Source organism: Amycolatopsis sp. GM8, assembly GCF_021653975.1.
Lineage (GTDB): Bacteria > Actinomycetota > Actinomycetes > Mycobacteriales > Pseudonocardiaceae > Amycolatopsis_E.
This window is the reverse complement of record NZ_JAJKFK010000003.1, coordinates 952,480-1,064,416: the sequence shown is the minus strand read 5'-3', so window position 1 is coordinate 1,064,416 and position 111,937 is coordinate 952,480. Positions and strand designations below refer to the sequence as shown.

General features: G+C 70.0%; 110 protein-coding genes (2 of these 110 running past the window's edge). 51 read left to right on the top strand and 59 right to left on the bottom strand.

Going from position 1 to position 111,937, the window contains the following annotated elements:
• The 4 genes in view from LOZ83_RS18445 to LOZ83_RS18430 are tightly spaced (at most 50 nt apart) and all read right to left on the bottom strand, a layout consistent with a single transcriptional unit that may run on beyond the window.
• A protein-coding gene (locus LOZ83_RS18445; protein ID WP_236792027.1) for a MaoC family dehydratase N-terminal domain-containing protein crosses the window boundary here: on the bottom strand, positions 1 to 25 show its beginning. The gene continues 473 nt to the left of window position 1, outside the view; the window shows 25 of its 498 coding nt (coding positions 1–25); the start codon lies at positions 23 to 25; its stop codon lies off the left edge, out of view.
• Between the two features lie 14 nt (positions 26 to 39).
• Complete coding sequence (locus LOZ83_RS18440; RefSeq protein WP_236792026.1) at positions 40 to 1,401, bottom strand: VWA domain-containing protein; 1,362 nt, start codon at positions 1,399 to 1,401, stop codon at positions 40 to 42.
• A complete protein-coding gene (locus tag LOZ83_RS18435) occupies positions 1,398 to 2,288 on the bottom strand; it encodes a MoxR family ATPase (RefSeq protein WP_236792025.1) in 891 nt (296 codons plus the stop codon). Before LOZ83_RS18435 ends, LOZ83_RS18440 begins: the two co-directional genes overlap by 4 nt.
• Before the next feature lie 50 nt (positions 2,289 to 2,338).
• Positions 2,339 to 3,139: a FadR/GntR family transcriptional regulator gene (locus LOZ83_RS18430; RefSeq protein ID WP_236792024.1), complete on the bottom strand. Its 801-nt coding sequence runs from the start codon at positions 3,137 to 3,139 to the stop codon at positions 2,339 to 2,341.
• 165 nt (positions 3,140 to 3,304) lie between these two features.
• Here LOZ83_RS18430 and LOZ83_RS18425 point away from each other — a divergent pair, with 165 nt between their 5' ends.
• Together LOZ83_RS18425 and LOZ83_RS18420 are read left to right on the top strand one after the other, a co-directional pair.
• Positions 3,305 to 4,735, top strand: coding sequence for an NAD-dependent succinate-semialdehyde dehydrogenase (locus tag LOZ83_RS18425; RefSeq protein WP_236792023.1), 1,431 nt, complete (start codon positions 3,305 to 3,307; stop codon positions 4,733 to 4,735).
• Between the two features lie 25 nt (positions 4,736 to 4,760).
• On the top strand, positions 4,761 to 5,432 hold the full coding sequence (locus tag LOZ83_RS18420; RefSeq protein ID WP_236792022.1) for an alpha/beta fold hydrolase: 672 nt from the start codon (positions 4,761 to 4,763) through the stop codon (positions 5,430 to 5,432).
• A 10-nt stretch (positions 5,433 to 5,442) separates the two neighbouring features.
• Here the strand turns inward: LOZ83_RS18420 and LOZ83_RS18415 are convergent, their stop codons facing one another.
• Positions 5,443 to 6,153, bottom strand: a complete 711-nt coding sequence (locus LOZ83_RS18415) for a flavodoxin family protein (protein ID WP_236792021.1) — start codon at positions 6,151 to 6,153, stop codon at positions 5,443 to 5,445.
• Positions 6,154 to 6,201: 48 nt separating this feature from the next.
• Here LOZ83_RS18415 and LOZ83_RS18410 point away from each other — a divergent pair, with 48 nt between their 5' ends.
• Positions 6,202 to 7,092 (top strand): LysR family transcriptional regulator, encoded by an 891-nt coding sequence (locus LOZ83_RS18410; RefSeq protein ID WP_236792117.1) that lies wholly within the window; start codon positions 6,202 to 6,204, stop codon positions 7,090 to 7,092.
• Here the strand turns inward: LOZ83_RS18410 and LOZ83_RS18405 are convergent.
• The 13 genes from LOZ83_RS18405 to LOZ83_RS18345 form a co-directional block, all read right to left on the bottom strand.
• On the bottom strand, positions 7,089 to 7,625 hold the full coding sequence (locus LOZ83_RS18405) for an alpha/beta fold hydrolase (RefSeq protein WP_236792020.1): 537 nt from the start codon (positions 7,623 to 7,625) through the stop codon (positions 7,089 to 7,091). The genes LOZ83_RS18410 and LOZ83_RS18405 overlap by 4 nt on opposite strands.
• A complete protein-coding gene (locus LOZ83_RS18400; protein ID WP_236792019.1) occupies positions 7,622 to 8,599 on the bottom strand; it encodes an alpha-ketoacid dehydrogenase subunit beta in 978 nt (325 codons plus the stop codon). The genes LOZ83_RS18405 and LOZ83_RS18400 overlap by 4 nt, the downstream gene beginning before the upstream one ends.
• 13 nt (positions 8,600 to 8,612) lie before the next feature.
• Positions 8,613 to 9,668 carry a thiamine pyrophosphate-dependent enzyme gene (locus LOZ83_RS18395; RefSeq protein ID WP_236792018.1) on the bottom strand — a complete coding sequence of 352 codons (1,056 nt, stop codon included), beginning with the start codon at positions 9,666 to 9,668 and terminating at the stop codon, positions 8,613 to 8,615.
• Positions 9,669 to 9,798: 130 nt separating this feature from the next.
• Entirely contained in the window at positions 9,799 to 10,572 is a 774-nt protein-coding gene (locus LOZ83_RS18390) for an IclR family transcriptional regulator (protein ID WP_236792017.1), read from the bottom strand.
• A gap of 67 nt (positions 10,573 to 10,639) precedes the next feature.
• The gene (locus LOZ83_RS18385; protein WP_236792016.1) at positions 10,640 to 11,674 is read right to left on the bottom strand and encodes a zinc-binding dehydrogenase; all 1,035 of its coding nucleotides are present in this window, start codon (positions 11,672 to 11,674) and stop codon (positions 10,640 to 10,642) included.
• The gene (locus LOZ83_RS18380; RefSeq protein WP_236792015.1) at positions 11,671 to 12,861 is read right to left on the bottom strand and encodes an amidohydrolase; all 1,191 of its coding nucleotides are present in this window, start codon (positions 12,859 to 12,861) and stop codon (positions 11,671 to 11,673) included. The genes LOZ83_RS18385 and LOZ83_RS18380 overlap by 4 nt, the downstream gene beginning before the upstream one ends.
• On the bottom strand, positions 12,846 to 14,141 hold the full coding sequence (locus tag LOZ83_RS18375; protein WP_236792014.1) for an MFS transporter: 1,296 nt from the start codon (positions 14,139 to 14,141) through the stop codon (positions 12,846 to 12,848). Before LOZ83_RS18375 ends, LOZ83_RS18380 begins: the two co-directional genes overlap by 16 nt.
• Before the next feature lie 79 nt (positions 14,142 to 14,220).
• A complete protein-coding gene (locus LOZ83_RS18370; protein WP_236792013.1) occupies positions 14,221 to 15,417 on the bottom strand; it encodes a dipeptidase in 1,197 nt (398 codons plus the stop codon).
• A gap of 74 nt (positions 15,418 to 15,491) precedes the next feature.
• Positions 15,492 to 15,785, bottom strand: a complete 294-nt coding sequence (locus LOZ83_RS18365; protein ID WP_236792012.1) for a muconolactone Delta-isomerase — start codon at positions 15,783 to 15,785, stop codon at positions 15,492 to 15,494.
• A gap of 7 nt (positions 15,786 to 15,792) precedes the next feature.
• Complete coding sequence (locus LOZ83_RS18360; RefSeq protein ID WP_236792011.1) at positions 15,793 to 16,995, bottom strand: MmgE/PrpD family protein; 1,203 nt, start codon at positions 16,993 to 16,995, stop codon at positions 15,793 to 15,795.
• Positions 16,995 to 18,170: an acyl-CoA dehydrogenase family protein gene (locus LOZ83_RS18355; protein ID WP_236792010.1), complete on the bottom strand. Its 1,176-nt coding sequence runs from the start codon at positions 18,168 to 18,170 to the stop codon at positions 16,995 to 16,997. Before LOZ83_RS18355 ends, LOZ83_RS18360 begins: the two co-directional genes overlap by 1 nt.
• Positions 18,167 to 18,658: a MaoC family dehydratase gene (locus LOZ83_RS18350; protein ID WP_236792009.1), complete on the bottom strand. Its 492-nt coding sequence runs from the start codon at positions 18,656 to 18,658 to the stop codon at positions 18,167 to 18,169. The genes LOZ83_RS18355 and LOZ83_RS18350 overlap by 4 nt, the downstream gene beginning before the upstream one ends.
• A complete protein-coding gene (locus LOZ83_RS18345) occupies positions 18,655 to 19,848 on the bottom strand; it encodes a CaiB/BaiF CoA-transferase family protein (protein ID WP_236792008.1) in 1,194 nt (397 codons plus the stop codon). Before LOZ83_RS18345 ends, LOZ83_RS18350 begins: the two co-directional genes overlap by 4 nt.
• 160 nt (positions 19,849 to 20,008) lie before the next feature.
• Here LOZ83_RS18345 and LOZ83_RS18340 point away from each other — a divergent pair, with 160 nt between their 5' ends.
• On the top strand, positions 20,009 to 20,932 hold the full coding sequence (locus tag LOZ83_RS18340; protein ID WP_236792007.1) for an MBL fold metallo-hydrolase: 924 nt from the start codon (positions 20,009 to 20,011) through the stop codon (positions 20,930 to 20,932).
• 42 nt (positions 20,933 to 20,974) lie between these two features.
• Here the strand turns inward: LOZ83_RS18340 and LOZ83_RS18335 are convergent, their stop codons facing one another.
• Entirely contained in the window at positions 20,975 to 21,646 is a 672-nt protein-coding gene (locus LOZ83_RS18335; RefSeq protein ID WP_236792006.1) for a TetR/AcrR family transcriptional regulator, read from the bottom strand.
• A 172-nt stretch (positions 21,647 to 21,818) separates the two neighbouring features.
• Between LOZ83_RS18335 and LOZ83_RS18330 the strand changes: the two genes are divergently transcribed.
• Entirely contained in the window at positions 21,819 to 24,266 is a 2,448-nt protein-coding gene (locus LOZ83_RS18330) for a CoA transferase (RefSeq protein WP_236792005.1), read from the top strand.
• Between the two features lie 3 nt (positions 24,267 to 24,269).
• Here LOZ83_RS18330 and LOZ83_RS18325 read toward each other — a convergent pair whose 3' ends face one another.
• The 3 genes from LOZ83_RS18325 to LOZ83_RS18315 are packed head-to-tail and all read right to left on the bottom strand — an operon-like array spanning position 24,270 to position 28,062.
• Positions 24,270 to 26,444 (bottom strand): molybdopterin-dependent oxidoreductase, encoded by a 2,175-nt coding sequence (locus tag LOZ83_RS18325; protein ID WP_236792004.1) that lies wholly within the window; start codon positions 26,442 to 26,444, stop codon positions 24,270 to 24,272.
• Positions 26,445 to 26,452: 8 nt separating this feature from the next.
• The gene (locus LOZ83_RS18320) at positions 26,453 to 27,259 is read right to left on the bottom strand and encodes an SDR family oxidoreductase (RefSeq protein WP_236792003.1); all 807 of its coding nucleotides are present in this window, start codon (positions 27,257 to 27,259) and stop codon (positions 26,453 to 26,455) included.
• A complete protein-coding gene (locus tag LOZ83_RS18315) occupies positions 27,256 to 28,062 on the bottom strand; it encodes an SDR family NAD(P)-dependent oxidoreductase (protein WP_236792002.1) in 807 nt (268 codons plus the stop codon). The genes LOZ83_RS18320 and LOZ83_RS18315 overlap by 4 nt, the downstream gene beginning before the upstream one ends.
• A 236-nt stretch (positions 28,063 to 28,298) precedes the next feature.
• Here LOZ83_RS18315 and LOZ83_RS18310 point away from each other — a divergent pair, with 236 nt between their 5' ends.
• Positions 28,299 to 29,087, top strand: coding sequence for an ABC transporter ATP-binding protein (locus LOZ83_RS18310; RefSeq protein ID WP_236792001.1), 789 nt, complete (start codon positions 28,299 to 28,301; stop codon positions 29,085 to 29,087).
• A gap of 206 nt (positions 29,088 to 29,293) precedes the next feature.
• Here the strand turns inward: LOZ83_RS18310 and LOZ83_RS18305 are convergent, their stop codons facing one another.
• Complete coding sequence (locus LOZ83_RS18305; RefSeq protein ID WP_236792000.1) at positions 29,294 to 30,508, bottom strand: ABC transporter substrate-binding protein; 1,215 nt, start codon at positions 30,506 to 30,508, stop codon at positions 29,294 to 29,296.
• A gap of 493 nt (positions 30,509 to 31,001) precedes the next feature.
• On the opposite strand from LOZ83_RS18305, the gene LOZ83_RS18300 reads away from it, so the two are divergent.
• Positions 31,002 to 33,740, top strand: coding sequence for a branched-chain amino acid ABC transporter permease/ATP-binding protein (locus LOZ83_RS18300; RefSeq protein ID WP_236791999.1), 2,739 nt, complete (start codon positions 31,002 to 31,004; stop codon positions 33,738 to 33,740).
• 50 nt (positions 33,741 to 33,790) lie between these two features.
• On the opposite strand, the gene LOZ83_RS18295 is transcribed toward LOZ83_RS18300, so the two are convergent.
• Both LOZ83_RS18295 and LOZ83_RS18290 read right to left on the bottom strand, forming a co-directional pair.
• On the bottom strand, positions 33,791 to 34,579 hold the full coding sequence (locus tag LOZ83_RS18295) for an SDR family NAD(P)-dependent oxidoreductase (RefSeq protein ID WP_236791998.1): 789 nt from the start codon (positions 34,577 to 34,579) through the stop codon (positions 33,791 to 33,793).
• Entirely contained in the window at positions 34,576 to 35,400 is an 825-nt protein-coding gene (locus LOZ83_RS18290; protein ID WP_236791997.1) for a mycofactocin-coupled SDR family oxidoreductase, read from the bottom strand. The genes LOZ83_RS18295 and LOZ83_RS18290 overlap by 4 nt, the downstream gene beginning before the upstream one ends.
• Positions 35,401 to 35,578: 178 nt before the next feature.
• Between LOZ83_RS18290 and LOZ83_RS18285 the strand changes: the two genes are divergently transcribed.
• Entirely contained in the window at positions 35,579 to 36,382 is an 804-nt protein-coding gene (locus LOZ83_RS18285) for an SDR family NAD(P)-dependent oxidoreductase (protein ID WP_236791996.1), read from the top strand.
• On the opposite strand, the gene LOZ83_RS18280 is transcribed toward LOZ83_RS18285, so the two are convergent.
• Positions 36,362 to 37,210, bottom strand: coding sequence for an SDR family oxidoreductase (locus LOZ83_RS18280; RefSeq protein WP_236791995.1), 849 nt, complete (start codon positions 37,208 to 37,210; stop codon positions 36,362 to 36,364). The genes LOZ83_RS18285 and LOZ83_RS18280 overlap by 21 nt on opposite strands.
• 14 nt (positions 37,211 to 37,224) lie before the next feature.
• A complete protein-coding gene (locus LOZ83_RS18275; RefSeq protein ID WP_236791994.1) occupies positions 37,225 to 38,592 on the bottom strand; it encodes an MFS transporter in 1,368 nt (455 codons plus the stop codon).
• A gap of 102 nt (positions 38,593 to 38,694) precedes the next feature.
• On the opposite strand from LOZ83_RS18275, the gene LOZ83_RS18270 reads away from it, so the two are divergent.
• Positions 38,695 to 39,426, top strand: a complete 732-nt coding sequence (locus LOZ83_RS18270) for an SDR family NAD(P)-dependent oxidoreductase (RefSeq protein ID WP_236791993.1) — start codon at positions 38,695 to 38,697, stop codon at positions 39,424 to 39,426.
• Between the two features lie 22 nt (positions 39,427 to 39,448).
• Here LOZ83_RS18270 and LOZ83_RS18265 read toward each other — a convergent pair whose 3' ends face one another.
• A complete protein-coding gene (locus LOZ83_RS18265; protein WP_236791992.1) occupies positions 39,449 to 41,017 on the bottom strand; it encodes a class I adenylate-forming enzyme family protein in 1,569 nt (522 codons plus the stop codon).
• 110 nt (positions 41,018 to 41,127) lie between these two features.
• Between LOZ83_RS18265 and LOZ83_RS18260 the strand changes: the two genes are divergently transcribed.
• From LOZ83_RS18260 to LOZ83_RS18250, 3 genes are all read left to right on the top strand, one after another.
• The gene (locus LOZ83_RS18260) at positions 41,128 to 41,577 is read left to right on the top strand and encodes a nuclear transport factor 2 family protein (protein WP_236791990.1); all 450 of its coding nucleotides are present in this window, start codon (positions 41,128 to 41,130) and stop codon (positions 41,575 to 41,577) included.
• Between the two features lie 84 nt (positions 41,578 to 41,661).
• Positions 41,662 to 42,135 (top strand): 2,4'-dihydroxyacetophenone dioxygenase family protein, encoded by a 474-nt coding sequence (locus LOZ83_RS18255; RefSeq protein WP_236791989.1) that lies wholly within the window; start codon positions 41,662 to 41,664, stop codon positions 42,133 to 42,135.
• Complete coding sequence (locus LOZ83_RS18250; protein ID WP_236791988.1) at positions 42,135 to 43,145, top strand: zinc-binding dehydrogenase; 1,011 nt, start codon at positions 42,135 to 42,137, stop codon at positions 43,143 to 43,145. Before LOZ83_RS18255 ends, LOZ83_RS18250 begins: the two co-directional genes overlap by 1 nt.
• Position 43,146: 1 nt before the next feature.
• Here the strand turns inward: LOZ83_RS18250 and LOZ83_RS18245 are convergent, their stop codons facing one another.
• A complete protein-coding gene (locus tag LOZ83_RS18245) occupies positions 43,147 to 43,617 on the bottom strand; it encodes a nuclear transport factor 2 family protein (RefSeq protein ID WP_236791987.1) in 471 nt (156 codons plus the stop codon).
• Positions 43,618 to 43,670: 53 nt separating this feature from the next.
• Between LOZ83_RS18245 and LOZ83_RS18240 the strand changes: the two genes are divergently transcribed.
• The 3 genes from LOZ83_RS18240 to LOZ83_RS40425 are packed head-to-tail and all read left to right on the top strand — an operon-like array spanning position 43,671 to position 45,598.
• A complete protein-coding gene (locus tag LOZ83_RS18240) occupies positions 43,671 to 44,108 on the top strand; it encodes a MaoC family dehydratase N-terminal domain-containing protein (protein ID WP_236791986.1) in 438 nt (145 codons plus the stop codon).
• 53 nt (positions 44,109 to 44,161) lie between these two features.
• Positions 44,162 to 44,512 carry a MaoC/PaaZ C-terminal domain-containing protein gene (locus LOZ83_RS18235; RefSeq protein WP_236791985.1) on the top strand — a complete coding sequence of 117 codons (351 nt, stop codon included), beginning with the start codon at positions 44,162 to 44,164 and terminating at the stop codon, positions 44,510 to 44,512.
• Between the two features lie 57 nt (positions 44,513 to 44,569).
• On the top strand, positions 44,570 to 45,598 hold the full coding sequence (locus LOZ83_RS40425) for a DUF2889 domain-containing protein (protein ID WP_236791984.1): 1,029 nt from the start codon (positions 44,570 to 44,572) through the stop codon (positions 45,596 to 45,598).
• On the opposite strand, the gene LOZ83_RS18225 is transcribed toward LOZ83_RS40425, so the two are convergent.
• From LOZ83_RS18225 to LOZ83_RS18195, 7 genes are all read right to left on the bottom strand, one after another.
• Positions 45,595 to 46,629 (bottom strand): acyl-CoA dehydrogenase family protein, encoded by a 1,035-nt coding sequence (locus tag LOZ83_RS18225; protein ID WP_236791983.1) that lies wholly within the window; start codon positions 46,627 to 46,629, stop codon positions 45,595 to 45,597. The two genes, LOZ83_RS40425 and LOZ83_RS18225, sit on opposite strands and share 4 nt — an antisense overlap.
• Positions 46,626 to 47,768 (bottom strand): acyl-CoA dehydrogenase family protein, encoded by a 1,143-nt coding sequence (locus LOZ83_RS18220; protein ID WP_236791981.1) that lies wholly within the window; start codon positions 47,766 to 47,768, stop codon positions 46,626 to 46,628. Before LOZ83_RS18220 ends, LOZ83_RS18225 begins: the two co-directional genes overlap by 4 nt.
• A gap of 6 nt (positions 47,769 to 47,774) precedes the next feature.
• The gene (locus LOZ83_RS18215; RefSeq protein ID WP_236791980.1) at positions 47,775 to 48,575 is read right to left on the bottom strand and encodes a crotonase/enoyl-CoA hydratase family protein; all 801 of its coding nucleotides are present in this window, start codon (positions 48,573 to 48,575) and stop codon (positions 47,775 to 47,777) included.
• Positions 48,572 to 49,702, bottom strand: a complete 1,131-nt coding sequence (locus tag LOZ83_RS18210; RefSeq protein WP_236791978.1) for a thiolase family protein — start codon at positions 49,700 to 49,702, stop codon at positions 48,572 to 48,574. Before LOZ83_RS18210 ends, LOZ83_RS18215 begins: the two co-directional genes overlap by 4 nt.
• A complete protein-coding gene (locus LOZ83_RS18205) occupies positions 49,702 to 50,556 on the bottom strand; it encodes an enoyl-CoA hydratase-related protein (RefSeq protein ID WP_236791977.1) in 855 nt (284 codons plus the stop codon). The genes LOZ83_RS18210 and LOZ83_RS18205 overlap by 1 nt, the downstream gene beginning before the upstream one ends.
• Positions 50,553 to 51,350: an enoyl-CoA hydratase/isomerase family protein gene (locus LOZ83_RS18200; protein WP_236791976.1), complete on the bottom strand. Its 798-nt coding sequence runs from the start codon at positions 51,348 to 51,350 to the stop codon at positions 50,553 to 50,555. The genes LOZ83_RS18205 and LOZ83_RS18200 overlap by 4 nt, the downstream gene beginning before the upstream one ends.
• A 133-nt stretch (positions 51,351 to 51,483) precedes the next feature.
• Positions 51,484 to 52,233: a FadR/GntR family transcriptional regulator gene (locus tag LOZ83_RS18195; RefSeq protein ID WP_236791975.1), complete on the bottom strand. Its 750-nt coding sequence runs from the start codon at positions 52,231 to 52,233 to the stop codon at positions 51,484 to 51,486.
• Between the two features lie 293 nt (positions 52,234 to 52,526).
• On the opposite strand from LOZ83_RS18195, the gene LOZ83_RS18190 reads away from it, so the two are divergent.
• The 8 genes from LOZ83_RS18190 to LOZ83_RS18155 are packed head-to-tail and all read left to right on the top strand — an operon-like array spanning position 52,527 to position 60,210.
• The gene (locus tag LOZ83_RS18190; RefSeq protein WP_236791974.1) at positions 52,527 to 53,660 is read left to right on the top strand and encodes an acyl-CoA dehydrogenase family protein; all 1,134 of its coding nucleotides are present in this window, start codon (positions 52,527 to 52,529) and stop codon (positions 53,658 to 53,660) included.
• Complete coding sequence (locus tag LOZ83_RS18185) at positions 53,657 to 54,625, top strand: acyl-CoA dehydrogenase family protein (RefSeq protein WP_236791973.1); 969 nt, start codon at positions 53,657 to 53,659, stop codon at positions 54,623 to 54,625. Before LOZ83_RS18190 ends, LOZ83_RS18185 begins: the two co-directional genes overlap by 4 nt.
• The gene (locus tag LOZ83_RS18180; protein ID WP_236791971.1) at positions 54,622 to 55,392 is read left to right on the top strand and encodes an enoyl-CoA hydratase-related protein; all 771 of its coding nucleotides are present in this window, start codon (positions 54,622 to 54,624) and stop codon (positions 55,390 to 55,392) included. The genes LOZ83_RS18185 and LOZ83_RS18180 overlap by 4 nt, the downstream gene beginning before the upstream one ends.
• On the top strand, positions 55,389 to 56,510 hold the full coding sequence (locus LOZ83_RS18175; RefSeq protein ID WP_236791970.1) for an acyl-CoA dehydrogenase family protein: 1,122 nt from the start codon (positions 55,389 to 55,391) through the stop codon (positions 56,508 to 56,510). The genes LOZ83_RS18180 and LOZ83_RS18175 overlap by 4 nt, the downstream gene beginning before the upstream one ends.
• Position 56,511: 1 nt before the next feature.
• Positions 56,512 to 57,546, top strand: a complete 1,035-nt coding sequence (locus LOZ83_RS18170) for an acyl-CoA dehydrogenase family protein (protein ID WP_236791969.1) — start codon at positions 56,512 to 56,514, stop codon at positions 57,544 to 57,546.
• A gap of 14 nt (positions 57,547 to 57,560) precedes the next feature.
• Positions 57,561 to 58,466, top strand: coding sequence for a 3-hydroxyacyl-CoA dehydrogenase family protein (locus LOZ83_RS18165; protein ID WP_236791968.1), 906 nt, complete (start codon positions 57,561 to 57,563; stop codon positions 58,464 to 58,466).
• Positions 58,463 to 59,137, top strand: a complete 675-nt coding sequence (locus tag LOZ83_RS18160) for an NAD(P)H-binding protein (protein WP_236791967.1) — start codon at positions 58,463 to 58,465, stop codon at positions 59,135 to 59,137. The genes LOZ83_RS18165 and LOZ83_RS18160 overlap by 4 nt, the downstream gene beginning before the upstream one ends.
• A gap of 14 nt (positions 59,138 to 59,151) precedes the next feature.
• Positions 59,152 to 60,210, top strand: coding sequence for a ketopantoate reductase family protein (locus LOZ83_RS18155; protein WP_236791966.1), 1,059 nt, complete (start codon positions 59,152 to 59,154; stop codon positions 60,208 to 60,210).
• A 6-nt stretch (positions 60,211 to 60,216) separates the two neighbouring features.
• On the opposite strand, the gene LOZ83_RS18150 is transcribed toward LOZ83_RS18155, so the two are convergent.
• A complete protein-coding gene (locus tag LOZ83_RS18150) occupies positions 60,217 to 61,368 on the bottom strand; it encodes an alpha-hydroxy acid oxidase (protein WP_236791964.1) in 1,152 nt (383 codons plus the stop codon).
• Between the two features lie 44 nt (positions 61,369 to 61,412).
• Positions 61,413 to 62,210, bottom strand: a complete 798-nt coding sequence (locus LOZ83_RS18145) for an enoyl-CoA hydratase/isomerase family protein (protein ID WP_236791963.1) — start codon at positions 62,208 to 62,210, stop codon at positions 61,413 to 61,415.
• Between the two features lie 226 nt (positions 62,211 to 62,436).
• On the opposite strand from LOZ83_RS18145, the gene LOZ83_RS18140 reads away from it, so the two are divergent.
• Positions 62,437 to 63,174 carry a FadR/GntR family transcriptional regulator gene (locus tag LOZ83_RS18140; RefSeq protein WP_236791962.1) on the top strand — a complete coding sequence of 246 codons (738 nt, stop codon included), beginning with the start codon at positions 62,437 to 62,439 and terminating at the stop codon, positions 63,172 to 63,174.
• 10 nt (positions 63,175 to 63,184) lie between these two features.
• Here LOZ83_RS18140 and LOZ83_RS18135 read toward each other — a convergent pair whose 3' ends face one another.
• Both LOZ83_RS18135 and LOZ83_RS18130 read right to left on the bottom strand, forming a co-directional pair.
• On the bottom strand, positions 63,185 to 64,720 hold the full coding sequence (locus tag LOZ83_RS18135; RefSeq protein WP_236791961.1) for a class I adenylate-forming enzyme family protein: 1,536 nt from the start codon (positions 64,718 to 64,720) through the stop codon (positions 63,185 to 63,187).
• A gap of 125 nt (positions 64,721 to 64,845) precedes the next feature.
• A complete protein-coding gene (locus LOZ83_RS18130) occupies positions 64,846 to 65,145 on the bottom strand; it encodes a hypothetical protein (protein ID WP_236791960.1) in 300 nt (99 codons plus the stop codon).
• Between the two features lie 149 nt (positions 65,146 to 65,294).
• On the opposite strand from LOZ83_RS18130, the gene LOZ83_RS18125 reads away from it, so the two are divergent.
• Positions 65,295 to 66,161 (top strand): alpha/beta fold hydrolase, encoded by an 867-nt coding sequence (locus tag LOZ83_RS18125; RefSeq protein ID WP_236791959.1) that lies wholly within the window; start codon positions 65,295 to 65,297, stop codon positions 66,159 to 66,161.
• A gap of 15 nt (positions 66,162 to 66,176) precedes the next feature.
• Here LOZ83_RS18125 and LOZ83_RS18120 read toward each other — a convergent pair whose 3' ends face one another.
• The 6 genes from LOZ83_RS18120 to LOZ83_RS18095 all read right to left on the bottom strand — a co-directional run bounded on the left by LOZ83_RS18120 (position 66,177) and on the right by LOZ83_RS18095 (position 71,693).
• A complete protein-coding gene (locus tag LOZ83_RS18120) occupies positions 66,177 to 66,944 on the bottom strand; it encodes an enoyl-CoA hydratase-related protein (protein WP_236791958.1) in 768 nt (255 codons plus the stop codon).
• Between the two features lie 37 nt (positions 66,945 to 66,981).
• On the bottom strand, positions 66,982 to 67,512 hold the full coding sequence (locus tag LOZ83_RS18115) for a DoxX family protein (protein ID WP_236791957.1): 531 nt from the start codon (positions 67,510 to 67,512) through the stop codon (positions 66,982 to 66,984).
• 96 nt (positions 67,513 to 67,608) lie between these two features.
• Positions 67,609 to 68,592, bottom strand: a complete 984-nt coding sequence (locus LOZ83_RS18110) for an NADPH:quinone oxidoreductase family protein (RefSeq protein ID WP_236791956.1) — start codon at positions 68,590 to 68,592, stop codon at positions 67,609 to 67,611.
• A 10-nt stretch (positions 68,593 to 68,602) separates the two neighbouring features.
• Complete coding sequence (locus LOZ83_RS18105) at positions 68,603 to 69,373, bottom strand: SDR family NAD(P)-dependent oxidoreductase (protein ID WP_236791955.1); 771 nt, start codon at positions 69,371 to 69,373, stop codon at positions 68,603 to 68,605.
• Complete coding sequence (locus tag LOZ83_RS18100; protein WP_236791954.1) at positions 69,370 to 70,407, bottom strand: phosphotransferase family protein; 1,038 nt, start codon at positions 70,405 to 70,407, stop codon at positions 69,370 to 69,372. The genes LOZ83_RS18105 and LOZ83_RS18100 overlap by 4 nt, the downstream gene beginning before the upstream one ends.
• Positions 70,404 to 71,693 (bottom strand): acyl-CoA dehydrogenase family protein, encoded by a 1,290-nt coding sequence (locus LOZ83_RS18095; protein ID WP_236791953.1) that lies wholly within the window; start codon positions 71,691 to 71,693, stop codon positions 70,404 to 70,406. Before LOZ83_RS18095 ends, LOZ83_RS18100 begins: the two co-directional genes overlap by 4 nt.
• 112 nt (positions 71,694 to 71,805) lie before the next feature.
• Between LOZ83_RS18095 and LOZ83_RS18090 the strand changes: the two genes are divergently transcribed.
• From LOZ83_RS18090 to LOZ83_RS18075, 4 genes are all read left to right on the top strand, one after another.
• Entirely contained in the window at positions 71,806 to 72,453 is a 648-nt protein-coding gene (locus LOZ83_RS18090) for a TetR/AcrR family transcriptional regulator (RefSeq protein WP_236791950.1), read from the top strand.
• A gap of 99 nt (positions 72,454 to 72,552) precedes the next feature.
• Entirely contained in the window at positions 72,553 to 73,458 is a 906-nt protein-coding gene (locus LOZ83_RS18085; protein WP_236792116.1) for an LLM class F420-dependent oxidoreductase, read from the top strand.
• Positions 73,459 to 73,524: 66 nt separating this feature from the next.
• The gene (locus LOZ83_RS18080; RefSeq protein WP_236791949.1) at positions 73,525 to 74,577 is read left to right on the top strand and encodes an aldo/keto reductase; all 1,053 of its coding nucleotides are present in this window, start codon (positions 73,525 to 73,527) and stop codon (positions 74,575 to 74,577) included.
• Entirely contained in the window at positions 74,574 to 75,467 is an 894-nt protein-coding gene (locus tag LOZ83_RS18075; protein WP_236791948.1) for an enoyl-CoA hydratase, read from the top strand. The genes LOZ83_RS18080 and LOZ83_RS18075 overlap by 4 nt, the downstream gene beginning before the upstream one ends.
• Positions 75,468 to 75,523: 56 nt before the next feature.
• Here LOZ83_RS18075 and LOZ83_RS18070 read toward each other — a convergent pair whose 3' ends face one another.
• Genes LOZ83_RS18070 through LOZ83_RS18060 form a run of 3 tightly spaced genes read right to left on the bottom strand, consistent with a single transcriptional unit; the run spans position 75,524 to position 78,620 of the window.
• The gene (locus tag LOZ83_RS18070) at positions 75,524 to 76,378 is read right to left on the bottom strand and encodes an acyl-CoA thioesterase II (protein ID WP_236791947.1); all 855 of its coding nucleotides are present in this window, start codon (positions 76,376 to 76,378) and stop codon (positions 75,524 to 75,526) included.
• Positions 76,375 to 77,535, bottom strand: coding sequence for an acyl-CoA dehydrogenase family protein (locus LOZ83_RS18065; RefSeq protein ID WP_236791946.1), 1,161 nt, complete (start codon positions 77,533 to 77,535; stop codon positions 76,375 to 76,377). Before LOZ83_RS18065 ends, LOZ83_RS18070 begins: the two co-directional genes overlap by 4 nt.
• On the bottom strand, positions 77,535 to 78,620 hold the full coding sequence (locus LOZ83_RS18060; RefSeq protein WP_236791945.1) for an acyl-CoA dehydrogenase family protein: 1,086 nt from the start codon (positions 78,618 to 78,620) through the stop codon (positions 77,535 to 77,537). Before LOZ83_RS18060 ends, LOZ83_RS18065 begins: the two co-directional genes overlap by 1 nt.
• A 122-nt stretch (positions 78,621 to 78,742) precedes the next feature.
• Here LOZ83_RS18060 and LOZ83_RS18055 point away from each other — a divergent pair, with 122 nt between their 5' ends.
• Positions 78,743 to 79,972, top strand: a complete 1,230-nt coding sequence (locus LOZ83_RS18055; RefSeq protein ID WP_236791944.1) for an amidohydrolase family protein — start codon at positions 78,743 to 78,745, stop codon at positions 79,970 to 79,972.
• A 159-nt stretch (positions 79,973 to 80,131) separates the two neighbouring features.
• On the opposite strand, the gene LOZ83_RS18050 is transcribed toward LOZ83_RS18055, so the two are convergent.
• From LOZ83_RS18050 to LOZ83_RS18040, 3 genes are all read right to left on the bottom strand, one after another.
• Entirely contained in the window at positions 80,132 to 80,767 is a 636-nt protein-coding gene (locus LOZ83_RS18050; protein WP_236791943.1) for a hypothetical protein, read from the bottom strand.
• An 88-nt stretch (positions 80,768 to 80,855) separates the two neighbouring features.
• Positions 80,856 to 83,171: a LuxR C-terminal-related transcriptional regulator gene (locus LOZ83_RS18045; protein ID WP_236791942.1), complete on the bottom strand. Its 2,316-nt coding sequence runs from the start codon at positions 83,169 to 83,171 to the stop codon at positions 80,856 to 80,858.
• A 173-nt stretch (positions 83,172 to 83,344) separates the two neighbouring features.
• A complete protein-coding gene (locus LOZ83_RS18040) occupies positions 83,345 to 84,112 on the bottom strand; it encodes an SDR family NAD(P)-dependent oxidoreductase (protein ID WP_236791941.1) in 768 nt (255 codons plus the stop codon).
• Between the two features lie 140 nt (positions 84,113 to 84,252).
• Here LOZ83_RS18040 and LOZ83_RS18035 point away from each other — a divergent pair, with 140 nt between their 5' ends.
• Together LOZ83_RS18035 and LOZ83_RS18030 are read left to right on the top strand one after the other, a co-directional pair.
• Entirely contained in the window at positions 84,253 to 85,425 is a 1,173-nt protein-coding gene (locus tag LOZ83_RS18035; RefSeq protein WP_236791940.1) for a thiolase family protein, read from the top strand.
• A 48-nt stretch (positions 85,426 to 85,473) separates the two neighbouring features.
• The gene (locus LOZ83_RS18030; protein WP_236791939.1) at positions 85,474 to 87,621 is read left to right on the top strand and encodes an acyl-CoA dehydrogenase; all 2,148 of its coding nucleotides are present in this window, start codon (positions 85,474 to 85,476) and stop codon (positions 87,619 to 87,621) included.
• 15 nt (positions 87,622 to 87,636) lie between these two features.
• On the opposite strand, the gene LOZ83_RS18025 is transcribed toward LOZ83_RS18030, so the two are convergent.
• On the bottom strand, positions 87,637 to 88,395 hold the full coding sequence (locus LOZ83_RS18025; RefSeq protein ID WP_236791938.1) for a FadR/GntR family transcriptional regulator: 759 nt from the start codon (positions 88,393 to 88,395) through the stop codon (positions 87,637 to 87,639).
• A gap of 320 nt (positions 88,396 to 88,715) precedes the next feature.
• Positions 88,716 to 89,576: an alpha/beta fold hydrolase gene (locus LOZ83_RS18020; protein WP_236791937.1), complete on the bottom strand. Its 861-nt coding sequence runs from the start codon at positions 89,574 to 89,576 to the stop codon at positions 88,716 to 88,718.
• A 124-nt stretch (positions 89,577 to 89,700) separates the two neighbouring features.
• On the opposite strand from LOZ83_RS18020, the gene LOZ83_RS40420 reads away from it, so the two are divergent.
• Positions 89,701 to 90,651, top strand: coding sequence for a VOC family protein (locus LOZ83_RS40420; RefSeq protein ID WP_236791936.1), 951 nt, complete (start codon positions 89,701 to 89,703; stop codon positions 90,649 to 90,651).
• A 2-nt stretch (positions 90,652 to 90,653) separates the two neighbouring features.
• Here the strand turns inward: LOZ83_RS40420 and LOZ83_RS18010 are convergent, their stop codons facing one another.
• The 4 genes from LOZ83_RS18010 to LOZ83_RS17995 form a co-directional block, all read right to left on the bottom strand.
• Entirely contained in the window at positions 90,654 to 91,253 is a 600-nt protein-coding gene (locus LOZ83_RS18010; RefSeq protein ID WP_236791935.1) for a TetR/AcrR family transcriptional regulator, read from the bottom strand.
• Between the two features lie 72 nt (positions 91,254 to 91,325).
• The gene (locus LOZ83_RS18005) at positions 91,326 to 92,165 is read right to left on the bottom strand and encodes an SDR family NAD(P)-dependent oxidoreductase (protein ID WP_236791934.1); all 840 of its coding nucleotides are present in this window, start codon (positions 92,163 to 92,165) and stop codon (positions 91,326 to 91,328) included.
• Between the two features lie 11 nt (positions 92,166 to 92,176).
• Positions 92,177 to 93,079, bottom strand: coding sequence for an LLM class F420-dependent oxidoreductase (locus tag LOZ83_RS18000; protein WP_236791933.1), 903 nt, complete (start codon positions 93,077 to 93,079; stop codon positions 92,177 to 92,179).
• 109 nt (positions 93,080 to 93,188) lie between these two features.
• Positions 93,189 to 93,878 carry a TetR/AcrR family transcriptional regulator gene (locus tag LOZ83_RS17995; RefSeq protein ID WP_236791932.1) on the bottom strand — a complete coding sequence of 230 codons (690 nt, stop codon included), beginning with the start codon at positions 93,876 to 93,878 and terminating at the stop codon, positions 93,189 to 93,191.
• 230 nt (positions 93,879 to 94,108) lie between these two features.
• Between LOZ83_RS17995 and LOZ83_RS17990 the strand changes: the two genes are divergently transcribed.
• The gene (locus LOZ83_RS17990) at positions 94,109 to 94,918 is read left to right on the top strand and encodes a TetR family transcriptional regulator (protein ID WP_236791931.1); all 810 of its coding nucleotides are present in this window, start codon (positions 94,109 to 94,111) and stop codon (positions 94,916 to 94,918) included.
• A 22-nt stretch (positions 94,919 to 94,940) separates the two neighbouring features.
• Here LOZ83_RS17990 and LOZ83_RS17985 read toward each other — a convergent pair whose 3' ends face one another.
• Positions 94,941 to 95,561 carry a metallophosphoesterase gene (locus LOZ83_RS17985; protein WP_236791930.1) on the bottom strand — a complete coding sequence of 207 codons (621 nt, stop codon included), beginning with the start codon at positions 95,559 to 95,561 and terminating at the stop codon, positions 94,941 to 94,943.
• Positions 95,562 to 95,625: 64 nt separating this feature from the next.
• Here LOZ83_RS17985 and LOZ83_RS17980 point away from each other — a divergent pair, with 64 nt between their 5' ends.
• From LOZ83_RS17980 to LOZ83_RS17900, 17 genes are all read left to right on the top strand, one after another.
• A complete protein-coding gene (locus LOZ83_RS17980) occupies positions 95,626 to 96,660 on the top strand; it encodes a DUF2889 domain-containing protein (protein ID WP_236791929.1) in 1,035 nt (344 codons plus the stop codon).
• Positions 96,661 to 96,739: 79 nt separating this feature from the next.
• Positions 96,740 to 97,048, top strand: coding sequence for a hypothetical protein (locus tag LOZ83_RS17975; RefSeq protein ID WP_236791928.1), 309 nt, complete (start codon positions 96,740 to 96,742; stop codon positions 97,046 to 97,048).
• A gap of 50 nt (positions 97,049 to 97,098) precedes the next feature.
• Positions 97,099 to 98,226 (top strand): acyl-CoA dehydrogenase family protein, encoded by a 1,128-nt coding sequence (locus LOZ83_RS17970; protein ID WP_236791927.1) that lies wholly within the window; start codon positions 97,099 to 97,101, stop codon positions 98,224 to 98,226.
• Positions 98,227 to 98,252: 26 nt separating this feature from the next.
• Positions 98,253 to 99,479, top strand: a complete 1,227-nt coding sequence (locus tag LOZ83_RS17965) for an acyl-CoA dehydrogenase family protein (protein WP_236791926.1) — start codon at positions 98,253 to 98,255, stop codon at positions 99,477 to 99,479.
• Between the two features lie 27 nt (positions 99,480 to 99,506).
• Complete coding sequence (locus LOZ83_RS17960; protein ID WP_236792115.1) at positions 99,507 to 100,604, top strand: acyl-CoA dehydrogenase family protein; 1,098 nt, start codon at positions 99,507 to 99,509, stop codon at positions 100,602 to 100,604.
• 22 nt (positions 100,605 to 100,626) lie between these two features.
• The gene (locus LOZ83_RS17955; protein ID WP_236791925.1) at positions 100,627 to 101,745 is read left to right on the top strand and encodes an acyl-CoA dehydrogenase family protein; all 1,119 of its coding nucleotides are present in this window, start codon (positions 100,627 to 100,629) and stop codon (positions 101,743 to 101,745) included.
• 368 nt (positions 101,746 to 102,113) lie between these two features.
• Positions 102,114 to 103,301, top strand: a complete 1,188-nt coding sequence (locus LOZ83_RS17950) for a lipid-transfer protein (RefSeq protein ID WP_236791924.1) — start codon at positions 102,114 to 102,116, stop codon at positions 103,299 to 103,301.
• A 4-nt stretch (positions 103,302 to 103,305) separates the two neighbouring features.
• A complete protein-coding gene (locus LOZ83_RS17945) occupies positions 103,306 to 103,740 on the top strand; it encodes a Zn-ribbon domain-containing OB-fold protein (protein WP_236791923.1) in 435 nt (144 codons plus the stop codon).
• 92 nt (positions 103,741 to 103,832) lie between these two features.
• Entirely contained in the window at positions 103,833 to 105,326 is a 1,494-nt protein-coding gene (locus LOZ83_RS17940; RefSeq protein WP_236791922.1) for a class I adenylate-forming enzyme family protein, read from the top strand.
• A 21-nt stretch (positions 105,327 to 105,347) separates the two neighbouring features.
• Positions 105,348 to 106,289, top strand: coding sequence for a nitronate monooxygenase family protein (locus LOZ83_RS17935; RefSeq protein WP_236791921.1), 942 nt, complete (start codon positions 105,348 to 105,350; stop codon positions 106,287 to 106,289).
• Positions 106,290 to 106,322: 33 nt separating this feature from the next.
• Positions 106,323 to 107,072, top strand: coding sequence for an enoyl-CoA hydratase-related protein (locus LOZ83_RS17930; protein ID WP_236791920.1), 750 nt, complete (start codon positions 106,323 to 106,325; stop codon positions 107,070 to 107,072).
• 23 nt (positions 107,073 to 107,095) lie between these two features.
• A complete protein-coding gene (locus LOZ83_RS17925; protein ID WP_236791919.1) occupies positions 107,096 to 107,932 on the top strand; it encodes a hypothetical protein in 837 nt (278 codons plus the stop codon).
• Positions 107,933 to 108,124: 192 nt separating this feature from the next.
• The gene (locus LOZ83_RS17920; protein WP_236791918.1) at positions 108,125 to 109,246 is read left to right on the top strand and encodes an LLM class flavin-dependent oxidoreductase; all 1,122 of its coding nucleotides are present in this window, start codon (positions 108,125 to 108,127) and stop codon (positions 109,244 to 109,246) included.
• Positions 109,247 to 109,285: 39 nt separating this feature from the next.
• Positions 109,286 to 110,143: an LLM class F420-dependent oxidoreductase gene (locus tag LOZ83_RS17915; RefSeq protein ID WP_236791917.1), complete on the top strand. Its 858-nt coding sequence runs from the start codon at positions 109,286 to 109,288 to the stop codon at positions 110,141 to 110,143.
• Positions 110,140 to 110,898 (top strand): SDR family NAD(P)-dependent oxidoreductase, encoded by a 759-nt coding sequence (locus LOZ83_RS17910; protein WP_236791916.1) that lies wholly within the window; start codon positions 110,140 to 110,142, stop codon positions 110,896 to 110,898. The genes LOZ83_RS17915 and LOZ83_RS17910 overlap by 4 nt, the downstream gene beginning before the upstream one ends.
• Before the next feature lie 43 nt (positions 110,899 to 110,941).
• A complete protein-coding gene (locus LOZ83_RS17905) occupies positions 110,942 to 111,571 on the top strand; it encodes a cysteine hydrolase (RefSeq protein WP_236791915.1) in 630 nt (209 codons plus the stop codon).
• Positions 111,572 to 111,608: 37 nt separating this feature from the next.
• Positions 111,609 to 111,937: the start of an LLM class F420-dependent oxidoreductase gene (locus LOZ83_RS17900; protein WP_236791914.1), read on the top strand. 616 nt of this gene lie beyond the right edge of the window; only the first 329 of its 945 coding nucleotides appear in the window; it begins with the start codon at positions 111,609 to 111,611; its stop codon lies off the right edge, out of view.

Below are 111,937 nucleotides of genomic sequence, written 5' to 3'. Positions count from 1 at the left end.
GCGAGATGTTCGTGTTGTCGAGCATGGCACCTTCCTGGGTCAGGCCAGCTGTGCGACGAACTCCTTGAGCTGGCGCACGGTGCGGCACTCGTAGACGCCGTCGCAGTGCGGGAGGTATTCGTGCATCACGGAATCCCCGTCGCCCCACGCGGCGCGGGCTTCCGGGTTGAGCCAGTACAGGTGCGACGCGCGGCTCGCCACGGCGGCGAGCTTGTCGGCGGCGGGATGACGGTAGTTGGAGCGGGCGTCCCCGAGGACGAGCACGATGCCGCGGCTGTTCACCTGCCCGCCCCACCGGCGCTGGAACATGGTGAAGGCGTTGCCGTAGTCGGAGCGGCCGTCGAGGTGGACGCCGCTGCGCGCCTCGTCGATCCGTTCGGCGAGCTCGACGACGTTCTTCGCCTCCGCCAGCAGGTGCGTGACCTCGTCGATCCCGTCGACGAAGACGAAGCACCGCACGGCGCGGAACTGGGTGCGCATCGCGGTCGCCAGCTGCAGGGTGAAGCGCGCGAAGGTCGCGACGGAGCCGGAAATATCGGCGAGCACGAACAGTTCCGGCTTGGGCGGCTGCGGCTTGTGGAACGCGGGCTCCACGGGTACCCCGCCGGTTGACATCGATTTCCTCGCCGTGGCACGGAAATCGATGCGGCCCTGCCGGCCGTGGCGCCGCTTCCGGGCGAGCGAAGCGGCCAGCTGCGCCGGCAGCGGCGCCAGGATCGACGACAGCTCGGCCACCTCCCGCGACGACGCGGTGAGGAAGTCGACGTCCTCCGGAAGGGACTGCCGCAGCGTGCGGGCCACCGCCGCGGCACCGCGGTCCGCGACGAGCCGGCGGCGCACCTCGGCTTCGATGGCTTGCCGCAGCCGCTCGACCTTGCGCTCGGCTTCGTCGGCGAGAAGCCGGGCCCGCAGGTCTGCCGTGGGTCCCTCGCCCTCCGGCGGTTCGGCGAGCCGGGCCCGGAGCACGTCGGGGTGGGCGGCGCGGAAGGTCCGGAAGACGTGGAAGGTGCCGGCGACCGGTTGTCCTGGCAAGAATCGGGCGTGGCGGTTCACCAGCTCGGCGACGAGACGCGTCAGCGACAGCTCGTCCTGGCCGGCGATCGCTTGGTGTAGCAGCTCTTCCAGCGCGTCGTCGTCGAGCGAGCCCAGTGTGCTGGGAAGGGTCGATCCGGCGAAGAACAGCTCGAAGAGCATGTCGAACGTGCCCAGGTGCTGCGCGTCCTTCACCAGCGTGGCCGCCAGCGCGTGCTTCACCGCGGCACGGTCGGTCAGCTCGACGTGGCGCAGGGCGCTCGTGGCGTCGATACTGTCCGAAGTGGACGCCGGCATCCCGGTCGCGCGCAGCTGGGCGACGAGCCCTTCGACCGCGGCGAGCACGCCGTGTCCGGGCTGGGAGCTCATCCGGATTTCTCCGCGAGTTCCCGTTCGGCGGTCTCGATGTCGTTCTGGTGTTTCAGCAGTACCGGCAGGTGCTCGACGACGTGGTCCTGGCCCAGCTCGTCGACCCCGAGCAGCAGCAGGGCCCGCGCCCAGTCGAGCGTTTCCGACACCGACGGCCGCTTCTTCAGGTCGAGCCCGCGCAGCGACGCGACCACACGCGCCGCCTCCGTGGCGAGGTGTTCGGTGATCCCCGGCACGGCGGCGAGCACGATCTCCCGCTCCCGTTCGACGCTCGGGTAGCCGATGTGCAGGAACAGGCAGCGGCGCTTGAGCGCCTCGGACAGCTCACGGCTGGCGTTGCTCGTCAGCAGCACCAGGGGGCGGCGGCGGGCGCCGATCGTGCCCAGCTCGGGGATGGAGACCTGGAAGTCCGACAGCACCTCCAGCAGCAGCGCCTCGGTCTCGACATCGAGCCGGTCGACCTCGTCGATCAGCAGGACGACGTCCTCGTCGGCCCGGATCGCTTCGAGCAGCGGGCGGGTGAGCAGGTACTGCTCGCCGAAGATGTCGTCCTGCACCGAGTCCCAGCCGCCCTCCCGGCTCGCCTGGATGCGCAGCAGTTGCTTGCGGTAGTCCCATTCGTAGAGCGCCTTGGCCTCGTCGAGGCCTTCGTAGCACTGCAACCGGATCAGCCGCGCGCCGGTGGCCGCGCTCAGCGATTTCGCGAGCTGGGTCTTGCCCGTTCCGGCGGGGCCTTCGACGAGGACCGGCTTGCCCAGGTGACCCGCCAAATGGATGCGGGCGCTGATCGCCGCGTCGGCGATGTACCCGGTGGAGGCGAGCAGTTCGGTGACCGCCGCTGGGCCCGCGAAGGCGAACCGGGGACTGCCGTGGAGATCCGCGGGCATGGGGGTACCTGCTCCTTCGCGTGCTGCCGGGTCACGTGGGGTCAAGGCGGTCAGGCGCCATCCGTCACCGCGTCGACGATCGTCTTGTCCTGGTGCATCCGGGCCACGCGCTCCTCCAGCAGGAACATCTGATCGCGCCAGAAAGTGGCCGCCTCATCGGCCTTGCCGGCCGCGACGAGGCGCATGGCCTTCGTCACGGCCTTCCGCGTCACCAGGTTGTTCTCGGCGGTGGCGCCGGTCATCGAATCCATCAGCTCGTGCCGGATGACCTCGGTGAGTGTGCTGTAGAGCAGCTGGAGCGTCTTGTTGCCCGCGAGCTCGAACAGCAGCACGAAAAAGTCGAGCCACACCTCGGCGCGCCGCCGCGCGGCCGTGGCGAGGGCCACCTGGTCGAAAACCGCCAGCAGCTGGTCGGCCACGGCGGCCCGGTCCTCGCGCTGCGCGATGAGACGCAGGGCGATCGGCTCGATCAGTGCCCGCGCCTGGAACACGTCGCTCAGCAGCACGCCGTCGACCTGCATGAGGAGCCCGAGGTAGCGGGAGGCCACGGTGACGTCCGGCCGGGTCACCCTGGCGCCGCCCCGGGAACCGCGCCGGACGGCGATCAGCTGCTCGGATTCCAGGATGCGGAAGGCTTCGCGCAGCGAAGGCCGTGAGACCCCGAACCGCGCCATCAGCTCGGCCTCGCTGGGCAGGGCGGCACCCTCGGGGATCTCGCGATGGACGATCTGCGAGCGCAACGTCCGCGCGATCACCTCGGCCGTCTTGGGCACGCGGACGCGATCGACGTCCACGGAACGCAGGCGGTTCGGTGTCTGCGGCAGGTCCTGCGGCTCGGCAGCGGGCTCCATACCGCAGCTCCCCTCAGCTCGGCGGGGTTGAAGGTTAAATGATACACCTCAATGCCCTTGATGGGTCAGGGGTGGTGTAGCACACGGCACGTGTGCAAACCGTATGAATATGTTACTGATTGAGTCGTACGTACGCTGGGCGCCCAGTGAGACGATCGGAGAGCCATGCTTTTCCTCGACGGAGCCTGGAAGCCGGCGGAGTCCGGCCGCGAGTTCGAATCCCGTGACCCGGCCTCGGGCGACCTGCTGGGCACGGTCGCGGACGCGGGCCGGGAAGACGCGGTGGCCGCCGTGGCGGCCGCCCGGCGAGCCTTCCGCACCTGGTCGAAGACCACGCCGTATGAGCGTTCGGCCGTCCTCTACCGCGCCTGGCAGCTGATGACCGAGCGCCGCGAGGAGCTCGCCACGCTGATGACACGCGAGCAGGGCAAGCCGCTCAAGATGGCGCGGACCGAGGTCGGCTACGCGGCGGACTTCCTGCTGTGGTTCGCGGAGGAGGCCAAGCGCGTGTACGGGGAGACGATCCCGTCGGCGCGCGCGGACCAGCGTTTCCTGGTCCTGCACCAGCCGGTCGGCGTCGCCGCGATGATCACGCCGTGGAACTACCCGATCTCGATGCTCACCCGGAAGATCGCGCCGGCGCTGGCGGCGGGCTGCACGGTCGTCGTGAAGCCCGCGGAACAGACCCCGTTGTGCGCGGTGGAAACGGTGAAGCTGCTCGAAGAGGCCGGTGTGCCCGCGGGGGTGGTGAACCTGCTGACCACCTCGGACCCGGCGCCCATCGGTGATGTCCTGCTCAGCGAGCGCGCCGTGCGCAAGATCAGCTTCACCGGCTCGACGGAGGTCGGCAAGGCGATCGCCGCGCGGGCGGCCGAGCAGATGAAGCGGGTGTCGCTGGAACTGGGCGGGCACGCGCCGTTCGTCGTGTTCGCCGACGCCGATCCGGTGCACGCCGCCAAGGGGGCCGCCGCGATCAAGCTGCTGAACACCGGCCAGGCCTGCATCAGCCCCAACCGGCTGTTCGTGCACCGCTCGATCGTGGAGCCCTTCGCGGCGACGATGCGGCAGCGGCTGGAGAAGGTCGTGACGGGCCACGGGCTCACTGACGGCGTCGGGATGGGGCCGTTGATCGACGAGCAGGCGCTGGCGAAGATGCGGCGGCAGGTCGACGACGCGGTGTCGAAGGGGGCCGAAGTCCTCGCGGGCGGCCACCGGCTCGAAGGCCCCGAGTACGACAACGGCTTTTTCTGGGCGCCCACGGTGCTTCGCGGGGTCACCCCGGACATGGTCATCTACCGCGAGGAGACGTTCGGGCCGATCGCGCCGATCGTCGAGTTCGACGACGAGGACGAGGTCCTGGAGATGGCCAATGACACCGACTACGGGCTCGCGTCCTACGTCTACACCCGGGACCTGAGCCGGGCGCTGCGGGCGGCGGAAGCGCTGGACTTCGGGATCATCGGCATCAACGACGTCAACCCGACCTCGGCCGCCGTGCCGTTCGGCGGGATCAAGGAGAGCGGCCTCGGCCGGGAAGGCGCCCGGGAAGGGATTCACGAGTACCTGGACGAGAAGATCGCCGGGATCGCGCTCTGATCGAGGCGACGGAAAGGAGGCGGTGGTGGGACACGGTGGAGTGCCCGTCGTGCTGGTGCACGGGCTGGGGTCGTCGTTCGAGCGCAACTGGGTGGCGTCCGGCTGGGCGGACCTCCTGCGCGACGAGGGGCACGAGGTCATCGGCGTGCACCTGCCCGGACATGGTCCGGCCGGGCCGGAACCCGATGCCGCGCAACGGATCCTCGACGTGGCGGGGGAGCACGGCGCGATCGACGCCGTCGGTTTCTCGGCGGGCGGTCAAGCCGTTCTCCGGGCGGCGGCGCGTGCGCCGGAGGCGTTCCGGCGAGTCGCCTTCCTCGGCATCGGCGACGGCGTCCTCGAGCCGCGAGACGACACGGTGCGCCTGAGGCTCGCGGACGCCATCGAGGCCACCGACCCGCCGGGCGACGTGCACACCAGGGTGTTCCGCCGGATGATCGCCGCCGCGGGCAACGATCCCGCGGCGGTCGCGGCCTACCTGCGCGCCGTCCCGGGCCCGGTACCGGCCGCCGAACTGCGCCGCATCACCGCGCCGGCACTGGTGGTCATCGGCGACCGCGACCCAGCGGGCCCAGCGGACCGGTTCGTGGCGGCGCTCCCGGACGCCTGCGGCGTCACCTTGCGGGGCGTGGACCATTTCGCGACCACTTCGGACGTGTCTTGTTTGGATGCCGTGCTGAAGTTCCTGTCGGAGTAGCCGTGCTCCGTCAGGCGGGTGTTTTCCTGATGGAGTCGGACAGTGCGCGGCTTTCCTCCGGGGTCATTCGCGGGGTCTCGTAGGGCACGCCGTTGACCCAACGCTGAGCCAGCCGGGCGATCCGCTCGCCGTAGCGGGCCGCGGTGACGCGGTCGCCACGGGATCCGGCGTGCTCCGGTCCCTGGTCGGAATGACTCTGGCTCATCAGGCCCAGCCACGAGCCCAGCCGGTTCACGTCGTCGCGGCTGCCGCCGGTCCAGTTGTTGCCCGGCAGGTCGCTCACGCCGATCCACTGCATCCCCAGCTGTGCGGCGAAAACCACCAGCTGCTCCAGGACCACGAGCTTGTCGCCGCTCTGCGAGGCGGACATGGTGAAACCCCCGGCGAGCTTGTCCTGCCAAGCCCGCGTTTTGTAAGGCGTGAGCGCCGCCTCCATGAATGCCTTGAACACCGCGGAAACGCTGCCCATCAGGGTCGGGCAGCCGAAGACGATCGCATCCGAGCGGTCGAGCAGCGCCAGCACCTCCGCGTCGTGCCAGCGCCCCGCGATGACCTCCTCGGGGCGGATCTCGACCAGATGAACCTGGGCGCCCGGCACCAGCCGCGCCCCGTCGGCGAGGTGCTCGGCCAGCACCCGGGTGTGCCCGTGCATCGAGTGGCAGACCACCGTCATCGTGACCATCGGCGCCTCGTGCGCACGGTCAATGTCCTTACCTGTCATGTGTTCTTCACCGATTCCGATCTTGGGGAAACTGTTCCTGTGGACAGGATGGAACTCGAGGTGTTCATCGCGGTCGCGGAGGAGCTCCACTTCGGACGGGCCGCGGCGCGGCTGCACCGGGGACAGCCCACCGTCAGCGACGCCATCAGGCGCATGGAGAACACCGTGGGCGGTCGGCTGTTCCATCGCACCAGCCGCCGGGTGGTACTGACCGATCTCGGCGAGGCGCTGCTGCCCGACGCGCACGCCACTTTGGCCCAGCTGCGCCGTTTCCAGCAGCGTGGAGGGGCTCTGGCCGCCGGCGACCGAACCCGCGCCACACTCGTCGTCGCCCACGCCGAATACACCGCCCGCCACCTGCTGCTGCGCTGCCTGCCGCGACTGCGCGACCGTTTCCCCGGCCTGGCCATCGTGCCGCCCATGCCGACCACGGCCCAGCTCACCGCGCTGCGAGCGGAGACGATCGGGCTGGGCATCGGCTTGGCGACCACGAACACCACGGACGTCCGCACGAGAGTACTGTCCACCGAGCGGTTCATGGCGCTCGTCCCCGAGGCCCACCCGTTCGCCGCGCGTGCCGAGCTCAGCGCGTCCGAACTGTCCACCACCGGCCTGCTCACCTGGCCCCGCCAGCTCAACAGCGGGCTCTGCGACCGCCTTTTGTCCGCCTTCCACATCAGCGGAGCCGACCTGCGCATCATCAGGACCGCCGACAGCGTGCAGGCCATCGCCGCGCATGTCGCCGCGGGAACGGGCATCGGCATCACCGTCGAATCCGCGCTCGACCACCAGCCGCCCGGCCTGCGCGTCATCCCGCTCACCGGTCCGTCGACCACCGCCGACCAGGTCGTCCTCACCCCCGCCGAGCCGTCGGACACCGCCGTCGCACTGCGCGACCTGTTGCTGTGCGCCGCCATCGATGGCCCGAAGGACGCCTAAGGAAGCACTGCCGCCACGAGCCGGGCCGTCCCTTCGGGTTGCTCCAGGTAGAAGAAGTGCCCGCCGAGATCGACGGGGACGAACGTGATCCGGTTGCCGTAGCGGCGTTCCGCCTCGTCGTCGTACAGGGGACGCGCCGCGAAAACCGTGATCGGCTGGCTTGTCGTGCGCAGCGCGCTGTCCATGTCCCAATCCAGGAGCCCGCGCAACGTCGCCAGCCCCGCGGGGAGGCGGACGCTCGACATCACCTCGAAGATCTCCTCCCCGAGCGCCGGATCGGTGCTTTCGACCGACCCCTGGGTAACCAGCCCGCGCACGCCCGCCGGGACGTCCCGCGCGATCGGGTCGAACACCGCTTCGATCTCGGCCGCCGGCAGTTTGGGGTACAGGTACAGGAAATGCAGCGAGTCGAGGCCGATGACGTGCGTGACGCGTTCGGGGTGAAGCCGGGCGAGTTCCACGCCGACCGCGCCACCGAGCGAGTGGCCGACCACGGTGCACCGGTCGATCCGCTCGGTCATGGCTGCGGTCACCAGGCCAGGGATCGGTCGACGGCGTCGAGGACGCGGTCGAGGTCGGGCAGGTACTGGTCCTCGTATTTCGCCGGCGGGTACGGGGTGTTGAACCCGCCGACCCGCAGTACCGGCGCTTCCAGGTGGTAGAAACAGCTTTCGGTGACCGACGTGCCGATCTCGGCGCCGAGGCCGCCGAACGTGGGGGCCTCGTGGGCGACGACGCAGCGGCCGGTGCGGTCGACCGACTCGGCGATCGTCGCGAGGTCGAGCGGGGACAGCGAGCGCAGGTCGATGACTTCGAGGTCGTGGCCCTCCGCCGCGGCGGTTTCGGCGGCCTGCAAGCAGGTCTGGACCATTCCGCCGTACGTCAGCAGGGTGAGATCGGTGCCGGGACGCAGGATCCGCGCGCGGTCGAGCGGCAGGACGTGCTCCGGGCCCTCGGCGACCTCGTCCTTGGTCCAGTACCGGCGTTTGGGCTCGTAGAAGATCACCGGATCGGCCGCGGTCAGTGCCCGGCGCAGCATCCAGTGCCCGTCGTGCGGGTTCGAGCAGCACACCACGCGCAGCCCGGCCGTGTGGGCGAAGTAGGCCTCGTTGGACTCGCTGTGGTGCTCGACCGCGCCGATGCCGCCGCCGACCGGGATGCGGATCACCACGGGCACCGCGAGTTTCCCGCCGCTGCGGGCGCGGATCTTGGCGAGCTGCGAGACGATCTGGCTGAACGCCGGGTACACGAACCCGTCGAACTGGATCTCGCACACCGGCCGGTAGCCGCGCAGGGCCAGGCCGATCGCGGTGCCGACGATGCTGGCCTCGGCGAGCGGGGTGTCGATCACGCGGTCGGCGCCGAAGTCCTTCTGCAGGCCGTCGGTGACCCGGAAGACGCCGCCGAGTCCGCCGACGTCCTGCCCCATGACGACGACCTTCGGATCGTCCTCCAGGGATCGGCGCAGTCCGGTGTTGATCGCCTTGGACAGGGTGAGCACAGGCATGTCCCGTTTCCCTTCAGTCCACAAAGGAGGCAGTGAGTGCCTCGTGCCGGTGACGTTCCTGTGCGAGCAAGGGGGTTTCCTCCGCCAGCACCGTCCCGAACAGACTGGAGACGTCGTCGAGCGGGAGCTCGCGGCAGACCTTCCGTGTCTGCGCGGCCAGGTCCGAACATTCGGCCTCGACCTCGGCGCGGAAGTCGTCGTCGAGCCAGCCCCGCGCGGTCATCAACGACTCCAGCCGCGCGATCGGATCGCGCGTGGTCCAGCTGTCCAGCTCACTCGGAGTGCGGTAGCGCCCGGGATCATCCGACGTGCTGTGCCCGGCCATCCGGTAGGTGAGCGCCTCGATCAACGCCGGACCACCGCCCGCGCGGATCTGCGCGGCGACGGCGCTCGTGACCGCGTGCACGGCGAGGACGTCGTTGCCGTCGACGAGGTGGGCGTCCAGGCCGAAACCCGCGGCACGCTGGTGCAGCGGGGCGCGCATCTGGGTCCGCGACGGGGTCGAGATCGCCCACTGGTTGTTCTGGCAGAAGAACAACAGCGGCACCTCGGTGGCCGCGGCCCAGTTGAACGCCTCGTTGGCCTCACCCTGGCTGGCCGAACCGTCGCCGAAATAGGCGGTGACGATCTCGCCGGAACCGTCGCGCTGCACGCCCATGGCGTAGCCGGTCGCGTGGGGGAGCTGTGCGGCGAGGACGAGCGTGCAGATGTGGAAGTGGTACCGGGCGGGATCCCAGCCGCTGTGGGTGTTCCCGCGCCACTGCACCAGCAGTTCCGCCGGCGTGATGCCGCGGCACAACGCGGCGGCGTGTTCGCGGTAGGTGGGGAACACGTAGTCGTCCGCGCGCAACGCGGTGATCGACCCGATCTGCGAGGCCTCCTGCCCGAGCGACTGCAGCCACAGGCCGAGCTCACCTTGTCGTTGCAGCGCAAGGGCTTCGTTGTCGAAGCTCCGGGCCAGCGACATGCGCCGGTAGAAGTCGCGGCACAGCTGTGGCGTGACGTCCAGAGGCCAGCGGGGGTCCGGGGTCAGGGTGCCGTCGGGGGCGAGTAGTCGCACGGGTTCCATGGGAGGTCCTCCACGAGGGGTGAGAACGGGCGGGCGCCCTGGATGTGGGCTCGCCCGGATTGCGCCGTCACGCCGGTGGTCGCCGGGGTGACGAACGTGTGAGGAGGTCCCGCTCGGCGCGGGCCCTCGATCAGTGACTGATCAGTGATTCCGAGATCGCGGTCGCCGTTTTCACGGCGTGCTCGCCGTAGCCCGCGATGTTGTCGCGGTCGAACCGGCTGGCGGGCACCGAGATCGCGAGCGCGCCGACGGGACGGCCGAGCGAGTTCACGACGGCGGCGCCGATCGCGCAGACCTCCGGGCGCCACCACGATTTGTCGTTGACGGCGAAGCCCCGCGCGCGGGTCCGGCGGATCTCCTGCCGCACCTGCACGAGCGACGTCTGGGTGCCTCCGGTGTACCGGTCCAGACCACGGTTCAGCACGCTCTCGGCCTCGTCGTCGTCGAGCTTGGCGAGCACCGCTAGGCCGCACGACGTGGCGTGCATCGGCGCGCGGGTGCCGATCTCGACGTACGTCCGCACGGCCTGCTGGCAGTCCTCGCGCAGGATGATCGTCAGCGAGGCGCCGTCGCGGATGGTGAGGTGGACGGTTTCGTTGGTGGCGTCGCGAAGCGCCTCGATGTGCGGGCGCGCGACATCCCGGAGGCTCTGCTCACCGGAACCGATCAGGCCGATGTCGAGCGGCTTGCTGGTGACGCCCCACGCGACCCGCTCCGGGTCGACGATCCGCAGCCACCCCGCCTCGCGCAGGGTGACCAGGCACCGGTGGACGCTGCTCTTGGGCATGCCGGTGACGCGGGCCAGCTCGGACACCCCGATCGGCTGGCGCTGCGCGACAACCTCCAGTACCTGCAGGGTGCTCAGCACGCTGCTGATCCCCTTGCTGGCCTCCGGCCGCGCCATCGCCGACTCCTCCGCTCGAACGGGTCGTTCCACGCTGCAGGACAGCCTAGCAGGGGCTTGCGCTGTCTCAGTCAATCGAGAGCACCACCTTCCCGAACCGGTCCGGCGCGTCGAGCCGGGCCTGTGCCTCGACCGCGGCGTCGAACGGGTAGACCGAGTCGATGACCGGTGTCAGCGAACCGTCCGCCAGCAGCGGCAGGAACTCGGCGATCTCGGCGCGGTTGGACAGGTGGCAGCCGAGGAAGGTGATCTCCCGCCGGTAGAGGCTCCACAGGTCGATCTCCGCGGTCCGCCCGGTGTGCGAGCCCATGCCGAGCACCCGTCCGCCGTGGCGGGCGGCGAGGATCGACTTCTGCACGGTGGCGGCCCCGACGGTCTCGTGCACGACATCGGCGCCGGCGCCACCGGTGAGCTTGCGGACCGCTTCGTGGAAGTCCGGCTCGGCGCGGTAGTCGACCACCTCGTCGGCCCCCAGCGCGCGGACCTGCTCCTGCTTGCGGTCACTGCTCGTCGTCGCGATCACCTTGGCGCCCAACGCTTTCGCGACCTGGACCGCCGCCGTCCCGACCCCGCTGCCCGCGCCGACGACGAGCACCGTCTCACCGGCCCGGACCTGCCCACGGGTCTTGAGCATGTGCCAGGCCGTCATGTACGGGACGATCCCGACGGCGAGTTCGTGGTAGCCCAGGCGCTCGGGCGCCGGGATGAGCAGGCGTTCCGGGAGCGCGATGTACTGCGCGTACGTCCCGTCGAAATGTTCACCCACCACCCGCATGTGGAGGCATTCGCTGTCACGGCCGTCGAGACAGGGCGGGCACTGCGCGCAGAACTTCATGGGGTTGATCGCGACCCGGTCGCCCACGGTGAACGCGGTGACACCCTCGCCGAGCGCGGCGACCTCACCGGCGCCTTCGACGCCGAGGGTCATCGGCGGGGGCGGGGACTCGGCGAACCGGCCTTCCCGGATGTTGATGTCGGCCCGGTTCAACCCGGCCGCGCGCAAGCGGATCAGGACCTCGCCGGGGCCCGCCGAAGGCGTGGGCACCTCGGTCAGCCGGAACATCTCGGGTCCGCCGAACCCGGAGATCTGTGCCGCTTTCATCGCTTCCCTCCTGAATCCGCCCAGGTGAACGGGCCGTTCTCGGTGAGCCGGTCGCGGACCCGGTCGTCCTGGGCGGCGTCGGCGACGGTCCACGCGAGCGCGAGCCCGCCGTCGTGGAGCGCGCGGTCGCCCTCGGGCCCGCACGCGGCGCGCGCGAACGCCGCCGTGTGGTTGCCTTCCTCGGGCGGCCGGTCGAACGACAGCACCGGGTGGATCGCCGGCATATGCACGGACACCTCGGCCATGTCGGTCGAGCCCAGCGAGCGGTCGGCGTAGTCGGGGAAGGTCCGGCCGAGGTCCTCGGCGTTCGCCTGGAACAGCCCGGCCAGCTCGGTGTCGTGGCGGAACCCGTTGAGCCACATCAGCGGTTCGCTGATCTCCAGGCGGGTGCCGGTGGCGAGCGCGCCGGCCTCGAAGCAGGCCCGCACCCGCTCCCACAGCGTCTCGACCTCGGCCAGCGTGCCGGAGCGGACGACGACCTCGGCGACGGCGTGGCCGGGGATGACGTTGACCGCGGTCCCGGCCTCCTTCACGACGGTGTGGATGCGGTCGGAGTCCTTGATCTGCTGGCGCAGCAAGCCGATCGCGACCTGCGCGACGGTGACCGCGTCGGCGGCGTTGAGCGCGTCGAACGGCCGTGACGCGTGCCCGGTGCGCCCGTGGTACTCCAGGGACCAGTGCCCGAGCGCGCGGATGTGCGGGGTGGCCATGTCCTTGAGCGTCGGGTGCACCATCAGCGCGGCGTGCAGCCCGTCGAAAACGCCTTCCCGCAACAGGATCGCCTTGCCGGCGCCGCGCTCTTCCGCGGGGGTGCCGAGCAGCCGCACCGTCAGGCCCAGCTCATCGGCCAGCGGGGCGAGCGCGAGCGCCGCGCCGAGCGCGCTGGTCGCGATGACGTTGTGCCCGCAGCCGTGCCCGATCCCGGGGAGCGCGTCGAGTTCGGCGCACAGCCCGACGACCAGCGGCCCGTTGCCGGCAGTGGCCGTGAAGGCGGTGGCGAGCCCGCCGACGCCCTCCTCGATCGCGAAGCCGCCGTGGCCGCGCAGCACGTCGACGATCGCCGCGGCGGTCTTGTGTTCCTCGAAGGCGAGCTCCGGGTGCTCACCGATGTGGTGGGACAGCTCGACGAGCGCGGGTTCGTGCCGCGCGAACTCGGCGGCGATCCGGTCTTTCACTGTGCCTGCCACGATTCCTCCCTCTCCTCGGTGAGATCAGGTGCGGTCGCCGCGCGTCCGCGGGTCTCGGGCAGCGCGAGCAGCACCACGACGAGCGAAAGCGCGGCCAGTACGGTGATGTACGCGCCTGGCGCCAGTTTGCCGAACCGCGCCGTCAGCAGCGCGCCGACGAGCGGGGCCGTGCCGCCGAACACGGCGTAGGCGATGTTGTAGGTCAGCGCGGTGCTCGTCGCGCGGATCCGCGGCGGCACCAGCTCGACGGCCGCGATCGTGGCCGTCATCCCGACCAGCGCCGCGGGGATGACCAGCAGGATCTCGGCGACGATGGTGCTGGCGAGCGAGCCACCGGCCGCCACGAGATACGCGGGCACCGAGCCCACCACCGCGACGACGACACCCGCGATCAGCAGCGGCCGCCGGCCGATCCGGTCCGACAGCGCACCGGTCACAATGGACAGTCCGGCGCAGAGCACCAGCGCGATCCCGCTCGAGATGAGGGCGGTCTTCGCGGGCACACCACCCGTCGTCGTGAGGTACGTCGGCAGGTAGCCGAGGAAGTTCTGCGACACCACGGCGAGCAGCGAGAAAACGGCCAGCAGCAACAGGAAGACGCGCCAGTTGCGGAAGGACTCGCGGATCGGGGTGGGCGAGGTCTCGCCGCGGCCGGCGATCGCGGTGAAGGTCCTGGACTCCTCCAGTCGCAGCCGCATGTAGAGCCCGATCAGCGCCATCGCCCCGCCGAGCAGGAACGGCAGCCGCCACGCCCAGTCCGCGTACGCCGCGACCGAGGAGAGTTGCAGCGCCAGCAACAGGAACGACGCCAGTGCCGCGCCGATGAACGTGGCACTCCCGACCGCGCTCGTCCACAGCCCGCGCCGGTGCGGCGGCGCCTGCTCCATCACGTAGGAGGCGGCGCTGGTGTACTCGGCGCCGATGGACAGGCCCTGGACGAGCCGGCAGGCCAGCAACAGCAGCGGCGCCGCGATCCCCGCGACCGCGTAGGTCGGCAAGAGCCCGACCGCCGCGGTCGCGACCGCCATGATCAGGACCACTGTGGACAGTGCGGTGCGACGGCCGAGCCGGTCGCCCAGGCTGCCGAACACCGCCCCGCCCAGCGGCCGCACGACGAACGCGATCCCGTAGACGCCCAATGTGGACAGCAGCGCGAGAGTGGGGTTCCCGGCGGGGAAGAAGTGCCGGGCGATGATCGTCGCCGAATAGCCGTAGATGACGAAGTCGAACGACTCCACGGTGTGGCCGATCATGGCGGCGCCGAGGATTTTCTTCTGCATGGCAACTCCGGTTCCAGGGCAGGGTTCATCGACCCGCGGCCTCGTCGCCGCGGGTGGCGGAGCGTGGGGACGTGCGGCCTTACCAGATCTTTTCGAGCACCCGCAGGGCGTTTCCGCCGATCACGGCGACGATGTCGGCATCGGAATAGCCGTGCTTGACCAGCCAGCGGGTGACGTTGCGGAAGCACTCGCCGGGGTTCTCCAGCCCCGCGACGTGCTCGACCGGCTCGTACCGCGGGCCGGAAGTGACGACTTCGGCGACGCCGAGTTTCTCGCTCATCGCGTGGTGCAGGCCCAGGTGGTCGCCGAAGAAGGTGTCCGGGCCGAACCCGACGTGCTCGATGCCCACCAGGTCTGCGCAGTACCTGAAGTGGTCCATCACCGACTCGATGGTGTGCCTGCGGTGATCCGGGCTGACCGTGGTGTGCGGCGCGGCCTCGATACCGATGACGCCGCCGGACTCGGCGCAGGCACGGATGACCTCGTCGGGCTTCATGCGCGGGGTGTCCCACAGTCCGCGCGCGCCGGCGTGGGTGATCAGCACCGGCTTGTCGCTCGCCTCGATGACGTCGAGCGCGGTGCGGTCGCCGGCATGCGAGAGGTCGATCGCGATGCCGAGCTGGTTCATTCGCCGGACCGCCTTGCGGCCGAAGGAGGTCAGCCCGCCGTCACGGTGCTCGCGCAGCCCGCCGCCGAGCGAATTCGCGTCGCTGTAGGCCACGCCGATCTGGCGCACGCCCAGCCCGTACAGCACGTCGAGCCGGTCGACCTCGTTCTCGATCAGCGCGGCGCCTTCCAGGCCCGCGACCACCGCGAGCCTGCCCTCGGCGTGCGCGCGCCGGATGTCGCCGACGGACTCGGCGCGCAGCACGTAGTCCTGGTGCGCGAAATCGCAGAAGCGCATGCCGAGGTCGGTGATGACGTCGTCCCACTTCCAGCCGTTGCGGGATTCGCAGGCGCCCCAGCCCAGGTTGTCGAACACCGCGTCGAGACCGGACCGGCTCAGCCCCTCGTAGCCGTAGGCGAGGCGGGCTTCGCGGTTCCACGCGAACAGTTCCTCCTCCGTTTTCGCCGGCAGGCGGACGGGGTGGTCGTGCAGCGAGATCGCGATGTTCTCGCTCAGGATGCGGTCCGCGCGGGCCTCCTCGTCGGCGGACAGCCCGAGATCGTGCGTGGGCAGCCGGTCGATCTCCGCGGCGAGCGTGAACTCGGCGTAGTCCCGGCCGGGTTCGAGATAGGAGAACGATCGATACCCGGTATAGCGCGTTGTTGCCACCTGTACTCCTCCTCGAGGCGACTTCCTTGTCGTACTCTAGATCGGAACAGCCCGTCCTGCGGTGCGGAACGTTGTTAAGACTTGGTTTCCGGCGTGCCCAGCGGATGGGTCGCGAGCGCGCGCACCTGGAACGTGGCGTGCGGGAAGACCGGCAGTGCCTGGATGACCCGGTGCAGCTCGTCGGAATCGGCGGCGGACCAGATGCCGACGTTGCCCTTTTCGCCGGGCACGCGCCAGATCCCTTTGATGGTGCCCGCTTCGATCAACGCACGGCCCGCCGCGAGCTCGCGCTCGACGATGTCGGCGCGGTCATCGGGCGGCAGCGCGAAGACACCGGTGCTGTCGACGGAAACGAGGAAATCGGCCACGGGACGCTCACTTTCGGGAATCTGGTGGGAAGGTCCGGGTCAGGATCCGCGCGGCGCTCGTCCAGTCGGCACCGGCGACCGCCGCGGCGCTGTCCTCGCCCACGCACCCGGTGATCTTCGCGGTCAGCTCGGCCGCGGACAGCGGCAACGCGGGGTGCCCCGGCGGGATGTCAAGGGTTCGCTCGACGGGCGGCCCGTCGGTGAGTCCTATTCGGACAGTCGTGGCCCCGGCGAGGACCCCTTTGCCGCCCGGGGACGCCCGGACGGTGAGGCGGTCGAGCAGGGTGCCGATCTCCGGTCGGGCGACGGCGGAGTCGGTGAAACTCGCGGGCGTCGGGAAACCGTCGACGAGCGTCGCGGCAATGGCGTAGGGCAACGAGAACTTGCCCTCCGCGCCGGTGCTCGGCCGGTCGTGGATCAGTGGCTGCAACGTGGACTCCGCCACCAGCACCTCGATCGAGCCGATCTTGCCGAGCGGTACCGGCCCGCACCGTCTCGTCGCGCCGATCGGGCGCTGAAGCGCGTAGCAGCAAGGAAAAGGCTTGATCGCGAGCCCGTCCGGCACGGCGGGCCCGGACAGGTCCAGCTCGTGCTCACCGCCGAGGAGCGCGAACCAGCGGTCCAGCGCGGACGGATCGGCGTTCGCTCCCGCCGCGGCCAGCCGCGCCGCCCGGACCCCGGCGTCGGCGGCGAACCCGACCTGCAGCGGTTTCGCCTCGGTGCCGAAGGCGCGCTGCAGCCCACCGGCGGCGGGGAGCGCGAGTGCCATTGCCCGCAGCACGCCGTCCGCGTCCAGTCCGGACGCGAGCGCGGCCGCGACCGCCGCGGCCGGCGCCCCGGCCGTGCAGGTGGCATGCCAGCCACGTTCGTAGTGCCGCCAACCGAGCGCGCTGCCCAGCCGGGCCATCACCCCGGCCGCGGCCAGGAACTCGCGCTCCCCACCGCCGGCGGCCAGCGTCGCGCTCGCGCAGACCACGCTGACGTGCGAGGTCGAGGGCAGGTGCACGTCGTCGAAGTCGAGCGCGTGCCCGATCGCGGCCCAGCGCAGCGCCGCCGGCATACCCTCGGTGTGCGCGACGATCGGCTCGTGCTCCGCGGCGAGGGTGACAGCCAGCGTGTCGGCCAGCGCGGTCCGCGCCAGCGCCCGATCTGCGTCCGTGGGCGCGAGCGTCGTGGCCCAGCGGGCGAGCTCGGCGAACGTGGTGCCCATCAGAACGACCGGGGCATGCCGAGGACGTGCTCCCCGACGTAGGACAGGATCAGGTTCGACGAGATCGGCGCGATCCGGTACAGCCGGGTCTCCCGGAACTTGCGCTCGATGTCGTACTCCGCGGCCATCCCGTAGCCGCCGTGCGTCTGCAGCGCGACGTCCGCTGCCTCCCACGACGCCTCCGATGCCAGCAGCTTCGCCATGTTCGCCTCGGCCCCGCACGGCTGCCCGGCGTCGAACAGGTCCGCGGCCTTCCAGCGCATCAGATCGGCCGCCTCGACGTGCACGTGCGCCTGGGCGATCGGGAACTGCACGCCCTGGTTGCGCCCGATCGGACGGCCGAAGACCTCGCGCTCGCTCGCGTACCGGGACGCGCGCTCGACGAACCAGCGCCCGTCGCCGACGCATTCCGACGCGATGAGGATGCGCTCGGCGTTCATCCCGTCCAGGACGTAGGAGAAACCGCGGCCCTCCTCGCCGATCAGCGCGCTCGCGGGGATGTGCGTGTCGTTGAAGAAGATCTCGTTGGTCTCGTGGTTGACCATCGTCCGAATAGGACGGACCTCGACCCCGGACACCTCGCGCAGGTCGATCAGGAACAGCGACATGCCCTCGGACTTGCGGGCCACGTCCTCGCGCCGGGTCGTGCGGGCCAGCAGCAGCATCAGGTCCGAGTGCTGGACGCGGGAGATGAAGACCTTCTGCCCGTTGACGACGTAGCCGTCCTCGGTGCGCGTCGCCGTGGTGCGGATGCTGGTGGTGTCGGTGCCCGCCGTCGGCTCGGTGATGCCGAACGCCTGCAGCCGCACCTTGCCGGCCGCGATGTCCGGCAGGTAGCGCCGCTTCTGCTCCTCGCTGCCGTGCCGCAGCACCGAACCCATCGTGTAGAGCTGCGCGTGCACCGGACCGGAGTTGCCGCCGTTGGCGTTGATCCCCTCCAGCAGCACCGACGCGTCCCCGAGGCCCAGGCCCAGACCGCCGTACTCCTCGGGCACGAGCGCGCCGAGACATCCCGTGCCGGTGAGGGCGTCGACGAACTCCTCCGGGTAGCGGCGCGCCTCGTCGACCTCGCGCCAGTAGGCGCCCGGGTAGTCGGCGCAGATCGTGTCGATCAGCCGGCGCAGGTCGTCGCGCAACTCGGCGCGATCCTTCGCGGCCGTTTCGGTGCTGCTCACGCCACTTCCTCCGATCGCGGGCCGTGCCCGCGCTTGTAGACCAGCAGGGTCCGGCTGTACTCGATGACCGTCTCGCCGGTTTGCTTCACACCTGTTGTGCGCACCGTGACAACACCCAGCGTGGGCCGGGATTTCGACTCGCGCACGTCGAGAACCGTGGAGCTGGAACGGATCGTGTCGCCCTCGAAGACCGGGGCGGGCAGCGTGATGTCGGTCCAGCCGAGGTTGGCGAAGACGTTCTGCGAGACATCGGTGACGCTCTGCCCGGCGACGAGCGCCAGCGTGAGCGTCGAGTTCACCAGCGGCTTGCCGAACTCGGTGCGCTTGGCGTACTCGTGGTCGAAGTGCAGCGGCGCGGTGTTCTGCGTCAAGAGGGTGAACCAGATGTTGTCCGTGGTGGTGATCGTGCGGCCGAGTGGATGCCGGTAGACGTCCCCGGGCACGAAGTCCTCGAAGAACCGCCCCTGCCAGCCGTCGTGCGTGCTCATGCCGTCTCCTTCCGCCGTGCCGCCAGCTCGGCGAGCACGGACGCGGTGTGCTGCCCGAGCGCGGGCACTTCGCCTTCGCGGGCCATGCGACCGCCGGGCGCGGCGACCGGTGCGAGCGTCCGGATCCGGCCGGCGGGGATGGGGGTGTCGAGCCAGCGGTCCGGCGCGGCGAGTTCGGGATGCCGCGCCAGGTCCCCGATGTCGTTGAGCCGCGCCCACGCGATCCGCGCGCTCTCGAGCCGTTCGACGAGCACGGCCTCGGGGAGTGCGCGGAAAGCGTTGTCCAGCAAGGAGTCCAGCTCGGCGCGGTGCTCGACGCGCAGGCCGTTGGTGGCCAGGCGGGGATTGTCCAGCAGCTCCCGCGTGCCCAGCACCTCGGCGCACAACCGGTGCCACTCGCGGTCGTTCTGCACGGCGATCATCAGCCGCCGTCCGTCGGCAGTGGGCATCGCGCCGTACGGGGCGATCGTCGGGTGCGCGGTCCCCATCGGCGCGGGGGCCTTGCCGCCGTGCGTGGTGTAGTAGAGCGGGTAGGCCATCCACTCGGTCAGCGCCGCGAACAACGGCACGTGCACCGGGAGCGTCTCGCCGGTCCGGTCGCGGTGCCGCAGCGCGGCGAGAACCCCGCTGTAGGCGAAGGAACCCGCGGCGATGTCGGCGACGGAGATGCCGGTTTTGGCCGGTGCGCCGGGCCATCCGGTCAGTGCCATCAGTCCCGTTTCCGCCTGGACCAGCGCGTCGTAGGCCTTTTTGCCGGGCTGCGGTCCATCGGGCGCGTACCCGGAGATGGTGCAGGTGATCAGGCTCGGGTGGGTGGCGCGCAGGGCGCCGGCGTCGAGGCGCAGTTCGGCGAGCGCGCGGGGCGACAGGTTGGCGACGAAGACGTCGGCGGCGGTGAGGAGCTCGTCGAGGATCGCCCGGCCGGCGTCGGTCTTCAGATCCAGCTGCACGGACTCCTTGCCCCGGTTCAGCCACACGAACACGCTCGACTGACCGGCCACGACATCGTCGTAGGCGCGCGCGAAATCCCCGCCGTCCGGATGCTCCACCTTGATGACCCGCGCGCCGAGGTCGGCGAGCTGCCGGGTGGCGTACGGGCCCGCGACCGCCTGCTCCAGGCCGACGACCGTGACGTCCGCGAGGGGAAGCGCGCTCCCGTCCGCGCCTCGGCGTGGCGCGCCTTCGTTCATCAGCGAAGCTCCTCCGTTCATGTCTGTGGAACGTAATGTTCTGAACAGTGGGACGATCCTGACTCGCGCGGGACTGCTTGTCAACCACGGTGTGTTATTCTTCTAGATAAGTATCCTGATTAGGCCCACTACATCGAGGTAGCGAGCTAGGAGCACTCTCATGTTGCTCGGCGAGATCACGGTTCACTCGATCATCGATGGCGACATCACCGGCCTGCCCGCCACCGGATTCCCCGGCCGGTCGCCGGAGGAATGGCAGCCGTACCAGGAGCATCTGGATCCGCGGGGCAATCTCGTCAGCCAGATCGGGTCGTTCCTGGTGCGCACCGGCGATCGGCTGCTGCTCGTCGATGCCGGTGGGGGAGTGGACGAGCACGGTGCTCCGCGCGACGACCTGCGCGACCAGCTCGGGAACCAGTTCCGGGCAAAGGGTCTGACCGGCGCGGCGGTGGACGCCGCGATCGACCTCGCGCTGACCACGAAGATGCGGCACGGCGCGCTCCCGGACTCACTCGCCGCCGCGGGTGTCAGGCCGGAAGACATCACCGATGTGATCCTGACCCATTTGCACGCCGATCACATCGGCTGGGTTTCCGCGCACGGCAAGCCGTTCTTCCCGAATGCCGTGGTGCGCTGTTCCGCGCAGGATCTCGACTATTTCTTCGGGCCGCAGGTCGATGAATCGTTCACGATGGCGGTCTGGGGCAGCCCGAGCGCGCGCGAGCGGCTGGCTCCGGTGCTGGACCGGATCGAGACCTTCGACCGCGATCAGGCGATCGCTCCGGGCGTCGACGTGGAGCTCGCCCCCGGCCACACGCCCGGTAGCTCGGTCGTCGTGCTCTCATCGGGTCGCGAACGCGCGCTGATTCTCGGCGACATGGTGCATTGCCCGGTCGAGCTCCAGGACGCCGAATGGCAGTGCATCGGTGATTTCGATCCCGAACTCGCCCGGCGGACGAAGGAGATCTACCTCCGGGAAATGGAAGAAGGGGCATCGGTCGGGGCCGGCTCGCATTTCCCCGGCCTGCGTTTCGGGCGGCTGGTGCCAGGTGCGGCCGGCCCCGGCTGGACCTTCGTCTCCTGAACGGAGGCGAACGACATTTTCAGTCCTTTGTGGAGCGACAGGTCAGCGCAGGAACAATGCGACCGTGTGGTCGACCGCGGACCTGAACGACACCACGTGGACACCCGCGAGCCGGTCCGAGACGTAGGACACCAGCAGCACATTCAGGGCATACGCGTCCGCGACCGGTTCCGCACCGGGGATCGTGCCGTCGCGCAGGCCGAGTTCGAAGATGCCGCGCAGGATCTGCCGCTTCACCTCGGCATCTTGCGCGGCGACCTCGGTGCGGCCACGCGCCGACCGGACTTCTTCCGAAGCGAGGGCGCGCACCCGCCGAGCGCGGCGTGCCTCATACGCGACCGAAAGGAATGCCCGGACATAGGCGCGCAGGGCCTCTTCGCCGGTATTCGTCTGGTCCACTATGTCCGTGAGCCAGCGCGTGACCCGATCGCCGTCATCGCGCAACATGGTGAGCAGGAACTCGTCGCGCGACTCGAAATGGCGATAGAACGCCCGGGTGGACAAACTGCAGTCCGCCAGGACATCCAGCACGATGCCGCGTTCCGAACTGCCCCGGGCGAGGTAGCGGTAGCCGGCATCGAGCAGCGTCCGGCGTTCGGCCTCGTACTTCTCCGACCGTGCCACCTGCGCCGCGGACGGCGCTTGACCCGGCCCCTCGTCGCCACCGGCCGCCGGTTCGCCGCTCGTGGTTTGTCCCTTCGCCCGCGCGCTCATGGGAGCTCCAATCCGCCCACGCCATCCTGTGCCATGCCGAGAACATACCGTGGCGCGCACGGTGTGCGAGCCGTCTCGCCACTTGACACTCGGCGCGGGAGACGATTGGCTTGAGAAACTGTTTCTCCGCCAGGCCGCAACCGCGGTGGGACGATGAGGTCGAGGAGACACCATGACTGGTACCCCGCCACTGGAGGGCGCTTTCCGCGTCGTCGACCTGAGTGAGGGGATCCCCGGCGCGTATGCCACCAAGATCGTCGCGGACGCGGGTGCCGAGGTCATTCTGCTCGAACCGCCCGCGGGCAAGGCATTGCGGCGGCGCTCGGCCATCGCCGCGCCGGTGGACCCGGAATTCGGCGGCGTGCTGTTCCAGAGTCTGAGTTGCGCCAAGCTCAGCGTGGTGATCGATCCGGTGTCCGGCGAAGACCTCGAGTTCGCGCTCCGGATCATCGCCGGGGCGGATGCCGTGGTGTGGTCCGGGGAAGGCGCGTTCGGGGCGGTGCCGGAGTTCGCGCCCGAAGCGCTCCGGCAACGGTTCCCGCATCTGACCGTCGTGGCCCTCACGCCCTTCGGCCTCGACAATCCGTGGCGCGGCCGGCCCGCGAACGAGTTCACCCTGCAGTCGATGGCCGGCAGCGCCTGGAACCACGGCCCTTCGGACATGGCGCCGACGATGCTCGGTGGCAACCAGGGTGACTACGCTTCCGGCGCGGCGGCCGCCCTGGGCCTGCTGGTGAGCCGCGTCCGGACCATCGCGTCTGGTGTGGGCGAGACGGTGGACATCGCCGGGCTCGAGGTTCTGCAGCTCACCCATTGCATGTTCCCGATGACCTTTTTGGACCTGGCGAAGCGGCCGCACCGGCTCAGCCGCCACGACTCGCTGCCCGGCATCCACCGCACTCGCGACGAACGCTGGGTCGGGCTGTGGGTGACGACCGGCCAGCAGTGGCTGGACTTCTGCTCGATGGTCGGGCGCGAGGACTGGCTGGAGGACGCCTCACTCGGGCTGATGGACAACCGCGCCACCCGGTACGAGGAGCTCGTCAGCTACATCGACGAATGGACGGCCGAACGCGACTGCGCCGACATCGTCGAGCTCGCGGCGCTGTTCCGGCTCCCGGTAGCCGAAGTGACGACCGGCGAGACCGCCTTGGAGCAGGACCATTTCGTCGAGCGGAACTTCTTCATCGAGAACCCGCGGACGAAAGCAGCCCAGCCCGACGTCTGGTATTCGATGTCCGGTGGGGCGCGCCGACGAGAGCCGCTGCCCGCGCCCGGACTGGGGGCGGACACCGAACGGCTGCGCGCGGCGGAGCTGTCGCCGCTCATTCCCGTTCAGGACAAGCCCACCGGCGAGAACGCGATGCTGCCCTTCAGCGGCCTCCGAATCGTTGACATGACGGCGTTCTGGGCCGGGCCGATCATCGCGCACCCGCTCGCGCTGCTCGGCGCCGACGTCATCCACGTCGAGTCGGCACAGCGCCCGGACGGGATCCGGATGGCCATGACCGTCCCGATGACCGAGCCCAATTGGTGGGAAACCAGCCCGTACTTCAACGGCACCAACACCATGAAGCGCGGTCTGACCCTGGATCTGGCCCAGCAGCCGGGTAAGGACGCGCTGCTGGACCTCGTCGCGAAGTCCGATGTGGTCATCGAGAACTACAGCCCCCGGGTCATGCCCCAGCTGGGTCTCGGTTACGACGACCTGTGTGCGCGGCGGCCGGACATCGTCATGCTGCGGGCGCCGGGATTCGGCGTGACCGGGCCGTGGGTCGACCGGGTCGCGTACGCGCCGACCATCGACGAGGCCTCCGGGTTGTCCTGGGTGACCGGGATGCCCGAGGACCGCCCGAAGATCATCGGTGCGGCGTCCGACGCCGTGGGTGGCATGCACGGCACCATCGCCCTGCTGCTCGCGCTGGAGCACCGTCGTCGCTCCGGCAACGGCATGCTCCTGGAGTCCCCTCAGATCGGCCCGGCGCTCAACGTCGCGGTGGAGCAGGTCGCCGAGTTCTCCACGAGTGGCGTGGTTCTGGGGCGCGTCGGCAACCGGTCGTGGACGATCGCGCCGCAGGGCGTGTACCGCGCGGCCGATCGTCAGAACAAGTACGAAGGCGTCGCGCCCGACGACTGGATCGCGATCAGTGTCGAGGATGACGAGCAGTGGCGTGCGCTGTGTGAGCTGGTCGGCTCGGCGGAGTTTTCGCCGGAATGGGACCTCGCCGAACGTCGCGCACAGCACGATGTGATCGACACGGTTCTGGGCGCGTGGTGCGCGGACCGGCCGGCGGCGGCTCTGGCGGACGAACTGGCGGCCGCCGGCGTGCCGGCCGCGGCCGTGCTGCACCCACATGAACTGGCCGACGCGCCGCCGGTGCAGGCCAGCGGCCTGCACGAGTGGGTGGAGCACCCGGTCGTCGGGCGGATCCGGGTGACCGGTTATCCGCTGCGCTCCTCGTCCGGCCCCACGCGATGGCACCGCCGGCCGGCGCCGCTGCTCGGCGAGCACAACCGCGAGATCCTCGTCGATCTGCTCGGCCGCACGGACGAGGAAGTGGACAAGCTGGCGGCCGATGGCGTCATCGGCACCGAGGTGTTCGTCAACCGGGGCTGGTGACGCTCACCCGGTGACGCGGACGTTCACCGGCACGTTCGACATCAGCGGCTGACCCGAGTAGCGGTCGAACACCTCGGTCGCCGACAGCAGACGCGTCGTCGCCGAGCCGGCCGAGGCGAACTCCGCTTCGGTGTCGTGAACGCCGCCGAAGCCGTGTGCCATCGAGATGTACCCGGAGCGCAGCCCCGGCTCCGTCGCGACGATGCCCGGGATACTGGCGCGCGCGGACACGAGCTCAATGCGCGCGCCGTCGGCGAGTCCGAGACGAGCGAGATCGTCCGGATTGAAGTAGGCGAGGTTGATGTTCTTGCCCCGGTTCGTCGCCGGAATGTTGTAGGAGGAGTTGAGCATGTGGTCCAGCCGGCGGGACAGCAGACGGAACTCGAACGCGGCATCCGTGTCGCGCCAGCGACCCGGCGCCAGCGCCTCCAGTTCGGCGAGCATCGTTTCGTCCCCTATGCACAGCCGATGTGGCCAGTCCTCGTCCTTGGGCGCGACCACGCACGTCTCGTCCGGGTAGAGGGCCACACTGTCGTTGGCCTTGATCTCGGCCAGCGGTACCCGGGAGCCGGCTGCGAGGATCTCCAGCATTTCGTCGCCGGTCGGGGTGGCGGTCATGTCCAGCGGTGTCGGGGGAGGGCTGCCGGGCATGAAGCTGGCGCCTGCCCGCAAATTCAGTGCGAGTCCCATTTCCTTGGCGAGTTCGTGGAAGAACCGCCATTCCTCGATGACATCCGATCCCGGCGGTGGTTCGACGAGCGCCGGGGTGTACTGCGCCGCCGCGTCGACGAATCCGCTCGACGCGTTGCCGTAGAAGAGCAACAGGTCCGACAGCAGCGTGTACCCCGGTACCTCCAGGCTCATCTGGGACGCCATCACATAGTGCGCCAGTTGCGACGTCTGCGACATCTCGACGTCCAAGGTGACCAGCAGTTCCAGGTCCCGCAACGCCTCCAGCGTCAGCACCTGGTCCGGCCACACAACGGCCGGGTTGCCACCGAGGACGATGAGGGCCCGCACCCGTCCTTCACCGGGGGTGAGGATTTCCTCGGGCAGCGCGGCCGTCGGCATACCCGCCAGTGAATTGGACAGGCCGCGTACTCGGATCCGTTCCCCGATACCGAAAGCCGGTCTCGGCGGCGAGGCCTGTGCTTTCGCCGGGACCCGGGGAATCAGCGTGCCCGGGTTCCGGACCCGGTCACCGGCGCGGGCGTAGTGCCCGCACACCGTGTCGAGGACCAGGACGAGGTATTCGACCAGTGTCCCGTTCCCGGCTCCCATATTGGGTCCGGTACCGGCCACCGCGAACCCGCGTCGTGCCTGGGCGAAGATGCGCGCGGCCGCGACGAGATCGGCGGCGTCGACGCCGGCCCGGTCACCCACGGCCTGCGGGGTGAATGGTGCGACCACCCGCCTGAGCTCGTCGACGCCCGAGACGTTCTCCCGCAGGAATTCCGCGTCCTCCCACCCTTCGGCGAGAATCACGTTGAGCAGTGCGGCGAGGATCGCCGCGTCATGCCCGGCCCGCGCCTGAAGGTGCACGGTGGCACGCGCGGCGAGCGCGGTGCGGCGGGGATCGATCACGATGAGCCGGCCACCGCGGGCGCGGAATTCGGCGATGAACCGGCCGGGCGATCCGTGCGGGGTTCCCGCGAGGCTCACGAGCCCATTGGCGCCCAGGTACAGCGCCACGTCTGGCTCGTCGAACCCGTGAGTGGGCGCGAGCCACGACCCGTGCAGCCCCTTGGCGATGACCTTCCCCGGCTTGTCGATGGTGTTGGCGGTGAAGCGCATTGGCGAGCCGATCGCGTCCATGAAAGCCATCGACATGGGTTCGCTCAGCGGATTCGGGCTGAGCTTCGTCCCGCCGTACCAGGCCACCGAACGCGGCCCGTGCTCGGCGATCAATGAGCCGAGCCGGTCCGCGATCTCCGCGATGGCTCGCGACGTCTCGATCGGTACGTGGGATCCGTCCGCCGTCCGCTTCATCGAGTGCAGCAGGCGAGATCCGGAATTCTCGATGTCGGGCAGCGCCCGGCCCCGGGCACAGGTGTATCCGCCGTGGGTGGGACTGGCGTCGGCACGGACCTTGACCGCGCGTCCGCCGTCGATCTCGACCTGGATCGGGCAGGCGTTGTGGCAGACCCGGCAAAAGGACTTCCGTACGGTGGTGGCCATCGCGTTTCCTAACGTTTGGCGCCGTGGGCCACCGTCATCTCGGCCGCCTGGCTCTTGGCCGTAAACCGGCTGAGTGCCATGGACCACGCCGGGCGCAGCTGCGCCAGCACGGCTTGCACTCGCAGCATCCCGGTGAAGAGATCGCGCTCGACGACGTCATGAGTGATCGCGTCGGTGATCGCCGCACAGATCGCCGTCGGCGGGACCTCTTTCATCCCCTTGGGCGGCTTCAGTCCCGTCTCGGCCCACATGCCCACTTCACTCACCGGTCCCGGGAACAGCACGGAAACCGTGACGCCGGTGCCGTACATGTCCTGCCGGATGGCGTGTGCCGCCGCACGGAGGCCGGCTTTGGTGGCCCCGTACAACGTCTGGGCGGCGGTCGGGTACTTCGCCGAGATCGACGACATGAAGATGATCGATCCGTTGCCGCGCTTGGTCATGTTCGGCAGGGCCGCCCGGGCGAGCACCAGCGGCGCGCGCAGATTGGTGTCCAGCACATGGTCGAGTTCCGCGACGCTGAACGAGTCCAGCGTGCCGCTGCCGGGAAGCGCGGCATTGAGCACGAGGATGTCGGTCTCCGCCGCCACCTCCGCGAGCGTCTCCAGCTCGGTGCGGTCGGTCAGGTCGCACACCACACTTGTGCCGTTGATGGTGCGAGCCACCTCGTCGAGTTCCTTGCGGCGGCGCGCTGTGACCGTGACCGAGGCTCGGTGTTCCGCCAGAAACCGGGCCACGTAGGCGCCGATGCCACTGGACGCCCCCGTGACCAGTGCGTGTCGCCCGGCGAAGGATGGCGCGGCGGCCCGTCTCATGACGCCGCCAGCTTCTCGGCGGCCTCCAGGGTCGGCTTGCGGAGCATCGGCACCCAGCCCCCGGCGAGCATGCCGCCGTCGACGCACAACTCGGCTCCGGTGCAGAAGGAAGAGTCATCCGAGGCGAGGAATAGGGCCGCCTGCGCCGCCTCACTCGGCTTGCCCATGCGGGGAATCGGGTTCCTGCTCAGCGAACGCGACGCACGCTCGATCATGTCCGGGGTGGCCGCGACCATCGGGGTCTCGATCCACCCGGGATGGATCGAATTGACCCGGATCCCCAACGGGCCCAGTTCGATCGCGGCGGTGCGGGTCAGCCCACGCACCGCGAACTTCGACGCCGTGTAGGCGGACAAGGGCGCCTGGCCGACGAAGCCGTCCGTCGAGGACACGTTGATGATCGAGCCGCTGCGGGCCCGGATCATCTGTCGTGCGGCGGCCTGGGTGCCGAGGAAGACACCCAGTTCGTTGACGCGGAACACCGCCAGGTACTCCTCGACCGTGGCCGTGAGGACCGGGGTGGGCCGGCCGATGCCGGCGTTGTTCACCAGGACGTCGAGCCGGCCCCACTGCCGCACGACGTCGTCGATCGTGCGGGCCCAGGCGTCGGGGTCGCTCACATCGAGTGGGTAGAACCGCGCCGCGTCGCCGATCTCGGCCGCGATCGCGCGCCCGGCATCCTCCTGCACGTCGGCGACGGCCACCCGAGCGCCTTCCGCGGCGAACAGGGCGGCCTCGGCCGCTCCCTGCCCTTGTGCCGCACCCGTGATCACAGCGACCTGTCCATCGAGCTTGCCTGGCACGTCTGTCCTCCAGTGGTCGGCATTGACCGATCGGGCACCCGGGCACATGGCTGGCGTTCACGCCATCCGAGAAGTACTTTTTCACCGTTGGGCGTGGAGCGCAAGGCCGGTCGCCGGCCCGGCGGCCGAGGCTTGCGTGTGCTCCAGGCCACAGGTACCGTCTCTTCATTTAGAAGATAAATATCACTAATTAAGCCGAATGCTGTGACGGTCACGCCACGGAGGTAAGCAGATACATGTCGCAGTCAGCACTGAGCTCAGCCGAGCACTCGGACGAAAAATCCGCCGTAACGCCGGCGCTGGAGGCACGGAACCTCAGTGCCGGCTATGGAAAGACGACAGTACTGCGCGACATCAGCTTCAGCGTCGCTCCCGGCTCGATCCTGGCCGTGCTCGGCCCCAACGGCGCCGGGAAAACGACCTTGCTGCGAACCCTGATCGGCCTCATCCGGCCGTCCACGGGCGAGATCCTGGTCAACGGGCGGGCGGTCACGAACACGAAGCCCTATCAGCGCCGCAAGCTCGGGGTGTGCCTCGTGCCCGAAGGCCGGGGTATCTACCGGAGCCTGACCGTCCGGGAGAACCTGCGCCTGCACACCTGGCGTGGCAACGAAAAAGAGGCGATCGAGCGGACCGTCGAGCACTTCCCGATCCTGGGCCGCAAGCTCAACCAGGCGGCCGGCCTGCTCTCCGGCGGGCAGCAGCAGATGCTGGCGGTCATCCGCGCCTACATCGACAACCCGGCCCTGGTCTTCGTGGACGAGGTGTCGATGGGCCTGGCGCCGTTGGTCATCGACGAGATCTACGAATTCCTCGGCATGATCTCGCGTGAGGGCACCTCGCTCGTGCTGGTGGAGCAGTACGTCCACCGCGCACTCGCGGCCGCCGACCAGGTGATGATCATCAGTCGCGGGCAGTCGGTGTTCAAGGGCGCCCCCGGCGAGGTCGGCGACGAGGTGTTCGCCCACTACCTCGACGCCGGCGCACCGTCCACAACGGACGACACCCCCTCCGGCGAGGACTAGAGACTGTTCTGAGGTGGCGTGCGTGGCGGTGCGGGTGGCGGCCCGGCCCGCCAGCCACCACACCCCTCACAGGCACGCCACCCCTCGCGGACGCGCTTCGCGCGGCCGCGTCACCAGAACCTGACCGTGCGATAACCATCAGGTGCGGTAACAAAAATGCGGCTGGGCGGGAGTCGATCGACTCCCGCCCAGCCGCATTTCGCGGGTCAGTTCAGGCAGATGCGCTTCGCACCGAACGGGGTCGTCAGCTTGCCGTTCTGGATCGAGGCGTACCAGCCACAGGACTGCTGTACCGCACCGGCGCCGGCCTTGTAGGTGACCGGTGCGATGGAGCCGCCGAGATCGAAATTGGGGCCCAGCTTGTGCAGGCCGTCGGTGATGTTCTGCGAGGTCGGTTTGCCGGTCACGCCCGAGGCTTTCACCGCCGCCTCGAAGACCTTGCCGCCGTACCAGGAGATGACGCCGATGCTGTTCTGCTGCGCCGTCGGCTGGTACTTCTTCATCGCGGCGGTGTAATCCGCCGTACCGGGGCCGTCACCGAACCACAACGGGCCTTCCGAGCTGAGCAGAATGCCTTCGAACGCCGGGTCGGTGAGATAGGAATCGAGGTACGTGGCCGAGTCGACGATGAACAGCGGCTGGTACCCCTGCGCCTTGCAGCTGGAGACGATGCGAGGGGTGACATCGGGCTGCGTCGCCAGGAAGATCGAATTCGCGTTCGCGTTCTTGAACGCCAGGCACTGCGAGGTGTAGTTCGGTGCGGACGCGGGCACGCCCTGCCCACTGGCATACGTCATGCCCAGGTCCTTGACGAACTGTTCGTACTTCACCGAAGCCTGCTTGCAGGACGGGTACTCGGCGCAGTAGGCGAAGCCGAAGTTGTTCTTGTTGGAGAGCTTGCCGCCGTAGGCCGTCATGCGCGAAACGTTGCTCGTGCTGTTGCCCACGGGGTAGAAGTTCGGGTCGGTCTCCCAGGCCGGAACGGAGGACGCGCCGCCGATGACCGGGATCTTCTTTCCGTCGACATAGTTCGTCCAGGCCTGTTCGAGCCCGAATTCGATGCTGCCGACGATGGCGACCACGCCATCTTTCTCGACCAGGTTCTTCATCGCGCTGACGGATTTCGCCGGGTCGCCGCCGTCGTCCTCGACGAAAAGCTGGACCGGGTGCCCGTTGATGCCGCCGGTATCGTTCACGCTCGACACCCAGGCCATCTCGGAGAGTTTCGCCGCCGTGAGGCCGGTGCCGGCGGGGCCGCTGAACGATCCGATGAGGCCGATCTTGATCGGGTCACCGGCGCCGGAACTGTCGCCGGAGGTCGATCCGCTCGACGACCCGGAACTGGAGCCGCAGGCGACGAGGCTCAGCGCCAGCGTCGCCGCGGCCGCCCCTGCTCCGAGGGCCCTCCATGACGTACTCATTGTTCTGCGATTCCTTTCCCGAGGGGTTCGTGGACGATCGGCTCGTCCCGGGGTTGGGTGCGAGAGTGACGGTGTCGACGACAGCCGAAAACGACGTAGGTCCCCAGAGGAAAAAACATTTTGCGTCATGCGCGCGCCGGGATCGTGACCGGATCGCCACCTCCCGTGGCTTTCCCGTGACATTCCCGCGCACGGCTTGGCTTCGGCACGAGCAGCGCGTTGTTTAATTAGTAAGATAGTTTATCTGATCTGCAGAAGTGCACCGTACCTGTGATCGGGAGCACAAGCAAGCCTTCCCGTAAGGTGAATTGCCTCGTCGCAGGGCTTGTCACCGCATCGGCCGGAACTTATGCTCCGACCAGAGCCGGCGGCGAGAGGTGCGGCTTGCTGCCCTCCGCGCGCAACCCGTGCGTGTCCGGCTACGCGGAGAACACGACTCGGCCCGCGGGGCCCGGCAACGCATAGTCCACCATCGCGAAAAGTGGGACGGCGAATGCTTCCTTTCATCATCGCAGGCCTGACAACCGGTTCCGTCTACGGACTGGCCGCCGTCGGCCTGGTGCTCACGTACAAGACATCGGGGATCTTCAACTTCGCCCACGGTGCGCTGGCGACGATCAGCGCCTACCTGTTCTACGTGCTGCATGTGGAGCACGGCATGAACTGGGAACTCGCGGCGGTCATCTGCGTCCTGGTGGTCGGACCACTGCTCGGCATCCTGTTCGAGCTGATGGCACGCAAGCTGGTGAACGCGCCGCTGGCCACTCGGGTGGTCAGTACCGTCGGCATCCTGCTCATCGTCGAGGGCGGGATCAACCTGATCTACGACCCCGCGGTGACCCGGAGCGTGCCGGAGTTCTTCCCGTCCCACGATTTCCACATCGGCGGCACGACCGTTTCACTGGCACAACTGGTCATTTTCGGAGTCGGTGCGCTCGCGGCGATCGGGCTGTACCTGTTCTTCCGGATCGCCCGCCTCGGCGTGGCCATGCGAGGCGTGGTCGACAATGCCGATCTGCTCGACATCTCCGGCACCAATCCCGTCGCGGTCCGCCGCTGGTCGTGGATCATCGGGGTGACGTTCGCGTGCGCCTCGGGTGTGCTGCTGGTCGCCGTCCCGCCGCCGCAGACGCTCGACCCGCTGAACATCGCCTTCCTCGTCGTCGCCGCGTTCGGCGCCGCCGCCATCGGTTCGTTCAGCTCGCTGCCCCGGACCTACGTCGGTGGTCTGGTCATCGGGGTGGCGTCGGCGCTGTTCACGAACTGGTTCACCTCGGGACTGCTCGCCGGCCTCGCGGCGTCGACCCCGTTCCTGGTCCTCTTCCTCGTGCTCCTGGTTTCGCCGCGGCGCAGACTCGTCGACCGCGCCAAGATCGTTCCCCGGAACACCTCGTCGTGGACCACCCCGATTTCCCTCCAGCTCGGGGCGGGCGCGGTCCTGCTCGTCTTCTTGATCCTGGTGCCCCAGTTCGGGTTCGTCGGACTCCACATCCAGGACTGGTCGCGCGGTCTCGCGTTGACGATCCTGTTGCTGTCGCTGGGGCTGCTCACCCGTACGTCGGGTCAGGTTTCCCTCGCCCACGTCAGTTTCATGGCGATCGGGGTGTGCGCGTTCGCGCATCTCAACGCCGACGCCCACTGGCCGTGGATCGTCGCGCTCCTGATGGCCGGACTCATCACGACGCCGATCGGTGCGCTGCTGGCGATCCCGGCCATCCGGTTCTCCGGCCTGTACCTCGCACTGGCCACCTTCGGGTTCGGGATCCTGTTGCAGTACATGTTCTACGGCCAGAGCTACATGTTCGGCGATCTGGGCCTCGGCGTGACAGTGAACCGGCCGGACTCGACGGTCATCGATTTCACCTCGGACGAGAACTACTACTACCTCGTGCTCGTGATCTGCCTGCTCTTCACCGGGCTATTGGTGGCGATCAGCCGCAGCCGGCTCGGGCGGCTGTTGCGGGGGCTCGCGGACAGCCCGACCGGTCTGGCCACCAGCGGTGCCTCGATCAACGTGACCCGGGTGCTGGTGTTCTGCCTGTCGGCGTTCATCGCGGGGATCGCCGGTGTGCTGGACGCCGGCGCGCTGGCGGCGGGCGGTTCGGCGACCATCAACGGGCAGTCCTATCCGCCGCTGCAGTCGCTGATCTACTTCACGCTGATCATCATCAGTGTGGGCGGCGTCCCGTGGTACGCGCTGGTCACCGGAATGCTCACGATGCTCATCCCGTCGTACCTGCCCAGCACGCAGACCAGCTACTGGCTCACCGTGCTCTTCGGGGTGTTCGCGCTGGTCCATGCCATGGCTCCGAGTGGCGGTGGCGTCGATCCGCGCCTGCGGCGGGTGCTGGACCGGATCGGGCGACGGCGGCAGCCCAAGACCGCCGCCGTGACCGAAACCCGGGACTACGCGCCCGCACCGGTCACTCCCGGCAGCGGCCTGAAGGTGAACGGCGTCCGGGTCGTGTTCGGTGGCCTGGTCGCGGTGGACGGTGTGGGCATCGACGCCCCGGTCGGCCGGATCACCGGGCTCATCGGGCCCAACGGCGCCGGCAAGACGACCACCTTCAACGCGTGCTCGGGGCTCAATCGCCCGAGCGACGGGACGATCACACTCGACGACCGCGACATCTCCCGGTGGGGTCCGCCGGTCCGCGCGCGGCACGGAATCGGCCGGACCTTCCAGCAGATGGAACTGTTCGACAGCCTGACGGTGCGCGAAAACGTCGCGCTCGGTGTGGAGGGGGCGAAGGCGGGCGCCAACCCGTTCAGCCATCTGCTCAGTGCGCCCGGTGAGAAGGCGAGAATGCGGGCCGCGACCGAGCACGCGCTGGCCATGTGTGATTCGCTCGAGATCGCCGACCGGGTCGTCGGCGACCTGTCGACCGGGCAGCGGCGGCTCGTCGAACTGGCGCGGTGCCTGGCCGGGACCTACCGGGTGATCCTGCTGGACGAGCCGTCTTCGGGCCTGGACCGGGCGGAGACGGCGAGGTTCGGGGAGGTCCTGCAGCGGGTCGTCGCCGAGCGGAACGTGGGGATCCTGCTTGTCGAGCACGACATGGCGCTGGTGACCGACATCTGCGAGTACATCTACGTGCTGGACTTCGGCAAGCTGATCTTCGAGGGGGAGGCCGCCGACGTCATCGCGTCCCCGGTCGTGCAGGCGGCCTACCTCGGGTCGGACGACGTGCCGGCGTTGCGGGCGCAGGAGGAGACGGTCGTCGAGGGGTGACCGGCGCGGTCTCGGCATCGCGCCCGATCAGCGCGATGCCGAGGCGCCGGTCAGGAGTCCACTTCGGACGCCCGGACGAGCCGGCCGCGGAACTCGTGCCGGCGCGGCGAGACGGCCAGCAACCCGAGTCCGCGAGCCACTTCCTCGGTCGGCGTCGCCATCGACGTGTCGACCCCGTAGGTGGCCGCGTGCAGATCGACGGCCTCGGTGCGGGTGTAGCCCGGGTCGTACCCGATGACGTCGATGCCCTCCGGCGCGAGTTCGGTGCCCAGATAGAGCGTCATCTGGTGCACGGCAGCCTTGGTGGTGCCGTAGACCGCGCCGAGCCAGCCCGGTTCGCCCACGCCGGCCACCCTGTCGACCGGCCGCCCGGCGTCCGAACCGATGTTCACGATCAGCCCGCCGCGGCCGCGCATGACCTTGGCCGCGCGCCGGATGAGATCCCACGGCGCGTTCAGGTTGATCTCGACCGTGCGCCGCCACTCTTCGAGAGTCTGCTCCCAGACGGTCCCGAAATGCGGCAGTCCCGTGTTCGCCGCGTTGTTCACGAGAATGTCGAGGCGCCCGAACCGGTCGCAAGTGGACTCGATGATGCGGGCGCGATCGTCGCCGTCGGCCAGATCCGCGGCGATGCCCAGGGCCTCGACACCGAGTCCCTCCAATTCGGACACTGTCGTGGCCACCGTGCCCGGCAGATCCGACCGGGGTTGCGTGGTGCGGGCGACGACGGCCACGTTCGCGCCGAGCCTGCCGAGTTCCAGTGCGATCCCCCGGCCGATTCCCCGAGAGGCGCCCGTGACGATGGCGACCTGGCCCCGCAGCCCCGTCCCGGCGCTCACAGGATCGTCCGGCCGAGGTCGACGGGCAGGGTCTGCCCGGTGATGTGGCGGGCTTCGTCGGACGACAGCCACGCGACCGCGTTGGCGACATCCTCGGGCTCGCTCGCCTGCGCCGGGAGGACGTTCTGATAGCCCACGCTCAAACTGTCGCGGTATTTGTCGATCAGGCCGAGCATCTCCTTCGGGCGCAGCTTCGTGTTGACCGTGCCGGGGTGCACGGAATTGACCCGGATCCCGAACTGGCCGACCTCGTTCGCGACCGCCCGCATGAGTCCCACGAGGCCGTGTTTGCTGGCGACATAGGCGGCGTGGAACGGCGATCCCTTCAGTCCCGAGACCGAACTCGTCAGCACGATCGAACCCCCGGTGCCCTGCTCGATCATGGTGGGCAGGGCCGCCTTGATCGTGTTGAAGGCGCCGGTCAGGTTCACGTCGATCGTTTCCTGCCACATCTTGGCGGTGTGTTCCCACACCATGCCGCCGACCGTGATGCCGGCGTTCGCGATCACCACGTCCAGCCGGCCCAGTTCGGTGACACCGTCGGTGACCGCCGCGGTCAGCGAATCCAGATCGCGGACGTCGGCCTCGCGCGCGACGATGCGCCGGCCGAGCCCCGTCACCAGACGCGCCGTCTCTTCGAGATCCTGTTTGGTGGCCAGCTCGTAGGTGACCGTCTCCAGCGGGGCGCAGATGTCGATGGCGATGATGTCGGCGCCCTCGCGCGCCAATCGGACGGCTTCGGCACGTCCTTGTCCGCGCGCCGCGCCGGTGATGAACGCGACCTTGCCGTCGAACCGCCGGCCGGCGGCGTCGACACCCATCACGGGCGGGAGAGGTTCTTGGGGTGCGGGAGATTCGGTCACCGGGCGTGTCCAATCAGGAGGTCATTTGACGCCAGTGCAAAGAGATTTTTCAGTGCTCCGAAGCTATCACGTCATATTATCTATATGATAGCGTCAATTCGCCGGCCACACATCGCGTACGAAGGAGTACCAGTCGATGCTGGAAGAGTTCGACGCAGTCTGCCCGGACGGGATGCTGGCGGACCGGGTTCTGATCGTGACCGGTGCGAGCCAAGGGATCGGAGAGGCCGCCGCCTACGGCTTCGCCCGGGCCGGCGCCTCCGTGGTGCTGGCGGCCCGCCGCGGCGAGGTCGTCGAAAAGCACGCGGCAGCCATCAGGGGTGCCGGCGGGAAAGCGATCGGCGTTGCCGTCGACGTGACCCGGGAAGCCGATGTCGAGGCCATGGTGGCGCGGGCCGTCAGTGAATTCGGGCAGCTGGACGGCGCGTTCAACAATGCCGGTATCGAGCAGGTCCCGCCGGGGCCGATGCACGAGGTGAGCCTGGAGCAGTGGCGCGACATTCACGCTGTCAAGATCGATGGCGTGTTTCTCTGCGTCAAGCACGAGGTGCAGGCGATGTTCGGCCGGGGTGGCGCGATCGTCAATCACGGTTCCGTGGTCAGCGAGCGACCGCTTCCGCAGTATCCGGCGCCCGCGTCGTCGCAGGGCGCCATTCCCGCTTTGACGCGGGCCGCGGCGGTCACCTACGCCGAGCAGAACATCCGGGTCAACATGATCTCGACGGGTGCGATCCTGACGCCGGAGCGAGCGGCGCATCGCACCGCGGAAACCGAGATCTACCAACCCGATGTCGCCAAGAAGATCAGTCCGCTCGGCCGGTTCGGCACGCCCCGGGAGATCGCCTCGACGGCGGCCTTCCTGCTCTCGCCGTGGTCCTCCTACCTGACCGGGGCCGTGGTTCCCGTCGACGGCGGCAACTCAGCCGGCAGCGTCCGCTGAGACGGCCGCGGCCAGCCCGCCGTCGACGAGCAGGTCGGTACCGCTGATGAACGACGCGCGGTCGGAGAGCAGGAATTCGAACGCGTCCGCGATTTCGACCATCGTCCCCTCCCGGCCCAGCGGTGTCCGCTGGAACAGTGCCATCTTGTTCGGGTTGGCGTATTCCTGCGCGCCCATCGGCGTGCCGATCATCCCGGGGGACAACGAAACGATGCGCGCGCCCCGCGCGCCCCAGGCGGCGGCCTGCCGGCGGACCATCCGGATGAGCGCCGTTTTCGTGTACTGGTAAGCCGTGGGCGGCGCCATGGGCCCGGTGCGGGCGAAGACGCGCTCGACGAGGTCGTAGGCCAACGGCTCGTCCAGTATTTCGAGGATTTCCGGGCCCACCTCGCCGAGGAGCGGGCCGAGATGGCCGCTCACCGACGAGACGAACAGCCCGGCTCCGCCGCTCGCGACGAGGGGCAGGAACGCCTCGGCGACCAGGGCGGGCCCACGCAGGTTCACCCGGAGGATCGCCTCGGCGTCGCCCATACTCGGCGACAGCCCGACGACATGTGCCAGCGCGTGCACCGGACCGATCCCCGCGACGGCGTCGGCGCAGGCGCGGACATCATCGGCTTCCGTTACGTCGCAAGGCATTCCCGCCGCGTCGTGGCCCTCCGCGCGCAGTGCCGCGAGCTGCCGGCCGAGATGGTCGCCGTCGCGGTCGACGACGAACAGCCGGTAGGTGTTGCCCAGACGCCGGGCAGCCGCCATCGCCATGCCACCCGCGCCCACGACGACCGCGAGCCGCTGGCCGCTCCTGATGTTGGTACCGGGCGCTTCCATCGCAGGTCCTCTCGTCACTGCCGATCCGTCTCGACGGCGGCCAGCTCGGGTGCGAAAACCGCCTTGCCGGCGCGCCGGCGACCGGCGAACACGACGACGACCGCGCTGAACAGGCACGCGATCGCGGCAACTCCAGCCACCGTAACGATATTGCTCCCCGAGACCGCGTAAAGGGCGGTGAACCCGAGCGGAGCGAGCCCCGACCCCAGCAACGAAGCCAGCTGGTAACCCGCCGACGATCCGGTGTAGCGCGTGCCGACGTCGAAGCGGTCCGCGACGAACGCGGCCAGCGGCCCGTAGACCGTGGCGTGGATGGTCTTGTTCAGGAACAGCGCGACGATCAGCAGCGTCCAGTTGTGCGAGGAGAGGGCGAGGAAGAACGGATAGATCGCCACGGCGAACGCGATGTACCCGAACGTCATCAGCCGGCCGCGGCCCACGATGTCCGACAGGTAGCCCATCCCGACCGCGACGAAGATCTGGAAGATCGACGACGCCGACCAGGCCAGCAACGCGCCGCTCTTCGGGAAGCCGGAAGCGACCGCGTAGTTCAACGCGAACGTCTCCATCATGCCGGCCAGCACGAAGTTGCCGAACAACGCGCCGATCGACACCAGGACCGGCTTCGGCCGGCGGAGCAGGACGGCGAGCGGCCCGGTCCGCGTTCCGGCACCCGCCTCTTCGCGCTGTTCCGCGTCGACGAACTCGGGCGACTCGTTCACGCCGCTGCGCACCCACAGGCCGATGACGAGCAGCACGACCGAGAGCAGGAACGGGATTCGCCAGCCCCAGGAAAGGAAATCCGCCTGGGGGAGTGTGGCGAACAGACCGAGCATGAGCGAGCCGAGCGCGACGCCGGTGGGCGCGCCCGCCTGGGTGAACGACGCGGCGAAGCCGCGGCGTTTCGTCGTGGAATGCTCGTAGGCGAGGATGGCCGCGCCGCCCCACTCGCCACCGACCGCGATCCCCTGCAGCACCCGGAACAGCACCAGGAGGACCACGCTCCAGGAACCGAGCACCGACGGCGGCGGGACCAGGCCGATCGCCGCCGAGGCGAGTCCCATCAGCATCATCGTGATGACGAGCATCTTCTTGCGGCCCAGCCGGTCGCCGAAATGCCCGAAGACGAGCCCGCCGACCGGGCGGGCGAGATAGCCGACGGCGAAGGTCCCGAACGCGGCGATCGTCGCGGTCGCGGGCGACATGTTCTTGAAAAAGACCGGCCCGAATACGAGTGCGGCCGTCTGCGCGTAGAGCAGGAAGTCGTAGAACTCGATGGCCGACCCGAGGAACGCGGAGATCACCGCGCGCACCGGCTGTCTGCCACCACCAGGTGAGGTGTCGCTGGCAGACAGGGTGTTTCGCGACGATTCGTCGGTCATCGATGACTCCTTCGCCTGGCCGGGCCCGGCTGACGGCGGTCGTTCCGCGCGCTAAGCTCAACCGGTAAATAGTATCCTGTATGTGTCGAGAGGATCAATGCGATGATCGAGTTACGGCAGGAGGTCCGGACCGTTCTGGTGGTCGGCGGGTCCGGTGGCATCGGCGGCGCGATCGCGCAGGCGTTCGCCGGCGCACCGGACACGACCGTGCTCGCCACGGCCGCGACCGAGGCGGAACTCGAGCAGGCCCGGGTCGATCCCCGGCTGGCGAAGGTCGATCTCCGGCTGCTCGACGTCCGCAGCGACGACGGCGTCGGCGAGTTGATGGCCGGCCTCGGCGGGCTCGACGTCCTGGTGAACGCCGCCGGCGTCCCCGCCGGGCCCAAGGACTTCGAAATCGACGGGTTCGTGCGCACGATCGAGGTGAACCTGGTCGGGACCGCCCGCACCAGTTATGCCGCGTATCCGTTACTCCAGGCCGCGCGGGGCTCGGTCATCAACCTCGCGTCGGTGATGAGTTTCCGTGGCAGCGCAACGGGTCCGGCGTACGCCGCGTCGAAGGGCGGCGTCGTCCAGCTGACCAAGAGCCTGGCCGCCGCCTGGGCCCCCGAGGTGCGGGTCAACGCCATCGCGCCGGGTTTCATCGAGACGCCCATGACCGAGAACCTCCGTGCCGACGCCACCCGCAACTCGCGGATCCTCGACCGCACGCCCGCCGGGCGGTGGGGGAAGCCGGACGAGATCGCCGACGCGGCGATGTTCCTCGCTTCCGCCGCGGCGAGCTTCGTCAACGGAACCGTGCTGACGGTCGACGGCGGCTATCTCGCGCTCTGACCCGGTTCCCGGCGAACCGCCGTCACCGCGTGTATTGCTCGCGGAGCCGCACCTTGTCCACCTTGCTGAGGCCCCGCCGGGGCAGTTCGGCGACGATCTCCAGCTGCTCGGGCAACTTCTGCCGCATCACCTCGGCGCGCAGCAGATGGTCGGTCAGGTCCGGCAGCGCCGGCGGGGCGGCGTCGTCGCGGGGCACGATCACGGCGCACACGCGTTCGCCGCGTTCGCGATCGGGCAGTCCCACGACGGCCACCTCCGCGACCGCCGGATGGGCCGCGAGCAGCTGCTCGAGCTCCTGGGGCGCGATCTTCTCGCCCTTGCGGATGATCAGGTCCTTGATCCGCCCGGTCACCTCGACGTACCCGTCGGCACGCATGTGCGCGCGGTCGCCGGTGTGGAACCAGCCGTCGGCGGTGAACGCGGTCGCGTTGTGCTCTTCGTTCGCGTAGCCCAGACAGGTCTGGGCCCCGCGCACCTGCACTTCGCCGGGTACCCCGGCCGGCGCGATCGCGTCATCGGCCCAGATGCGGACCTCGAGCCCGGGCACCGGCCGCCCTTCGGTGTTCGTCAGCTGCTCGTCGGTGTCCGACGGCGAGGACACGCACACCATGGGGCATTCGGTCATTCCGTAGCTGTGCATGAGTTTCGCGCTCAGCTCGTCGCGCACCTCGGCGAAGAGGTTCGGCGGGCAGGGCGCGCCGCCGCCGGTGAGCTTGCGCAGCGCGGGCAGCAGGATTTCCCCCGGCCGCCGGCGCTGTTCGGCGAGCAGCGCCTGGTAGAACGCGGGGCCGCCACCGAACATGGTGACGGCGTGGGTCCGCAGCGCGTCGAGGCTCCCCGGCAGTGCGAAGGCCTCGAACAGCACGATCTTGCGGCCGTGCATCAGCACCGACATCAGCTGCAGCGGCCCGCCGATGTGCGCGATCGGAAACGGCATCGCGACCACTTCGTCGGCGTCCTCGCCGGCCCGGCCGCGAATCACCATGGCGCGCGCCGAAACCAGCAGCGTCCGGTCGCTGTGCAGGACCCCCTTCGGGGTACCGCTGGAGCCGGAGGTGAAGAACACCCAGGCCACCTCGGTGCCGTCACCGCCGGGCCGGGGCGGCTCGGGGAGGGCGGGCGCGCTTTCGGCGAAGGCGTCATCGATCACGATGACCTCGGGCGCGGTCGGGACCGCGCGCCCCATCTCGACATGGTCGACACCGCGCCACACGCCGGGCACCAGCAGGAAAGTCGCCTGTGAGTCGGCGATGGACGCGTCCAGCTCGCGCTGGCGGTACTGCGCGATGATCGGCGCCTGGATCGCGCCGAGCCGCGACAGTGCGAGGCACACTACGACGGCGTTGAGCTGGGTCGGCAACTGCCACGCCACCCGGCTGCCTTTGCCGATACCGCGCGCGGTGAGCGCGGCGGCCATCCGTGCCGTATGTTCCCGCAGTTGCGCGAATGTCACCGCGCGGCCTCGTTCGTCGATCAGGCCGACCTCGTCGGCGGATCGCTCCGCCCTCAGCAGGAAGAGTTCGCTGAGGGTGTCGGCCTGCAGCAGGCCGGCTGCGAAGGTGTCCTCGTGATCAGTCGTTTCGATCGTCATTGACCACCGGTTTCGGTATACTGAATTACGCCTCCGTGCGGCACGAACTATACCCATCGCGGCGACGAATGTCAGCTGGGCGACGGCACAATGGACTGAGGAGCACCGGGATGGAACTGCGAGAGCAAGACATGACATCGTTGCGCCGCCTGCTGGACGAGGCCGAAATCCGTAACCTCATCGCCCGCGTCGCGCATCTGGCCGACGACGGTGACATCGACGAGTACCTGTCCCATTGGTGCGAGGACGCCTCGTGGGGTGGCTCCGGCCGGCCGCTGTTGAGTGGGCAGGACGCCTTGCGGGCCGGGGTTTTGCAGCGGCGCGAGGAAGGGATCCAGGGACCGGGTGCGGGCACGCGGCACGTGAACACGACTCTGTGGGTCGAGGTCGACGTGCCGGCGGGAACGGCCAGTGCCCAGTCGTATTTCGTGTTGCTGGCCCCGGAAAAGGACACGAATGGGCACAGAGTCGCCAGGACCGGTCGCTACGACGACCGATTCCGCCGGACCGCCGACGGCTGGAAATTCGTGAGCCGGCAGATCACCGCCGAAGTGAACTGACCGCAGGGCGCTTCGCTTGACACCACCGGTGAAGCGGAGAAAAGTATCCCTTATAGTGGACCACGCTGGTTGGGAGTTCGTGTCATGCCGATGATGTTGCCGCCGGACCTCGGTGCGACCGAACATACTTCGCTCGAGGACATCCCGTGGGCCGTTCTCGAGCGCCCGTGGGGCGTCGTCCGCATGCAGCTGATCGCGGTTTCGCTGGCCACCAACACGTTCGTCAACATCATCGACTACCAGGCGGGCACCCAGCTGCAGAAGCATCACCACACCGGCCCGGTGCACGCGTACACGATGAAGGGCAAGTGGCACTACCTCGAGTACGACTGGTTCGCCGAGGCCAACTCCTATGTGTACGAACCGCCGGGTACCAACCACACCCTGCACGTCGACGAGGACATGCGGGCCCTTTTCATCACCCAGGGCGCGTTCATCTACTTCGACGACAACGATGAGATGACCGGGTACTCCGACGCCCAGACCATGCTGGGCGACGTCAAGGCGGCGCTGGCCAAGCAGGGCCTCGAATTGCCCGCTTCCGTCGTGAAGAACTGATGCTCGCCGGAGTCTGGCGAGGCGAGGGCGTATTCGCCGCGGAACCCGACTGGCCGGAGCCGGCGATCGACGAGGACTCCGTCCTGGTCGACGTGGCCTACTGCGGGTTCTGCGGATCCGACGCGCACATCGTCAGCGGCAGGCTGGCCGCCGGCGCCCCGCCCCGCGTGCTGGGCCACGAGGTCTCCGGGGTGGTCGCCGCGGTCGGTTCGCGGGTCACGGATCTCGCCGTGGGGGACCGGGTCGCGGCCAACCTGTTCGCCGAATGCGGGGCGTGCGACTACTGCCAGCTCGGCCAGCCGCAGTTCTGCCAGCGCCGCCACGTCGGCGCGGCCGGGTTCGCCCGCCGGGCCCGCTACCGGCCCGGGCAGCTGTTCCGGTTACCCGAGTCGGTGAGCCTGGGCCACGGCGCCCTGCTCGAACCGGTGGCGACCGTGCTGCACGCCGTCGAACAGTCGCGTATCCAGGCCGGTGAAGCGGTCTTGGTGCTGGGAGCCGGGCCGCTCGGGCTGCTGGCCGTGCAGATCGCGCGGCTGCTGGGAGCCGGGTTCGTGGCGGTCAGCGAACTGGTCCCCAGCAAGCAGGTCACGGCGGCGCGCTTCGCCGACCAGGTGCTCGACGTCAGCGGCGCGACGCTGCGTGAGGCGATGAGCTCGGCCGGCGTTTCGCCGTTCGACGTGGTCGTCGACTTCTCCGGCTCGGCCGCGGCGATCGGCGATGCCGTGGGTGTGCTGGCCCCGCGTGGCCGCCTGGTCGTCGCCGGGGTCACCCGCGAGGATGCCACGATCCCGGTCCGGCCGTTCGACCTGTACAACCGGGAGCTCACGCTGACCGGCTCCTACACGACGTCCCACACGGCGCGGCGCGCCCTGAACGTGCTGGGCCGCCTCGATCTGGACTCGCTCATCACGACCATCGTGCCGCTGGAGGACGTGGCGGCGGCCTTGCGGCTGCACGCCGCCGGCGACGCCCTGAAGATCCTGGTCGCCCCCAACGGCGCCGGTCAGTGACTCACTGCGCGCGGGTCGATTGGGGCGCGCTGAAGACGACGGTGGTGTCGCGGCGGGCGAAGCGGAACCGGTCGCCGTCGACCACGATCCGGTCCTCGTACTCGACCACCATGTCGGGTCCGCTGAACGGGGCGGGAAGCGACCACGAGCCGGCCGTGGCATAAACCGTGGTCTGCGACCACGACCGGGCCTCGTGCTCGCCCGTCACGGTGACCAGGTTCGCGCCGTTCACGTGGCGCAGCACCCGCTCGGTGGACAGCGCGGCCATGAACCCGCGGATGGCGTCCTGGCCCTCCAGCGGGGCGTTGCCGGGCCGTTGCCAGACGGCGTCGGGCGTCCACAGGGACACGAACTCGTCGAGATCCCAGCGGTTCACCGCCAACGCGTAACGAGCGATCAGGTCGGCGCAGCCGGTCTTGATCCGCAGGACCCGCAACGGGTCCAGGCCGGTCTCGTGCATCTTCTCGCTCATGCGGAAATCATATAACGTATTGTGCTGATTGAGTCGATCGAAGGGTAGTCGCCATGGCCGTGATGCCGGTCGAATGGGGAAAGATCCGCGAGTACGCGGTCGCCACGGCCAACGACCGCGCCGAATACCTGGACGATCCAAAGGCGCCGATCCCGCCGACGTTCCTGGCCACCGTCGTCTTCTGGGAGACCCTGGGCGACGTGTTCGACCTGCCCGAGGCGGTGGCGGCCTGGGCGGACGCCGGTGTTGACCGCGATGTCCGTAATCTGCTTTCCCTGGAACAGGAGTACCTGTTCCACGGCGAGTTGCCCCGGGCGGGCGATGTGCTCACGACGTCGCTGCGTTTCGACGGGGTGGAAGAAAAAAACGGGAGAAGCGGCCGGATGCTGCTGGTTCGATTCGCGGTCGAGTTCCGCGGCGACGATGACGTGTTACGCGCGGAATGCCGCTACACGTCGGCTTACCTGAACACGCCCGAGGCGGTGTCATGACCGATCCGCGGGTCGGGACTCGGTTGCCGCCGAGGGATTTCGGGCCTCTCACGATGACCGACATAGTTCGTTATCAGGGTGCGAGCGGTGACCTGAACCCCATGCATCACGACGACGAACTCGCCCGCGGCGCGGGGTATCCGGCGTCCTTCGGGGTGGGCATGCTGAACGCGGGCTACCTGGCCACCTACTGCACCGCGCATTTCGGCACGGATTCCGTCCGGCGGTTCCGCACCCGGTTCCGAAAAGTCGTTTTCCGCGGCGCCGTCGTCACCGCGCGAGGCGTGATCACCCGCGTCTTCGACGAGGGCGGCGAATCGCGGGTCGAGGTCGAGCTGACCCTCACGGATGCCGACGGCGCCACGGTCGTCGAGGGCACGGCCGAATTCGTGACCCGGCGATGACCAATCTCACGCCCTGAAATTGCTTGCGGTACGCGAAATATCGGCGACCATGAGATGGTGACCACTTCAGCCTCGCGGCCGGTCCATCCCCAGCACGGCACACACGACCCGACGTCGGGCACGCCCGCGCGGCGTCCCGGCTCGGTGCGGCGCACGACGACGGTCGACCTGCTGCGTCCGGACGGCACCGGCGGTGAGGTGCTGGTCGACGCGCGGGGCCGGGATCTGGTCACGCCGGCCGGCGGCGGAGAAGCCCGGACCGCCGGGGTGAGCCGGGTGCGCGGCCGGGTGGACTACCCGCGCAACGCGGCACTCGCGGAGATCGACACCGATCCCGCGCTGGCCGGTGTGCAGCGGCTCATCGGCACTCCGGTCGCGTCCGGTTTCCGCGCGAAGGTGGTCGAAGCGGTTCCCGTGGCAGCGGGCGCACGGGCGATCGTGCACCTGCTGCTCGACGACCTGCCGGGCGCGGTGCTCGTGAGTGGTTATGCCGTGCACGCGCACGACGGTCATGTCGACATGCGCCACGACCGGACGCAGGCGGAAGCCTTCGCCGCGGGACGGCTCGACCTGTGCTCGGGATTCCGGCGAGACGGCACGATGCTGGTGCAGCTGAGCGAAACCGGGATCTTCCCGATGCCGACGGGTCCCGTTGCGCCGGATTTGGAGTCGCCGGCCGATCCGGCCGGCTGGCACGAGTACGAAACCCTGCCCGTGGGGGCGATTCGCCGTCGCAGGCGGATGGACGTGACCCGCGAGGACGGTTTCTTCCGGGTCGATGCGATGTTCCGGGACAGCTACGTCGATTCCGGCGGCCTGGAACTCGTCATCCATGAGTACACTTTGGACGCTGTGATCGACCCGGCGGAGCTGCGCATCGAGACGATCGAAGCGGTACCGCGCGTGCTGCCGTGGGTGGAATGCCCAGTCGCCGCGGCCAGCGCGGGCGCCCTCGCCGGCCGAACGGTCGGGGACCTGCGGCCGTGGGTGCGCGCGCAGCTCGCTGGTACGTCGACGTGCACGCATCTCAACGACCTGCTTCGGTCACTCAACGATGTCGATGGTCTGGTGCCCCTGCTGCGCTAAGGCAGGGGAACCCCCAGCTGCCAGGCGCTGCCGCCCGTGCTGGTGAGCAGGTCGGTGAGCCGCTGGTCCCAGGCGGCGAGGGAGCCGAATTCCGATCGCCACGCCAGCGCGGGGACGGTGACCTCGTGCAGCGGGTGTTCGAGCGTCGTGCCGATCGCGCCGTGGACCTGGTGTGTGTTGCGCACGACGACCGAGGTCGCGTGGCCGGTCACCGAGCGGGCGATCGCGATGCGCAGTTCGAGCTCATCGAGCGTGTCGGTGCCGCGCACCAGCGTCGCCACCGCGGCGTCCGTCGCGGCGCGGGCGAGGGCGGACTCGCACGCGGCGTCGGCGACGAGCTGCTGCACCGCCTGGAACTTCGCGAGCGGCCGCCCGAACTGGTGGCGCTGGGAAGTGTGGGAGATCGACAACTCGACAGCCTGCTCCAGCGCACCGGTCACCTGAACCGCCCTGGCCAGGGCACCACGCAGCAGATACTCGCGACGGACCGGCTCCTCGACCGCCACCCCGCTCAGCGCGGCGAGATCGACCTGCACGTCGTCGCGGGGCTGCCCGGCCAGATCGTGACCAGGCACAACAGTGACCATGGCGGCCGGGACATCGGCCACCAACCAGCGGCTTCCGTCCTGCCAGAGGGCCACCACGCTGTCGGCGCAACCGGCCCACGGCACCCCGCGAGCCCGGCCGGACGGGTCGAGACTCGCGACCGTCCGAATCCCACCGGCATCCCCGGTATCGCCGAGACCGGCGCGCGCCAACAGCCACAGGGCGAGCAGGTCGTTCTCGGCGAGCGGCACCGGCGCCGCCACCCGCGCCGCGGCGCGCAGCAGCTCCGCGGCTTCCACCCAGGTCGCCCCAGCACCGTCCGTCGCGGTCAGCCGCGTCAGGTCGCTCTCGCTCAGCGTGGTCCACAATGCGCGGTCCAGGCTCACCGACGCCGACGGCTCCTTCCGGTCACGCCGCCAGTCGCCGAAGATGTCGGCCAGCAGCCCGACGAAATCGGTGTCCACAGTGGACGATGGGGTCGTCATCGCAGTCCCAATCCGCGCGCGATGACCCCGCGCAAGATCTCGTTGGTACCACCGCGCAGCGTGTAACCGGGGCGGGCGAGCAGGGAGCGCTCGGCGGCGGCGCGCAGCCCGGGGGAGGTCGCGTCGCCCAGCAGCGCCGCGGCATGTTCGGTGAGATCGCCCTCGGTGACCGTGCCCAGGTGCTTGACCACCCCGGCGGCCACGTCGGCGGCCTCGCCCCGCTGCAGCGCGCCGGCCACGGAGATCGACATCTGGTGCAGCCCGATCACCCGGGCGAAGAACCGGCCCAGGTCGGTGCCCGCGGGCAGCTCACCGGCGCGCGTCGCGGCCACCAGCTCTTCCAGCAGGGGCTGGACCGACAGGAAACGTTCCGGGCCGCTGCGTTCGAAGGCGAGCTCGGCCGTGACCTGACGCCAGCCGTTCCCGACCTCGCCGAGCACCATCGCGTCCGGCACGAAAACCCCGTCGAAATGCACCTCGTTGAAATGGTGCTCACCGTTGAGCGAGACGATCGGGTGGATCTCGACGCCGTCCGCGCGCAGGTCGACGATGAGCTGGCTGAGCCCGGCGTGCCGGTGCTCGGTGTCCAGCGGAGTGGTCCGGACCAGGCAAACCGCGTAGTCGCAGCGGTGCGCGTTCGACGTCCAGACCTTGGTGCCCTCGACCCGCCACCCACCGTCCGTGCGGTTCGCCCGGGTGCGCACGGCGGCGAGGTCGGACCCGGAGTCGGGCTCACTCATGCCGATCGCGAACAGGGCGGTGCCCGCGGCGATGCGGGGGAGCAGCTCGCGCCGCTGCTCCTCGGTCCCGAAACGCACCAATCCCGGCGCCACCTGACGGTCGGCGAACCAGTGCGCGGTGACCGGGGCACCCGCGGCGAGGAGCTCCTCGGTGACGACGAAGCGCTCCAGGTACGACCGGCCATGCCCGCCGTACTCCACGGGGATGGTCATGCCGAGCCAGCCGCGTGCCGCGAGCCGGTGGGTGAACTCCTGGTCCCACCCGGTCATCCAGCTGTCGACCGCCGGGCGGAACGTGCCGGAGGAGATCTGTCGCGCGACGAACTCACGCACCTCCCGGCGCAGGCCGGTCAGCACCTCGTCCTCGAACACCGGTGGTGGGAACAGATTGACGGCCATCCGCGATCACTCCGCCGTGAAGACCGCGGAGCGCCGCTCGGCGGTCGCCGTGACGGCCTCTTTGTGGTCGCGGGTGTGATGGGCGACCGCCTGCAGCGCGGCCGAAAGCTCCAGGTTGTCGTCCAGGCGCTGGTGCTGTCCCTCGCGGATCAGGCGCTTCGCCATGCGCAGGGCCAGCGGCGGGTTCACCGTGATCCGGGCCGCGAGCGCCCGTGCCGCGTCGAGCAGGTCCTCCGGTTCCACGACCTGCGAGACCAGCCCCCACGCGAGCGCGGTGGCCGCGTCGACCGGTTCACCGGTGAAGGTCATCTCCATCGCGCGGGCGTTGCCGACGACCCGGGGGAGCAGCCAGGCGCCGCCATCCCCCGGGATGAGGCCGAGCTTGACGAAGCTCTCCACGAAGGTGGCACGCGTGGAGGCGATCCGCAGATCGCACGCCAGCGCGAGATCGCACCCCGCGCCGACCGCGGGGCCGTTGACCGCCGCGATCACCGGTACCTCACAGGACTGCAACGCCTGCGGCAGGCGCTGGATCCCCGCGCGGTACCCCTCGGCGCAGTGGAACGGTTCCGCGCCGAAGTGGCCGCGGCCCTCACGGATGTCCTTGATGTTTCCCCCGGCGGAGAAGGCCTTACCCGCGCCGGTGAGGATGACGCACCGCACGCCGGTGTCGGCGTTCACGTCGGCGACGGCCGAGGTGAGGCACGAGATCATGTGGTCGCCACTGATCGGATTGCGCTGGTCGGGCAGGTCCAGGGTCCAGATTTCGGTGTGACCGTCCCGTTCCCGCGTCAGCGGGGCCTTCACGCGACCGCCTTCAGGATCGTCCCGGTGCCCAGGCCGCCGCCGCAGCACATCGTGACCAGGGCCCGTTCGTGACCGCCCCGGCGGAGTTCGTGCGCGGCGGTGAGCAGCAGCCGCGTGCCGGTCGCGCCGACCGGGTGCCCGAGTGCGATGGCGCCGCCGTTGACGTTCGTCCGCTCGTGCGGGTAGCCGATCTCCTCCAGCCAGGCGCCCAGCACACTGGCGAACGCCTCGTTGACCTCGGCGGTCCCGATGTCGGACGGGCGCAGCCCGGCGCGCTCCAGGATCTTCTTGGTGGCCGGGATCGGTCCCGTCAGCTTCCACACCGGGTCGACGCCGACCAGGGTCTGGTGCTCGACCTCGGCGAGCGGGGACAGACCGTGTGCGGCGGCGAAGGACTCGGAGACCAGCACGACGCAGGACGCGCCGTCGGTGATCTGCGACGAGTTGCCCGCTGTCAGCACGCCATCGGGCCGGAAGACGGTGCGCAGCCCGCCCAGGGTCTCCATGGTGCTCTCGCGCGGACCCGAGTCGGTCGTGAACTCGCCGACCGGGTCGATCTCGACCGCGAGGCGGCCGCTCGCGATCGCGTCGCGGGCTCGTTCCTGCGAAGCGAGCGCGAGCTCGTCGCAGCGGACCCGGTCCTGCTTCCAGTGGTCGGCGATCCGCTCGGCCGACTCGCCCTGCGAGGTGACCTCGTACAGGTCGCGGTACTGCGGGGAAAGCGGGTCTCCCATGCCTTCGCCGACGTCCTGGCCGAGGGGATGGCGCGTCATGTGCTCGATGCCGTTGGCGACCACCACGTCCACCGCGCCGGACGCGATCAGCCCGGCGCCGTAGTGCGCCGCCTGCTGGCTGGAGCCGCAGCGCGCGTCGACCGTCGTGCCGGGCACCTCGGACGGCAGGCCCGCGGTGAGCCACGCGGTGCGCCCGATGCTGTTGGCCTGGTCGCCGGTCTTGGTCACGCAGCCCGTGATGACCTGGTCGACGTCTTCGGGTGCGACGCCGAGCGAGGCCAGCGTGTTCTTGGTCAGGGTGCCGAGCAGGTCGGCGGGGTGCGCGTCGGCCAGTGCGCCCTTACGGCGCGCGAACGGTGTCCGCAGGCCACCGAGGAGATAGACATTACCCACTACAGATCACCGGTCCCGGTCCAGAGCTTTTCGAGACGGTCGAGTTCCGCCTCACCGACAGGTGCGAAACGGGGCGGGCGGCGCTCCTGGAAGCTCCGCACGCCCTCCTTGAAATCGTCGTGCTCACGCAAGGTCTGCCACAGCTTCAGCGCGGTGAGCCGGGCCTTTTCGACCGGTGCCCGCAGTTCGCTGTACATCTGCATCTTGGTCACCGCGAGGGCCTGCGGCGAAGCGTTGGCGGCCAGATCGCGCGCGTACGCCAGCGCGTCGTCGAGCGCGTTCTCCGAAAGCCGGACCAGACCCATCTGCGCGGCTTCGGTGCCCCGGATCACGCGGCCGGACAGCAGGATGTCCATGGCGTTGGCGGTGCCCACCAGCGCCGGCACGAGGACGGCGAGGCCGTGCTCGGCCATGATGCCCCGCCGCACGAACGCGGCGGTGATCTTGGCGTCGGGCGTCGCGAACCGGATGTCGCAGACGCAGGCCTGGATGAAACCGGTGCCCGCGCAGGCGCCTTCGATCGCCGCGATGATCGGCTTCGGGATCGTGATCGCCAGGGTCTGCGGCTCCCGGTCCTCGGGGTTGTTGGCCCGGGAGCCGTTCGCCGCGTCGAAGAGGGCCGTCATGTCCGTGCCCGGGCAGAAGTTGCCCCCGGCTCCGGTGACGACGATGGCCCGGACCGCACCGTCGGCCGCGGCGGTGCGGAGCAGGCCGAAGTACTCGGCCTCCATCGCGGGCGTCCAGGCGTTGCGCCGGTGTGGACGGTTCCACGTGATCAAGGCGACGCCGTCGTTCACCTCGTACTTGACGAGCGGCTCGCCGGTCGTTTCGGCCGCCGTGGCGTGGCTGGTCATGCTTTCGCGGACCCCTTGCTCGAACGGTCGAGGAAGGCCTGGACCCGGGCCTGGTGCTCGTCGGTCAGGAACGACTCGCTCTCGGCCGTCATCGCGACGTCCAGCACCGCGTACGCGGCACGCTGGATGTGCAGGTTGAGCGCCCGCTTGGTCTCCTGGACCGCCTGGCGGGGCTGCGCGGCGAGCCGGTGGGCCATGGCGAGCGCGCTGGACATGAGTTCCTCGGGCGGCACCACGTGGTTGACCAGGCCGAGGCGGTACGCCTCGTCCGCGGGGATGCGGTCTCCGGTCAGGATGTACTCCTTGGCCCGCGCCAGGCTCATCATCAGCGGCCAGGTCGCCGCGCCACCGTCACCGGCCACCAGCCCGATGGACACGTGCGGGTCGGCGAAGAAGGCGTTGGTGGAGGCGTAGATGACGTCACCGAGGGACGCGATGCTGCAGCCGAGGCCGACGGCCGGACCGTTGACGGCGACCACCAGCGGCAGCGGGAAGTTCGTCAGCGAGTCGATGATCTTGCGGCCGTTCCGCAGCCGGATCCGGCGACGGTAGTCGCCGTCGGCGGCGACGTTCGGGAAGTTGGCGATGTCCCCGCCGGCCGAGAACGCCGACCCGGCGCCGGTCAGCACGACCGCCCGGACGTCGAGGTCATCGGCCAGCTCGTCCCAGATCCTCAGCAACGCGTCCTTGACGTCCTGCACGATCGCGTTCCGGGCGTCCGGCCGGTTCAGCGTCACGATGCGCACCGGCCCGTCGCTTTCGACGAGGATCGCATCGTTCGTTGGGTGCGACATCGCGGCTCTCCATTTCGGCTGTGATCTCGGTAAAAAGGATACCGAATGTGGCGGGGTCACGCAATGAGTCCGGCTTGCTCCGGGAACCATGTGACCGTGGCGGCTAATTCAGAATCCTACATAGCGGGGTAACTCAATGTGCGTCGGTGGCCGCGCCGTGCTCGGCCGTGTAGCTCGCGATGCCGTCCAGGTGCCGGCTCATCCGCTTCTTCGCCACGTCGAGATCACCGTTGACCAGGGCGTGGTAGATCGCCTGGTGCGCGTGATGGCTCTCGCCGATGCCCGCCGCCCGCACCTCGCCGGCCTGCGGGCCGCCGTTCGCTTCGGCCGTGAACTCCGCCTGCAATTCCATCAGGATCTCGGTGAACAGGCTGATCGCCGGGTTTCCCGTGAGCTCGGCCAGTTCGAGGTGGAAGTTACGCAGGTGCCGGGCGGATCCGGTGCCCTCGGCCGACGTGTACGCCGTCTCGATCTCGAGCGCCCGGCGCAGCCTGGTCGAGACCGCCGGGTCGTTCAGCCGGGCGCCGACCAGGTCCAGGCAGTCGAGTTCGAGGGACTTCCGGGCGGCCGCCAGGCTCGCGACATCGGTCCGCCCGTAGCGCAGATAAAGGGCCGCGGAACGTCGTACCCCGTGCGGATCGGGTGGTGTGACGAACAATCCGCCGCCGGGGCCGCGCCGCATGCGGGCCGTGCCGTGGTGTTCGAGCAGCCGGATCGCCTCGCGCAGGACGCCCCGGCTGACGTTGTACTCCTCGATGAGCGACTGTTCCGAGCCGATCAGCTCGCCGATCGGCCAGCGCAGGTCGATGATCCTCTTCTCGATCTCCACGGCGACCTGTTCCGCGCGCTTGAGCCCGCCGGGCGTCATGTGATCGGCGCTCATCGATCCCCGTCTCCAGCGTCACCGACTGCGTTCCGCCCGAAGCGTACCCGTTCACCCGGGTCGCCGGTGAGTGCGCAACTTCAGTCTGGCCACATAAAAGAGGATCCCGTAGAGTGCGGCGTCGATGGTTACCGCGAACATCGTGGGCAGCGAGCGGCCCGGATAGTTGAGGACCCTGGTATTCGGCTCATCGTTCGCGTGACGACACCAAGCGGAGCGGTAATTGCGATCTCTACTCCAATATGGGATACTGTTTTCAGTCAAGGCACGAAGGAGCGTCACGGTGGTCTGCCATGTCGGCTGACGTACTCGCCTCCGCCGAGTTGTCGGCGGAGTTCGCGCGCTGGCTCGCCGCCAATCGCGCCCAGGCCACCGAGCTGAGCGAGGCCGCGCTCCGGCCCGCTCCCGCGACGGAATACCTGGCCGCCCAGAAGGCACTCCAGTCCTGGTTGTACGAAGAGGGCTGGCTGGCTCGTGGCTGGCCCAAGGAGTACGGCGGCACGGGCAACGACGTCGGGCTGCGCGCGGCGATCTACGACCTGCTCGGTGCCGCGGACATCGCCGTGCCGAGCACCGTCAACGTCGTCGAGATCATCGCGCCGACCTTGCAGCACTTCGCGCCGGGGCTCGCCGAGCAGTTGCTGTCACCGCTCGTGGCCGGCGCCGAGGCGTGGTGCCAAGGGTTTTCCGAGCCCGAGGCGGGTAGTGACCTCGCCTCGCTGCGGACGCGCGCGACCCGGACCGAGCAGGGATGGTCGATCTCCGGCCAGAAGATCTGGTCGACCCGCGCGCCCGGTGCCGACCGGTGTGCGGTGCTGGCGCGAACCGGCTCGCCCGAATCGCGGCACCGTGGCCTTTCGCTGTTCATGGTGGACATGGACACGCCGGGGGTGGAGTGCCGGCCGATCGACGACATGTCCTTCACCCAGCACTTCGGCGAGATCTTCTTCGACGACGTCCAAGTTCCCGACGACCGGCGCATCGGCGATGTCGACGGCGGCTGGGCGGTGGCGCAGTACCTGTTGCAGTGGGAGCGCGGCATGTTCTCCTGGCTGCGCCAGTCCGCGCTGCTCGGGATGCTCCGCCAGTTGCCGCCCGGGGACGACGCGGGCCGCGGCGCGGCTTACCAGGACGTCATCGCGCTCCGGCTCCGTTCGCTCGGCACGTTGCGGGCATTGGCGGCCGGGAAGAGCGACGGCCCGCAGGTGTCGATCGACAAGCTGCTGCTGTCGCGGGCCGAGCGGTCCGTCCACGAGCTGGCGAACCGGACGCGGCCGGTCGCCGTCGACGACGGGACTCCCGGCTGGCACGAACGGCGGCACGAATACCTGCACAGCAGGTCGGCGCCGATCTACGGAGGATCCGCGGAGATCCAGCGGACGATCATCGCCAACCAGATCCTGCAGCTCGGCAAGGAGTCGCGATGATCCGGCTCGAACACAGCATCCCCGACGACGGGTACGCCGAGATCCGCGCCACCGTGGACCGGCTTTTCCAGGAGCGGCCGCAGGGTGTCGGTGTCGCGGACCTCGAAGACTTCGGCTGGACCGAGATGCTCGACGATCCCGACACGCGCGGCGCGGCGGCGCGGGCGATGTTCGAGGGACAGGGCAGCGCGCTCGCACTCGCCGGGACACCAGAAACCTTCCTCGCCGCCACATTGGCGGGCTTCGAACTCGACGGCGCGGTAGCCATGCTGCCCGGCCCGGACGGCGGCTACCTCGGCCTCCCCAGTGGTGGCGCCGACCCGGCCCGGCTGCTGCTGGTCGACGCGGCATCCGTCCGGTCATTGCCCGCGGATAGGGCGACCCAGGTCCACACCGTGGATCCCGGAGTCAGCCTGTTGTCCGTGTCGGCGGAGGCCACCGCGGACGCCACCCCGGTCACCGGCGCGGCACCCGGTCTGGCCCTGGCACGCGTCCAGGTCGCGCTCTCGCTCCAGCTCGCCGGCATGGGCGCGCACCTGCTCGAACTCGGACGTGACCACGTGCGCACGCGGGAGCAGTTCGGCCGCCCGATCGGCCGGTTCCAGGCCGTGCAACACCTGCTCGCCGAGGTCGCCGTCGCGGTCGCAGCCGCGGACGCGGCCAACCGGAACGCGCTGGACCTGATCGACGATCCCGGGTCCGCGCCGCTGGCGGCGCTGGTCGCCGTCGGCCTCGGTACCCGCGCCTTCGACACCGCGACCCGTGGCGCACAACAGGTCCTGGGCGCGATCGGCTACACCCGGGAGCACGAATTCCACCGCTACCTGTACCGCGGCCTCGTGCTGCAGCACCTGCTGGGCAGCCGCGACATCGACGCCCGCGTCGGCGCCGCGGCGGCGTCCACCGCGGTCACCCCACCGGTCGCCACCTGGTACGACCGCTTCGAGGAGGGGCTTCACCTGTGAACGAGCCCGTGCTGGTCGCTGTCGACGGCGGGGTGCTGACCATCACCCTCAACCGTCCGGACAAGCGCAACGCGATCAACCAGGCGGCCAAGGCGCTGATCCACGACGCGATCGTGGAGCTGGAGACCAACGACGACCTGCGGGTCGGCGTGATCACCGGCACCGGGCCGACCTTCTGCGCCGGAATGGACCTGTCCGAGTCGCGGGCCGGGATCCAGAACCGGCTCGGCGGCGCGGACGGCGGCTTCGCCGGTTTCGTCCGCTACCCGCGCACCAAGCCCGTGGTCGCCGCGGTCAACGGGCCGGCGCTGGGCGGCGGTTTCGAGCTGGTGCTGGCGTGCGATCTCGTCGTGGCGGTACCCACCGCGTGGTTCGCGCTGCCTGAGCCGCAGCGCGGGATCATCGCCGGGGGTGGTGGCGCGCTCCGGCTGACCCAGCTGCTGCCCAGAGCGATCGCCCGCGAAATCCTGCTGGCCAATGGCAGGCTCACCGCCGAACAGGCCGAACGATGGGGCCTGTTGAACCGGGTGGTGCCGCCGGAGGCACTGGCCAGTACCGCGCGCGAGCTGGCCGACGCCGTGTGCGTCGGCGCGCCGCTCGCGATCGCCGGCACATTGGCGATCAGCCAGACGATCGAGCGTGGTCTGGAGGCATCCGCCTGGGACGTCAACGACGCGCAGGTGCGGGGAATCCGGGCCACCGAAGACGCCAAAGAAGGCGCGACGGCTTTCGGTGAGAAGCGTGCTCCACAGTGGAGCGGGCGATGAACGGGGTCGACACGGAAGCACTCGCGAAGTTGCGTGGCGAGGTTCGGGCGTTCCTAGCCGAACAGCTCGCCGCGGGCACGTTCGAGCCCGGTGTGGACAGCTGGCTGGCCGGCTTCTCGCGCGAGTTCACCCGCGAACTCGGCCGCCGCGGCTGGATCGGCATGGTCTGGCCCACCGAGTACGGCGGGCACGGACGCACCGCCCGGGAACGCTTCACCGTGATGGAGGAGCTGCTCGCGGCGGGTGCCCCGGTGTCGGCGTACTGGGGCGGAGACCGGCAGGTCGGCCCGTCCCTGCTGCGCCACGGCAGCGAGGAACAGAAACGCCGGTTCCTGCCCGCGATGGCCGCGGGGGAGACGCTGTTCTGCCTGGGACTGTCCGAACCGGACAGTGGCTCGGACCTGGCCTCGGTGCGGACCACCGCGACCAAGCAGCCGGACGGGAGCTGGGTGGTCTCCGGTTCGAAGCTGTGGACCAGCGGCGCCCACCACAAGGACTACATGCTGACGTTGTGCCGGAGCCTTCCCGGTGCCACCCGCCACGACGGGCTCTCCCAGCTCATCATCGACCTGCGCGCGCCGGGCGTCACCGTCCGGCCGGTGCTGCTGCTGTCCGGCGAACACCACTTCAACGAGGTGTTCCTCGACGAGGTCCCGGTGCCGGCGGACATGTTGCTGGGCACCGAGAACGGTGCCTGGGCGCAGGTGTCGACCGAGCTGGCCGACGAGCGCAGCGGGCCGGAACGGTACATGAGCACGATGATGCTGATCCGGGCCTATGCCGAAGAACCGGTCGAGCACACCCGGAACCGGGACGAGACGATCGGCTCACTGGTCAGCCAGTTGTGGAGCGTGCGCGCGCTCTCGCTGCAGGTCGTGGAGCACGTGGCGCGGGGGGAGACCCCGTCGGTGCTGGCGGCGACGTCGAAGGACGTCGGGACCACGTTCGAACAGGACTCGATCGACATCGTCCGCCGCGGACTGGCGCGACCACCGGAGCCGGGATCGCGCCTGGATGTGTTGCTGCGTCAGGGCATCACGCATTCGCCCGGGTTCACCCTGCGCGGCGGCACGACGCAGGTGCTGCGCTCGGTCATCGCGAAAAGGCTGGGGTTGTGACGTGAACGACGAGCTGAACGGGATGCTCACCGAGGTGCTGACGGACCACTGCCCGCCGGCACTCGTGGAGGCGAGTGAGGGCGGCTGGTCCGAGGACCTGTGGAAAGTCCTGGAGAGCGTCGGCCTCACCGCCGTCGGCATTCCCGAGGAGCAGGGCGGCAGCGGCGGGGACTTCGACGACGCCGTCACCGTCGTGCGCGCGGCCGCGCGGTATGCGGCGCCCGTGCCCCTGACACAGACCCTGCTCGTCGCGCCGGTGCTGCGCGACCTGTTCGGACTGCCGCACCGGGCCGGTCCCACGGCGGTCGCGTGGACCCCGCTCCGGGCGAGCGCGCAGGGCGAGCTGTGGCAGTTGACCGGCACCGTCTCGGACGTGGCGTACGCACCGGCCGCCTCCAGCGTGTTGCTGCTCGGCGTGGACGACGCCGGGCGTGTCGTGCTCGCCGAGGTCGACGCGTCGCTGGACTGGACCGTGCGGACCGACCTCGCCGGTGAGCCACGCGGGACAGCCGCGATCGACGTCGTCGTCCCCGCGGCGGCGACGGACCTCGACCTCGCAGCGGTGCTCGACCGCGCGCGTGACGCGGAGGCGCTGGCGCTCGTCTGGGGCATGGTCGGCGCGCTGGAGAAGATCGAAGAACTGACCGTCGGCCATGTCACCGCCCGCGAGCAGTTCGGCCGGCCCATCGCCAAGTTCCAGGCTGTGAAACAGGTCGCGGCGCAGATCGCCGGCGCGGTCGCGATCGCGCGCGCGGCGGCGATGGAGGCCACCGCCGCGCGGGGGCGCCCGGATGCCGCGTTCGCTGTCGCCGCCGCCCGCGCCCGCACGGCCGGGGCGGGCACGGACGCCGCCCGCTACGCCCACCAGTTGCACGGGGCGATCGGCTACACGCGGGAGTACCCGCTGCACCACTACACGCGGCGGATCTGGGCCTGGCGCGACGAGGGCAGGTCCGCCGTCGAGTGGACCGAGCTGGCGGGCCGGCGCGCGCTGGCCGGCGGCGCCGACAAGCTGTGGGAAACCATCACCGGATAGCGAGGACAGTGCTGATGAGCAACGACAAAACCCACCGCCTCCTGGTCGTCGGAGCCGGCACGATGGGCGCCCAGATCGCGTTGCAGGCGGCGCTGCACGGCGTCGACGTCGACCTCGTCGACATCTCGCCCGACGCGTTGGAAAAGGGCCGCAGTCAGATCGAAGGTCTGGTGCAGCGCAACGTCGACAAGGGACGCCAGAGCGCCGAAGAGGCGGCGGCGACGCTCGCCCGGCTGACCCTCTCGTCCGATTTGGACAGTGCGGCCCCGCGCTGTGACTGGGCGATCGAGGCGGTCGTCGAGCGGCTGGACGTCAAGCAGGCGGTGTTCGGCCAGCTCGCGAAGCTGCTTCCCGCGCACGCCGGGATCGCCACGAACTCCAGCCACATCCGGGTGGCCACCATCGCCGGTGACGCCGACTACCGGGCACGGGCGCTCAACATGCACTTCTTCCACCCCGTGGTGGTCATGGACCTCGTCGAGATCGTCTCCTCGCCGCACACCGACGAGGCGATCCTGCAAGAGGCGTCCGCCTGGGCCGAGCGGATCGGCCGCCGCGCCGTCGTGCTGCGCAAGGACGTCGACGGGTTCCTCGTCAACCGGATCCTCGGCGAGGCCTCGCGGGAGGCGTTCTCGCTGCTGGCCGACGGCGTCAGCACGTTCGACCAGATCGACCTGGCCGTCGAGCGCGGTTTGCGGTGGCCGATCGGGCCGTTCAAGCTCGCCGACTTCTCCGGCCTCGACGTCCTGCTCGACTCCCGCTCGGCCCGCTACGCCGCCCACGGCGACGAAGGTGACCGCAAGAGCATCGAGGTCATCAAGCCCCTGGTCGAGGCCGGCCGGCTCGGGCGCAAGTCCGGCGCCGGGTTCTACGACTACTCGGTCAACCCGCCGGCCCCGCTCCCGCTCGACCAGCCGTGACCTCCCGGCTCGTGGTGCTCGGCGCCACCGGTGACGTCGGCCTGGGGGTCGTCGAAGCGGCGCTGGCCCGGGGGTGGGCCGTGACCGCGGTGGCCCGGCGCAAGGAGGCGCTCGACGAGCTGGCGGCCGAGTTCGGCCCGATGGTCCAGACCTTGGCGGGCAGCATCAACGGGGACGAGGCCGCCGCCGCGCTGGCCGACACGCTCGACCTCGGGCCAGGCACGTCGGTGGTGAATACGATCAGCGGTCCGTGGCCGCCCCAGCGGTTACTGTCGACGTCCTACGACGAATTGGTGACCTATTTCGCCGGCTATGTCGGCGCGCACCTGTCGGCGGCGCGGGCGCTGCTGCCGAGGCTCGCCGACGGCGCGGTGTATCTGGCTGTGGGCGGCGGGATGGCCGATTTCGTGCCCCGGGGCCTGGCACCGGTCTCCATGGCGCAGGCCGCGCAGCGCAACCTTTACCGGGGGCTCCAGGCGGAGAACCGGGACGCGCTGATCCGCGAGCTGATGATCGTGTCGAAGGTGAACGGCCGCGGCAACCGGCACGAAGCGTCCGATGAGTGGCTGACGGCCGAGCAGATCGGCCAGCGGATCGTGGCGGTCGTCGACGATCCGGACGCGGCGGACAACCGCGGCCCGATAGTGCGGATGACGCCGGAAAAGCCTTAGGAGGCCGCGATTTCATGCGGACGTTGATCATCGGCGCCGGTGCCGTCGGCTCGACCCTCGGCGGCTACCTCGCCCGGGGCGGGCGTGACGTGACGATCGCGGACGGGTGGCCGCGGCACGTCGAAGCGGTGCGCGCCCGCGGGCTGCGGGTCGAGGCCGTCGAAGGGGACTTCGAGGTCGAACTGCCCGCCATTCACCTCGACGAGCTCGCCGGTTTCGGCCCGGCGGACCTGATCGTGGTCGCGAGCAAGTCCTACGACACCCGCATGATGGCCCTGCTCGCCCGGGAACACCTCCACGACGGCACCGTCGTGATGTCCGCGCAGAACGGCATGAACGACGCGTTGCTGGCGTCGGTCGTCGGGCATGATCGCGTCATCGCCTGTGTCGTGGCATTGGGGGCCGACCTCGTCGTGCCCGGTGTCGTCCGGCGCAGCAGCGAAACTTCAGTGACACCAGCGGTTTTCGGGCCGCTGTGGCCCGGCGCCGACGCCGGCGCGGCGGCCCGGATCCGTGACCACTTCCTGCCGCTCGGCGCGGTGAAGGCCGTCAACGACGCCTGGCCGGAACGCTGGGGCAAGCTGACGTTGAACTCGATGTCGAACGCGCTGGCGGGGCTGGCCGGGCACCGCTCCGACACGCTGTGGACCGAACCACTGAGCCTGGACGTGATCGTCGCACTCGGCCACGAGACGGCGATGGTGGCCGAGGCGGAGGGGATCGCGGCGGCACCGGTGCTCGGCCGGATCAGCCATGCGACGCTCCTGGAGGCCACCGCGACCTCCACGCCCGCCTGGCAGGAGGCGCTGGACCAGATGCGCCGGATCGGCGACGCGCGGCGCGGCCGCAAGAGCAACCGCGCCTCGCTGCTGCAGGACATCGAAAAGAAGCGGCGTACTGAAATCCACTATCTCAACGGCTGGATCGCCGGCCGCGGCGCCGAACTCGGCGTCGCGACCGGCACCCACCTGAGGATCGTGGAGGAACTCCGCAGCGTCGAGGCGGGTGAACGGCCGCCCGCTCTCGTCAACGTGGAGAAGCTCGCCGCCGAGGTCCGCGAGTGGTACGCCTGAGCGGCGTCACCACTCGCTGGGCACCCGGACGCAGTCGCGGCTGAGCTCGTCGATCGAGCGGCAACCCAGCAGTCCCATCGCGTTCTCGGTCTCGTCGTGCAGGATCTGCAGCACCCGCCGCACGCCGGCCTCGCCGCCGATCGCCAGCCCGTAGACGTAGGGCCGCCCGACGAGCACCGCGCGCGCACCGATCGCGAGCGCCTTGACCACGTCCGTCCCGCGCCGGACACCGCCGTCGATGAACACCTCGCCGCGGCCGCCGACGGCATCGACGACCTCGGGAAGCGCTTCGATGGTCGGGGGTACTCCGTCCAGTTGCCGCCCACCGTGATTGGAGACGACGACACCGTCGGCGCCCATCTCGATCATCCGGGCCGCCTCGTCACCGCGGAGGATGCCCTTGATGATCATCGGGCCGTTCCAGCGTTCCCGGACCAGCTTGAAATCGGCCTCGGTCACCGGTCGTATCGTGCTGGACAGCGCGCTGCCGGCGGCCTTGATCGACAACATCTTCGGGGAGAACCCGGCCGCCGTGCCGCGTCCGACGCTGCCGCGCAGGAAGTCCATCGACCAGCGTGGCCGGACCGCGCCGGCCGCGAGCAGCCGGGGGGTCATCTTGAGCGGCAGCGCGAAGCGGTTACGCACGTCCCGTTCGCGCAGTGCGCGCATCGTGGTGTCGACGGTGAGGCACAGCGCGTCGTACCCGGCGTCCGCGGCGCGGTCGACCAGTTCGACGGTCTCCGAGACATCCCCGGGCGGCAGGTAGAGCTGGAACCATTTCGGGCCGGTGGCCAGCTGGGCGACCGTCTCGAGTGGATAGCTGGAGACGGTGCTCAACGCGAACCCGGTCCCCATCGCACCGGCCGCGCGGGCCACCGCGAGCTCCGCTTCGCTGCTGGCCATCCGCTGGTAGCCCGCCGGGTCGAGCAGCACCGGCATCGACACCGGCTTGCCGAGGACCGTCGTGGTGACGTCGCGCTCGCTCACGTCCACCAGCGCCCGCGGGCGCAGCCGGATCCGCTCGTACGCGATCCGGTTGGCACGCAACGAAACCTCGTCGCCGGCACCGCCGGCGATGATGTCGAAGATCGGCCGGGGGAGCCGCCGCCGGGCCGCTCGCTCGACGTCGGCCAGATTGATCAGCCGCTCCAAACCCATCTGCTGTGTCCTTTCGCGATCGCGAGCAGTCGCCGCTTCGCCGGTTATCGATCCAGGAAGCGGGCCGCGCGGCGTTCTTTGGCCGCTGCCATGCCTTCGGCGTAGTCCTCGGTGGTTTTCAGCGCGGTCTGCTGGGCGAGTTCCGCTTCGAGTATCCGCTCGAGGTCGGCCAGGAGTGGCCGCCGCGTCTCCAGCTTCAGCAGCCGAGCGGGTTGTGGTGCCGCCTCGGCGAACGTTCGCGCCCGGGCCAGTGCGTCGTCGACGAGGCGTTCGGGTTCGGAGACGCCGTCGCACAGCCCGATCGCGAGCGCCTCCCGCGCGGGCACCGCGCGGCCCGACATCATCAGCTCGGTCGCCCGATGGCGGCCGACGAGATCGGGCAGCGTGCGGGTCAGCGCGAAGCCGGGGGTGTAGCCCAGCCGGGAGAAGTTGACCTGCGCCCGGGCGTCCGTGGCCATCTGCCGCCAGTCGGCGACCAGCGCGAGGCCCACCCCACCGCCGACCGCCGCGCCGTTGAGCGCCGCGACGAGCGGTTTCGGGAACGCGAAAAGCCGTGGTACCTCGCGGTAGAGGTCGGCCGTGGTCCACGCCGGGCCGCCCGGGTCGAACTTCGACGTGGCGCCGGCGCAGAAGTGGCGGTCCGCGGAGGAGAGCACCACGGCCCGGCAGTCCTTGTCCTCGGCGGCGGCCTCCAGCGTCTCCGCCAGCTCGCACAGCAGCCGCAGGTCGAGCGGATTGCGGCCGTCACCGTGCATCTCGACGTGCTGGACATGCTCCGGTGCGCGGCGCACCGTGAGTCGTCCGGAGCGCGTCGCGCCGTCCGGCATGACGGCGTCAGTCATGTCGGCCGCCTGAGTGGACCACGGAGAACAGGATCATATATAGGAAACACTACTTCGCCCCTACCTGGTGGTCAATGCTGATCTGCCCCTAATGAGGATCCCCGTCAGGTGATCACGCGTCACGGCCGGACAGCTGCCGGGCTCCGCGGGTCCGGGCTGCGATACCCTTCATCCCCACGTCGCGGGGCCGGACGGCCGTCCCGCGCGCAACTTTTCGAGGATGTCGATGACCGAAGCGATCGAGAGTGGTGATCGCCGCAAGCGTGCCGAGTTGATCGCCGAGGAGATCGAGTCCCGGATCGTCGACGCCGGGTGGCCGATCGGGCAGATCATCGGTTCGGAAACGTCGCTGATCGACGAATTCGAGGTGAGCCGCGGCGTCCTCCGCGAGGCGGTCCGGCTGCTCGAACACCACAGCACGGCGTACATGCGGCGCGGCCCGGGTGGCGGGCTGGTCGTCACCGCGCCCGAGGCGGGAGCCGTCCGCCGGGCGGCGGCGCTGTACCTGCGTTACCGGCGGGCGGACGTCAACACCCTGGTCGAGGCCCGCCGGGTGCTGGAGCTCAACTGCCTGGATCTGGTGGCGCAGCGCATCCGGGACCCGCAGGTCGTCACCCGGCTCGGCCGGGTGCTGGACGCCGAGGTGGGGGCCACGAAGGCGGCCGGATCGACGAGGTACCTCCGCGGTTTCCACCTCGAACTCGCGAGCCTGAGCGGAAACCCGGCCATCGGCCTGTTCGCCGAGATCCTGATGGAGCTCCAGTCCGACTTCACCGACGAACCCCGGCGGGCACCCACCGATCAGGCGGCACTGGCCAAGGACGCCAATGCCAGTCATCGGGCACACCGCGCGATCTACCGGGCGCTGATCGAAGGGGACCCCGATCGCGCCCGGTCCGCGATGAGCAAGCACCTGACCGCGATCTCCACCTGGACCGCCGAGCACGCCTACCACCTCGAGTGACGCGTGGCGGCTACCGGGCCTGGGAGACCGCGACTTCCTTCCTCAGTTCGCGGCGCAGGATCTTGCCCGACGCCGTACGCGGGATGTCGCTGACCATGATCAGCCGCGAGGGCACCTTGTAGGTGCTCAGCTTGGTGGCCAGCCAGGTGCGGATCTCCTCCTCGGTCGCCGGCTCCCGCAGCACTACGAACGCGACCGGAGTCTCGCCCCGCCGCTCGTCCGGAGCCCCGACGACCGCACAGTCCGACACCGCCGGGTGCGCCAGGATCGTCGATTCCAGTTCGGCGGGCGCGACCTGCAGTCCCGACACCTTGATGAGGTCCTTCAGCCGGTCGGTCAGGACCAGCCAGCCGCCGGGTTCGACCCGCCCGATGTCGCCGGTCCGCAGCCAGCCGCCGTCGAGGAAGACCTCCGCATTGGCCTCCTCGGGCAGGTAGCCGATCATGCGGGCGGGACTCCGCGCGATGATCTCACCCTCGGTGCCCGGCGGGACGTCCTGCAACGTGTCCGGGTCGATGATCCGGACCTCGCAGTCCGAGCGCGGCACGCCGACGGAGTCGACCCGGCACAGTTCGGGGCTCTCCGCCGGGTTGCAGTGCAGGCCGAGCAGTTCCGTCATGCCGTAGCCGATCACCCAGTGCAGGCCGGTCCGCTCGGTCACGATCTTCGCGATCGACTCGTTCACCGCCGTCGCGCACCAGACCAGGACGCGGACCGAGGACACGTCGAACGATTCCAGTCCGGGCAGCGCCGCGATCTTCTGCGCGATCGGCGCCACGATCATGGAGTGGGTGATCTGCTCCCGCTGCATCTCCGCCGCGATCGATTCGGCGTCGTTGGCCGTCGTGAGGTGCAGGGTCGCCCCGGCCATCGCCGACCCGATGATGGTCGAGGCACCGAACCCGGTGAACAGGGGCAGCGGGAACTGCTGGCGATCGGCGAACCGCAGCCGGATCGCCGACTTCCAGTTGATCACCGAGGCGCCGAGCGAGTAATGGCTGTGCCGGACGGCCTTGGGCAGCCCGGTGGTGCCGGAACTGAAGAAGAGCATGGCCTCGTCCTGCTCCCACCGCCGCTCCGCGGATTCGATGGGTTCGGCGCTGTGGCCGTGGATCGCACCCCAGAAGGTCCCGCTCGTCTCCGGGTCGATGGTCCACAGTGGACAGCCCGTCGTCTCGGCCGCGACGCGGGACACCTGATCGGTGATGATCAGCTTCGGGTTCGTCAGCGCGACGCTCTTGGCGAGCTCCTCCGCGTTCCAGCGGGGGTTCACCACGACGATCGCACCGCCCGCGCGGAGGATGCCGAAGAGCGTGATCGGCCACTCGATCCCGTTGGCCGCCGCCATCATGACGCGGTCGCCGGGGCGGAATCCGGCCGCCAGGAACGCCCGCGCGAGCGAGTTCGCCATGGCGTCGAGCTCGCGGAACGAGATCGACTGCTCACCGCTGACGACGGCGGTGCTCTCGGGATGGCGATCGGCGGTGACCACGAGATGGTCCGCCAGGTTGCGCCGCGGGTAGTACAGAGACGGCCGGGGGATCAACGTTCTCCTCCTCTGCTGAGGGACAGGCGCCGGGACGCACGTCCGCCGGCGTCCGCGCCATAAAGGATCCTATAACAAAGAGCAGCCTGAATGCTGCCGCGAATCGATCGCCGCGGCACGGCCGTTCAGTCCGATGCCGGCAGGGCTTTCGCCGCCTTCTGGGTGAGTTCCCGGCTGTCCACGGTCAACGGGCCGGGCCCGGCCTTCGTGCACAGGACCTCGATGCCGCTTTCGTCATCGGTGTAACGCTTGCCCAGCAGGATCGAGGGGCCGTCGGCGGGCTCCGCCGCGGCCTGCGTCGCGCCGGGCGCGAGCATTTCCGCGCCGGCGCACATCAGCACCGCCGGGCCGTCGGATCCCTTGACGACGATGACCTCGCACGTCGAATTCCTGCCGCGCAACCGGGTACCAGGCCGCAAGCTCATCCCGTCCTCCTTGACCACGAGCACCAACGCTGGCGATAAGCCATACCGTAATTGATACAGTACAAGTATCCAAGGATTGGTCGCAGTTGTCGAACCCGAGGGGCTTTCATGAGTATACGGACGAATTCGGCCGGCAAGGTGTGCCCGGCATGACCCTGATCGAGCCCGCGGTGAAGCGGATCCCAGCGGCAGGGGTCGAGGTGGTGGCCGAGGACTACCAGGTCGACACGCCCAGGGGCACCGTGGTGTTCCTGCACGGCGGAGGCCAGACGCGCCATTCATGGAAGGGCTCGGCCGGGAGATTGGCGCGGTCCGGGTGGCACACCCTTTCCCTCGACGCGCGCGGTCACGGCGACAGCGGCTGGGCCCCGGACGGCGACTACTCGGTGGACGCTCTCGTGGCCGATCTCGCGGCGGTGGTCGCCCGGCTCGGCGAAGACGGTGGGATTCCGCCGGTGCTCGTTGGTGCGTCCATGGGCGGCCTGACGTCGCTGGTGGCCGTAGGCGAGGGGCGGGTGGCCGCGCGCGCACTCGTGCTCGTCGATGTCGCACCGCGGATCGAACCCGCCGGCGCCGAGCGGATCAGCGCGTTCATGCACCGCCATACCGACGGTTTCGCGACGCTGGAGGATGTGGCCGCGGCCGTGTCCGACTACAACCCGCACCGGGCGCGCCCCGCCAGTCTCGACGGCCTGCGCAAGAACGTGCGCCAGGCCGAGGACGGGCGCTGGTACTGGCACTGGGATCCTGCCTTCATCCAGCGGCCGACCGAAGGTGACGTCCGCACCATCGGCGACGAGGTGCGCATGCGCGACGCGGCCCGCCATATCCGGATCCCCACGCTTCTCGTCCGCGGCGTGCAGTCCGATGTGCTCACCGAGGACGGGGTGCGTGACTTCCTGTCGCTCGTACCCCATGCGCGCGCCGTCGACGTCACCGGCACCGGTCATATGGTCGCCGGTGACGACAACGACGTGTTCAGTGCCGAGGTCGGGCGGTTCCTCGACACCGTGTGACCCGGAAGGGCCGGGTCACCGGCCCTTCCACTGCGGTTCGCGCTTCTCCGCGAAAGCGCGGGCGCCTTCGATCGCGTCCTCGCTTTGGAACACCTTCGCGTGCTCGCTCTCCTGTGCCGAGCGCGCCGCGGCGACGCCGTCGGTGAACGCCACCCGCATCAGTTTCTTCGTCGCGAGGACGCCCAGCGGGCCGTTCTCGCCGATGCGCTTGGCGACCTCCAGCGCGGCGTCGAGCACCTCCTCGGCCGGCACGACCCGGTTGACCAGGCCCAGCTCGTACGCCCGCGCGGCGTCGATGAGATCGCCGGTCAGGCCGAGTTCGAGCGCGATCCCGAGCGGGATCCGGCCGGGCAACGTGGTCCCGCCACCGGCCGCGTACAGGCCGCGCTTGACCTCGGGGAGCCCGAACTTCGCCTTGTCCGATGTGACCACGATGTCGCAGTTGAGCAGGAGCTCCCACCCGCCCGCGACCGCGGTCGCGTTGGCGGCGCCGATGATCGGCTTGGGGTAGCGGCCCTGGCTGAACATCGTGAAATGCGTGGTGTCGGCGGCCGGCCCGGCCCCCTGGGAGCGCGCCGCGAAGGCTTTCAGGTCCATCCCGGCGCAGAACGCCCGGTCACCCGCGCCGGTCAGCACGATCGCGCGCACCGCGTCGTCGTCGAGGCACTCGCGGAACGCGATCGAGAGGTCGGCCATCAGCTCCGGGCTCAGCGCGTTGCGCTGGTCCGGCCGGTTGAGCGTGAAGACCTCGACAGAACCTTCACGACGGCGTAACAGATCCATGGCGGTGGTGCCTTCCGGTGAGAATTTCGGCGGAGCGTCAGGCTTTCTTGGGTTCGGGACGGCTCCAGAACGTGGCCAGCTGCCCGGCCGCGCCGCCGACGCCGACCAGTGCGGTGACCAGGGCGCGGGTCAGCGGCGAGCCGATCTTGTCGGCGCCCAGGGCGCGGTCGAGGCTGAACCGGCCGCTGCCCAGTGCCGACAGGGCGGTGGCGGTGGCACTGATGAAGGCGACGTACTCCCAGCCCTCGGAGACGATGAAGTAGCCGTTCGGGCGGTGCACGGTCTGGTAGGCCACGCCCATGGTGCCCACGATCGCGGCGGTGCTCAGCGGGGTCAGCGCGCCCGCGGCGACGGCGGCGCCGGAGCCGATTTCGACGACCGAGCTCAGCTGGGCCTGCAGCCGGGGCTGCCGGAACCCGATCGAGGAGAACCAGCCCGCCGTGCCGTCGAGAGTGCGGCCGTGCCGCACGCCGTGCGCGATCATCGTGCCGGCGAGGGCGCCCCGGAGGATCAGCCTGGCGAGGTCCCCACCGGACGATTGGCGGCGGGATTGCTTGCGGTTCTTCACTTCGTCCTCCCCATGCCGGCCTTCAGATTTTGCAGTAAGGCTTACGACAATAACTTCGGTAAATTATCATCGGAGCACGGGTCGGGACAACGGCGATCAGGTGCGGGCGTTCATGGTGATGACCAGCTTGCCGATCGCCCGCCGGTCGCGCACGGCGGCGAGCGCGTCCGCGACTTCGCGCAGGGCGTAGCGCCCGCCGATGTGCGGCCGGAGCCGCCCGGCGCGGAAATGCCCGAACAGTTCGTCCTCGTCGCGCCGGGCGTCGTCGGGGCGGTGTTCGGCGAACGTGCGGATCTCCATGCCGCTCACGGTCACGCCCTTGAGCAGCACGAGATTGAGCGGGATGGCGGGGATCTCGGAACTGGCGAACCCGAGGCAGACGAAGCGGCCGCCCCACCTCATCGCGCGCAGCGCCGGTTCGCTGTACTGCCCGCCGACCGGGTCGAGCACCACGTCGGCGCCGCCCCCGGTGAGCTCCTTGATCCGCTCCTTGAGGTTCTCGCGGCTGTAGTCGATCGTCTCGTGCGCGCCGCGTTCCCGGCAGATGGCCGCCTTCGCGGGGGTGGAGATGGCGGCGACCACCCGCGCGCCCAGGACGGCCGCGACCTCGACGGCGGCCAGGCCGACACCGCCGGCCGCGCCGAGCACCACCACCTGGTCGCCAGGTCGCACCGCGGCGACGCTGCGGACGGCGTGATAGGCGGTGAGATACGTGACCCGGAAGGCGGCCGCCTCGGCAAAATCGGCGTCCGCGGGCACCGGCCACAGCGCGCCGGCGCGCACGGCGATCCGCTCGGCGAACGCGCCGATCGCCGCGGTGCCCGCGACCCGGTCGCCCGCCGCCAGGCCGGTGACGCCGGGACCGGCCTCGCGGACCGTCCCGGCGAACTCCGAGCCCGGGGTCAGCGGGAGCGGCCAGCGGACCTGGTAGCCGCCGTTCATGATCAGCAGGTCCGGGTAGTTCACCGCGGCGGCGGCGATCTCGACCACCACCTCGCCCGGCCCGGCCACCGGATCGTCGACCTCTTGCACCCGCAGGTTCTCGACCGGCCCGTAGGCGATGACCCGGGCTGCCTTCATCGGCATCTCCTCACAGCGTCCGGAACGCCCCACCGTCGGCGAGGATCTGCGCACCGTTGATGTAACTCGAGGCGTCGGACGCGAGGTACACGCACAGCCCGACGAGATCCTCGGGCCGGCCGATGCGCCCCATCGGGTTGCTCTCCCCGCTCCGCTGCTTCTGCTCGGGCGACCACGCCTTGGTGACGTCGGTGTCGAACGCACCCGGGAGCACGAGATTCGCCCGCACCTTCGGCGCCCACGCCCCGGCCAGCCCGAGCGTCATCGCGTTGAGCCCGGCCTTCGCCATCGCGTACGGCAGGTCGATCACATGCGGCCGCAACGAGCCGGCCGTCGAGACGTTGATGATCGACCCGCCGTCACCGGCGTGCATCCGCGACCCGAACAGCGTCGCCAGCCGGAACGGCCCCTTGGCGTTGACGGCGTGCGTCTTGTCGTAGAGCGCCTCGGTGACCGACACGAGATCGGGGTAGAGCGGCGACATCCCGGCGTTGTTCACGAGCACGTGGCAGGCGCCGAAAGCGTCGTAGACGGCGTCGACGAGGCGGTCACAGTCGTCCCAGTGGCTGACGTTGAGCTCCAGCCCCACCGCGCGGCGCCCGGTGGCCTGCTTGATCTCGTCGGCCGCGGCCTGGCACACGGCGAGCTTGCGGCTCGCGACGACGACGTCGGCACCCGCCGCGGCGAGGCCGCCGGCGACGGCCCGGCCGATGCCCCGGCTGCCGCCGGTGACAACCGCGACCTTGCCCGACAGGTCCAGCCACTCCGCGGGCCCGTTCACGCGGCACCCCGGTAGTCACTCGTGGCCGCGAGTTCGGCGGCCCCGGCCATCAGGTCCAGCACCGTCTTGCCGAACGACAGCAGCTTCGGGTCGTCGCCGGCGCGCTGGTAGCCCTGCTCCAGCACGATCGCGAGCTTCCATTTCGCGAGCACCTGGTAGTAGTCCATGTCGTCGACCTGGCGGCCGGAGCGCTCGGCGTAGTACTCGATCAGCTTGGTGCGGCTGGGCATCCCGGTGAGGTCGACGTAGCCCTTCGAGCCGTGGGTCGCGGTGTCCTCGGGCCAGGAGTGCATGAGCCAGCCGAGGTCGAGCTTCGGATCGCCGACGGTGCCCATTTCCCAGTCGATGATCGCGGCGAGCCGCGCCGGCGCCCCGTGGTGGTACATGACGTTCGCGAACTGGTAGTCGCCGTGCATGATGCCGGGCACGAAGTCGAGGGGACGGTGCTCGGCGAGCCAGCGGGTCGCCTCGTCGTAACCCGGCACCTCGCGGGCCCGGACGCGCTCGTAGAACCTGGTCCAGCGTGATACCTGGCGGTCGTGGAACCCGTCGGGGCGGCCGAGATCACCGAGACCACGCGCCTGCCAGTCGACGGCGCCCAGCAGCACGACGCCCTCGACCAGTTGCTCGGCCAGCCCGGGGCGGGTGGACAGATCCTGGTCGAACGGCGCGGGCCAGGTGTCCCCGCCGACCGGTGACCAGCCGTCGACGAAACCCATGAGATAGAACGGCCGGCCCAGCACGGAGGCGTCGGAACACATCCCGATCGCCGGGGTGTGCGGCACGTCGGTGCCGTCGAGCGCTTCGGTGATGCGCCACTCGCGCAGGATGCCTTCGTCGCGCGAAGCCGGCGCGCTCGCGGGCGGGATGCGCAGCGCCGCGTGCAGGTCCCCGCGGCGGATCTCGAAGATCTCGTTCTGGCTGCCGCCGGAGATGAAGCTCCATTCCAGCGGAGCGCCCTTCCCGGGAAGCCCGGCACTGTCCATCCAGGACGCGAGCGCGAACGCGTCGAGCCGGGTGTCCGTGGCGGTCATCGGGTGGTCTCCTTTCCGAGCAGTTCGGCCTCGGCCTGGGCGCGCACGGTCGGGAGGTGCTCGGTCGGCCAGAGCCCGGGGGCGGGGGAGTACTCGCGCAGCAGTTGCCTGGCGACGGTGCCCTGGTGCACCTCGGTGGGCCCGTCGGCCAGCGCCAGCGACATGCCCGCGAGGTAGAACCGCAGCAGCGGCAGGTCGTAGGTCGTGCCGAGCGCGCCGTGTACCTGGATGGCGCGGCGGGCGACCGCTTCCAGCACCCGCGGGGTCTGCACCTTGATCGCCGCGATGTCCTTGCGGACCCGGTTGTAGTCGTTGTACTTGTCGATCTGCCAGGCGGTGTACATGACGAACAGCCGGAACTGCTGGATCTCCAGATAGGAGTCGGCGAGCATCGCCTGCACGGCGCCCTTGCGGCTGAGCGGTTCGCCCTTGGTGGTACGGGACAGGGCGCGCTCGGCCATCATGTCGAGGCAGCGCTGCGCCCCGCCGACCGAACGCATCGCGTGGTGCACGCGCCCGCCGCCGAGCCGCGTCTGGGCGACGCCGAACGCGTCACCCTCGGCGCCGAGCAGGGCCGACGACGGCACGCGAACGTCCTTGTAGTGGATGAGCGCTTCGGCGCCGTCATCCGGTTGCTCGCCCGCGTGCGCCAGGTTGCGCTCGATGTCGATACCCGGGGTCTCCGCCGGGACGAGGAACATCGACATCCGCTTGTTCACCGGCGCGCCGGGGTTGGTGACCGCCATGACGATGAAGAAGCTCGCCCAGCGCGCGTTGGAGGAGAAGAACTTGGTGCCGTTGATGACCCACCCGTCCCCGTCCCGCTCCGCGTGGGTCACGAACACACCGGGGTCGGCGCCGCCCTGAGGCTCGGTCATCGAGAAGCACGACACGATGTCGCCTTCGAGCAACGGTTCGAGATAGCGCGCCTTCTGCTCCGGCGTGCCGTAGTGGGCGATGATCTCCGCGTTACCGGTGTCGGGCGCCTGCGTGCCGAAGATGCGTGGGCCCCAGATCGACTTGCCGAGGATCTCGTTGAGCATGGCCAGTTTCAGCTGGCCGTAGCCCTGGCCGCCCAGTTCGGGGCCGAGGTGGCAGGCCCACATCTTCTTGTCCCGCACCGTTTGCTTCAGCGGGTCGATCACCCGGCGCTGCTCGTCGGTCAGGGGCCGGTACGTGTCGTGCGGCCACAAGGCGTCCAGTTTGTACACCTTGTCGGCGACGAACGCTTCGGCCCATGCCAGCAGCTCGGCGAAATCGGGTTCGACGGTGAAGTCCCAGGTCATGACGGCTCCTGTACGGCACAGTAGTGATACCAGCAGAATAGGCATACTCTGTACCGAGAATCAACATTCTGCATAGCCAGGATGCTGATTACGCACTCCTTGGAGGATGTCCATGTCGCTGCCCGCAGAGGCCGCCGAGAGCCCCGATCCGGCCGTCCGCGTCGCGGTCGACCGCGCGCTGTCCAAGCGGCGCGGCGATGCCCAGCGGGAGGTGGAGGACATCCTCGACGCCACCCTGCGGGTGGCCGCGCGGTCGGCGCCCAGCGCGCCGCGGGTGGCCGACATCGTCGCCGAGGCGGGCACGTCCAACCAGGCTTTCTACCGTTATTTCAGCGGCAAGGACGAGCTGCTGCGGGCGGCGCTCGAGCGCGGCACCGACCGGGTGTACAGCTACCTCGCGCACCGGGTCGCGAAGGCGTCCGATCCGGCCGAACAGGTCGAGGCCTGGGTGCGCGGCGTGCTCGCGCAAGTCATCGACCACACCGCGGCGCGGCAGAGCCGGGCCATCATCAGCAACCTCGGGGAACAGGCGGTCGCCGAAGCCGGCGCGGGCGGTCTCGGCGGTGTGCGCGACCTGCTGCGCGCGGCCGTGCGAGCGGCGGGAAGCCGCCACGTCGACCTGGATACGGGCGCCGTCTTCGACCTCACCTTCGCCGCGCTCAGGCGCCACGCCCAGGACGGCACCGCGCCGACCCCCGCGGAATGCACCCACCTCGTACGGTTCTGCCTGGCCGCGATGGGTATCGCCGGTGGCGGCTGAGCAGACTCGCCGAGAGGATTGTGGTAGAGCTATCGGTAGACGTGACGTGATGCACTGGATGGTTCCGCCGACCCGTGAGACGATCCGCCGGTGAGGTTCATGGTCGAATACCCACTCCGGTCCGCGGTCGAGAACGGTGCGTGGCTGAATCCCGCGAACATCGCGGAATTCGCCAGAGTCGCGGAGGAGGCGGGTTTCGACGCCGTCTTCCTCACCGACCATCCGGCGCCGTCGCGCAAGTGGCTCGACGGCGGTGGCCACGAGACCCTCGATCCCTTTGTGGGTCTCGGGTTCCTCGCCGCGGCGACGTCGACGATCCGCGTGATGACCTACCTGACGGTCGTCCCGTTCCGGAACCCGATCCTGCAGGCGAAATCGATGACGTCGGTAGACGTGCTTTCCGGCGGCCGGGCGATTTTCGCGCTGGGGACCGGGTATCTCCGGTCCGAGTTCGCCGCGCTCGGCGTCGACATGGACGAGCGCAACGAACTGTTCGACGAAGCCATCGAGGTCATGCGCGGACTCTGGGCGAATCCCGAGGAATTCCACTACGAAGGCCGCCATTTCAAGGCCATCGGCGTCACGCTCGCCCCGAAACAGGTCCAGGACCCGCACCCGCCACTGTGGCTCGGCGGCAACGCGAAAATCGTGCGCGACCGGGTCGCCGCGTGGGGCCAGGGCTGGGCGCCGCTGCTCGGCGGCGTCAGCACCCGCACCACCCGGACGCGGGCGATCGAGTCCGACGCCGAACTGGGTGTCCTGATCCGGCAGATCAAGGACGCGATGGCGGCGAACGGGCGCGACGCGGAGTCACTCGACGTCGCTTGCGGCGGTACCCGCCCGGTGCCGCTCGACGCGAGCAGCGACCAGTTCCTCGACCACTACGGGAGTTTGCGCGAAATCGGGGTGACCTGGACGCAGGTCCCGCTCGCCTCGATGTCCTTCCCCGAGACGCTGCAGCGGCTGCGGAGCTTCGGCGCCGACGTGATCGCGAAGTCCCGCTGACGCACAAACCGTATTCCGTACGGTAGTATTCACGAGAACGGCGAGAGCGGCCGGAGGAGTTCGGAGATGGAGCTGCGCGGGCTGGGTGACACCGGTGTGCGGGTGTCGACCTTGTGCCTCGGCACGATGATGTTCGGCTCCATCGGCAATCCGGACATCGGCGACTGCGTGCGCATCGTGCACCGGGCGCTGGACGCCGGGATCACCTTCATCGACACCGCCGACGTCTACTCCCGCGGCGAGAGCGAGCAGATCCTGGCGCGGGCGCTCAAGGGCCGCCGCGACGACGTCGTCCTCGCCACCAAGTTCTTCCACCCGATGAGCAAGGACCCGAACCACCGCGGCGGTTCCCGGCGCTGGATCATGCGCGCCGTCGAGGACTCGTTGCGGCGGCTGGAGACCGACTACATCGACCTGTACCAGATGCACCGGTTCGACGAGCACACCGACCTCGACGAGACCCTGGGCGCCCTCACCGACCTGGTCACCCAGGGCAAGGTCCGGCTCGTCGGATCGTCGACCTTCCCGGCCGAGCGGATCGTCGAGGCGCAGTGGACCGCCGAGCGCCGCGGGCACGTGAAGCTGCGCTGCGAGCAGCCGCCGTACTCGATCTTCGTGCGCGGCATCGAGCGCGACGTGCTACCCACCGCACAGCGCTACGGGATGGGCGTCATCGTCTGGAGCCCCCTCAACGGCGGCTGGCTCACCGGCAAGTACCGCCACGGCAGGCCGGCGCCCGAGGGGTCCCGGATGCAGCGGTCCGGCCGCGGGGCGTGGCGGTTCGACGGGCCCGGCGCCGAGCGGAAACTGGAGCTGGTGGAGGACCTGATCAAGATCGCGGAGCAGGCCGGCACGGACCTGATCACGCTCGCGATCGCGTTCACCCTCCGGCATCCCGGCGTGACGTCCGCGATCATCGGGCCCCGCACGCCGGAGCAACTCGAAAGCCAGCTCGGCGCGGCAGAATTCGTTCCGGACCCCGGTGTCCTGGACGCGATCGACGCCCTCGTCCCCGCCGGGCACACCGTCACGGTCGCCGACCTTGCCGCCGAGCCACTCGCGCTGCGGACGGAAGCGCGACGACGAACAACGACAACGCCGTCAGGAGACGCCTCATGAGCGAGTACACCTACATCACCTACGAGACACTGGACGAGGGCACGATCGCCCGCATCACCCTCAACCGCCCGGAGGCGCGCAACGCGCAGAACCGCGGGATGCTCGTGGAGCTGAACGACGCGTTCCTGGCCGCCGAGGCCGACGACACCGTCCGGGTCGTGATCCTGCGCGGCGCGGGGAAGATGTTCACCGCCGGCCACGACATGGGTTCGGCCCTGTCGGTCGCCGAGCGCGAGCCGGGCCCGGACCAGCACCCGTCGTACGCGATCAACGGTGGCACCCGGCCCAGGGCCGAGGCGCGGATGACCCAGGAGTGGCACTACTTCTTCCGGAACACGTTGCGGTGGCGGGATCTGCGCAAGATCACCATCGCCGAGGTGCACGGCAAGGTGTACGCGGCGGGCCTGATGCTGATGTGGGCCTGCGACCTGATCGTCGCGGCCGAGGGCACCGAGTTCGCGGACGTGGTCGGGACCCGGCTGGGCATGTGCGGTGTCGAGTACTTCGGCCACCCGTGGGAGTTCGGGCCGCGCAAGGCCAAGGAGCTGATGCTGACCGGGGACTCGATCGACGCCGAGGAGGCGCATCGCCTGGGCATGGTCGGCAAGATCTTCCCGGCGAACACGCTGTCCGACCGCACTGTCGAGTTCGCGCAGCGGATCGCGAAGATCGACACGATGGCGGCGCTGCTCATCAAGGAGTCGGTGAACCAGACGGTCGACAACATGGGCTTCACCAACGCGCTCAACGCCTGTTTCAGCATGCACCAGCTCAACCACAGCTCGTGGGCCGAGCGGACCGGGGGATACCCCGCCGGGACGCCGGAGCTCGGGGTGCCGGCCTGGAACCAGGCACCGCCGGTCAAGCCCGCCGTCGTCAGCGAACCGTAGACACAGAAACAACAGCGGCCGGCACGCGCCTCGCGTGCCGGCCGTTTCTCGTTGGGCTACATGACGCCGGACTGCGGTCCGCGCGCGCGGATCATCGAGTCCTGGCTGAAGGACGACACAAGCGTCCCGTCCTGGGTGAAGATCCGGCCGGTCCCGTAGACGCGGCCCCGGCCCGTGTAGGTGGCCTCGTTGGTCAGCAGGTGCCAGTCCGCCGCGTCGGACGCCTCGTGGAACGTCAGCGTGTGCGTGACAACGCCCGTGGACAGCGAGGCGTGTGCCATGTTCCAGCCGACGCCCGGGTGTGGGCGCATCGCCGCCCCGATCAGCATGTTGTCGGTGTACCAGGCCGAAATCGCGTGGTTGCGGGCCCGATCCCCGCGCGGCGCGTCCGGCCACCGGACCCACACCGCGACCTCGGGCGGTCCGACCTGATCCGGGTCGCCGAGGTCCACGTCGCCGACCATCCGCACCTCGGCCCCGTGGTGGCTCATGACCTCGGACGGTTTGGCCTGCTCCGGGCCGCCGACCGCCGGCAGCGGCGGCTGATGCCGGATGACGTCCTCCTCCACGGTGTCGAGCAGGACCGTGGCCCGGCTGATATGCCGCTGCCCCTGCTTCACCGCCACCCCGACGGTCGCCATCGTGCGTCCCGAGTGCAGCGTGTCGACCGAGAATTCGAGCGGCTGGGCCACATTTCCGGCGCGCGGGAACATGATCTGCAACGACCGCACGACCTTGTCCTCGTGTGAGGCGGCCGCGGCCATCAGCACCTGGCCCATCAGCTGCCCGCCGAAAACCGGCCGGCCGTCCCCGACCAGCACGCTTTCGCCGCGGAACTCGTCCGCGGCCGGACTGGTCAGCTCGAGCGCCTGAATCGCCGTCAGCATCCCGTTTCCCTTCGTCTCGCTCATCGGCTGCGGGGCAGGCCGAGCGAACCCCGGCCCACGTTGTTCCGCCAGATGTCCGTGGTGCCGCCGTAGATCTGCGTCGCGGGGGCCATCGCCCGGGCCCACGCCGCGCTGCCCTGGGCGACCGCCCCGTCCGCCCCGTCGGCCAGCACCCCGGCCGGTGCCATCAGGTCGACCAGCAGGTCCGCGTCGCGAAGCAACGTCTCCGACGCGGTGACCTTCCCGAACTCCGAAGGCGTGTTCCACTCCACCTCGATGTCGAGCAGGACCCCGGCGAGGGTGTTCCGCACGAGCGGGTCGTCGATGGCCAGGACGCCGGGCTCCACCTCGGTGGTGCGCGCCCATTCGACCGCCAGCCCCAGCACTTCCTCCAGAGTGCGGACGAACGCCGCGCCCATCGAGCCGTTCAGCTCGGCCAGTTCGCTGCCCTCGCCGGCACCGTGCTCGGCGGCGAGTGGTTCGGAGACGACCCGCCAGCCCTCGCCGACCGCACCGAGCCGGTAGCTGTCGGCCACCCGGACGTCCCGGTAGAAGGTCATGTTGGTGCCCACGTGTCCCATGGCGTGGATGGGTTTCACCTCGATGCCGGGCGTGTCCATCGGCACCAGGAACATCGTGAGCGACTTGTGTTTCTCCTCCACCGGGCCGGTCCGCGCCAGCAGGAACACGTAGTCCGCGATCTCGGCGTAGGTGGTGAACATCTTCGCGCCGTTGATCACCCACTCGTCCCCGTCCGGCACCGCCCGGGTGCGCGCGGCGGCCATGTCCGAGCCGCTGTCCGGTTCGCTGTAGCCGAGGCAGAACGACGCCCGCCCGCTCTCCAGCGCCGGCAGCGCCGACGCCCGCAGCTGGTCCGAACCGTACTTGCGCACCGTGGGCAGGATCAGGTCGTTGCCGAACCTCGGCACGCGGTACTCGATCTGCAGCAGGTCGAGGATCCGGGCCCGGACCGCGTCGAGCTCCGCGCCGCCCTGCGACCGCGGGCTGCGCGGGTGCACCCAGCCGCGCTGCGCGAGTTGCTCGATGAGTTCCTTGGTCGGGCGATCGTGGTCGAGGTTCAGCGCGTGCGGGTCGGGTGTCCAGTGGTTCTCGAAGACTTCGCGCACCTCCGCTTCGAAGGCCCGCTGTTCGTCGTCGAGCTCGATCCGGCTGAAGTCCATCACGCACCTCCGGCGGCGACGAGGGAACGATCGGGCGCCGGCCGCCGCCCGGCCCGGTCGAGTGCGGTGGCGATCTCGGCGAGGTGGGCGCGGCTGCCGCCGCCGAGCCGGCCCCAGAGCGCGGACCGCCGGTGGTACAGGCTGACATCCGATTCGAGCATGAGGCCGAAGCCGCCGTGGACGTGCACGCAGTCGTCGGTGATCCGGGGCGCGACCCGGGCGGCGTTGGCGAGCGCCATCACCGGCAACTCCGGGCGTGCCAAGGGTTCCTCGGCCTGGAACCAGGCCGCCTTCAGTGTCAGGTTCCGCGCCGCCTGGACGGCCTCGTGCGCGTCGACCAGGCGGTGGCCGACGGCTTGGAACGCCGCGATCGGGACGCCGAACTGGTGCCGTTCCAGCGCGTAGCCGCGGGCCAGTGAGACCGCCCCGTCGCCGAGGCCCACCAGTGCCGCGGCGGTGGCGATCCGCCACTCGGAAAGCGCTTCCCGCCACGCCGCCTCGGCGGCGCCACCGGTCGCCAGCACGGTCTGCGAGACCTCCGGATCCGCCGGGTCCCACCAGGCGACCGGCGCCGCGGCGTCGTTGGCCGCCTGGGGCGGCGGGGAGTCCCGGCGCAGCAGCACCAGCTCGGCGCCGCGGCGGGCGAGCACCCCGCGGGCCAGGGCGCCGCTGGGGACCAGCTGCCGCCCCGAACCAGTGGGGGACAGCGGTGCCAGCGAGTAGATCGTCTCGCCGGACACGGCCGCGTCCACATCGATGTCGATGCCATCGAGGCGGAGGAGGGCACGGGTCGCGACGGCGTGGTCGGCGAGTGGCACGGGGGCGAGGGTGCGCCCGGCCGCCTCGGCGGCGAACGCCAGCTCGACGAGCCCGGCTCCCTGGCCGCCGCGCGCCTCGGGGAACGCCAGCCCGACGATGCCGGCGTGCTCGGCGTTCTGCCAGAGCGCCGCGTCGAAACCGAGCGGCTCGGCCGCCCGGACGACCTCGGCGGGGGAGTGCCGGCCGAAGAAGCCGGCGAGCATCGCGCGGACCTCGGTCTGCTGCTCGTCGAAGGAATAGTCGTTCCGGCGCAGTTCGATGGTCATGCTCCTCTTCCAGTGCGTGCGGACGTCTGTACACAATGGACTGGACGTGGTTATGGAATGCTTAATAGTGTACCCTACGGTATGAGCATTCACAGACCTTCGGACCGGGAAGGATCCATCACATGACCGAGGCGTCAGCTCAGTTCACAGATGCGCCGATCTTCGACGCCGACCAGCACATGTACGAGACGCCGGAGGCGCTGACCCGGTACCTGCCGGAGAAGTACCGCTCCGCCGTGCAGTTCGTCCAAGTGGGCAAGCGAACGAGGATCGCGATCCTCAACAAGATCACCGACTACATCCCCAACCCCACCTTCGACCGGGTCGCCGCGCCGGGTGCGTACGAGGCGTTCTATTCGGGCAACAACCCGGAGAGCAAGTCGCTGAAGGAGCTCGGCGGCCGGGGCGTCGACTCGATTCCCGCCTGGCGCGAGCCCGGGGCCCGGATGAAGGTCCTGGACGAGCAGGGCGTCGACAGCACGCTGGTGTTCCCCACGCTGGCCAACCTGGTCGAGCACTCGGCCGCGGAGGACCCCGAGCTCGTCGTGGCGGTGATGCACGCGCTGAACCGCTGGATGCTCGACCAGTGGCAGTACGTCTACCAGAACCGGCTGTTCATGACGCCGGTCATCAGCTGCGCCCTCGTCGACGATGCCCGCCGCGAGCTGGAGTACGTCATCGAGAACGGCGCCAAGGCCGTGCTGATGAAGCCGGCGCCGGTGAAGGGCCTGCGGGGCTGGCGTTCGCCGGCGCTGCCGGAGTTCGACCCGTTCTGGGCCGACGTGCAGAGCGCGAACATCCCCGTCGTGCTGCACGCGAGCCAGCCGCCGCTGACCGACTACGTCAACCGGTGGGAGCCGCCGACGACGGCCAGCGCGTTCGGCGCCAGCGCGTTCCGCCGGGTGGTGCTGGGGCACCGCGAGATCGCGGACATGCTGGCGAGCCTGATCTGCCACGGCACGGTCACCCGGTTCCCGAAGCTGCGCATCGCGAGCATCGAGAACGGCAGCCACTGGATCAAGTCGCTGTTCACCGAGCTGGAGGTCCAGTACTCCAAGGAGCCGACCTCGTTCCCGGAGAACCCGATCGAGGCGTTCCGCCGCAACATCTGGGTCAGCCCGTTCTGGGAGGGTTCGGTCGAGGACGTCGTCAACACCGTCGGCTGGGACAAGGTCCTGTTCGGGTCGGACTACCCGCACCCCGAGGGCCTGGAGACGCCGAAGGGCTACTTCAAGTACGCCGAGGGCATGTCCGAGAAGCGCACCTACGACTTCATGGGTGACAACACGCGCCGCTTCATGGGCCTGCCGGTGGTCTACAAGGCGGAGGAGAAGGCGCCGGTGCCGGCCTGACCGGCGCCGCGAATGACTCGGGGGGCCCGCGCCTGCGCGAGCCCCCCGAATTCTTTCTTACCAATTCGACCGAAAGTAGGCGGACACGGTCTGCGACCGACCTGCTTGTAGACACCCGTTTCCGCCGTGGCTGCCGTCGGATTGGTAACGACGGCACAGTCAGCGAAATGATCTGAACAACGTGTCGGATCCGGCGCTCGACACCGAGTGGGTCAGGCCGTCGAAATCGAACACGCGCTGCCCGTCGCACACCCGCACGACGCGCTCGGCGAACGTCTCGTGCCGGTCGTCGGGCAGCAGGGTGTCGTAGAGCCGGTCGAAGTAGTAGTCGTAGTCGCTGCGCGGCAGGTTCGCGCACAGGATCTCGCCCACCTCGCACGAAAGATCGGTGGCGTACCGGATCATCAGGTGCAGGCACAGCTGCTCGGCCAGCGAGCGCGGCACCGGGCGCCACCCGTGCTCGAGCGCGCTCGTCATCATGCCGAACGCCCGCAGCAAGTGGTGGACGAACACCGGGCGCCCGCTGGAGAACAGCAGCGTCTCGAGATCGCCGGACAGCGTCACGCCCGCGGCCAGCAGCATGGCCGCCGTGCGGGGCGTGACGTCGGGTACCGCGCAATGCGGGCACGCGTCGTAAGCACAGGCGACGCATTCGGCACAATCATCGCGGCAGTCGCCGCACACCGGGCACGGTGCCGAGCACGCCACGGTCGGAAACCTCGTCAAGCCGGAATCCGGCACGGACTCGGGAGCGGACAGTATTCGGGTGCCACCAGGGGCCTGCTCAACGTTCACCAATCGTCCTCCGCCGTTGGAAACGATGCCTTCACATCGATCATGCTTCCCCGCACGGCGCGGGACGTCCGTATTCACGCGTACGTAGCTACGTACCCGTTCCCTGGCCGGCCAGCCAGCTCGCGATCTGGGCCCGGGAGGTGAAGCCCAGCTTGGTCAGGATGTGCTCGACGTGGGTCTCCGCGGTGCGCTGGGAGATCACCAGCTTGCTCGCGATCTCCTTGTTGGTCAGCCCGTGGGTGACCAACTCCGCGACCTCCTGCTCGCGCCGGGTCAGGGTGCCGGGCGCGGCGGCCCGGCGCGGACCGGGCCGGTCCTTCTTCCACGCGAGGGCCAGGTCCAGGCCTTCCTCCGGATCGAGCGCGCGTCCTCGTTCGACGGCCCGCTCGAACGCCTCGTCGCCGAGCGCCGCGCGCAGCCGGGCGACCGCGTCGTCGTGCGTCGGCTCCACCCAGCTGGCGCGCACGATCGGACCGCCCATCTCGGCCCGGAACGTGTCGGCCACGCCGAGCATTTCGGCGGCCTGGCGGGGGGCGCGCTCCGCCGTGGCGCAGGCGAGCATCTCCAGGCAGACGGCCAGGCCGTGCCCGTCACCCGTGGCCCGTTTCAGCGCGAGACTCTCCAGGAGCAGCTCGATCCCGCGGGCTGTCTGGCCCTGCTGCCAGTGCAGGGTGCCGGCGGTCCACAGCGCGTACGAGCGGAACCAGACGTCGCCGGTCTCGCCGCACAGGCGCAGCGTCTCGTCGTAGGCGGCGAGCGCGCGTTCGGTGTCGCCGGTGGCCCCGTAGGACATCTGCAGGATGATCAGCGACATGATCTCGTGCTGGTGGTCCCCGGCCGCGCGAAAGACCTCCAGTGCCTGTTCGCCGCCCGCGATCGCCTGCGGCAGCTCGCCGACGAACAGGTGGTACATGCCCAGCACGTGGGTCATCAGCGCCCGGGTGCGCTCGTCCTGGTCGCGGGCGAGCCGGGTGCCCATCGCGATGAGCGGCTTCGCCTGCGAGGGATTGCCGCCGACGATCGCGAGCGCCGCCGCGGTCGCCAGCGCGCGGACGTGCCGACCGGCCGACACCGGGCCGGCGGACAGCAGGCGTTCGATCCAGCGCGCGCCCTCCGCGAGCGCGCGCTGCGCGATCCAGTGCTCGCGCAGGTCGGTGGCGATGTCCAGGCCCGGCTCGGCTTCCCCGGGCGTGGCCAGGCAGAACTCGAGCGCGCGGCGCAGGTTCGGGTGCTCGAGACCCCGGCGCTGGACCAACTCGCGCTGCCGGCTGCTGAACCAGCTGCCCGCGGCCTCGGCGGCGAACGCGGCGTAGTGGTCGCGGTGGCGCCGCTGGACGAGGTCCTGGAGTCCCGACTCGCGCAGCTGGTCCTCGCCGAAGCGGCGGATCACTTCGATCATGCGGTAGCGCGTCCGGCCGTGGTGGTCCTCGCTCGTCACGACGGATTTTTCCACCAGCGACAGGAGAGTCTCCAGCAGCCGCTCGGGCGGCACCTGGTCGTCCGGGCACACCGCGCCGAGCGCGTCGGTGTCGAAACCGCCCTGGAACACCGACGCGACCGCCCACAGCCGCCGCTCCTCGGGCGTGCACAGCTCGTAGCTCCACTCGATGCAGCCGCGCAGCGTGCGCTGCCGTTCGGGCGAGTTCCGGCTGCCGGTGCTGAGCAGCCGGAGGTGATCGCTCAGCCCGGCCAGCAGGTCCTCGATCGCCAGTCCCCGCAGGCGCACGGCGGCGAGTTCCAGCGCGAGCGGGATCCCGTCCAGCTGACGGCAGATCGAGACCACGGCGGCGCGGTTTTCTTCGGTCACCGCGAAACCGGGACACGCGGCCCGGGCGCGGTCGGCGAACAGGCGGATGGCGTCGTGGGTGTCGGCGTGCTCGGCGGAGGTGCCGGTGGAGGGCACCGCGAGCGGGGCGATCGGCAGGACCGTCTCCCCGCGGATCCCGATCGGTTCGCGGCTGGTGGCCAGCACGCGCACGTGCGGGCAGGCCCGCAGCACCGTGTCCACGAGGAGGGCGCAGGCGTCGAGCAGGTGCTCGCAGTTGTCCAGGACCAGCAGCGCGGTGCGGTTCCGGAGGTGATCGGCCAGCCCCTGCAGCGCCGAATCGCGGCCGTGCGTCGACAGGCCCAGGGTGCCGGCGACGACCTCGGGCACCAGCGCGGCATCGTCGAGGGTGGCCAGTTCGACGAACCAGACACCCTCGGGAAACGCGCGGCACAGCTCTTCGGCGGCCCGCAGTGCGAGCCGGGTCTTGCCGACCCCACCGAACCCGGTGAGCGTGAGCAGGCGGCTGTCGGTGAGCGCCCGCTTGACGTCGGCGCGTTCCGCTCGCCGTCCGACGAACGTGGTCACCTCGGCCGGCAGGTTCCCGCTGAGCCGCCGCGACGACGTTGGCGCAGCCATTCGGCCAGTGTAGCCGAAACGAGGGCCGTTTCGTAGCCGCGCGCTACGGCCGTGGCCTGCACGTCAGGGCCGCCGTGCATTGGATCGGTACAACTTACGGCAAGATCTTCGGTAAGCTATCCCGTCAGGCCGACGCGGCCGGCACGCGAGGAGCGCGTGCCGGCCGGCGGCGGTCAGATGTTGAAGCGCAGCGCGCCGTCGATCCGGATGACGGTGCCGTTGAGGTAGTCGTTCTCGGCGATGTGCTGAGCCAGCCGGGCGTACTCGTCGGCGTGGCCCATCCGCTTCGGGTTCGGCACGCCGGGGCCCCACTTGGCCTGCGCGTCCTCCTCGCTCATCTTGTACGCGGGCGTGAAGAACGTGCCGGGGGCGATGCACATGACCCGGACGCCGGTCGGCGCGAGATCGCGCGCCGCGGTCAGGGTCAGGCCGATCACCCCGCCCTTGGCGGCGGAGTAGTCGCTCTGGCCCACCTGGCCCTCGAACCCGGCGATGCTGGCGGTGGAGATCACGACCCCGCGCTGGTTGTCCTCCAACGGTTCGTTGCGGGTCATGGCCGCGGCGGCCTTGCTCATCACGCGGTAGGTGCCGGTGAGGAAGATGTCGACGGTCCTGGCGAAGACCTCGGCGGGGTAGGCCTCGCCCTTGCGGTTCACCATCCGCCGGGCGGCGGCCGGTCCACCGTGGACGATGACGGTCGTGCGCAGCGGGGCCAGCCCGGCCGCGATCGCGATCGCCTCGTCCACGGAGTCGTCGCTGGTGACGTCGGTGGGCACGAAGGTCGCCGCGTCGCCGAGCTCGTCCGCGAGCGCCTTGCCCTTGTCCTCCGCGAGGTCCGCGATGACCACCTTCGCCCCCGCGGCGACGAGCCTGCGGGTGGTCGCCGCGCCGAAGCCGCCGGCACCGCCGGTCACGAGTGCGGACGATCCGGAAAGGTCCATGATTCCTCCTTGGGAAGGCGCTGCGGGCGTCGCTGCCGGAAGCGGTTCCGGGCCCGCCGTGACTACTGTACTGTCGTAGTTATCGTAATGACTACTATTACGTGTCGCAGACTCGGGTACTCACCCTCAGAGAGGTGCACATGTCCGCTCCGGTCATCGTCAGCGCGGCTCGCACGGCCATCGGCACGACAGGGAAAGGCACGCTCGCCGACACCAGCGGGGAGACGCTCGCCGCGGCGATCGTGGAGGAGACCGTGCGCCGCTCCGGGCTCGAGCCCGCGAAGTTCGACGACGTGATCCTCGCCGAAAGCCTTTACGGCGGCGGCGATCTGGCCCGCCACGCCGCCGTGGCCACCGGGATGCCCAGTGTGTCCGGAGTGGCCGTGAACCGGCACTGCGCGGGCAGCCTCACCTCTATCGGCATGGCGGCGGCGTCGATCGGCTCGGGGATGGAGTCGGCGATCGTGGCGGGCGGTGTGCAGGCGACCTCGATGGGGCCGCGCCTGCGCCAGCGTGTCCCGGGCACCACCGACGAGTACGTCGACTGGTTCCCGCCGACCCACCCGGACTCGCCCGAGGCGCCGAACCGCGACATGTCCATCTCCGTGGGCTGGAACACCGCGAAGGAAGCCGGGATCACCCGCGAGGAGCAGGACGCCTGGGCGTACCGGTCGCACGTCCGCGCGATCGAGGCGATCGACGCCGGCAAGTTCACCGACGAGATCGTCCCGCTCAAGCTGACCAAGCCGGGCGGCGCGGTGGTCGAGTTCGCCGTGGACGAGCACCCGCGGCGCACGACGACACTGGAGAAGCTGGCCTCGCTCAAGGTTTTGCACCCCGAGATCCCCGGGTTTTCCATCACCGCGGGCAATGCCAGCGGGATCAACGACGCGGCCGCCGCGGTGGCGGTGGCCGGCGCGGAATTCGCCGCCGCCGAAGGGCTGACACCGCTGGCGAAGATCATCGCCTGGGGCGCGGCCGGGGTCGAGCCCGCGCGGATGGGTTTCGGCGGGCTCGACGCCGCCGAGAAGGTGCTGGCGCGGGCGGGCCGGACGGCCGCCGACGTGACCCTGTGGGAGATCAACGAGGCGTTCGCCTCCGTCCCGATCGCCGTCTGCCGGGCGCTCGGCCTCGACGAGGAGCGGGTCAACTTCAGCGGTAGCGGGTGCAGCCTCGGCCACCCGGTGGCCGCCTCGGGCGCGCGCATGATCGTCACGCTCGTGCACGAGCTGCGCCGCCGCGGCGGTGGTCTCGGGATGGCGGCGATGTGCGCGGGCGGCGGTCAGGGCGGTGCCGTCCTGATCGAGGTCTGACTCCGGAAACAGCACAGTACGAACCGCGCCGACCCGAGGAGCTGCCCGATGGGGCTTGCCATCACCGAAGAACACCAGGAACTCGCGACCGTCGTCCGCGAGTTCGCCACCGAGCAGCGGGTCCGGGCCGCGGCGCGCGCCGCGCTGGACCCGGACGCGCCCGCCGCGCCCGACGTGTGGAAGCGGATCGCCGACCTGGGCTGGCTCGGGCTGCACCTGCCGGAGTCGGCGGGCGGGTCCGGGTTCGGCCTGGCGGAGCTGACCGTCGTCGTCGACGAGCTGGGGCACGAAATCGTTCCCGGTCGCCTGCTGCCGACTGTCACCGCGTCCGCCGTGCTGGCCGAGTCGGCCGGCGACGCGCTGCGCGAGTTCGTCACGCGGCTGGCGGACGGCTCGGCCGTCGCCGGGCTGGGGCTGGCGCCCGGCCTGACTCGTGGCGACGGGGGTGTTTTCAGCGGGGAGCTGACGGTGCTGGCGGGCCAGTGGGCGGACGTGTTCCTGCTCGCTGCCGGCGACGACCTGCTCGTCGTCCCTGCCGGTGACAGCGCGCTCGCCGTGGCCTCCGCGACCGGGTTGGATCCGTCGCTGGGACTGGCGAAGGTGACCGTCACCGGCCTGGCCCCGGCCGACGGCCACGTGCTGGCGGGAGCGGCGGGCGCCGCGATCTCACTGCTGAGGACGCTGGCCGCGGCCGAGGCCGCCGGCGGGGCGCGTGGTTGTCTGGACTTCGCGTTGGAGTACGCCAAGGTTCGGGAGCAGTTCGGGCGGCCGATCGGCAGTTTCCAGGCCATCAAGCACCACCTGGCCAGCATGCTCGTCGGCGTCGAACTCGCGACCGCGCTCGCCTGGGACGCGGCGAGGGGCGCGGCCACCGCAGCCGAGACCGCGCTGACGGCGGCGGCCGCGGCCGGGTTCGCGCTGCGCAACTACCAGGACTGCGCGCGCAAGGCCATCCAGATCTTCGGCGGCATCGGCTTCACCTGGGAACACGACGCGCACCTGTACCTGCGGCGCGCCGCCGCGCTCCAGGCCGTGGTGGCGGCGGTGGGCTCGCCCGAGGACGAGGTCTTCGCGGGCACCAAAGCCGGTGTGCGGCGGCAGTTCACCATCGACCTGCCCGAGGAAGCGGAGAGCCACCGTGCGCAGGCCCGGGAGTTCCTGGAGCGGTACCGCGCCACGCCCGAGGGCGAGCGCCGGGCGCTGCTCGCGTCGTCCGGTTACCAGGTTCCGCATTGGCCTGAACCATTCGGGCGGGGCGCGGGCGCGGTCGAGCAGCTCGTCCTGGAGGAGGAGCTGGCCGAGATCGAGACGCCCTCGCTCGGCATCGGCGGATGGGTGCTGCTGACGCTGGCGCAGACCTCGAACGACGAGCAGATCCAGCGGTGGATCGCGCCGGGCCTGCTGGGCGAGCAGCGGTGGTGCCAGCTGTTCAGCGAGCCGAACGCCGGCTCGGACGCGGCGGCCGTACAGACGCGCGGCACCCGGGTCGACGGCGGCTGGCGGGTCAGCGGCCAGAAGGTCTGGACCAGTGACGCGCAGAACTGCAACCGTGGCCTCGCGACCGTCCGCACCGACCCGGAAGCCCCCAAGCACAAGGGCATCACGGCGATGGCCATCGACCTCACCGCGCCCGGCGTCACGATCCGGCCGCTGCGCGAGATCACCGGCCAGGCGTTGTTCAACGAGGTGTTCTTCGACGACGTCTTCGTGCCCGACGAGGACGTGGTGGGGGAGCCGAACGACGGCTGGCGGGTCGCCCGGGCCACCCTCGGCAACGAGCGGGTGACCATCGGCGGCGGTTCCCGGGAAGGGCTCTCGGCCTGGGAGCTGCCCGGCATCGCGAGCCGGTACGGCGTCACCGACGTCGAGCACACCCGCGCCATCGCACGGCTGGTCACCGAGGAACAGGCGATGCGCGTGCTGAACCTGCGTCAGGCGACGCGCGCCGTGGCCGGTGCCGGGGCGGGGCCGGAGGGCAACGTGACGAAGCTGCTGTCGGCCGAGCACGCCCAGCGGGTGACCGAGCTGGCGATCGAGCTGGCCGGCACGGGCGCGGTGACCGGGGACGAGGAGACGGTCACGTTCGAGTACCTCTTCGGCCGCTGCCTGTCGATCGCGGGCGGCACGTCCGAGATCACCCGCAACGTCATCGCGGAGCGGATCCTCGGCCTGCCACGGGATCCGCTGGCTCGCTGAACGGGCGGGCGGGACTCAGGAGAGCACGTCGAGCACGGTCTCCGCGGGTCCCGCCAGCACGAACTCGCTGACCTGGGTGAGGTGCCGGCGCCAGTGGGCGACGGCCTTGTCCGCGTCCTTCTGCCGGATCAGGTCGACGACCTTGGCGTGCGCCTTCTGCACCAGCTGGACCGAGGGCCCGTTGTTCGCGTTGTCGCGGTTGGCGTTGATGACCGACTGGTTGTGCTGCTCGACGATGGCGTAGAGCATGTCGAGCAGCACGATCATGGTCTGGTTGCCGGACAGCTCCATCAGCAGCCGGTGGAACTGCAGGTCGGCCTGCTCGGAGAACGCGATGGGATCTTCCAGCAGCTGCTCGCCCTGGGCGAGTGCCTTTTCGAGGTCCTTCAGGTCCGCCGCGGTGCGCCGCCGCGCCAGGAAGTCGACGCCGCTGGCCTCCAGCGCGGTGCGCGCGGCGTACACGTCGGCCAGCGTGGTTCCGCGGTACTGCAGCAGGGTCCCGGCGTACCGGCCCGCCGTCGTGGGGTCGGGGACCAGCACGTGCGCGCCGCCGCGGGCACCCCGGCGGATCTGGATGATCTGCTCGGATTCCAGGATGCGGAAGGCCTCGCGCAGGGTGGGGCGGGAGACGCCGAACTGCTGCATCAGGGTGTTCTCGGAGGGGAGCCCGTCGCCCTCTTTGAGCTCGCCGGTGACGATCTGCCGCCGCAGCTGTGCGGCCACCATCTCGCCGGCCTTCGGCACCCGCACGGTGGTGGACCTGATGGCGGTCACGACGTCCCCTTCCGGATGATGAATGCGACTATCTTACTTGCCACGCGTGACCGCGGCGCCGCGACCGGCCCGGCGACGAATCCTGTTGTTCGGATCACTCATTCACCGCATTCGCCCAGACGAGCTGGTGGGGGGCTGGGTTCTGTTTCGTAAGCGGCGGAGCCGCTTGCTGTGGGCCGTGCACTGGCTCCGCTGCGGGTTCTGAGGTGGTTCCTGGCGAGGACAGCGGTGACGTGGTGAATTGGTCATTCATGAGGAGGCGATCCCGGGGTCAGGGGCCGCTACCCGCACCGCCACGCAAGCCACTTTCACAACACTCTCTAGCCCGCTTCCCGCACCGGTTCGCGTAGTGGCTGCGCCAGCAGGTCGGCCAGCGCCCGGTTGAACTCGGGGGCACCCTCGAACATCGACCAGTGCCCGGCGCCGCGGACCGTGCGGAGTTCGGCGGCGGGATGGCTCTGGCGCAGCGCCGCGGCGTTCACCTCGGGGCCGGGGTGGGGCGCGTCGTACTCGCCCCAGATCGCGTCCACCTGCACCGGCACCTTCGGCAGCACCGGCAGCAGCTTGTCCGGGACCACCTGGTAGTGCACGCGGCTGGTGGGGCGCGCCGTGTGCTCGTCGATCCACAGTGCCAGGTCGTCGACGTTCGCCGCGTCGTGGATCATCATCGCCCGCAGGTTGTGCCGGCGGGTCGCGCGGCGCGCGTCGTCGTCCAGGCCCCGCAAGGGTTTGAGCGCCAGGTGGGCGCCCGGCAGCGGCGTGCCGAGGCCGCCGGTGTCGACGAGCACCAGGCGCCGGACCAGGTCCGGGGCGAGTACCGCCAGGTGCGCGCCGAGGAGCCCGCCGAGGGAGAAGCCGACGACGTCGACCGCCGGCCCGGCGGGCAGGAGCAGGCGCAAGCCCTCGGCGATCGCCGCCGCGTGGCTGTCCGGGCTTTCCAAATCCGCCGGCGCCGCGGACTCGCCGTAGCCGGGCAGGTCCGCCGCCAGCACGCGTCGGTGCCGCGAGAGCTCGGCGATGTTGCGCACCCAGTGCAGCCACGATCCGTGCGAGCCGTGCAGGAGCAGCACCGGGGTGCCCGACCCCCAGGACCGCCACACCATGCTGCCGTCGCCGCACGGGGTCTCGTGCCGGCGGGACTGACGGTCGAGGCCGCGGATGATCCCGGGGGTGTTTTCCATACGCCGCAATGTATCGCGCGGCGGGCGCAGTGACAAAGATCTAATTGTTTTATTTGTTTACCTGTTTCATCTATTCTGGTCCGAGGTGATCGGCAGGTCCGGATTCGGTGAGGTGCCTCCTCGGGTGAAGAAGACAGCGAAGAAGACCGGTGACCACGGCATCGGCCAGATGATCCACGTCATCCACATGTCCGACGATGCCTGGGAGCTGCGCCGGTTCTACGAGGACGTGTTCGGCGGGCTCGTCTACATGGGCGTGGACGAGGTCACCTACCTGCCGGTCGAGGACCGGTACGCCACGATGCTCGTGATCAGCGACCTGTGCATCGAGACCATGGCGCCGAAGCTGCCCGCCGACACCGGCAAGCCGGTCGGGAAGTTCTACTCGAAGTACGGCGAGCACCTGCACTCGGTCGGCTACCTCGTCGACGACCTGCCCGGGCTCGCGGACCGGTTGCTGGGCAAGGGCGTCTACATCGGCGCGCCCGGCGGCGGCCGGATCGAGAAGCTGGACGAGGAGACCACCTACTTCTACCCGAGCCCCCGGGACACGGCCGGCCTCATGGTCGAACTCTGCGGGATCGAGATGGCCAACGACCCGCGCGATCTCGACACCTGGTCCTCGCAGGTCAAGCAGTGGCGCAGCCACCCGCTGACCATCGAGCGGTTCTCCTATGTGACGGTGGGCGTGCGGGACCTCGAGTCGGCGGTCAAGATCTACGCCGACACGCTGCAGGCGGTGCCGATCCAGGACGGCGTCGACGACGACATGCGGGCCAAGTTCCAGACCCTGCAGCTGGGCGACTGCCTGCTGCAGCTGGCCGAACCGGTGGACGCCGACTCCGATCTCGGCCGGCACGTCGCCCGGTGGGGCAACATGATCTACAGCCTGCGGTTCAAGATAGCCGACATCGAGTCCGCCTCGGCGTGGCTTAAGAAGAAGGGCGTGCGTTTCCACCAGGTGCGCCCCGGCCTGATCGTGACCGATGTCGCCGACAGCCACGGGGCACCGATCTACTTCGGCACCGAGGAGATCGAGGGCGATCCGTTCGCGGGCGGCCCCGAGCTGCCCTGAGGTCAGCTCGGCTCGGCGCCGAGCGCGCGGAAGGCGAAGTCCGTCACCAGTTCGGCGGCCTTCGCGGCGCTGATCGCGGTTGGCCGGGACATCCGGTCGGTGAAGGCTTCGCTGACGACGGCGAGGATCAGCCTGGCGTCGGTCTCGGGTTTGGCCGCGGGGAAGGAGCCGTCCGCGTGGCCCTCGCGCAGGATCTCCGCGATGGCCGCCTCGTGCTCCGTCATCACCCGCGCGTGCTCGGCCGGGTAGCCTTCGGCGCGCACCACCTCGGGGGAGTTCAGCAGCGTGACGCGCCGGCGACGCCGGGTGTGCGCGGTGAGCTCCAGGAAGCCGCGGATCCAGGCCTCCATCGCCTCGCGTGGCGAGCCCGCCGCGGCCGTCGCGGCGCGCAGCTCGGCGAACACGCGCTCGCCGTCCTGGCGGAACAGCGCCAGCAGCAGACTGTCCTTGGACTCGAAGTGGCGATAGAAAGCCCGGGTGGACAGTCCCGCAGCCGTCAGGATGTCCGTGACCGAGATACCACCGGGGCGGGCGGCCAGGCACTGGTACGTCGCGTCGACGATCCGCGTGCGTTCCGAGACCTCCGCCTGCACGGCCGTCACCCTATCTGTTCTCGCGTCCGCTGTCCGGCGGTCTGTTGAGAATAGCATTCTCGCCGCCTGGGCCGGTGTTCCTCAGCGCAGCGCGGTGTCCGGCGGCTGGATCTGCCAGCCGGCGTCCGGCCAATTGAGCCAGCCCGCGGCCGCCTTCGTCCCGCCGTCGACGTGCAGCGTGGTGCCGGTGACATACCCCGACAGGCCGGACGCGAGGAACACCACGCAGCCGGAGATGTCGGTGACCAGCCCGGCCCTGGCCATCGGGATCGCGACCCGGTTCCGTTCGGGCTGTAGCTCGGATTCGGGGGAGATCCGGGTCATGTTGGGCGTCGGGGTGTAGTCGGGCGCCACGTTGTTGACGCGGATGCCGTCCGGGGCGACCTCGACGGCCAGGGTCCGGGCGAACTGGGTGACAGCGGCCTTCGCGGCGGAGTAGACGGAAAATCCCGGCGCCGCCCGGTGGGCCTCGACGGTGGTGACGTTGATGATGCTGCCGCCGCGCCCGGCCGCCTGCATCCTGGGCACCGCGAGCGAACAGGCGTGCAGGACGTGCGTGAGGTTGATCCGGATGAGCGCGTCCCAGCCTTTCGGCCTGGTGTCGGTGAACGGGGCCCGGAACGTGCCACCGACGACGTTCACGAGGGTGTCGACCCGGCCCCACCACTCGTCGACCGCGTCGAACAACGCGGACAGCGTCTCGGGATCGCGGGCGTCACCGTGGCGTACCAGCGCGTCGTGACCCCGCTCGCCGAGAGTTTCCCGCAGGCGGTCGGTGGCCTTGTCGTCGATGTCGAGCACCGCGGTGCGGACCCCGTTGGCGGCCAGGTCGTACGTGACGGCCTCGCCGATCCCGCCCGCGCCACCGGTGATGACGGCGACCGTTCCCTGGAGCCCGCCGCGCTCTTCGAACCATCCCATGGCTTCCTCCGTCACGACAGGTAGGTGGTGCCGAAGGCCTCGACGAACTCCAGCGTCGCTGAGCGTTCCGCGACGGGACAGCTGACGCTCACCCACGTCACGCCGGCCTTCTCGATCTCGGCGAGAGATTCGCGATGGCGGTCGGCGTCCGCGTCCGGCGTGTCCAGTCCTGGTGCGTGATAGGAGTAGAGGACATCGATCTCCTCGGCCCGGCCGGCTGTCACCGCCGCTTCGCGGAGGTCGCGGATGGCCACCGCGAGTTCCGGCACTCCCGCGAGCGCGGCGGTCCGGGTGGTGGCGGCCAGCTGGGCACCGCCACCCATCGGCATCCACCCCTGCGCGTGCTGCGCGACGCGACGGCGGCTCAGTTTCGAGTTGCCGCCCACCCAGATCGGGATCGGGTCCTGGACCGGCCGCGGCCGCGCGATCACGTCGCGGGCGTTGAAATGCCGGCCCTGATAGCTGAACACGTCGCCGGACCAGTGCAGGGGCAGCACTTCCAGCGCCTCGTCGAACAGCGCGTTGCGCTCGTCCATGTCGACGCCGAGCGCGTAGAACTCGCTCTTCTGATAGCCGGTGCCGAGGCCGAGGGTCATCCGGCCGCCCGAGAGCTTGTCCAGTGTCGCGGCGGATTTGGCGAGCAGGAACGGGTTCCGGTACGGCGCCACCGCGAGGTAGGTCAGCAGCCGGATCCGCTCGGTGGCGGCGGCCGCGAAGCTCAGCGCGACGAACGGGTCGAGGCTCTGGTGCCCGCCGGTGGTGAGCCACCGGTTGCCCGGGACGGGGTGCTCGGTGGTGGAGAACCCGTCGAACCCGAACCGTTCCGCGGCCGCGGCCACATCCGGGACCGGGCCGGCGTCCAGCATGTCCGCGTCGACTCCACGCGTCTCGGGGTACTGGAATACGAACCGCATGTCGTCGCCACTCCTGTGTGTCGCCGGGCCCGGCCTGAGCTTCCGGGCGAACTATACCGTTGAGAGAACGGTAGCCATCACTGTAAAGGCACCGATGGGACTTCGGTAGTCAGAGGAGATCTTCGAAACCGCAGAGCAGGCGGTCGACGCCGAACGCGAAGTCCTCGTCGCTCGTGCCCGAGAGCGCGGTGTGGTCCACCAGCCCGTCGAGGACCGGCATTGCCGACCAGTCCGCCATCGCGCGCTGTCGGGCGGGGTCGACCGTCGGTGTGTTGGCCTTCCGCAGGATGCGATCGTGCACGATGCAGCCGCGGGTGTAGACGGCCACCGCGTTGTGCACCCGCAGCGCGTCCGCCGGGCCGAACCCGTCCGCGACCAGCTTCGCCACCAGCCGTTCCAGCACCTCCATCAGGCGGCGGCTGGCCTGGCTGCTGTAGGCCGCCGTGCGGATGTACAGCAGGTCGCACAGGACGTCGTCGCCGAGGTGGAGATCGCGTTGCGCGTGGAAATGCGTGGACAACGTGTGCTGCCAGGTGTCCGAGGCCCGTACCTCGGGCACCAGCCCGGCGTACTCGTCCACCGCGACGTCGGTCATCGCGTCGAGCAGCTCGTCCTTCTTGCGGAAGTACCAGTAGATGCTCGTCACGCCGACTTCGAGGTGCTGCGCGAGCACGGGCATGCTCAGCTGGTCCAGCGACGTCCGCCGGGCCACCTCGAACGCGCCGGCGACGATGTCCCCGGCGTTGATCGAGCCGCGCCGGCGTCGTTTCCGGGGCGCGCCGGCATCCGGCTTGGACACTTCGCTCCCTCCTCGCGCCGCAACAGTTCGGCATGCCTTACCGTAAAGTGTTCCGCAAGGTCGGTGCCGGTGCAAGCGCCCGGCGCCGCTCCAGTACCAGGCTCGGCAACGGGTACTGGAGCGGCCGCGGTGTGGCGTGTGCGGGCGGGCGCGGGGACCAGGGCTGATATGATGTCAAGAGGTTCGGGGGAGCGCGGACTCGGTCTCCGCGCAGGTGACAGGGAGACGGTGTGCCGAAGGCTGACAGTGCTGGACCGCGCAAGCGGCGTCAGCGTGGCTCCATCAACGCGGAGGACATTCTCGCGGGCGCGTTCGAGATCGCGCGGAGCACCTCGGTCGACGAGCTGAGCATGCCCATCCTCGCCAAGCATCTCGACGTCGGGGTCACGAGCATCTACTGGTACTTCCGCAAGAAGGACGAGCTGCTCAACGCGATGACCGACGTCGCCGTCGAAAAGTACGCCCGGCTGACGCCGGAGGTCCGCGCGGACGACACGTGGCAGCACGTGCTGATCGAGCACTTCATGTCGCTGCGGACCATCCACCAGGAGGACGAGGTCCTCTCGGACCTGATGTTCATCCGCACCTCGACCTACGGCCGCGACGCCGCGAAGAAGACCATGGAGATCATCGAGTCCGTGGTGGCGAAGCTCGTCGCCGACGGGTTCACCCCGGTCAACGCGCTCAAGGTGTACAGCGCGATCGGGGTGTACACGCGGGGCTCGATCATCCACGACCGCGTGCTGCGGCTGGCCAACGCGCCGACCGTCGACCCGGCGCGGCAGCGGAACATGACCGACTGGTCGGACATGCCGGTGCTCGGCAAGCTGATCGACCGGCACGCGATCTCCGGGACGAGCGACGAGGACTTCGAGTTCGGTATCGCCCGGCTGATCGCGGGCTTCGAGGTGTTCCTCGCCGAGGGGCAGGACCGCCGGGCCGGTTCGGCCCGCCGTCCGGCCGCCACCCGGGGCGGGACCACCGGGCGGGCCAAGCCGGCGACCACACGCAAGCCCTCGACCCGCCGGGCCGCCAGCTGACGTCCACAGTGGACTCCGCGTTTCACGCCGCGGTGAGGATTTCCCGCTCGGTCGGCCCGTCGAGTCCGCCCACGGGATTGGGAAAGCGCCGCACCTCGACCTCTTCACTGGCCGTGTCGAGGATGGCGTAGGAGACCATCGCCGATCCGTGCTCCCGGGTCTCGCCGATCGAGCCGGGGTTCACGACGAGGGTGCCGTGGTGGCGTTCGGCCATCGGCACATGGGTGTGGCCGACCAGCAGGAAATCGGCCTCCAGTTCGGCGCACCGGGCCAGCAGCGGGGAGCCGGTGAACAGGTAGTCGGTGTAGGGCGGGAACGGGCTCGCGTGCACCACGACGACGCGCTTGCCGTCCACCTCGAAATCGAGCCGCAGCGGCATTTCGCGCAACCGGGCGACCAGTTCCGGGACGACACCGGGACGGGCGATGGCGGCCGGGTTCTTCAGGAAGCCGAGTTCGTGGTTGCCGAGCACGTAGCGCAGGCCGTCGTCCAGGGCGCGGCCGATGACCTCGTTGGAGAACCGGTATTCGTGGATCAGGTCGCCGAGCAGGAGCACCTCGTCCGCCTCGGCCGCCAGCTCGTCGAGCGCGCGGGCGAACGACCCGGCATTGCCATGGGCGTCGGACACCAGGCCCAGTTTCACGCTCGCAACGCTATCATAAAGTTTATTCATTAATCTCAATCAGCGGCATGCGAGAGGGAACACGATGACTGGTCCGCGGCGCGCGCTGCCCCTGCTGACAGACCTGCCCGAAGCGCCACGCAACCCCCATGAAGGCACGCCGGCGCGGCCACCCGGTTCGGTGCGGCGGACGGCGCACTGGAACGCGACCTGGCCGGACGGGTTCGCCGGCGGAATGCGGATCGACGCGACCGCGCGCGATCTCGTGACCGGCCTCGACGGCGAACCGGGCCAGTCGGTGGACGCGCGGCTGGGCGTCCACGCCGATCCGCGCCGCGTGCTGCTGTCGCTTTCGAGTAATCCCGAACTGCCGCAGCTGAGCGAGCTGGTGGGACACGGTGCCGGCAGCGGTTATCGCGGCAGGCTGCGGGAACTGGTCCCGGACGAGCTTGCGGCCGGCACCCTCGCCTACTTCCTGCTCGACGACCTGCCCGGGGTGACGCTCGTCGGCCCGATCGCGTGGCGCCTGTGGCCGCCGCCCGAGTCCGCCGCCCCGGTGGCGCCCCGCCGGCCCCGTCGCGACATGACCGACATCTGCGCGGGTTTCCGCCGGGACGGCCAGCCGATCGCCCGCCTGATGAGCAGCGAGGATCCGCAGCACAACCTCGTGCCGGCCTTCGACCTCGCCGCGCCGGACGACGCGTGGGCGTGGCACGAGATCGCCGGGCCGCCCGGTGACGGGCCGATGATGCGGCGCCGGCGCCGGGTGGATGTCGTCGACGGGCCGCGGCTGCGGGTCGACTCCGTCTTCCGGGACAGCATGTGGACTCCCGAAGGGGGCGAGATCGTCGTGCACGAGTACGGCGTGCACGCGGTGGTCGACCGCGCCACCATGCGGCTGGTGTCGGTCACCGCCGACCCGAGGGTCCTGCCGTTCACCACCTGTCCCGCCGCGGCGGCCAACGTGGATTTGCTCACCGGGGAGCCGATGGCCACCCTGCGCGACCGCGTGCTCGAACTCGTGGTCGGCACCGACGGCTGCACACACCTCAACGACGCCCTGCGCGCACTGGCCGAGGTGCCCGTTCTCGTCGGGCGGCTCGCCACCGCCGGCTCTTGACGGTCACCCGCCGCTACCGTCTAATGAGATAACTCATTTAGCGAAAGCCCTCGCCCACCACCTATGGAGGAACGCAGCGATGAAGCCGCGCGTCGGTCAGTCCCTCACCAGCACGGTCGACTCGACCAGCGTCATCGTCGTCCGCTGGCCCGACCAGGACCTGGAGCTCACCTGCGGTGGCGTCGCGATGGTCAAGAAGGGCGAGCCGGGCGAGGGCAGCGCGACGGCCGACCCGGCCCAGATGGACGGCACTCTGCTCGGCAAGCGGTACGCCGCCGAAGGGCTCGGGGTCGAGCTGCTGTGCACCAAGCCCGGGCCGGGCACGCTCGCCATCGCGGGGACTCCGTTGCCGCAGAAGGAAGCCAGGGCGCTCCCGGCTTCCGACTGAGCGCACGGCCGAGCACGACCGCGCACCGCACCGGCACGCAAGGAGTCCCGATGGAGCTCGAGCTCTCGGCAGAGCAACGGCTTTTCCGCACGACGACGAAAAGCTTCCTGGAGAAGGAATTCCCGCTCGAACGGGTGCGCGGGCTGGCGGAGCGCGACACCGGTTTCGACCGCGAGTGGTGGGCGCGCGGCGCGGAGCTCGGGTGGACCGCGATGCTGGTCCCCGAGGAGCTCGGCGGTGGCAGCATTTCCGGTGCGGGCCTGCGCGATCTGGCGATCGTCGCGGAGGAGCTGGGGCGCGGGGTGGCGCCGGGCCCGCTGCTCGCCACGAACACCGTCCTCGCCGGCCTGGTGGCGGCACAGCAGGCCGGACCGGATCACGCCGCCGCGATCGAGGATCTGGTCGCCGGGCAGCGGATCGCGAGCTGGGCGGTCTACGAACCCGGTGGCCAGTGGGATCCACGGCACCCCGCGCTGATCGCGAAGGCCACTCCCGGCGGCTACCGGCTGCACGGCGTCAAGGACCGGGTCGAGGCGGCCGGGCAGGCCGACCTGTTCCTCGTCACCGCGGCCACCGGCGACGGCGTCGCCCAGTTCCTCGTTCCGGCCGCGACAGCGGGTGTGGTCGTCGAACCCCAGTGGAGCCTCGATCTCGCCCGCCGGTTCCACGTCGTGCGGTTCGACGACGTCGAGGTGCCCGCGTCGGCACTGGTCGGGTCCGCCGGTGCGGACGAGGTGCTCGAACGGCAGGCGCTGGTCGCGCTCGTGCTGCAGTGCGCCGAAACGTGCGGCGGGGTGGAGCGGGTTTTCGAGTTCACCACGCAATGGTTGTTCGACCGGTTCTCGTTCGGCCGGCCGCTGGCGTCCTACCAGGCGCTCAAGCACCGCTTCGCGGACATGCGCACCTGGCTCGAAGCGTGCCAGGCCACCACCCAGGCGGCGATCACGGCGGTGCAGGACGGCGCCGCGGACGCGCCGGAACTGGTCAGCGTGGCCAAGTCCTACGTCGGCGACCGCGCGGTGCAGATCATCCAGGACTGCGTGCAGATGCACGGCGGCATCGGCGTGACCTGGGAACACGACCTGCACCTGTTCCTGCGCCGGGCGACGGTGAACCGGTCGCTCTACGGCACGCCCGAGGACCATCGCCGGCGGCTCGCCGATCTGGCCGGGCTCTGAGGGCGGACACGGCGTACATGGAGGACATGAGCACGATGGAAGACGTCGCGTCGTTCCGCCTGCGGGCCAGGGCCTGGCTGGCGGAGAACATGCCGCGGATCGACCCGGACGCCGCGGCCCGGCCGCCCGGTGACGACGACGAGGAATGGACGAAAGCCCGTGAGCTGCAACAGAAGTTGCACTCCGGTGGCTTCGCCGGCATCTGCTTTCCGGTGGCGTACGGCGGTCTCGGTCTCACTCCCGCGCACCAGGAGGCGTTCACCGAGGAGTCTCTGCCCTACCAGATGCCGTTGCTGCTCAACGTGCCGACGTTCAGCATCTGCGCGCCCACCATCCTGGACATGGGGACCGAGGAGCAGAAGACCAGCCGGATCGGGGCCGCCATCCGCGGCGAGGAGATCCTCTGCCAGTTCCTTTCCGAGCCCAGCGGTGGCTCGGACCTCGCCGGGCTCATCACCCGCGCCGACCGCGACGGCGACACGTGGGTCCTCAACGGGGCCAAGACGTGGAGCACTTCGGCGTACGCGGCCGACTGGGCGCTGTGCCTGGCCCGCACCGACTGGGACGCGCCGAAACACCGCGGGCTCACGATGTTCCTGATGCCCACCAAGGCGCCCGGGGTCACGATGAACCGGATCCGCCAGGTCAACGGTTCCACGGAGTTCTGCGAGGAGTTCTTCGACGACGTGGTGCTGCCCGCGTCGGCCGTCGTGGGCGAGGTGAACGACGGCTGGCGCGTCGCCTCCCGCCAGCTCTTCCACGAGCGCACGGCCGTCGGCGGCGGGTCGCCGTACGTGAGCGGCCGAGGCGACCGCATCGCGTCGACCCCCGCTTCGGATCCCCTGGAGATCGCGCGGGTGACCGGCCGGGCCGGCGACCCGGCGGTCCGCGAGCGGATCGGCGCCTACCTGACCACGCAGAAGGTCCAGGAGCAGCTCGTCGAACGGGTGTCCCGCGGCATCCAGGGCGGGCAGCTGCCGCCGCCGGCGGCGTCGTTCATGCGGCTGCTGCACGCCGAAGCCGACTGGGAACGCAACGACATCGCGGTGCAGATCGCCGGAGCGCTGGCCACCACGGGAACCGGCGGCGCGGTGGTCGGCGTGAACTACCTGATGCGCCAGGGCGCGAGTCTCGGCGGCGGCAGCACGGAGATGTCCCGCAACATCATCAGCGAGCGGGTGCTCGGGATGCCGCGGGAGTTCGCCGCGGACCGGGACATCCCCTTCGGTCAGGTCAAACGGGCGCGCGGCTGAGCGCGCCGGAGGGATGCCATCTTGAGTGTGATCGACGAGCTGCGCGCTTTCCTCGACGAGCAGCTGCCCCCGTTCCGCGAGCGCTGGGGTGACCAGCCCCCGTTCGAGGGCAGGCTCGCGTGGCAGCGCACGATGCAGGCCGGCCGGTGGGTCGCGCCGCAGTGGGCCGAGGAACACGGCGGCCGCGGGCTCGACGTCGTCACCGCGCTCGCCTGCTCGGCGCTCCTGACCGAGTCGGGGGCGCCCGCCACCGCCGGCATCTTCGGGGTCGCGAACGTCGGCCCGACGATCGCGCAGTGGGGCACCCCGGAGCAGCGCGAGCACCTGCCGCGGATCCTCGACGGCAGCGAACTGTGGTGCCAGGGCTTCAGCGAGCCCGGCGCCGGCTCGGACCTCGCGGGACTACGGACCCGGGCGGTGGTCGAAGGCGACGAGCTGGTCGTGAACGGCCAGAAGATCTGGACCTCTGACGGGATGCGGGCGCATTTCATGCAGCTGCTCGTGCGCACCGACCCGGAAGCGCCGAAGCACCGCGGGATCTCCGCGCTGCTCGTGCCGCTGGACACGCCGGGCATCGAGCGCAGGCCGATCCGCCAGATCACCGGCGAGGCCGAGTTCGCCGAGGTCTTCTTCACCGACGTGCGCGTGCCCCTGCGGAACCTGCTCGGCCCGCTGCATAAGGGCTGGCAGGTCACCATGACCACCCTCGGCCACGAGCGCAGCGGCGTGGTGACGCAGGCCGCGATCATCCAGCGCCAGGTCGAGCAGCTGGTCTCCGCGGCGCGTGCCGCCGACTCCGGCCTGGACCCGTTGCTGCGCGACGAGCTGGTGCGGCGTTACGTCGAGGGGCGGATCATCGGCGTGCTGGGGGAGCGTTCGCTGGCTTCGATCAAGGCGACTGGGCAGCCGGGCGCGGAGCAGTCGATCATCAAGCTGGAGTGGAGCCGGCTGAGCCAGCGGCTCGCCCGCACCCGGCTCGCGCTGGGCGGCGCGGGCGCCGTCGCCGGGGACGACCCCGGTGCCGCGCAGGCGTACCTGCGGTCTCGGTCGTCGACGATCGCGGGCGGCACCACCGAGATCATGAAGAACATCCTCGCGCAGCGGGTGCTCGGGCTGCCCGCCTGAGCCGGACTTCTGGGAGAACGCCATGGAGCACGATCTGTCGCCCGAGGCCAACGAGCTGCGCGACACGGTGCGCGCCTTCCTCGAACGCCGCTCGCCCGAGGCCTCCGTCCGCGAGGTGATCGAGTCCGGGATCAGCGTCGACCCCGAGGTGTGGCGGCAGATGGCCGGACAGCTGGGGTTGCAGGGTTTGCTGGTGCCGGAGTCCCTCGGCGGCCAGGGCACGACGTTCAGCGAGATGAGCGTGGTGCTGGAGGAGCTGGGCCGGGCACTGCTGCCCGGCCCGTTCGTCTCCAGCGCGGTGCTCGCGGCGACGGCACTGCTCGCCGCGGGCGAGGACCCGCTTGCGCGGGAGCTGCTCGGCGGGATCGCGACCGGCGAAACGGTGGCGGCGGTGGTGTTCGCGCGCGGACTCACCGGTGAACCGGACGAGTCGACTGTTGTCGCCACGCCGTCGGACGGCGGATGGGAACTGCGCGGCCGGGTCCGGACGGTGCTCGACGGCGGGTGCGCGGGCACGCTGCTGGTGGTCGCGCCGGCCGGCGAGGGCCTCGGGTTGTTCGCCGCCGAGGCGGGTGCGGACGGGGTCGAGGTGGTGCCACTGCAGACGTTGGACCTGACGCGGGAAGCGGCGCGCGTGGAGTTCGCGGGCACACCGGCGCGGCGGATCGGCGGGGATTTCACCGACGGCGAGCAGACCGTGCTGGCGGCCGGCGCGGCCGCGATGGCGGCCGAAGCCGCCGGCGCGACGCAACGGGTGCTCGAACTCGCCGTCGAGTACGCGGGTGTCCGCGAGCAGTTCGGCCGGCCCATCGGCTCGTTCCAGGCCGTCAAGCACCTGTGCGCGGACATCTTCGCGATCGCGGAATCCGCGACGGCCGTGGCGCGGCACGCGGCCCGCGCCATCGCGACCGGGGACGGGAGCGTCGAGGCGGCGAGCCTGGCGAAGGCCTACACGAGCGAGAAATGCGTCGACGCCGCCGAGATGGCCGCCCAGGTCTTCGGCGGGATCGGCTTCACCTGGGAGCATCCCGTGCACCTCTACCTGCGCCGCATCACGGCCGCCGCGCAGTACTTCGGCACCGCGGGCCACCACCGGACGCGACTGGGCGAGCTGATCGGGCTCGCCGTGGCGGCGGTGTGACCGGCGGACGCTCACGCGGCGGCGCTCCAGGGCCGCCGGTCATCATGTCGACGATCGTCTTGTGCCGGTGCACGCGCGTCCGCAACGGGACCATCTGGTCTCGCCGGCAGCACGCCGCTTCGTCGCCCCTGCTCTCGGCGCCGAGGCACATCGCCGTGGTGACGGCCGTCAGCGCGGGCCCGTCGTCGCCGGTGGTTCGATCCGCCACGCGTGCCGCGGCGCGCGGTGATGAGCTGCCGCCGTACCTTCGGCCCGGCTGCCGCTGCGTGGGTTAATCAGTTAGATTAATGCTTTACATGACACGATATGGCTGATACCACTGTCGGAGGCCTTGCCGACGCTGGATGGTGACGGGAGTTCGTTGACGTATGTTCCCGAAGGATGAGACTGCGGTGGTCGGCGTCGGGTCGACGCCGTACTACAAGCGTGGGGCGTCCCTGCCTCAGACGAAGATCGAGATGGCGTGCAAGGTCATCCTCGCCGCGTGTGAGGATGCCGGGCTGTCGGTCGAGGACGTCGACGGGTTCGCCTACTACTCGGGCGGTTTCGACACCGGCCTGATCGCGCAGACGCTGGGGATCCCGGAGGTCCGGTTCACCGCGACGCTCACCGGTGGTGGCGGCGGCGCGGCCGGCAGCGTCGGGCTCGCGGCGGCGGCCATCACCTCCGGCCACGCCAACGTGGTCGTTTCGCTGATGACGTTGCAGCAGGTGACCGGGGCCCGGTTCGGCGCCGCGTTCGCGAGCAAGGGCGGCGGCACCTACTCCCGCCCGGTCACCCCCGAGATGGACTTCGTCACGCCCCACGGCCTGTTCGCGCCCGGGCAGATGTTCTCGATGCTGGCCCAGCGGCACATGCACCTCTACGGCACGCGCCGTGAGGCGTTCGCCGAGGTCGCGATCAGCGAACGCGAGAACGCGGTCAACCGGCCGACCGCGCGGTTCCGCGACCGCATCACGCTGGACGACTACATGAGCGCGCGGATGATCTCGGATCCGCTGTGCCTGTTCGACTACACGCAGGAGAACGACGGCGCGGTCGCGGTCATCACGACCACGGCCGAGCGCGCGCGGGACCTGCGCAAGCCGCCGGTCTACGTGTCCGGCGCCGCGAACGGGTCCGCGGGCCGCTGGGGTCAGGCCATCATGTGGATGGGCATGCCCGACGAGTACTTCGCCTCCTCCGGGCACCGGACGGTGGCCAGGGACGTCTACGCGCGCGCCGGGGTCACCGCGGCCGACATCGACGTGGCGCTGCTCTACGACCACTTCACCCCGATGGTGGTGATGCAGCTCGAGGACTACGGGTTCTGCGAGGTCGGGGAGGGCGGGCCGTTCGTGGAGAGCGGCGCGATCCGGTGGAAGACGGGGTCGATCCCGGTCAACACCCACGGCGGCAACCTCTCCGAGGCGTACATCATCGGTATGACGCACGTGAAGGAAGCGGTCGAGCAACTGCGCGGTGAGGCCGTGAACCAGGTCGAGAACGCCGAAGTCGCCCTGGTCAGCGGCGGCCCCGCACCCACCCCGGTCAGCGCGATCATCCTCAGGAAGTGACACCATGACCCGACCCGCAGGCGCCCTGCCCGCCGAGTTCGCCGACGTCCACCCCGACGCGTGGACGGAGCCGTTCTGGCTCGCCAACCGTGAGCAGCGGCTCACCATCCCGAAGTGCGTCAACTGTGGCACGTTCCGTTTCCCGCCCGGCCCGTTCTGTCACTCCTGCCGCCATCAGGAGGTCGAGCAGGTCGAGATCTCCGGCGCAGGCACCGTGTACACGTACACGGTCGTGCGGCACGCCGTCGTCCCGTCGCTGGCCGACAGCGTGCCGTACGTGATCGCGGTACTGGAGTTCGACGACGCACCCGGTGTCCGCATGATCGCGAACATCGTCGAGTCCGATGTGGACGCCGTGCGCATCGGCTCACGCGTCGAGCTCGCCTGGGACCACGTCGACGACGAGGTCACCGTGCCCCGCTTCCGGCTCGCCGGCTGACCGATTCCGAAGCTCCCGAAGGGCTCCCGTTCGGGATACAGTACATATGTATTACTGATTAGAGTGTCAAAAATGGTGCGCGGGAGAGGCCGATGAACCTGGCGATGATCCTCGACATGGTCGCGGACGGGATGGCGGACCGGGTCGTCCTCGGCGACCGGACCGAGGGCCTGACCGGAGCGGCGATCCGGGAGAAGGCGAGCGCGGGCGCCGCCCGGCTCACTTCGGCCGGTGCGGACCGCCTGGTCTTCCTCGGCGGCAACGGGCCCGCCTTCCCGGTGGCGATGTTCGCCGCGACGCTGGCCGGGGTGCCGTTCCTGCCGGTGAACTACCGGCTGAGCGCCGAACAGCTCGCCGACATCCTGGGCCGGCAGGAGAATCCGCTGGTCGTCACGGACAGCCCGGAGCGGGCGCCGGGGCTGGCCACGATCAGCACGAGCGAGTTCCTGGCGCTGCCCGCGGCCGAGACGCCGGCCACCGACGACCTCGACCCCGACGCCGTCGCGGTGCTGCTGATGACCAGCGGTACCACCGCCGCGCCCAAGAGCGCCGTGCTGCGGCACCGGCATCTCGCGTCCTACATCTTCGGCACGGTCGAGTACGCGTCGGTGCCCGAGACGGACGCGACGCTCGTCTGCGTGCCGCCGTACCACGTCGCCGCGGTGGCGAACGCGCTGTCCAACCTCTACTCCGGGCGCCGGGTGGTCTACCTCGACCAGTTCACGGCCGCCGGCTGGCTGGACACGGTGGAGGAGCAGCGGATCACGCACGCGATGGTCGTGCCGACCATGCTCGTGCGCATCGTCGCCGAGCTCCGCGACCGCGGGCGGGCGGCGCCCACGACCCTGCGGTCGCTGTCCTACGGTGGCGCGAAGATCGCCGCCGAGGTGCTGGCGGACGCCCTGGAGTTCTTTCCTGACACCGGATTCGTCAACGCCTACGGTCTCACCGAGACAGCGTCCTCGATCGCGGTGCTCGGCCCCGACGACCACCGTGAGGCGCACGCCAGCGACGACCCGGCGGTGCGCGCCCGGCTCGGTTCGGTCGGCCGCGCGCTGCCGTCGGTGGAAATCGAGGTGCGCGACCTGGACGGCCGCCCCGCGGCGCCCGGTGAGGTCGGGGACATCGTCGTGCGCGGGCCGCAGGTCGCGGGCGAGTACCTGGAGGCGGGCAGCCTCGTCGACGCCGAAGGCTGGTTCTCCACGCGCGATCGCGGTTATCTCGACGAGGCGGGCTTCCTGTTCGTGCGGGGCCGCGCCGACGACACGATCATCCGCGGCGGCGAGAACATCGCGCCCGCCGAGATCGAGGAGGCGCTCAGCGACCACGAGTCGGTGCTCGAATGCGCGGTCGCGGGAGTCCCGGACCTCGAATGGGGGCAGCGCATCGCCGCGTTCGTGGTGCTGCGCGAGGGCCATCCGACGACCGCGGACGAGCTGCGCGAGTTCGCGCGGGCGCGGTTGCGCGGGTCGAAGACCCCCGACGAGATCGTGTTCCTGGCCGAGCTGCCCACCACCGCCACCGGGAAGATCCTGCGCCGCGACCTCGTCGCGATGGTGAGCGAGAAGGACACCCAGCACGCCTGAGGGCGAGAACGGACCCCACAGATGGCCGCGTTGCCCCTGTTGAACGACCTCCGGGTGCCTGTCTTCTGCGCTCCGATGTTCCTCGTCTCGGATCCCGATCTCGTCGTCGCCGCCTGCACGGCGGGTGTCGTCGGGACGTTCAATCATCTGAACGCGCGGACGGCCGGGGATTTCGAGCGGTGGATGGACGAGATCACCGCGCGGCTGGACGAGGCGCGCCGGGCCGATCCGCAACGCACGGTCGCGCCGTTCGCCGTCAACGTCGCGGTCCGCCGGGCGCCGCTGGAAGAGCGCTACGACCACGACCTGGAGGTCATCCGCAAGCACGAGGTGCCGCTCGTGATCTCCATGAACGGCAGTCCCCGCGCGATCGCGGAAACCGTGCACGGCTACGGCGGGGTGCTCATCCACGACGTCCCGTCGGTGGAACTGGCTCGCAAGGCCGTCGACGCCGGCGCCGACGGCCTCATCGCCCTGTGCGGGGGAGCGGGCGGGCACACCGGCACCGCCAACCCGTTCGCGCTGGTGCCGCAGATCCGCCGGTTCTTCGACGGGCCACTGGCTTTGGCCGGCGCCGTCAGCGACGGCCGGGGCATCCGGGCCGCGCAGGCGCTGGGGGCCGACTACGCCTACATGGGCACCCGGTTCATCGCCACCCAGGAATGCGGTGTGCCGGCGGCGTACAAGGAGCTGCTGGTGTCCCAGGGCACCACGGACGTCATCGCCACCGACGCGATCACCGGTCTGCTGGCCAACTTCCTGCGCGGCTCGATCGCGGGCGCGGGCCTGGATCCCGCGGCGCTGCCGGCGCCGAAAGCGCTGTTCCAGCCGGCCATTCCGGAAGACATCAAGGGCTGGCGGGACGTGTGGAGCGGCGGCCACGGCGTCGGGCTGATCGACGACATCCCGGCCGTGGCGGAGCTCGTCGACCGGCTGCGGCGCGAATACCTGGCCACCTCCTGAACGCCCGGGAGCCCTGACAGAAAGGACAGCGCGGTGCCCACACTCGTCACCGAACGGCGCGGCCCCGTCGTCATCCTGCGCATCCAGCGGGAGCACAAGCGCAACGCGATCGATCGGGAGACCACGCTGGGCATCGACGCCGCGCTGAACGCGCTCGACGACGATCCGGCGCTCCGGGTCGGCATCATCACCGGCACGGACAGCATCTTCTCCGCGGGCACCGACCTGAAGGAGCCCGGCGCCCGCACCGAGCGAGGCGGCGAGTACGGGGTGATCCGCCGGCGGCGGCGCAAACCGCTCATCGCCGCCGTGGAAGGCGCCGCGCTCGGTGGCGGCTTCGAGATCGTCCTCGCCTGCGACCTCGTCGTGGCGTCGAGCACCGCGCGGTTCGGGCTACCGGAAGCGTTGCGGGGAGTCATGCCGACCTCGGGCGGCCTGTTCCGGGCACCCCGGGGCCTGCCGCCGATGATCGCGAACCAGCTGATGCTCACCGGCGAGAATCTGTTGCCACAGCGGGCTTTCGAGCTGGGACTGGTCAACGAACTGGTCGAGCCGGGGCAGGCGGTCGACAAGGCGGTCGAGCTCGCCGAGCGGATCTGCCGGTCCGCGCCGACCTCCGTCGAGCAGATCCTGACGCGACAGCAGGACCTGATCGCCGACGACGAGACACGGGGCTGGGCGGCCACCGCGGCCGCGGTGGAGGTCATCGTGGCCTCCGACGACATGAAGGAAGGCGTGGCCGCCTTCTTCGAGAAGCGCCCGCCCGCCTGGCCCGGCAGCTGACCGGCTTTGAAAGGAGTGACAACGTGGTCGACGACATTCGCACGGTTTCGCCTGAGGACCATTGGGAACAGTTCGAGAAGGCGTGGACGGCGCTGCTGACCTATCGGTATCTGGGGAAGCAGAGCCCCGGTCTCGACGCGGGTGTGGAGCGGGAGACGATGCCGCTGCGCACCGACATGCGCAATTCTTCGGGCGGGGTCATGGCCGCGCCGTTGTGTATCGCCGCGCCGGAGCCCTACTGGCGGGACGACCAGGTCATCCCGGCTCCCGTGGTGATGAGCTACGAGATCCTCGACAGTGCCCGCGACGTCAAGCAGGTCGACGTGCTGCGCGAGGTGGTGCATCTGGGCCGCACGATGGGGTTCAGCCGGTCGAAGATCGTCGACGCCGCCGACCACGGGCGCGTCGTCGCGGTGTCGTGCGGCACGGGGGTCAGCCTCGGTGACGTGCCCGAGGGGTACGAGAAGGTGAGCAACCCGCCGATCGACGTTTCGGGCCGGGTGCTTCCCCCGCTGCCGGTCGCGTTCGGCGCGGAACGGGGCGAGGACGGGGTGTGGCGGCTTCCGGTGATGAAGCGGGAGCTGGCCTCGCCGCATGCCGCGCTGCATCTGGGGCCGATCAACGTGGTGCTCGAGGCGGCCGCGATGGAGCTGGTCGCCGGCCACGCGGGCACGGAGTCCGTCCAGGTGGAGAGCTGGACGGTGATGATGATCCGGCCCGGCACGGCCGGCCCGTTCCGGGCGGCGGCCGAGATCGTCGGCGGCGGCACCGAGCGCATCGCCACCCAGCTCACCCTGCGCGACGAGGGCAAGGACGACCGGGTGATCAGCGTGGCCAACGCGGTCTTCCGGCGCGTCTGAATTCCGTATCCTTTGGAGCCGCCAATCTGGCAGGCGACGCAGCGCATACCCGAAATTGAGGCTCCTGAAAGCTTGACAGCGCCACGATCCCGAGGTGAGACTCCTCACGAGGGAAAACGGCATTTTCGCTGAGCTGCCAGGGCCGCATGGGCTCACCCGCGCCGGCTACGACCGGCAATTCCTGGAGGTGTCATGGTCGAGATCGCCACGGAGGTCCGCTGGCAGGACCATCGTCTGGAAATCCCGATGGAGCGAATCAAGCTGTCCGAGGAGCTGGGGTTCGACGCGGTCTTCACCGCGGGCGGCTACGGCTGCGAGGAACTGGTCAACCTGGGCTACATCGCGGCGCTGACGAGCCGCCTGAAGATCGGGACCCGGGTCACGGAGGTCACCGGGCGCGCGCCCGCGGTGGCGGCGATGGCGTATCAGACGCTCAACCACATGACCGGCGGCGGCCGGGTCATCGCGGGCCTCGGCACCGGCTCGGTGCCCACCGCGGAAGGGTTGCAGGGCAAGCCATGGGGGCGGCCGGTGGCCCGGATGCGCGACTTCGTGACGATCATGCGGCAGCTTTTCGCCGGCGAGAAGGCCAGCCACCAGGGCAAGGAATGGTCGGCGCCGTACCAGGGTCCCGACGCGCGGGGCGCGGAGTCCTCCTCGATCGGGCTCGTACCGCTGGGCGAGATCCCGATCGTGGTCGGCGCCGCCGGCCCGCAGATGACGAGCCTCGCCGCCGAGATCGGCGACGGCTGGATGCCGGCCGGCTGGGCGCCGGGGATCATGCCGCTGATGGAACCGTTGCTGCAGAAGGGTTTCGACAAGGCGGGCGACGGCAGGAGCCTGAAGACCTTCGACATCTGGGGCCACGTCGACATGAGTGTGCACGACGATGTCCGCGAGGCCATGCGGCCGTTCAAGGAATACGTCGTGACCTGGTCGCAGCTGCAGCACCAGTTCATGGCGGCCCGCGGCTATCCGGATCTGTCCGCCACCCTGGGCGCGATCATCGCCGAGGCGACCGAGGCGGGCGCGGCCGACAATCCCCGGGGCCGGCACCTGGAGGGCCGCCCGATGTTGGACGAGCCGTACTGGCAGCGCGCCCTCGACGCGGTGCCCGACGAATACATCGACGACGGCTGGCTGGTCGGGCCGGTGCGGCGCATCCAGAACCGGGTGGCGCCGTGGCTCGACTGCGGGCTCACCGGCGTCATCTTCCGCTACGGCCACCAGATGACCCACGACCGCCATGTGGAGAACCTCGACGCGTTCCGCGCCGTCGCCGCAGCCGCCGGCCGGAAATCGTTCACGGGCTGAGTCACTCGTGCCAGAGCCCACGTCACGGAGGAGCCGCTCGTGCAGTTCGGCTTGAACATCGTCCCCGTCCATCCCGGACAGTTGAGCAAGGTCGCGGTCCGCGCCGAGGAGCTCGGCTTCGAGTCGCTGTGGAGCGGCGAGCACGTCGTCACGCCGACCGTGCTGCAGCACAGCTATCCGGGCCGGACGGGCAAGCCACCGTTCGCCTGGAACTCCCGGTTCCTGGATCCGCTGGCCACGCTGACCTTCCTCGCCGGGATCACCAGCCGGGTGCGGCTGGGTACCGGGGTGCTGGTGATGCCGCTGCACGACCCGGCCACCCTGGCCCGCGCGATCACCACGGCCGACGTGCTCTCCGGCGGCCGGTTGTCACTGGGCATCGGCGTGGGCTGGATGCGCGAGGAGTTCGACGCGACCGGGCAGGAATTCACCAATCGCGGCAAGCGAACCGATGAGATGATCACGCTCCTCGACAAGCTGTTCCGTGAGGAGACCCCGAGTTTCGCGGGCGAGTTCTACTCGATGCCCGAAGTCGGCTTCGAGCCCAAGCCGGTCCAGAAGCCCCGGCCGCCGTTCCTGATCGGCGGCCGGGCCCCGGCGGCGCTGCGCCGCGTCGCCCGCGACGGTGACGGGTGGTACGGCAGCCTGGAGTCGCCCGACGAGATCCGGTCGATCCTGGCCAAGGTGCAGCCGTTGCGGGCCGAGTACGGTCGCGCCGATCTGCCGTTCGAGGTCACCGCGATCATGGGGTGGGGCAAGGGTTACGACCGTGAGCTCGTGGAGTCCTATGCCGCGGCCGGGGTCGACCGGCTCGTGGTGACGCCGTGGGCCCGCAGCAGGCAGGCGATCGAGGCGATCGAGCGGTTCGCCGCCGACGCGGGACTGGAGGCACAGTGAGCGAGCACGAAGCGGCCGAAGAGTTCGCGGGGCGCACGGCGCTGGTCACCGGCGGTGGCAAGGGGATCGGGCGGGCCATCTCGCTCGAACTCGCCCGGCGTGGAGCGGATGTCGCCATCAGCTACCGCAGCGACACCCCCGCCGCCGAGGAAACCGCCGCCCTCGTACAGAAGCTGGGCCGGCGGGCACTGCTGGTGCAGACCGACGTCGGTGACGAGGCCGCGAACATCGCGACCGTGGAACGGATCCGGGCCGAGCTGGGTCCGATCACGCTGCTGGTCAACAACGCGGCCTACACCAAGCGCCAGCGCCCGGCGGACATCACGCCGCGCAGCTGGCGGTCGATCTTCCGGACCAATGTGGACGCGGTGTTCCAGCTGATGTGGCTGGTGCACGAGGACATGGTCGCGGCGGGTGGCGGAGCGATCGTCAACATCTCGTCGCAGGCCGGTTCCCACGCCGAGCCCGAGATGATCGCCTACGGCGCCTCGAAGGCCGCGCTCAACTCGCTCACCGCGAGTGCCGCACTGGCCTTCGCCAAGGAGAAGATCAGGGTCAACGCGGTGTCCCCGGGATTCATCCGCACCCCGCGGATGGACACCGTGGACGAGGCCACCGTGCGGCAGCTGCTCAGCGGCATCCCGATCGGCAGGATAGGCGAGCCCGAGGACATCGCCGCCACCGTCGGTTTCCTGCTGTCCGACGCCGCCTCGTTCGTCACCGGCCAGGTCTGGGCAGTCGCCGGCGGCAAGTGATCCCGACACCTCGGGACCGTCTCAGGAAGGATGCGACACGACAATGGCGTCAACGAAGGTTCCGTTGCCAGAACTGGTCGAACCGCAGACCACGGCCGTGGTCTGCATCGAGTGCCAGAACGGGGTGATCGGCGCGGACTCGATCCTGCCCGCGCTGGCCGGTGACGCGCACGGCCTCGTCGCGGGCCTCGGCAGGCTGCTGAAAGCGGCCCGCGAGGCGGGCGTGCTGGTCGTGCACGCGACGTTCGAGGGCACCCTGGGCGCCACCGATCACGGGACGGCGCCGCTGTCGCGGGTGACCCGGCCGCATTCGTCGGCGTGGGGGCCGGGACACCGCGCCACCCAGGTCCTGCCGGAGCTGGCCGACCCCGGGGATCTCGTGCTGCCCCGGCATCACGGGTTCAACCCGGCGTGGGGGACGGAGCTGCTGCCGGTGCTGCGCGGGCGGGAGATCCGCACCCTGGTGCTGGCCGGGGTGTCGCTCAACGTGGCGCTGCCGCTGACCGCCGGCGAAGCGATGCACGGTGGCTTCCGGGTGGTCGTGCCACGCGACGCGGTCGCGGGCACGCCCCCCGAGTACGGCGAGCTGATGCTGAAACACACCATCGCGATGCTCGCCAAGGTGGTGTCGGTCGACGACCTGGCCGCCGCCTGGGCGAAGACCGCCGGGTGAGCCCGATCTCTTGTTCTTCTGACTGGAAGGCGTGGACGTGAAGTTCGACGTTCAGCATGCGGTGGCGGACCCGAAATGGACGCCCGCGATCATCTCGCCGGCGGCGATGACCAGGTTCGCGCGCGCCGCCGAGGAGTCCGGGTACGGGGCACTCGGGTTCACCGATCACCCGGCGCCGTCGGGCAAGTGGGTGCGCTCCGGTGGCGAGGGCAGCGTGGACCCGTTCTCGGCGCTCGGGTTCTGTGCGGCGGTCACGTCGGCGATCCGGTTGCTCACCTGGGTTCTCGTGCTGCCCTACCGCAATCCGATGCTCACCGCGCACCAGACCGCGAGCCTGGACGCGCTCAGCGGCGGGCGGCTGACCGT

Coding starts and splice junctions, on each gene's coding strand:
- LOZ83_RS18310 (WP_236792001.1), top strand. CDS start 28,299: ATGTCGCAGTCAGCACTGAGCTCAGCCGAGCACTCGGACGAAAAATCC.
- LOZ83_RS18125 (WP_236791959.1), top strand. CDS start 65,295: ATGACCCTGATCGAGCCCGCGGTGAAGCGGATCCCAGCGGCAGGGGTC.
- LOZ83_RS17945 (WP_236791923.1), top strand. CDS start 103,306: ATGACCCGACCCGCAGGCGCCCTGCCCGCCGAGTTCGCCGACGTCCAC.
- LOZ83_RS18425 (WP_236792023.1), top strand. CDS start 3,305: ATGCTTTTCCTCGACGGAGCCTGGAAGCCGGCGGAGTCCGGCCGCGAG.
- LOZ83_RS18410 (WP_236792117.1), top strand. CDS start 6,202: ATGGAACTCGAGGTGTTCATCGCGGTCGCGGAGGAGCTCCACTTCGGA.
- LOZ83_RS18145 (WP_236791963.1), bottom strand. CDS start 62,210: ATGACTGACGCCGTCATGCCGGACGGCGCGACGCGCTCCGGACGACTC.
- LOZ83_RS17905 (WP_236791915.1), top strand. CDS start 110,942: ATGGCGTCAACGAAGGTTCCGTTGCCAGAACTGGTCGAACCGCAGACC.
- LOZ83_RS17955 (WP_236791925.1), top strand. CDS start 100,627: ATGGAGCACGATCTGTCGCCCGAGGCCAACGAGCTGCGCGACACGGTG.
- LOZ83_RS18045 (WP_236791942.1), bottom strand. CDS start 83,171: ATGGCTGCGCCAACGTCGTCGCGGCGGCTCAGCGGGAACCTGCCGGCC.
- LOZ83_RS18375 (WP_236792014.1), bottom strand. CDS start 14,141: ATGCAGAAGAAAATCCTCGGCGCCGCCATGATCGGCCACACCGTGGAG.
- LOZ83_RS18270 (WP_236791993.1), top strand. CDS start 38,695: ATGATCGAGTTACGGCAGGAGGTCCGGACCGTTCTGGTGGTCGGCGGG.
- LOZ83_RS18305 (WP_236792000.1), bottom strand. CDS start 30,508: ATGAGTACGTCATGGAGGGCCCTCGGAGCAGGGGCGGCCGCGGCGACG.
- LOZ83_RS18265 (WP_236791992.1), bottom strand. CDS start 41,017: ATGACGATCGAAACGACTGATCACGAGGACACCTTCGCAGCCGGCCTG.
- LOZ83_RS18350 (WP_236792009.1), bottom strand. CDS start 18,658: ATGAGCACGCACGACGGCTGGCAGGGGCGGTTCTTCGAGGACTTCGTG.
- LOZ83_RS18430 (WP_236792024.1), bottom strand. CDS start 3,139: ATGGAGCCCGCTGCCGAGCCGCAGGACCTGCCGCAGACACCGAACCGC.
- LOZ83_RS18385 (WP_236792016.1), bottom strand. CDS start 11,674: ATGAAAGCGGCACAGATCTCCGGGTTCGGCGGACCCGAGATGTTCCGG.
- LOZ83_RS18120 (WP_236791958.1), bottom strand. CDS start 66,944: ATGGATCTGTTACGCCGTCGTGAAGGTTCTGTCGAGGTCTTCACGCTC.
- LOZ83_RS18280 (WP_236791995.1), bottom strand. CDS start 37,210: ATGGAAGCGCCCGGTACCAACATCAGGAGCGGCCAGCGGCTCGCGGTC.
- LOZ83_RS18220 (WP_236791981.1), bottom strand. CDS start 47,768: ATGGCCGTCAATCTGTTCCCACCACCGGTGTTCGAGGACGAGGTGCTG.
- LOZ83_RS18155 (WP_236791966.1), top strand. CDS start 59,152: ATGCGGACGTTGATCATCGGCGCCGGTGCCGTCGGCTCGACCCTCGGC.
- LOZ83_RS17965 (WP_236791926.1), top strand. CDS start 98,253: ATGAGCACGATGGAAGACGTCGCGTCGTTCCGCCTGCGGGCCAGGGCC.
- LOZ83_RS18035 (WP_236791940.1), top strand. CDS start 84,253: ATGTCCGCTCCGGTCATCGTCAGCGCGGCTCGCACGGCCATCGGCACG.
- LOZ83_RS18085 (WP_236792116.1), top strand. CDS start 72,553: ATGGTCGAATACCCACTCCGGTCCGCGGTCGAGAACGGTGCGTGGCTG.
- LOZ83_RS17970 (WP_236791927.1), top strand. CDS start 97,099: ATGGAGCTCGAGCTCTCGGCAGAGCAACGGCTTTTCCGCACGACGACG.
- LOZ83_RS18190 (WP_236791974.1), top strand. CDS start 52,527: ATGTCGGCTGACGTACTCGCCTCCGCCGAGTTGTCGGCGGAGTTCGCG.
- LOZ83_RS18260 (WP_236791990.1), top strand. CDS start 41,128: ATGGAACTGCGAGAGCAAGACATGACATCGTTGCGCCGCCTGCTGGAC.
- LOZ83_RS17935 (WP_236791921.1), top strand. CDS start 105,348: ATGGCCGCGTTGCCCCTGTTGAACGACCTCCGGGTGCCTGTCTTCTGC.
- LOZ83_RS17950 (WP_236791924.1), top strand. CDS start 102,114: ATGTTCCCGAAGGATGAGACTGCGGTGGTCGGCGTCGGGTCGACGCCG.
- LOZ83_RS18130 (WP_236791960.1), bottom strand. CDS start 65,145: ATGAGCTTGCGGCCTGGTACCCGGTTGCGCGGCAGGAATTCGACGTGC.
- LOZ83_RS18275 (WP_236791994.1), bottom strand. CDS start 38,592: ATGACCGACGAATCGTCGCGAAACACCCTGTCTGCCAGCGACACCTCA.
- LOZ83_RS18095 (WP_236791953.1), bottom strand. CDS start 71,693: ATGACCTGGGACTTCACCGTCGAACCCGATTTCGCCGAGCTGCTGGCA.
- LOZ83_RS17920 (WP_236791918.1), top strand. CDS start 108,125: ATGGTCGAGATCGCCACGGAGGTCCGCTGGCAGGACCATCGTCTGGAA.
- LOZ83_RS18090 (WP_236791950.1), top strand. CDS start 71,806: ATGTCGCTGCCCGCAGAGGCCGCCGAGAGCCCCGATCCGGCCGTCCGC.
- LOZ83_RS18440 (WP_236792026.1), bottom strand. CDS start 1,401: ATGAGCTCCCAGCCCGGACACGGCGTGCTCGCCGCGGTCGAAGGGCTC.
- LOZ83_RS18030 (WP_236791939.1), top strand. CDS start 85,474: ATGGGGCTTGCCATCACCGAAGAACACCAGGAACTCGCGACCGTCGTC.
- LOZ83_RS18300 (WP_236791999.1), top strand. CDS start 31,002: ATGCTTCCTTTCATCATCGCAGGCCTGACAACCGGTTCCGTCTACGGA.
- LOZ83_RS18225 (WP_236791983.1), bottom strand. CDS start 46,629: ATGACGACCCCATCGTCCACTGTGGACACCGATTTCGTCGGGCTGCTG.
- LOZ83_RS18320 (WP_236792003.1), bottom strand. CDS start 27,259: ATGAGACGGGCCGCCGCGCCATCCTTCGCCGGGCGACACGCACTGGTC.
- LOZ83_RS18100 (WP_236791954.1), bottom strand. CDS start 70,407: ATGACCGCCACGGACACCCGGCTCGACGCGTTCGCGCTCGCGTCCTGG.
- LOZ83_RS18000 (WP_236791933.1), bottom strand. CDS start 93,079: ATGCGGTTCGTATTCCAGTACCCCGAGACGCGTGGAGTCGACGCGGAC.
- LOZ83_RS18150 (WP_236791964.1), bottom strand. CDS start 61,368: ATGGGTTTGGAGCGGCTGATCAATCTGGCCGACGTCGAGCGAGCGGCC.
- LOZ83_RS18290 (WP_236791997.1), bottom strand. CDS start 35,400: ATGGGTGTCGACGCCGCCGGCCGGCGGTTCGACGGCAAGGTCGCGTTC.
- LOZ83_RS18435 (WP_236792025.1), bottom strand. CDS start 2,288: ATGCCCGCGGATCTCCACGGCAGTCCCCGGTTCGCCTTCGCGGGCCCA.
- LOZ83_RS18390 (WP_236792017.1), bottom strand. CDS start 10,572: ATGGCGCGGCCGGAGGCCAGCAAGGGGATCAGCAGCGTGCTGAGCACC.
- LOZ83_RS18400 (WP_236792019.1), bottom strand. CDS start 8,599: ATGCCTGTGCTCACCCTGTCCAAGGCGATCAACACCGGACTGCGCCGA.
- LOZ83_RS18175 (WP_236791970.1), top strand. CDS start 55,389: ATGAACGGGGTCGACACGGAAGCACTCGCGAAGTTGCGTGGCGAGGTT.
- LOZ83_RS18255 (WP_236791989.1), top strand. CDS start 41,662: ATGCCGATGATGTTGCCGCCGGACCTCGGTGCGACCGAACATACTTCG.
- LOZ83_RS18110 (WP_236791956.1), bottom strand. CDS start 68,592: ATGAAGGCAGCCCGGGTCATCGCCTACGGGCCGGTCGAGAACCTGCGG.
- LOZ83_RS18250 (WP_236791988.1), top strand. CDS start 42,135: ATGCTCGCCGGAGTCTGGCGAGGCGAGGGCGTATTCGCCGCGGAACCC.
- LOZ83_RS18415 (WP_236792021.1), bottom strand. CDS start 6,153: ATGACAGGTAAGGACATTGACCGTGCGCACGAGGCGCCGATGGTCACG.
- LOZ83_RS18360 (WP_236792011.1), bottom strand. CDS start 16,995: ATGGGCACCACGTTCGCCGAGCTCGCCCGCTGGGCCACGACGCTCGCG.
- LOZ83_RS18330 (WP_236792005.1), top strand. CDS start 21,819: ATGACTGGTACCCCGCCACTGGAGGGCGCTTTCCGCGTCGTCGACCTG.
- LOZ83_RS18235 (WP_236791985.1), top strand. CDS start 44,162: ATGACCGACATAGTTCGTTATCAGGGTGCGAGCGGTGACCTGAACCCC.
- LOZ83_RS18185 (WP_236791973.1), top strand. CDS start 53,657: ATGATCCGGCTCGAACACAGCATCCCCGACGACGGGTACGCCGAGATC.
- LOZ83_RS18080 (WP_236791949.1), top strand. CDS start 73,525: ATGGAGCTGCGCGGGCTGGGTGACACCGGTGTGCGGGTGTCGACCTTG.
- LOZ83_RS18065 (WP_236791946.1), bottom strand. CDS start 77,535: ATGGACTTCAGCCGGATCGAGCTCGACGACGAACAGCGGGCCTTCGAA.
- LOZ83_RS18075 (WP_236791948.1), top strand. CDS start 74,574: ATGAGCGAGTACACCTACATCACCTACGAGACACTGGACGAGGGCACG.
- LOZ83_RS18325 (WP_236792004.1), bottom strand. CDS start 26,444: ATGGCCACCACCGTACGGAAGTCCTTTTGCCGGGTCTGCCACAACGCC.
- LOZ83_RS18055 (WP_236791944.1), top strand. CDS start 78,743: ATGACCGAGGCGTCAGCTCAGTTCACAGATGCGCCGATCTTCGACGCC.
- LOZ83_RS18005 (WP_236791934.1), bottom strand. CDS start 92,165: ATGGGATGGTTCGAAGAGCGCGGCGGGCTCCAGGGAACGGTCGCCGTC.
- LOZ83_RS18335 (WP_236792006.1), bottom strand. CDS start 21,646: ATGAGCGCGCGGGCGAAGGGACAAACCACGAGCGGCGAACCGGCGGCC.
- LOZ83_RS18340 (WP_236792007.1), top strand. CDS start 20,009: ATGTTGCTCGGCGAGATCACGGTTCACTCGATCATCGATGGCGACATC.
- LOZ83_RS18245 (WP_236791987.1), bottom strand. CDS start 43,617: ATGAGCGAGAAGATGCACGAGACCGGCCTGGACCCGTTGCGGGTCCTG.
- LOZ83_RS18195 (WP_236791975.1), bottom strand. CDS start 52,233: ATGAGCGCCGATCACATGACGCCCGGCGGGCTCAAGCGCGCGGAACAG.
- LOZ83_RS17940 (WP_236791922.1), top strand. CDS start 103,833: ATGAACCTGGCGATGATCCTCGACATGGTCGCGGACGGGATGGCGGAC.
- LOZ83_RS18395 (WP_236792018.1), bottom strand. CDS start 9,668: ATGGAACCCGTGCGACTACTCGCCCCCGACGGCACCCTGACCCCGGAC.
- LOZ83_RS18040 (WP_236791941.1), bottom strand. CDS start 84,112: ATGGACCTTTCCGGATCGTCCGCACTCGTGACCGGCGGTGCCGGCGGC.
- LOZ83_RS18240 (WP_236791986.1), top strand. CDS start 43,671: ATGGCCGTGATGCCGGTCGAATGGGGAAAGATCCGCGAGTACGCGGTC.
- LOZ83_RS18165 (WP_236791968.1), top strand. CDS start 57,561: ATGAGCAACGACAAAACCCACCGCCTCCTGGTCGTCGGAGCCGGCACG.
- LOZ83_RS18285 (WP_236791996.1), top strand. CDS start 35,579: ATGCTGGAAGAGTTCGACGCAGTCTGCCCGGACGGGATGCTGGCGGAC.
- LOZ83_RS17980 (WP_236791929.1), top strand. CDS start 95,626: ATGACTGGTCCGCGGCGCGCGCTGCCCCTGCTGACAGACCTGCCCGAA.
- LOZ83_RS18205 (WP_236791977.1), bottom strand. CDS start 50,556: ATGACCAGCCACGCCACGGCGGCCGAAACGACCGGCGAGCCGCTCGTC.
- LOZ83_RS17975 (WP_236791928.1), top strand. CDS start 96,740: ATGAAGCCGCGCGTCGGTCAGTCCCTCACCAGCACGGTCGACTCGACC.
- LOZ83_RS18060 (WP_236791945.1), bottom strand. CDS start 78,620: ATGACCATCGAACTGCGCCGGAACGACTATTCCTTCGACGAGCAGCAG.
- LOZ83_RS18140 (WP_236791962.1), top strand. CDS start 62,437: ATGACCGAAGCGATCGAGAGTGGTGATCGCCGCAAGCGTGCCGAGTTG.
- LOZ83_RS18020 (WP_236791937.1), bottom strand. CDS start 89,576: ATGGAAAACACCCCCGGGATCATCCGCGGCCTCGACCGTCAGTCCCGC.
- LOZ83_RS18070 (WP_236791947.1), bottom strand. CDS start 76,378: ATGAGCGAGACGAAGGGAAACGGGATGCTGACGGCGATTCAGGCGCTC.
- LOZ83_RS18200 (WP_236791976.1), bottom strand. CDS start 51,350: ATGTCGCACCCAACGAACGATGCGATCCTCGTCGAAAGCGACGGGCCG.
- LOZ83_RS18345 (WP_236792008.1), bottom strand. CDS start 19,848: ATGAACGAAGGCGCGCCACGCCGAGGCGCGGACGGGAGCGCGCTTCCC.